Source organism: Paenibacillus sp. J22P218, assembly GCF_056269195.1.
Genome location: NZ_JBWDNL010000007.1, coordinates 230687 through 346029 on the forward strand (window position 1 = coordinate 230687; position 115343 = coordinate 346029).

The 115343-nt window shown below is 47.2% G+C and carries 89 protein-coding genes (2 of these 89 running past the window's edge); 23 read left to right on the forward strand and 66 right to left on the reverse strand.

Annotation, left to right across the window (positions count from 1 at the left end; all coding sequences use genetic code 11):
• The 15 genes from AC0YN0_RS26820 to AC0YN0_RS26890 form a co-directional block, all read right to left on the reverse strand.
• Window positions 1–1001: the start of a glycoside hydrolase gene (locus AC0YN0_RS26820; protein WP_475824026.1), read on the reverse strand. 1696 nt of this gene lie to the left of the window's left edge; the window shows 1001 of its 2697 coding nt (coding positions 1–1001); its start codon is at window positions 999–1001; its stop codon lies beyond the left edge, outside the window.
• Window positions 1002–1010: 9 nt separating this feature from the next.
• Window positions 1011–2027, reverse strand: a complete 1017-nt coding sequence (locus AC0YN0_RS26825; protein ID WP_442050675.1) for a carbohydrate ABC transporter permease — start codon at window positions 2025–2027, stop codon at window positions 1011–1013.
• A gap of 59 nt (window positions 2028–2086) precedes the next feature.
• Entirely contained in the window at window positions 2087–2986 is a 900-nt protein-coding gene (locus AC0YN0_RS26830; RefSeq protein ID WP_337104411.1) for a carbohydrate ABC transporter permease, read from the reverse strand.
• The gene (locus AC0YN0_RS26835) at window positions 2983–5574 is read right to left on the reverse strand and encodes a DUF5696 domain-containing protein (protein ID WP_475824027.1); all 2592 of its coding nucleotides are present in this window, start codon (window positions 5572–5574) and stop codon (window positions 2983–2985) included. Before AC0YN0_RS26835 ends, AC0YN0_RS26830 begins: the two co-directional genes overlap by 4 nt.
• Before the next feature lie 19 nt (window positions 5575–5593).
• Window positions 5594–6217 carry a YIP1 family protein gene (locus AC0YN0_RS26840; protein WP_475824028.1) on the reverse strand — a complete coding sequence of 208 codons (624 nt, stop codon included), beginning with the start codon at window positions 6215–6217 and terminating at the stop codon, window positions 5594–5596.
• Window positions 6195–7643 (reverse strand): gluconolactonase, encoded by a 1449-nt coding sequence (locus AC0YN0_RS26845; protein WP_475824029.1) that lies wholly within the window; start codon window positions 7641–7643, stop codon window positions 6195–6197. Before AC0YN0_RS26845 ends, AC0YN0_RS26840 begins: the two co-directional genes overlap by 23 nt.
• 20 nt (window positions 7644–7663) lie before the next feature.
• Complete coding sequence (locus tag AC0YN0_RS26850; RefSeq protein WP_475824030.1) at window positions 7664–8527, reverse strand: carbohydrate ABC transporter permease; 864 nt, start codon at window positions 8525–8527, stop codon at window positions 7664–7666.
• Between the two features lie 5 nt (window positions 8528–8532).
• The gene (locus AC0YN0_RS26855) at window positions 8533–9465 is read right to left on the reverse strand and encodes a carbohydrate ABC transporter permease (RefSeq protein ID WP_475824137.1); all 933 of its coding nucleotides are present in this window, start codon (window positions 9463–9465) and stop codon (window positions 8533–8535) included.
• A gap of 45 nt (window positions 9466–9510) precedes the next feature.
• On the reverse strand, window positions 9511–12417 hold the full coding sequence (locus AC0YN0_RS26860) for an extracellular solute-binding protein (protein WP_475824138.1): 2907 nt from the start codon (window positions 12415–12417) through the stop codon (window positions 9511–9513).
• Window positions 12418–12552: 135 nt separating this feature from the next.
• A complete protein-coding gene (locus AC0YN0_RS26865) occupies window positions 12553–13953 on the reverse strand; it encodes an ABC transporter substrate-binding protein (protein ID WP_475824031.1) in 1401 nt (466 codons plus the stop codon).
• Window positions 13954–14874: 921 nt separating this feature from the next.
• Window positions 14875–15903 (reverse strand): LacI family DNA-binding transcriptional regulator, encoded by a 1029-nt coding sequence (locus AC0YN0_RS26870; protein ID WP_475824032.1) that lies wholly within the window; start codon window positions 15901–15903, stop codon window positions 14875–14877.
• 153 nt (window positions 15904–16056) lie between these two features.
• Window positions 16057–18816 (reverse strand): beta-galactosidase, encoded by a 2760-nt coding sequence (locus tag AC0YN0_RS26875; RefSeq protein ID WP_475824033.1) that lies wholly within the window; start codon window positions 18814–18816, stop codon window positions 16057–16059.
• Between the two features lie 239 nt (window positions 18817–19055).
• Window positions 19056–19661 (reverse strand): LOG family protein, encoded by a 606-nt coding sequence (locus AC0YN0_RS26880; RefSeq protein ID WP_475824034.1) that lies wholly within the window; start codon window positions 19659–19661, stop codon window positions 19056–19058.
• A 29-nt stretch (window positions 19662–19690) separates the two neighbouring features.
• A complete protein-coding gene (locus AC0YN0_RS26885; protein WP_475824139.1) occupies window positions 19691–20887 on the reverse strand; it encodes a multidrug effflux MFS transporter in 1197 nt (398 codons plus the stop codon).
• A 181-nt stretch (window positions 20888–21068) separates the two neighbouring features.
• Window positions 21069–22808 (reverse strand): ABC-F family ATP-binding cassette domain-containing protein, encoded by a 1740-nt coding sequence (locus tag AC0YN0_RS26890; protein ID WP_475824035.1) that lies wholly within the window; start codon window positions 22806–22808, stop codon window positions 21069–21071.
• Window positions 22809–23134: 326 nt separating this feature from the next.
• Here AC0YN0_RS26890 and AC0YN0_RS26895 point away from each other — a divergent pair, with 326 nt between their 5' ends.
• Both AC0YN0_RS26895 and AC0YN0_RS26900 read left to right on the forward strand, forming a co-directional pair.
• Window positions 23135–23614 carry an RNA polymerase sigma factor gene (locus tag AC0YN0_RS26895; protein ID WP_475824036.1) on the forward strand — a complete coding sequence of 160 codons (480 nt, stop codon included), beginning with the start codon at window positions 23135–23137 and terminating at the stop codon, window positions 23612–23614.
• Between the two features lie 2 nt (window positions 23615–23616).
• A complete protein-coding gene (locus tag AC0YN0_RS26900; RefSeq protein ID WP_475824037.1) occupies window positions 23617–24198 on the forward strand; it encodes a hypothetical protein in 582 nt (193 codons plus the stop codon).
• An 87-nt stretch (window positions 24199–24285) separates the two neighbouring features.
• Here the strand turns inward: AC0YN0_RS26900 and AC0YN0_RS26905 are convergent, their stop codons facing one another.
• The 3 genes from AC0YN0_RS26905 to AC0YN0_RS26915 all read right to left on the reverse strand — a co-directional run bounded on the left by AC0YN0_RS26905 (window position 24286) and on the right by AC0YN0_RS26915 (window position 27358).
• Window positions 24286–25668 carry a hypothetical protein gene (locus tag AC0YN0_RS26905; protein WP_475824038.1) on the reverse strand — a complete coding sequence of 461 codons (1383 nt, stop codon included), beginning with the start codon at window positions 25666–25668 and terminating at the stop codon, window positions 24286–24288.
• A gap of 153 nt (window positions 25669–25821) precedes the next feature.
• Window positions 25822–26256 carry an SRPBCC family protein gene (locus tag AC0YN0_RS26910; protein WP_475824039.1) on the reverse strand — a complete coding sequence of 145 codons (435 nt, stop codon included), beginning with the start codon at window positions 26254–26256 and terminating at the stop codon, window positions 25822–25824.
• A 325-nt stretch (window positions 26257–26581) separates the two neighbouring features.
• The gene (locus tag AC0YN0_RS26915; protein ID WP_475824040.1) at window positions 26582–27358 is read right to left on the reverse strand and encodes an SDR family NAD(P)-dependent oxidoreductase; all 777 of its coding nucleotides are present in this window, start codon (window positions 27356–27358) and stop codon (window positions 26582–26584) included.
• A gap of 126 nt (window positions 27359–27484) precedes the next feature.
• Here AC0YN0_RS26915 and AC0YN0_RS26920 point away from each other — a divergent pair, with 126 nt between their 5' ends.
• Window positions 27485–28393, forward strand: a complete 909-nt coding sequence (locus tag AC0YN0_RS26920; protein WP_475824041.1) for a LysR family transcriptional regulator — start codon at window positions 27485–27487, stop codon at window positions 28391–28393.
• Between the two features lie 161 nt (window positions 28394–28554).
• On the forward strand, window positions 28555–29463 hold the full coding sequence (gene trhO, locus AC0YN0_RS26925) for an oxygen-dependent tRNA uridine(34) hydroxylase TrhO (RefSeq protein WP_475824140.1): 909 nt from the start codon (window positions 28555–28557) through the stop codon (window positions 29461–29463).
• A 110-nt stretch (window positions 29464–29573) separates the two neighbouring features.
• Here trhO and AC0YN0_RS26930 read toward each other — a convergent pair whose 3' ends face one another.
• Entirely contained in the window at window positions 29574–30026 is a 453-nt protein-coding gene (locus tag AC0YN0_RS26930) for a hypothetical protein (RefSeq protein WP_475824042.1), read from the reverse strand.
• A gap of 265 nt (window positions 30027–30291) precedes the next feature.
• Here AC0YN0_RS26930 and AC0YN0_RS26935 point away from each other — a divergent pair, with 265 nt between their 5' ends.
• The 5 genes from AC0YN0_RS26935 (at window position 30292) to AC0YN0_RS26955 (ending at window position 37103) form a co-directional block, all read left to right on the forward strand.
• Entirely contained in the window at window positions 30292–31248 is a 957-nt protein-coding gene (locus AC0YN0_RS26935) for an ABC transporter permease (RefSeq protein WP_475824043.1), read from the forward strand.
• Window positions 31249–31293: 45 nt separating this feature from the next.
• Window positions 31294–32229: a carbohydrate ABC transporter permease gene (locus AC0YN0_RS26940; RefSeq protein ID WP_475824044.1), complete on the forward strand. Its 936-nt coding sequence runs from the start codon at window positions 31294–31296 to the stop codon at window positions 32227–32229.
• A gap of 91 nt (window positions 32230–32320) precedes the next feature.
• The gene (locus AC0YN0_RS26945) at window positions 32321–33835 is read left to right on the forward strand and encodes an ABC transporter substrate-binding protein (protein WP_475824045.1); all 1515 of its coding nucleotides are present in this window, start codon (window positions 32321–32323) and stop codon (window positions 33833–33835) included.
• Between the two features lie 273 nt (window positions 33836–34108).
• Window positions 34109–34465 carry a helix-turn-helix domain-containing protein gene (locus AC0YN0_RS26950; RefSeq protein WP_475824046.1) on the forward strand — a complete coding sequence of 119 codons (357 nt, stop codon included), beginning with the start codon at window positions 34109–34111 and terminating at the stop codon, window positions 34463–34465.
• 298 nt (window positions 34466–34763) lie between these two features.
• Window positions 34764–37103: a golvesin C-terminal-like domain-containing protein gene (locus AC0YN0_RS26955; RefSeq protein WP_475824047.1), complete on the forward strand. Its 2340-nt coding sequence runs from the start codon at window positions 34764–34766 to the stop codon at window positions 37101–37103.
• Between the two features lie 90 nt (window positions 37104–37193).
• On the opposite strand, the gene AC0YN0_RS26960 is transcribed toward AC0YN0_RS26955, so the two are convergent.
• The 8 genes from AC0YN0_RS26960 to AC0YN0_RS26995 all read right to left on the reverse strand — a co-directional run bounded on the left by AC0YN0_RS26960 (window position 37194) and on the right by AC0YN0_RS26995 (window position 48473).
• Window positions 37194–39272 carry a hypothetical protein gene (locus AC0YN0_RS26960; protein WP_475824048.1) on the reverse strand — a complete coding sequence of 693 codons (2079 nt, stop codon included), beginning with the start codon at window positions 39270–39272 and terminating at the stop codon, window positions 37194–37196.
• A 13-nt stretch (window positions 39273–39285) separates the two neighbouring features.
• Entirely contained in the window at window positions 39286–40161 is an 876-nt protein-coding gene (locus AC0YN0_RS26965; RefSeq protein WP_475824049.1) for a carbohydrate ABC transporter permease, read from the reverse strand.
• A 15-nt stretch (window positions 40162–40176) separates the two neighbouring features.
• On the reverse strand, window positions 40177–41094 hold the full coding sequence (locus AC0YN0_RS26970; RefSeq protein WP_475824050.1) for an ABC transporter permease: 918 nt from the start codon (window positions 41092–41094) through the stop codon (window positions 40177–40179).
• A 217-nt stretch (window positions 41095–41311) separates the two neighbouring features.
• Window positions 41312–42832, reverse strand: coding sequence for an ABC transporter substrate-binding protein (locus AC0YN0_RS26975; protein WP_475824051.1), 1521 nt, complete (start codon window positions 42830–42832; stop codon window positions 41312–41314).
• 184 nt (window positions 42833–43016) lie between these two features.
• A complete protein-coding gene (locus AC0YN0_RS26980) occupies window positions 43017–45293 on the reverse strand; it encodes an AraC family transcriptional regulator (protein ID WP_475824052.1) in 2277 nt (758 codons plus the stop codon).
• A 402-nt stretch (window positions 45294–45695) separates the two neighbouring features.
• Complete coding sequence (locus AC0YN0_RS26985) at window positions 45696–46316, reverse strand: NAD(P)-dependent oxidoreductase (RefSeq protein WP_475824053.1); 621 nt, start codon at window positions 46314–46316, stop codon at window positions 45696–45698.
• 197 nt (window positions 46317–46513) lie between these two features.
• Window positions 46514–47434, reverse strand: coding sequence for an NmrA/HSCARG family protein (locus tag AC0YN0_RS26990; protein WP_475824054.1), 921 nt, complete (start codon window positions 47432–47434; stop codon window positions 46514–46516).
• Between the two features lie 28 nt (window positions 47435–47462).
• Window positions 47463–48473, reverse strand: coding sequence for an LLM class flavin-dependent oxidoreductase (locus AC0YN0_RS26995; protein WP_475824055.1), 1011 nt, complete (start codon window positions 48471–48473; stop codon window positions 47463–47465).
• A gap of 204 nt (window positions 48474–48677) precedes the next feature.
• Here AC0YN0_RS26995 and AC0YN0_RS27000 point away from each other — a divergent pair, with 204 nt between their 5' ends.
• On the forward strand, window positions 48678–49025 hold the full coding sequence (locus tag AC0YN0_RS27000) for a winged helix-turn-helix transcriptional regulator (RefSeq protein ID WP_475824056.1): 348 nt from the start codon (window positions 48678–48680) through the stop codon (window positions 49023–49025).
• A 212-nt stretch (window positions 49026–49237) separates the two neighbouring features.
• On the opposite strand, the gene AC0YN0_RS27005 is transcribed toward AC0YN0_RS27000, so the two are convergent.
• Window positions 49238–49792 carry a hypothetical protein gene (locus AC0YN0_RS27005; protein ID WP_475824057.1) on the reverse strand — a complete coding sequence of 185 codons (555 nt, stop codon included), beginning with the start codon at window positions 49790–49792 and terminating at the stop codon, window positions 49238–49240.
• A gap of 518 nt (window positions 49793–50310) precedes the next feature.
• On the opposite strand from AC0YN0_RS27005, the gene AC0YN0_RS27010 reads away from it, so the two are divergent.
• The 6 genes from AC0YN0_RS27010 to AC0YN0_RS27035 all read left to right on the forward strand — a co-directional run bounded on the left by AC0YN0_RS27010 (window position 50311) and on the right by AC0YN0_RS27035 (window position 53755).
• Window positions 50311–50778: a hypothetical protein gene (locus tag AC0YN0_RS27010; RefSeq protein WP_475824058.1), complete on the forward strand. Its 468-nt coding sequence runs from the start codon at window positions 50311–50313 to the stop codon at window positions 50776–50778.
• Between the two features lie 139 nt (window positions 50779–50917).
• Window positions 50918–51193 (forward strand): hypothetical protein, encoded by a 276-nt coding sequence (locus AC0YN0_RS27015; RefSeq protein WP_475824059.1) that lies wholly within the window; start codon window positions 50918–50920, stop codon window positions 51191–51193.
• Window positions 51193–51477: a hypothetical protein gene (locus AC0YN0_RS27020; RefSeq protein WP_475824060.1), complete on the forward strand. Its 285-nt coding sequence runs from the start codon at window positions 51193–51195 to the stop codon at window positions 51475–51477. Before AC0YN0_RS27015 ends, AC0YN0_RS27020 begins: the two co-directional genes overlap by 1 nt.
• Before the next feature lie 137 nt (window positions 51478–51614).
• Entirely contained in the window at window positions 51615–52301 is a 687-nt protein-coding gene (locus tag AC0YN0_RS27025; protein WP_475824061.1) for a hypothetical protein, read from the forward strand.
• 370 nt (window positions 52302–52671) lie between these two features.
• Window positions 52672–53070, forward strand: coding sequence for a hypothetical protein (locus AC0YN0_RS27030; protein ID WP_475824062.1), 399 nt, complete (start codon window positions 52672–52674; stop codon window positions 53068–53070).
• Window positions 53071–53314: 244 nt separating this feature from the next.
• On the forward strand, window positions 53315–53755 hold the full coding sequence (locus tag AC0YN0_RS27035) for an oxidoreductase (RefSeq protein ID WP_475824063.1): 441 nt from the start codon (window positions 53315–53317) through the stop codon (window positions 53753–53755).
• A 227-nt stretch (window positions 53756–53982) separates the two neighbouring features.
• Here the strand turns inward: AC0YN0_RS27035 and AC0YN0_RS27040 are convergent, their stop codons facing one another.
• The 25 genes from AC0YN0_RS27040 to AC0YN0_RS27160 form a co-directional block, all read right to left on the reverse strand.
• The gene (locus AC0YN0_RS27040) at window positions 53983–54120 is read right to left on the reverse strand and encodes a paeninodin family lasso peptide (protein WP_442052558.1); all 138 of its coding nucleotides are present in this window, start codon (window positions 54118–54120) and stop codon (window positions 53983–53985) included.
• Between the two features lie 119 nt (window positions 54121–54239).
• A complete protein-coding gene (locus tag AC0YN0_RS27045) occupies window positions 54240–54377 on the reverse strand; it encodes a paeninodin family lasso peptide (RefSeq protein ID WP_475824064.1) in 138 nt (45 codons plus the stop codon).
• Between the two features lie 34 nt (window positions 54378–54411).
• On the reverse strand, window positions 54412–56334 hold the full coding sequence (locus AC0YN0_RS27050; RefSeq protein WP_475824065.1) for an asparagine synthase-related protein: 1923 nt from the start codon (window positions 56332–56334) through the stop codon (window positions 54412–54414).
• Between the two features lie 157 nt (window positions 56335–56491).
• Window positions 56492–56638 (reverse strand): paeninodin family lasso peptide, encoded by a 147-nt coding sequence (locus AC0YN0_RS27055; protein ID WP_475824066.1) that lies wholly within the window; start codon window positions 56636–56638, stop codon window positions 56492–56494.
• A 134-nt stretch (window positions 56639–56772) separates the two neighbouring features.
• On the reverse strand, window positions 56773–58698 hold the full coding sequence (locus tag AC0YN0_RS27060; RefSeq protein ID WP_475824141.1) for an asparagine synthase-related protein: 1926 nt from the start codon (window positions 58696–58698) through the stop codon (window positions 56773–56775).
• A gap of 51 nt (window positions 58699–58749) precedes the next feature.
• Entirely contained in the window at window positions 58750–60555 is a 1806-nt protein-coding gene (locus AC0YN0_RS27065; RefSeq protein WP_475824067.1) for an ABC transporter ATP-binding protein, read from the reverse strand.
• A gap of 21 nt (window positions 60556–60576) precedes the next feature.
• A complete protein-coding gene (locus AC0YN0_RS27070; RefSeq protein ID WP_475824068.1) occupies window positions 60577–61068 on the reverse strand; it encodes a lasso peptide biosynthesis B2 protein in 492 nt (163 codons plus the stop codon).
• The gene (locus AC0YN0_RS27075) at window positions 61065–61361 is read right to left on the reverse strand and encodes a lasso peptide biosynthesis PqqD family chaperone (protein WP_475824069.1); all 297 of its coding nucleotides are present in this window, start codon (window positions 61359–61361) and stop codon (window positions 61065–61067) included. The genes AC0YN0_RS27070 and AC0YN0_RS27075 overlap by 4 nt, the downstream gene beginning before the upstream one ends.
• Entirely contained in the window at window positions 61358–62299 is a 942-nt protein-coding gene (locus AC0YN0_RS27080; RefSeq protein WP_475824070.1) for an aldolase, read from the reverse strand. The genes AC0YN0_RS27075 and AC0YN0_RS27080 overlap by 4 nt, the downstream gene beginning before the upstream one ends.
• A gap of 75 nt (window positions 62300–62374) precedes the next feature.
• Complete coding sequence (locus AC0YN0_RS27085; protein ID WP_475824071.1) at window positions 62375–63541, reverse strand: nucleotidyltransferase domain-containing protein; 1167 nt, start codon at window positions 63539–63541, stop codon at window positions 62375–62377.
• A gap of 24 nt (window positions 63542–63565) precedes the next feature.
• Entirely contained in the window at window positions 63566–64906 is a 1341-nt protein-coding gene (locus AC0YN0_RS27090) for a UDP-glucose dehydrogenase family protein (RefSeq protein ID WP_475824072.1), read from the reverse strand.
• A 31-nt stretch (window positions 64907–64937) separates the two neighbouring features.
• A complete protein-coding gene (locus tag AC0YN0_RS27095) occupies window positions 64938–66308 on the reverse strand; it encodes a sugar phosphate nucleotidyltransferase (protein ID WP_475824073.1) in 1371 nt (456 codons plus the stop codon).
• A 24-nt stretch (window positions 66309–66332) separates the two neighbouring features.
• Window positions 66333–67316, reverse strand: coding sequence for a polysaccharide pyruvyl transferase family protein (locus tag AC0YN0_RS27100; RefSeq protein WP_475824074.1), 984 nt, complete (start codon window positions 67314–67316; stop codon window positions 66333–66335).
• A 30-nt stretch (window positions 67317–67346) separates the two neighbouring features.
• On the reverse strand, window positions 67347–70058 hold the full coding sequence (locus AC0YN0_RS27105) for a chitobiase/beta-hexosaminidase C-terminal domain-containing protein (protein ID WP_475824075.1): 2712 nt from the start codon (window positions 70056–70058) through the stop codon (window positions 67347–67349).
• A 263-nt stretch (window positions 70059–70321) separates the two neighbouring features.
• Window positions 70322–71209: a glycosyltransferase gene (locus AC0YN0_RS27110; protein WP_475824076.1), complete on the reverse strand. Its 888-nt coding sequence runs from the start codon at window positions 71207–71209 to the stop codon at window positions 70322–70324.
• Window positions 71206–72252, reverse strand: a complete 1047-nt coding sequence (locus AC0YN0_RS27115; RefSeq protein WP_475824077.1) for a glycosyltransferase family 4 protein — start codon at window positions 72250–72252, stop codon at window positions 71206–71208. Before AC0YN0_RS27115 ends, AC0YN0_RS27110 begins: the two co-directional genes overlap by 4 nt.
• Window positions 72245–73618, reverse strand: coding sequence for an oligosaccharide flippase family protein (locus AC0YN0_RS27120; protein WP_475824078.1), 1374 nt, complete (start codon window positions 73616–73618; stop codon window positions 72245–72247). The genes AC0YN0_RS27115 and AC0YN0_RS27120 overlap by 8 nt, the downstream gene beginning before the upstream one ends.
• Window positions 73596–74816 carry a glycosyltransferase family 4 protein gene (locus AC0YN0_RS27125; RefSeq protein WP_475824079.1) on the reverse strand — a complete coding sequence of 407 codons (1221 nt, stop codon included), beginning with the start codon at window positions 74814–74816 and terminating at the stop codon, window positions 73596–73598. Before AC0YN0_RS27125 ends, AC0YN0_RS27120 begins: the two co-directional genes overlap by 23 nt.
• Window positions 74813–76162, reverse strand: a complete 1350-nt coding sequence (locus tag AC0YN0_RS27130; protein ID WP_475824080.1) for an O-antigen ligase family protein — start codon at window positions 76160–76162, stop codon at window positions 74813–74815. Before AC0YN0_RS27130 ends, AC0YN0_RS27125 begins: the two co-directional genes overlap by 4 nt.
• 23 nt (window positions 76163–76185) lie before the next feature.
• The gene (locus AC0YN0_RS27135) at window positions 76186–77442 is read right to left on the reverse strand and encodes a glycosyltransferase family 4 protein (RefSeq protein ID WP_475824081.1); all 1257 of its coding nucleotides are present in this window, start codon (window positions 77440–77442) and stop codon (window positions 76186–76188) included.
• 12 nt (window positions 77443–77454) lie between these two features.
• A complete protein-coding gene (locus AC0YN0_RS27140; protein ID WP_475824082.1) occupies window positions 77455–78120 on the reverse strand; it encodes a sugar transferase in 666 nt (221 codons plus the stop codon).
• Window positions 78120–79022 (reverse strand): UTP--glucose-1-phosphate uridylyltransferase GalU, encoded by a 903-nt coding sequence (gene galU / locus AC0YN0_RS27145; protein ID WP_337103078.1) that lies wholly within the window; start codon window positions 79020–79022, stop codon window positions 78120–78122. The genes AC0YN0_RS27140 and galU overlap by 1 nt, the downstream gene beginning before the upstream one ends.
• Before the next feature lie 266 nt (window positions 79023–79288).
• Window positions 79289–79969 carry a CpsD/CapB family tyrosine-protein kinase gene (locus AC0YN0_RS27150; RefSeq protein ID WP_475824083.1) on the reverse strand — a complete coding sequence of 227 codons (681 nt, stop codon included), beginning with the start codon at window positions 79967–79969 and terminating at the stop codon, window positions 79289–79291.
• Window positions 79950–80705, reverse strand: a complete 756-nt coding sequence (locus AC0YN0_RS27155; protein ID WP_475824084.1) for a YveK family protein — start codon at window positions 80703–80705, stop codon at window positions 79950–79952. Before AC0YN0_RS27155 ends, AC0YN0_RS27150 begins: the two co-directional genes overlap by 20 nt.
• A 153-nt stretch (window positions 80706–80858) precedes the next feature.
• Window positions 80859–81143: a hypothetical protein gene (locus AC0YN0_RS27160; protein WP_442051308.1), complete on the reverse strand. Its 285-nt coding sequence runs from the start codon at window positions 81141–81143 to the stop codon at window positions 80859–80861.
• 886 nt (window positions 81144–82029) lie between these two features.
• Here AC0YN0_RS27160 and AC0YN0_RS27165 point away from each other — a divergent pair.
• Genes AC0YN0_RS27165 through AC0YN0_RS27175 form a run of 3 tightly spaced genes read left to right on the forward strand, consistent with a single transcriptional unit; the run spans window position 82030 to window position 86118 of the window.
• A complete protein-coding gene (locus AC0YN0_RS27165) occupies window positions 82030–83799 on the forward strand; it encodes a sensor histidine kinase (protein WP_475824085.1) in 1770 nt (589 codons plus the stop codon).
• Window positions 83774–84535: a response regulator transcription factor gene (locus AC0YN0_RS27170; protein ID WP_475824086.1), complete on the forward strand. Its 762-nt coding sequence runs from the start codon at window positions 83774–83776 to the stop codon at window positions 84533–84535. Before AC0YN0_RS27165 ends, AC0YN0_RS27170 begins: the two co-directional genes overlap by 26 nt.
• Window positions 84536–84564: 29 nt before the next feature.
• Window positions 84565–86118 carry an ABC transporter substrate-binding protein gene (locus AC0YN0_RS27175; protein WP_475824087.1) on the forward strand — a complete coding sequence of 518 codons (1554 nt, stop codon included), beginning with the start codon at window positions 84565–84567 and terminating at the stop codon, window positions 86116–86118.
• Here AC0YN0_RS27175 and AC0YN0_RS27180 read toward each other — a convergent pair.
• From AC0YN0_RS27180 to AC0YN0_RS27210, 7 genes are all read right to left on the reverse strand, one after another.
• Window positions 86091–87212 (reverse strand): NAD(P)/FAD-dependent oxidoreductase, encoded by a 1122-nt coding sequence (locus AC0YN0_RS27180; RefSeq protein ID WP_475824088.1) that lies wholly within the window; start codon window positions 87210–87212, stop codon window positions 86091–86093. The genes AC0YN0_RS27175 and AC0YN0_RS27180 overlap by 28 nt on opposite strands.
• Window positions 87213–87294: 82 nt before the next feature.
• Window positions 87295–88929 (reverse strand): response regulator transcription factor, encoded by a 1635-nt coding sequence (locus AC0YN0_RS27185; RefSeq protein ID WP_475824089.1) that lies wholly within the window; start codon window positions 88927–88929, stop codon window positions 87295–87297.
• A 7-nt stretch (window positions 88930–88936) separates the two neighbouring features.
• Window positions 88937–90682 carry a histidine kinase gene (locus AC0YN0_RS27190; RefSeq protein WP_475824090.1) on the reverse strand — a complete coding sequence of 582 codons (1746 nt, stop codon included), beginning with the start codon at window positions 90680–90682 and terminating at the stop codon, window positions 88937–88939.
• Window positions 90683–90788: 106 nt separating this feature from the next.
• Window positions 90789–90944 (reverse strand): DUF6903 family protein, encoded by a 156-nt coding sequence (locus AC0YN0_RS27195; protein ID WP_442051314.1) that lies wholly within the window; start codon window positions 90942–90944, stop codon window positions 90789–90791.
• A 9-nt stretch (window positions 90945–90953) separates the two neighbouring features.
• Complete coding sequence (locus tag AC0YN0_RS27200) at window positions 90954–91823, reverse strand: carbohydrate ABC transporter permease (protein ID WP_475824091.1); 870 nt, start codon at window positions 91821–91823, stop codon at window positions 90954–90956.
• Window positions 91824–91837: 14 nt separating this feature from the next.
• The gene (locus tag AC0YN0_RS27205; protein ID WP_475824092.1) at window positions 91838–92728 is read right to left on the reverse strand and encodes a carbohydrate ABC transporter permease; all 891 of its coding nucleotides are present in this window, start codon (window positions 92726–92728) and stop codon (window positions 91838–91840) included.
• Between the two features lie 82 nt (window positions 92729–92810).
• On the reverse strand, window positions 92811–94160 hold the full coding sequence (locus AC0YN0_RS27210; RefSeq protein ID WP_475824093.1) for a carbohydrate ABC transporter substrate-binding protein: 1350 nt from the start codon (window positions 94158–94160) through the stop codon (window positions 92811–92813).
• A gap of 341 nt (window positions 94161–94501) precedes the next feature.
• Between AC0YN0_RS27210 and AC0YN0_RS27215 the strand changes: the two genes are divergently transcribed.
• On the forward strand, window positions 94502–95908 hold the full coding sequence (locus AC0YN0_RS27215; protein ID WP_475824094.1) for a carbohydrate ABC transporter substrate-binding protein: 1407 nt from the start codon (window positions 94502–94504) through the stop codon (window positions 95906–95908).
• Here the strand turns inward: AC0YN0_RS27215 and AC0YN0_RS27220 are convergent.
• Complete coding sequence (locus tag AC0YN0_RS27220; protein WP_475824095.1) at window positions 95905–96798, reverse strand: helix-turn-helix domain-containing protein; 894 nt, start codon at window positions 96796–96798, stop codon at window positions 95905–95907. The two genes, AC0YN0_RS27215 and AC0YN0_RS27220, sit on opposite strands and share 4 nt — an antisense overlap.
• 174 nt (window positions 96799–96972) lie before the next feature.
• On the opposite strand from AC0YN0_RS27220, the gene AC0YN0_RS27225 reads away from it, so the two are divergent.
• Window positions 96973–98730, forward strand: a complete 1758-nt coding sequence (locus AC0YN0_RS27225; RefSeq protein WP_475824096.1) for a glycoside hydrolase family 35 protein — start codon at window positions 96973–96975, stop codon at window positions 98728–98730.
• A 101-nt stretch (window positions 98731–98831) separates the two neighbouring features.
• On the opposite strand, the gene AC0YN0_RS27230 is transcribed toward AC0YN0_RS27225, so the two are convergent.
• Both AC0YN0_RS27230 and AC0YN0_RS27235 read right to left on the reverse strand, forming a co-directional pair.
• Window positions 98832–102161, reverse strand: a complete 3330-nt coding sequence (locus tag AC0YN0_RS27230; RefSeq protein WP_475824097.1) for an immunoglobulin-like domain-containing protein — start codon at window positions 102159–102161, stop codon at window positions 98832–98834.
• Window positions 102162–102741: 580 nt separating this feature from the next.
• On the reverse strand, window positions 102742–103374 hold the full coding sequence (locus AC0YN0_RS27235) for a TetR/AcrR family transcriptional regulator (RefSeq protein WP_475824098.1): 633 nt from the start codon (window positions 103372–103374) through the stop codon (window positions 102742–102744).
• A 114-nt stretch (window positions 103375–103488) separates the two neighbouring features.
• Here AC0YN0_RS27235 and AC0YN0_RS27240 point away from each other — a divergent pair, with 114 nt between their 5' ends.
• On the forward strand, window positions 103489–104427 hold the full coding sequence (locus tag AC0YN0_RS27240) for a COX15/CtaA family protein (protein WP_475824099.1): 939 nt from the start codon (window positions 103489–103491) through the stop codon (window positions 104425–104427).
• Between the two features lie 33 nt (window positions 104428–104460).
• On the forward strand, window positions 104461–105231 hold the full coding sequence (locus AC0YN0_RS27245) for an alpha/beta hydrolase (RefSeq protein WP_475824100.1): 771 nt from the start codon (window positions 104461–104463) through the stop codon (window positions 105229–105231).
• A gap of 393 nt (window positions 105232–105624) precedes the next feature.
• Here AC0YN0_RS27245 and AC0YN0_RS27250 read toward each other — a convergent pair whose 3' ends face one another.
• The 3 genes from AC0YN0_RS27250 to AC0YN0_RS27260 all read right to left on the reverse strand — a co-directional run.
• Window positions 105625–108174: a winged helix-turn-helix domain-containing protein gene (locus AC0YN0_RS27250; protein ID WP_475824101.1), complete on the reverse strand. Its 2550-nt coding sequence runs from the start codon at window positions 108172–108174 to the stop codon at window positions 105625–105627.
• A gap of 141 nt (window positions 108175–108315) precedes the next feature.
• The gene (locus tag AC0YN0_RS27255) at window positions 108316–111762 is read right to left on the reverse strand and encodes an InlB B-repeat-containing protein (protein WP_475824102.1); all 3447 of its coding nucleotides are present in this window, start codon (window positions 111760–111762) and stop codon (window positions 108316–108318) included.
• Between the two features lie 611 nt (window positions 111763–112373).
• Window positions 112374–115343, reverse strand: partial view of an S-layer homology domain-containing protein gene (locus AC0YN0_RS27260; RefSeq protein ID WP_475824103.1) — the 3' portion only. The gene runs 1380 nt beyond the window's last position; the window shows 2970 of its 4350 coding nt (coding positions 1381–4350); the start codon falls outside the window, past its right edge — the gene reads right to left on this strand; it ends in the stop codon at window positions 112374–112376.

Below are 115343 nucleotides of genomic sequence, written 5' to 3' on the forward strand. Positions count from 1 at the left end.
GAATGCGAGGCGATCTTGTTGCCTACCGCTTCCTTCAATTCCGGATCGCCGAGCAATTCCTTGATATACTCCTTGTATTCGCCGGTTCCGAGGTTATTGGCCCCGCTCGAATATTGCCCGCCGCCGGCGAACATTTGGTAATACTCGTCGTCCAATAGCGATGTCACTTCCACGCCATCCGGAGCGCTAATCTGCGAATCAAGGCCGCTTTCCTTCAGTTGCTTGTGCAATTCAAGAATGACGCGCTTCAGATCCTCGTTGTTATAACGGTTCCCTTCCTGCTGTGCGCGGTTCCAATCCCAGGTCGGCTCGTTAATCGGACTAATATATTGGAACTCTAGCCCTTCTTGCTTGAAATGCTCCAATACATCAACGAGGTACGTCGCGAATTTATCCTCGTAGCCTTCTCTCAGATTGGTCGAGCCGACATCCGGATCCGGCTGCGCGTGACCGTTCTTCGTCATCCAAACCGGCGGACTGTTCGCGAATGCGATCAACGTATTGACGCCGCGATCCTTGGCCGCCTGCAGAAACCATTGCTGGCCCGCTTGCTTGGTCCAATCGTAATCGCCGGTCTCCGATGACTTGAACGCTTCCGAACGCCGCCATGGATCGGGAATAATCGATTGATCCGTTTCACTCGAGCCTGCCCCGATGTTGAACCGCCATGCCGACAGCCCGATCCCTTTCTCGCGCGAAAACAACAGGTCTGCCACTTGGTTTTTATTCTCTTCGGTCCAGTGCTTGCCTAGAGGCTCCATCGACCACGCATCGGATGCGCCGAAGTTATCGATCGTTTGGTAACGGACCGAGCCGTCGATGACTGCGCTAACGTCTGGAGTAGGCGCCGGCTGCACGACGACAGGCGCCTCTGTCTCTTTTACATCGCTAGAGTTATTGGTGCTGTCAGAATTGCCCGCCCCTCCTGATGTTAGTCCGAAATATAAGCCGAGAACCGAGGTAAAGGCAACCAGTGTGATGACTATCAATTTTCTCTTCATCCGCCTCTCCTAACCTACTAAACCTGAGCGTTCGACGCTCTCTACAAAGTGCCTCTGCACGAACACATATAAGATAATAAGCGGTAGAATGGCCATCAAGACGCTCGTGTTCATCATCATCGACATGAAGAACGGATCCTGTACGTAAGATGCCGTTGCCGCCTGCTCGCCTCCGCTTAGGAAAGTGGCAATGGCATAACCGGAGGACGACATCATCGAAGACATGACCTTCGGTTCATTCAAATACATGTTCGTGAAGAAGGAGTCATTCCATTGCCATACGAAGGAGAACAGCATAACCGTTATCATCGAAGGGATGGCATTAGGCAGAATAACTCTGCTGAAGGTCGAGAAGTAGCCAGCGCCGTCCACATAAGCGGCTTCTTCAATTTCTCGCGGAATGCCTCTGAAAAACTGGCGGAAAATATAAACGTACAAGCCTGTCTTCACGCCCATGCCGAGTACGGCAGAAATAATAAACGGCCAGTAAGTATTAATGAGATTGGCTGGCTTGCCCTTTATCAGCTCGATCAATCCGAATAGATCAAAGTTTTTGAAGTTCAAGTAGAGCGGAATCATAATCGTATGCGATGGCACTAGTATCGTAAAAATAACGGCCCCAAACAATAAACCGCTCCCTCTGAACTTGATTCGCGCGAAGCCATATCCGGCCAGTACGCAGGTTATCGTCTGCAGAATCATAACTCCGGCAGAGAGCATGAACGTATTGGTCAAAACCTTCGGATAGTTCATCGCCGTGAACACCAGCTTGAAGTTATCGAGCGTAAACGCTTTGGGCACCCAAATGACGGTAGAATCGTATAGATCGTCCATGCTCTTGAATGCAATCGACAGCTTGAGCAGAATCGGATAAACGATGACGAACGCTATGCCGAAAATGAGCACGAAACGAATGATAACCCATAACCATTTCTTGGCGAATTCCACCCAATAGGCAGCGGTCGCCATCCGTTGCAGCCGCTCTTCTCTCGCCTGCCGCCCATGTACTGCGGTTTCCGTCTTCATGGAATGCCTCCTTAAGTGTTTGCGAAGCAAACACAGCTTCGTAAGCAGTAGCTAAACAACTAATCTTGGTAAAAGACCTTGCGCGATACAATCGACGTCGTAATCCACAGCACAAGCGCAATAACGGCAAAATACATCCAAGCCATCGCGGCGCTGAGGCCGAAATCGAAGCTTTTGAATGCCGTATCTACGACTAAACGGCTCGTTTCATCGCTAATGAAGCTGTCGATGATCGTATAGACCAGATTGGTTAATATTAGCGGGCTGATCATTGGAAAAGTAATTTTCCAGAACGCCTCGTAGCCGGTCGAGCCTTCGATCTTGGCAGCCTCATACAAGGAGGGAGATATCGACTGGAGCCCGGCCAGGAATATTAATATTTGCACGCCGGATTGACTAACAATCTCATAGATTCGGCTTACAGCGCCGGTCAGGTATTCGACAAACCTGATATCGATCCCGGATTGGACGAGCATGACCGTGAGCTGCAGATTATCCATTACAGATAAATCGCCGCCTGTCGTATCATTCGCGCTTTTAACGACGGACTGCATCAAATCCCCGTTCTCGATGCTGGCGATTATACCCGATGCCAGAATAACCGGTAGGAAGAAGATCGCCCGCGCTAACACACGCCCTCTAAACTTCTGATTAAGAAGTACCGCAAAAAACAAACTAAAAATAATAATAAGCGGCGTATTAACGCCAATATTGATGACGGATTCCGTCAATATCCGGACATACGATTCATGCGACAGCAATGCTTCGCGGTAGTTATCGAAGCCGATAAAATCCAGGCTGAAGCCCTCATCCGTAACCTGCAGATTGCTTAAGCTGTATCGGAGCGAGGACAGCAGCGGAATCATGAACAGGAACAAGAAGCCTACAAACCAAGGAAGGATGAAGTACAATCCGTAATATCTGTTTTTCTGTTCCAGCGACAGCTTCTTAAGCTTCATTGTCCCGTTTCACCTCCAACTAGGTAATCCTTTGCCCCCACTGTAATTCCGTCCACATTCGATTCCGTATCGTTATAGTTGACGATAACCGTTTTGCCTTTCTCGAACGTCGTTTGATAGACGCCTTTCGCCAGCATCCGATGATCAATAATCGTTTGGGACTGCACATCTTGGAGAACCTCGTTCAGTTCGCGGTATTTTTGTGCCGCATCTTCGATCCATAGCCGGTAATCCGCGGAGTACAAATCAGCGAATTCCGTCATCTTAATCGCCGATGAATCGGCATTAAACCACGTATAGTTTAAAGAGGAGCCCGTTTCGAGCGCCTTCAGGAAGTTGTGCGTCGAATCCTGCTCGTCTGCCATGTTCCAGGCTTCTCCGGCGTAATTAACGTAACCGTGGAATACCAGCTGGAAGAAAGGAACCGTTTCATCGGTAATAATAAATTGGCTGCTTGTCATCGGCGCACCCACGATATGCCGCGCATAGATAGCCGCATAGGCATTACCGCCTTCCACCAATAGTTCCTCGACGGAGCCGCTTATTTGCTTCAACTGTTCATTCACAATTCCTTTCGCTTCTTCGCGATCGATGACATTGGAACGATTGTAATCGGAATTCAACTTGTTCCCCATATCGCGCAGCGACAATCCGGTGAGCTTAAGCTTCTCGTAATCGTCCATGAATCCGTCTACCATATTCGGCAGCGCCTTCGGACTGATTACATAGCCAGGGTCCAGATAGTCGTTCTCGCCGAAGTTGGCCGGATAATACGGATAAACCTTCGCCAGCTTACCCGTAATAAAGCGGGAAGCTTGTTTCGACTTCTTGAAATCGTCCGCGTTCCGAGTCGCTTCAAGGAAGGTTACGTCCGGGAACAGCGAGATGTGATTCTCATCGGTATAAGCCTTCAGTTCCTTCAAGCCTTTGCCGCCGCCAAGCTTCTTGTCGACGCTAATGGATTTCGGGAGGTCATGGTTGATACCGCCGTTGAACCAGCCAGTATAACGCAGCTTAATATTGCCGATTCCCTTATCCAGCATCTCAGCCAATACGGATTCAGCCTGATTGAAGGTCGTCAACGGTTCATAGGCGCTATAAGGAATGCCCAGGAAAAACTTCTTTTTCGGTATGCCGCCGATAAACTCGGCATAGAACGGAACGCCTTCTTCATCGCTCAGCTTGGTTATACCCGCCTGCTTGATTAAGTAATCGCGGTAATGCTTAGCCATGCCGGAGTAGCTGGCGTCTTCGGCGCCGAGAAATCCGTAGCGAACGGTAATGTCGCCCTCGAAAGGCTCCGCTTGGAACTTCTTCACCGTACTGGAGCGCCACCCGTTCGTCAGCGTAACCTCCGCAATATTGCGGAGCGTAAAGCTCGGGGATACCGTGTTGTAGACGTTCAGCCTGCCGCTTACGTCGGCCTCGACGGCGCCGACCGCATCGCCCTCTTCAATGATGCCGACAAAAGCCCGGTCCTCGTATTTCATCCCGAATACAGGCAATCGCGCAGCTTCATCATTTTGGATTTTGATCGGCTGATAAATCGTCGCATCTGTCCCGTATAGATCTACACGGTATGGAGCTGCATACGTTTTTTCATTATTGAAGTAGATGAGCGAACCCGAACCGTCCGGAACGAGCGTATAACCTACATCATTGACCCCGCTCGCGCCAAAGAACGGCAGCAGCGACAGTCTTTCAATCTTCATCGATTCCGGATACTCGACACCCTCCGCATCGACCGTCACCTTCAGTTGATCTCCGTCAAGCCGATATTGGAGAGGGAGCTTCACATTAAGGTCGCCTGCAGCCGCTTCGCCGGAAGCAGCGTTATCGATCGCGATCTGCTCCGCGTCATATCCGATTTTGGCGAATACATCCGTTACTTTCTTAAGTCCGACTCCCTTAAGGGAGGAGTCCCTTCTTTCGTAACGTTTCTCGTCTTCGTTATGCTTGAACCGCTTCTCAACTTCCCGTTTGTCTCCGTCATCCTCGATCTTATCCAGGATAAGCGTTTGAAATCTTTCTTCGCTAATATACTTAGGAATCGCGTCGATATCGCTTTTCACTTCCCCTAGCGTGTAAGAGATGTTCAAGCCGCCCTCTACCTTCTCGATGACATATTGGCCATTCTGTACGCTATGCGTGTAATTGTCATACTTCAACGAATTTCCCGCATTGTCCAAATAAGAGATCTCGACCTGTACGTTCAGCTTCTCTTTGTTATAGCCGGTAGCTATGGAATCTTCTGCGCGATCTTGCGGATTGGAATACCAGATCGTCCCGCTGCGCTTATCCTGTACCGCTATTTCCGTCGTTGCGTTATTGACGTATAAGATCAAAAATTCGTTTTCAGCAACCTGCTCCATACCTTCGGCTATACTCGCCGCCTTGCTCGGATCGACGCTCGCAGCCGTAACCTCGGTCTCAGGCTTGTTGCCAGACGCGGACTCGGATACGGCAGATGCCCCCGCCTCTGAATCCGACAACTCTTCGGATGCAGGTTCTGCGAAGTTGGTGCCTTGGGATATAAGCAAGCAGCCGATTATGACTGCCGACATGATGCTCGCAAGCCTCCGTTTCACCGCCAGACCCCCTTTCTCCTTATGCTCGCAATGAAAGTTCCTGATAGATCGTGTACACAAAACCAACAATTTGTTGGATGAGACTGAAGAACAGCAGTCCCAAGAAGATGATGACGCCCATGACAACGATCGTTAACAGCATGGTCATAATCGTCTTCATAACCGTATACTGATGAACCGTCATCGTTCCGATAAACATCAGCCAAACAAACCATAGCGTAGCCACGGATTCCAATAAATAATAGAAGGAAGCCTCGCGCAGCGTAATGACATTGCTGAGCAATAGATTGGGCAGATAGAGCAGAATCAAAGGGAGCATCGCATAACCTGTGGCAATGACGATTTCTTTGAACTTCCCTTCCCCGTCCATTAGCGTCGTTAACGACCAGTTCGCGATGCACCAAAGCAGAAACGGGAACACAATGTATTTCAACTCGTTAATACTGTTCAGATCGAGCGGATAATTAAAGTTGACGACGTAGCCGGAATACTGGCGTTTCAATATCATCATCACCGTCACGCCGAGCAAGATGGCAAGCGCGACTCTAAGCTTCCCTCTGTTCTCGTACTTCAGATCCCAGAAACCGTCAAAGGGATGAAAAGCAACATGCAGCGAATATTTAATGTCCTTGAGAAACTGCATTCTGTTTCATGCCCCCTCTTCTTGACCTCAGTCCTCGGCGAATGGCCACTACGACTACTATGAACGCGATTAGAATCGTCATGTAAGTTCCGAAGTTCTCGCGCATATATTCTCTGCGGTACTTCGTTAACGCTTTGGAATAATATTCTCTGTCGTTGCCTAACTTCAGATAAGTCATCGCTTGCTTGTATTCGCCCCGGCGCAGCATCGACTTGCCGATTCCGACATAAGCCATTTCGTAATTCGCATCCAGCCTAAGCACTTGTTCCCATATCTTAGCGGCATCGTCGTGCTTGCCTGCACTGTATAATCCGTTCGCTTCATTGACCAGGCTTCCGAATTTGGTCGCCGTAAATTCGGTAATCATGCCTAGATCGCGATCTAAAGCAAAGATCCGATTGCCAAAGCTTTCAATCGCGATCGGGGTTTTGAAAGTGCCGCGCTGATTGCCGACCTGACCGACTACATACAAGAGACTTCCGTCTTCGTTATACGTGAAGATTCGTCCACGAGTCGAATCAAGCGTCCGATACACCCCATTGCCGCTGACATCGATATCGATGAAAGCCGATGGATTTCTCGTCAAGTCGCCGACCGGTCCCCAATCTCCGTTAATACGCAGCACATCGATGCCGGACGGATTCAGCCTTTTGACAGGAACCGCGGTTTGCTTGTCAGCCGTCGTTGTAAATATAAATCCGTCCCCATCCACGTCCACATTGTTGAATTCAATCGGAACGAACCGGATCATTTTTTCCCGCTGCTCTTTGGTCGATACCGTCTTCCAGAATAAATCGACCGGATCGAATTGCACGGGGTTCGTGCCTATAAATCCGGTAAAGTCGCCTTCGCTGTCGAATTCGATAATGCCGTCGAAGACGCCTCTAGCGACAACGTAGATACGGCCGGCTTTATCGACGATGACCTTGCGCGGAATGTATTCGAACTTGTCGCTAAGCACCTCGGACTTCGGAGCCCCGATTTCTCTGATGAGCGCTCCGCTTTCGTCGAGCACAACAACGCGCCTGTTCTCGGTATCTGCTACGTAAATCTGACCTGCCTCGGTAACGAAGATGCCCTCCGGTTTATTGAAGGTGTCCTGCTTGCCCTTATTGTCGAAGCCTTGATATTGGCGGATCGCCTTCCACTCGCTGTTAAGCACCACAACTCGCCCGTTGCCGGAATCCAATATATACAGATTGCCGTCAGCAGCCGCGAACATATCGGTCGGTGTCGCGAGCGGTCCAATGCCCATTTCCTGTCCCGTTATCGTCCTGGAAGGAAGATAAGCGATTGGCGATTTAACGGCGTCTCCCCAGTACGAATATACATATCCCTCATACGGCGATGCGTGAGCCGACTTCGGACTTAGCAAGGCAACGATCATCACAGCCGCCAGGATCAGAATCGATCGCTTTATTATCAAACCTATACGCCTCCATCGCTTTAGTCCTTCATGCCGGACGTTGCCATCGTTTGAATTACATTGCTCTGAGACAATACAAACGTTACGATTGGCACCGTCATCATAATAACTGCTACTGCGGCACCTACCCCTGCGCGGGCAATACCGCCCTGAACGATCTGCCCCATGGCGTAATGCATCGTCTTAAGCTGCTCGCTGTAAATAAAGCTGCCTCCATCCGTTCCCCACAGCATCTGCATCATGAGGATAAGCAGCGTCAGCCAGGCTGGCTTGACGAGCGGCATGACGACTTGCCAGAAAATACGGTATTCGCTGGCGCCGTCGATCTTCGCGGCTTCCAGCAGCGCGTCCGGTATTTGCTCCATGAATTGCTTCATTAAATACAGGCCGAGCGGATAAGCGAATGCCGGAATGATGATGGCCTGATACGAATCGATCCATCCGAGGACGGACATGATCATATAGTTCGGAATGGCCGTTACATGCGGTGAGAACATGAGCGAAAGAACAATGACGGTGAACAATATTTTGTGGCCGCGAAATTTGTGCTTGGCCAGCGGGTATGCCGCCGCCGAAGCGAGCAAAATATGGCCCGCGGTGCCTGCCGCCGTAATAAAGAACGTATTAAAGATATATCTAGAGAACGGAACCCAAGAGCTCTTCATAACTTGGAACAAATCCGTAAAGTTATCGAACGTCGCATTCCTCACGAACAGCGTTGGCGGGAATACGAACAGCTCATCGAGCGGCTTGAGCGCATTGTTAATGACGTAAATCAACGGAACCGCCATAAAGGCGCCGAACGCGGCAAGCAGCAGGAACAGCAGGACATCCACCTGCCAGGAGCGGTTCACTTTTTTCTTGAGACCTATAGCTAGCTTCATCTTGCCTATTCCCCCACCCTCTTCAGCAACTTTTGAACGGCCAGATTGGAGCCCAGCATGAGAACGAACAGAACGGTCGCAATGGCTGATGCATAACCCATCTCGAACCGAATCGTGCCGTAATCCACCAAGTGAGTAACGACCGTATGAGCGCCGTACTGCACGCTCGGGAAGCCCGCCAGTGCCATTGCGACATCCGCAACTGCAAGGGAGGATGTAATTTGGATGACGGCACCGAACATGAGCTGAGGCCGCATCGAAGGAAGGGTAATAAACCAAAGCTCCTGCCAACGGTTTCTCACGCCGTCCACCGCTCCCGCCTCATACAGCGTACGGTCAACCGTCTGCAAGCCGGCGATGAACGCCAGGAAGCTGGTGCCCAGACTGAGCCATAATTGGACGACGATAATGATCGCGAGCATGTATTTCGGATTTTGCAGCCAAAGGATCGGCTCGTAGATGATGCCGATCTTCATCAGCAATCCGTTCATTATGCCGTATGAATCGCCGGAAAAAATAATTTGCCAGATAAAGAAAACGTTGCCCGATATCGATGGCGCAAAGAACACGAGCGTCATGATGGCTCTCACCTTTGAATTAAGCTCATTAATGAGCCAAGCAAAGACGAAGCAGGCAATATAGCTGACCGGGCCGGTAATGACGGCGAAGATCATTGTATTTTTGAGACCGATCAGGAACACATCATCGTTCCATAGCAGCTTGGAATAGTTCTCCCAGCCGACCCATTGCGGAGCCTCCAGCATATTGAAATTCGTAAAGCTGAAGAAAATCGAAATAGCGACCGGGAGCACGGTAAACATCAGGAACAGCACCACATATGGAGCCAGCAGGACGTACAAGTGCTTATCCCGCTTCACGTCCTTCGTGAACAGCTCCCATTTTCCTTGCAAGCCGGCAGAGCTTCCCTTCGGCTGCATGATCGTCTCGGTTGCGATTTTTGTTTTTTGCAAAAAGAGTCCCTCCTAGTCCTTCCCGTCCAACTTGAACTCGGCTCGTTTCTCCGCGATCTCATAGTCGATTTCCTGCACATAGTCGTATAACGCATCGGCCGTATTCGTACCGTTATTGATAACTTCACGAAGCGCGTTGTCGAGATGTCTTCCCGTGAAATATCCGCCCGGCACCTCCGGCACGCCTTGCACCCATTGCCATTGCTCTTCGAGATTGCGATAATCCCGCGCCGGCCATGGCAGCTCCTTGAGCGCTTCCATATTGGCTGTCGGATAACGCGCCGCAGCGCCCATCAGCCCTTCCATCTCTCTTCCGAACCGTACTTGCGAGTCCTTGCTTACCCACCACTTCATGAACTCCCATGCCGCATCCTTATCCTTGGCCTGCTTCAGCATGATGGCGGCTGTTCCGCCGCTGGCGACGTCCCGGCGAATCGTGCCGTCCGTCTGCTTCATGCCCGGAACCGGAATGAATTCCCATAAGCCTTTGATTTCCGGTGCGGATACGGTCAAGTAGTTGTAGAACGTATAGTCTTGAATGCCGACCGGCATCTCGCCTGTTCGGAACCGCATTGGAAAATCGAAGATGAGCGGAAGCTTGTAGCTCGTATAGAAGTCGGTCCACTTCTTGAATGCGCTAAGCCCTACGTCTGTGGCCAGACCGCTCTTCGATCCGTCGTTCAAGTAGAACGATCCGTCCATTTGGTACAACAGCATCGCGAACGCACGGTTCGCTTCCAAGACGGGAACGCCCGTCGATTGGGCAATCGGAAGCGCGAAATCCATATGGTTCTTCTGCAGAACTGGGATCATCGCATATACCTCTTCCCACGTCTGCGGCGGCTCTATATTCAACTCCTCCAATATATCCTTCCGGTAGAAGAGCATATTGAAAATTTGCTGTTCAGGCAGAGCGAATACTTGGCTTCCGGACTTGTACGGAACGAGCGCGCTGTCTCTGAACTGCTTCACGACCGTCTCATAGTCAGGATATTTCGACAAATCCTCGGCCGCATTCCGCATACCGAAGTTCATCGGCACGTCATTACCGACCTGCATCGCCACATCGGGACCTTCCCCGGCGAGCGAAGCGCGGAGCAACACATCCTGATTGACCAGCTTCAGATTAACGCCGATGCCGGTCTGCGGAGTGAACGTATCGTCGATCATCGCTTTCAGCACTTGCGCCTGATCGCGCCCTGTCCCGATCCATACGGTGATGGACTCCCCGTCTTCCGTCGTGTTGCCGATCGTATCGTAATTTTCGAAGAACGAATGGAAGAAGGACGATACCTCGTGAACCATCTTCCTGCCGAAGGAAGCACCTGCTTTAGGCAGCTTCTTATCAGGCGAAGCAAGAAGCAGGTAATCAATCTCAAGCGGCTGCTCTCTAACCTGCAGGATCCAGGCGCCGACGCTGCCGACATTGATCTTGAATTGACCTAACCGCTTCTGAACCGATTCCGGTTTCTTGGCCAAGTCGGCCAGCTGATAAGCGGTTTTGTTCAAGACAGCGGTTTTGTCGCTTTTCTCGCCCGTCAAGCGAACCAGTTCTTCCGAAACGGAATACAAGATGTCGCTTTGCTTTTTGAACACGTCTACCATGTCGGGAATTTGTTTATCTAATTGATAATCCCGATAAGGATCTGGAACGTTACCGGTAATCATCAAGATTTTTCGATACATAGCATTAATATCGAGCACGCTTGCTTCTACTTGGCGAATCAGCGGCGCGATTGACCCGAGGCTGACCTCAAGCTTCAGCTCGTGTTTGCCTTTCGTCATATAGAAGAGATAGGGCTCTTCCTCGTTGCCAAGTACATTCATCTGCCAATCCGAGTCGTAATAAAACGGAATTTGCGCCATTTCCTTAAACGGAATTTCCCCGTCAATCCAGAGCGAGCGTGTAGAATAAATGCCCCGCAGCAATTCTTGTCTGTTCTTGATCGCAATCCGGTATAATCCGTCCTCCGGCGCCTCGACTTCCCAAGCGATCCATTGGCCCGGTATCCGCCAGTTGTTGCCGCCGACCGTATTCATTCTGACCTTCGATACGTCATACGGCTCCGTTGATGGACTGGAGCGGTCGGTAATCGGATACAATGTCGGCGATGATTTGTAAGATGCGTTTTCGCCCTGAACCTTGATTAACTGTCCGCTTGCCTCTTTATAACCCATTGACTCATAACCGGCCTTCACCTCTTCGTATGCGGAAGGCGCATCGTAGTGAAACAGCTTTATATAGTCGATGGCCATAGGCTCTCGCGAAGATACTAGCGTCAACGTATGCTTACCAGCTGTAAAATAAAAAACGTACGGGTCTTCGAAATACCCATCTGTATCTCTGAACAGCGACTGCTGCCACATTGGCGATTCGACCTGGCGCGGCCTCAGCTCGTTGCCCCTGTTATCTTGCGTGATTTCTTCGCTCTCGTTTTTCCATACACGATGGAAAGTCAAGTTTCTAGCGCTTGCGAACGGCAGCTTGCCGTCAATCAGCAGCTCTCTTTCAATGGTGGAGCTTTTGCCTTCGATCGGAAAATAGTTCATAGCGATATGATATAAGCCGGATGTCGGCACCTCGAGCTCCCACTCGATCGAGCCGCTCTCTCCTGTCTTCACGAAGTCGCCTGTTTCTCCGCCCAGCTCGCCTACGATTTCGGGGGTCATATCTTGAGCGGCTGTATAATCCGCCCCACGAATCACGATCTCCTCATCGGGCTGCTCTTCATCCTTGTATTGCTGCAAATAAACGTCGTAGCTGTTCTCAGATGCGTTCGTCAAGGAGTTCTGATCGCTCTTTGCATCGGCTTCTGTATTTGTCGCAGCCCCCGCACCGGCCGCATCGGACTGAGATATAGGGGGGATAACCAATATCGAGAGCAGCATAGCGATGATAATCAGCCAAGCGACGGTCATTCTGGAAAAGGCGAATTTCACCTCATTCCCTCCTTTTCGCAAACTAGCGGAATCTTGTTTTTGTGAGCACCGCCCGGCCTTCCAAGAGTCGGAAGACCGGGCAGTCTGCTTGTTGACCTATAAGTGTTGCTTTATTTACTCTTTCTTCTCTTCCACTTCGCCGCTCAATACTTTGTCTGCAGCCGCTTGCGCTGCCGCGATGACTTGAGCAACACCTGTAGACGGCGTAACCTCGCCTTTGACGAACTTGCCTGTCACGGAGTCGAGCTGTTCTTTCACGCCGAGACCGCCGAAGCGTCCGCCGAATACACGTTGTACCTTGCCAGCTTCGTTCATAGCGTTAGCGATGGACGTATCATCCGGAAGCACGTTCTCAAGCCACAGCTTGCGGTTGCCTTCCCAGTTGTCGAAGTCTTGCAATTCTTCCCAAATCTTCACAATAGCTTCTGCGTCCTTAACGCCTTTTGGAATCACATAAGCAGCCGTTTGTCCAAGCGGATCGGAATAGCTTGTCGCGTTAGGTGCTTTAGGGAAGTATACGTAGCCCCACTCATCCTTCATCTTGTCTGTCAGACGTCCTTCGATTTCCCACAATCCGCCTGGATACATGGCAATGTTGCCTTCTGCAAAGTATTTAGCTGGATCTTCCCAGTCGTTGCCTTCGTTCTCTTTCACGACTTTGTGCGTGTTGTACAGCTCGTATTCAAAGTTAAGCGCTTCCATTGCCGCCGGAGAATCGAACGCTACTTTCTTAGTAGCTTCCTCATAGATCAAACCGCCGTTGCTTGCGATCAGTTGCTCCGAGAAAATATAGTGTGCGCCGGCAAGACCGTATTGGTCCACTTTGCCGTCACCGTTATTGTCAACAGTCAGCTTCTTAGCGGCATCAAGCATCGTGTTCCAGTTCCAGTTGTCCGCGTCCATCAATTGCTGCGGATCCTGCAAGCCCGCTTCTTTGAAAATCCGTTTATTGTAATACATACCGGAGTCGTTCGCGTTGTACCAGCCTTCAAGACCGAATACTTGCTCGCCGCCGAATTTCATCGCTTCGATAACGTCCGGCGCGATGCGGGAGTTGTTGAGGTAATCATTCAATGGCGTTAGGAACCCGCCATTCGTAAGTCCCCAGATGAATCCGTCCGGCAAGCGGACGATTTCTGCGAAAGGATCGCCTGCCAATACAGAGGAGGATAGCTTCTCTGAAGTGGACCAGTATTCCGTATTCAGGTACTTGATTTTGACGTTGTATTTCTCTTCAACCTTTTTGATTCTTTCGCGAGCCAATTCGTCCGCTTCGGAGTCCCCTACAGGCGTAGCGTCCCACCAATGGGAAATGCGAATCTCTCTGCCTCCGAGGTCCGGAGCCGGCTCTTCAGGTACTTCAGTCGGAGCGACCGTTGCAACCGGTGCTTCCGTTGCAGGCGCATCGGTAGCCGCCGGTGTATTCCCTCCGTTATTGCCGCTGCATCCGGACATAATCATCATTGCTGCGGTTACAGTCATCAACATTGGTTTCATCTTTTTGATTTGTTTCATTGTTTAACACATCCCCTTCATGAATGATTAATCAAATAAAAGCAAGATAGACAGATTAATTAATCAGAGAAATGATTCTACCCTCCTCAAATCAAAAATTATATATAGTGGCGGCTGCCATTATATAAGCGTTTCGAGCATTTTATTGCAGAAAACAAAACAATCTTGATGACTCGATTTTTTATGTAAGGGTTTTCATGAAACCCATTTCATTATAGCTCGCTTCCTTTTCTTGGTCAATACGAAAGTTTATATTTTCCATAGTTCCTGTTAAGGCGCCTTATTTGGCAAGAATGAACATTACGCTGATACATTGCCAAATAAGGTGAAATGGCTAACCCCCTCCTTTGGCTGAAACTGCTGACGTTTCACCGCGATTAACTGGAAATACTCCCGTTATTGCAGCGCTCCCCTTCATCGTCGTTTTCACCCACCGAAAGCCGCGTTTCCCATCCTATTCGGTCTACAACCCAACCCGCTACCCTCATCATCGTCACTCTGAACACCCATAAGCCGCGTTTCCCATCCTATTGCCCTTAAGTAACCCAAGTTTGTGCGAATAGGATGAGCTTCCCATCCTATTCGGTCTACAACCCAACCCGCTTCCCTCATCATCGTCGCTTTCACCAACCATAAGCCGCGTTTCCCATCCTATTGCCCTTAAGTAACCCAAGTTTGTGCGAACAGGATGAGCTTCCCATCCTATTCTGTCTTCAACCCATCCCGCTACCCTCATCATCGTCACTCTGAACACCCATAAGCCGCGTTTCCCATCCTATTGCTCTCAAGTAACCCAGGTTTGTGCGAATAGGATGAGCTTCCCATCCTATTCTGTCTTCAATCTAGCCCGCTACCCAGACCATTGCAAAAAAAAGAGCGCAGCCCGATTGCTCGGGCTGCGCTCTTGAAGGAATAATTGCGTTAGGGCATTAGGGCTCGCGTGCTTTGCCGCACGATAAGCTTTGGCTCTAGCGACGTATGCTTCTTCACTTTCTCTTTGTTCATCATCGCTTTCAGCACTTTGACAGACGTCATCCCAAGCTCGTGCGCCTGCTGGGAAACGGTGGTCAGCTCGGGAATGAAGTGATGCGCCAGCGGAATATCGTCGAATCCGACGATGGACATATCGTCCGGAATCGTCAGTCCAGCCTCTGCTGCCGCCTTGATCGCCCCGATCGCCGTATAGTCGTTCACGCAGAACACGGCAGTCGGACGCTCCTTCATGGCCAGCAGATTATGCATCTGGCGTTTGCCGGAATCGATAGAAAAGCTGTCCGGCAGAAGCCATTCTTCCCGAATGTCCAGATTCGCTTCTTTCATCGTCTTGCGGAATGCCCGCAGCTTATTAGAGGTCGTCGTCATATGACTTTCCCCGCCGATGAAGCCGATCTGCGTATGTCCTAGCTCGATAAGGTGTTGAACGGCAAGAACAGTTCCCGCAGCCTCATCCGTAGCAACCCGAGTCAAGTCGGTCCCCCGCAGACCGCCATTGACGAGTACGGTCGGAATAATGCTAGCGCATTGCACCAGCTCTTGAACTAGATGCTCTTCACAGTGCTTCAAGTTAATTCTTCCGCCCATAAATATAATGCCGTCCACGCGTTTCTCCCGCATAATGCTCAGATATTCCGATTCTTTCACATAATCGCCGATCGTATTACTAAGCAGGAAGGTAAGGCCTGACTGCATCGCCTCCTCCTCCGCTCCGGCGAATACTTCCGGAAAGAAGGGATTAGTCAGATCGGGCACAATGACGCCGATAATGCCGGTTTCATTTTTGAGAAGCCCTCTAGCCATAGCGTTAGGCTGGAAGTTATATTTTTGAATAAGCTCTTCAATTTTGGCGCGTGTTGATCCTCTTACCGGAGCGGTATCGTTCAACACACGGGATACGGTCGAAATCGATACTTTTGCCTCCTTGGCAATATCATAGATGGTGACCTGTCTCAAGCTTAACGCTTCCTTCCTACCTTCATGTCTAGGAATATTATAGCAAAATCAAACATGTAATGATATGCGTTACACCTATTGCAACGAAAATAGAGCAGGCTCGTCTCGTCAACGAACATTCCTGCTCTAGCTATATGGTCCTAATTGCGATGCCTACAGATTGCCCCAGCGTCTATACGATTGCTCGTCATAGAAGAGCCTTACCGCAACCGGAGTTCTGCCCTCTTCGTCGAACAAGATCAGCTCATTGTCCTTCTCCTTAAGCCACGCCATCGGAATCTTGTAATCCTCCTGCGGCCCAATCTGCCAGTAGCGTCCTAGATTACGGCCGTTCAACTGCAAATACCCTTTGCTTAAGCCCGTCAATCTCAGCTTCAGCTTAGGATTAACGTCTTCCGGAATGGCTGGAAGGTCGAAATTGCTGCTATGCCATGAAGGCCCGCTATGAATAGAGGTGGCTGAGCCCTCCGCAAGCTTCGCTGCGTCTTCTAACGATACTGCCGACCAGCCTCTCAGCTCCCGTGAACGGTCATAGGTCAGCAGCTCCAGCCGATTCAACGGCGCACGGCCTACCGGCATTTCAATGGTGTTGCTGCCTTTGACGATATAGGAGGAAATGTCGACTGCATAATAAGCGAACCAATCCTTATAGTCGTCCATAGGCACTTCTCGGCCGTTAATCCGGAGTCCGCCGCTTAACGCTCCGACTAGAATGGCCCCGTCATGATCATTAACTTCGAAAATTCGAGTAAGCCCAGAGGCGAACGGTTGCCCTTGCACCTCGTCTAGGTGGACAGACTCCATACCGCTATGCCAATCTCTTCGCAGGTCGATGACCGAACCGTCCATATAGACAGGGCCGAATATGCCTTTCTCCTCGCCCAAATTCGGCGAGAAATTAAGACTGCCCATATGCTGCACAAGCAGCTGCAGCTTATTGCGTCCTTGGCTCAGGCGTACGACTGCCGACGCCGCGCCTACTTGGCGGATCATCGCTTGCTCTTGTCCATTGACGAACAGACGCGCAGAATCCTGGATGGCCGACAACACCATTGTGCTTTCTTGATCCCGATCGCACTCCGCTTCACTCGTGTAAATAAGATACCCAAAGTCCTTACCTAGCTCTGCGAATCCGCGCGGAGTATCGGCAAGCTCGCCCGCTCCGAGCGCAAGCAGGTTCAAGTCTTTGCGAGTCCAATCCGATAAGCTCGGCAGAAGCCACGGCTCACTATCATGGGCGGTGTTGCTTAATTGCACCCAGTCTCCAATAAGGAAGGGCTCGCTCTCAGGGCCGCCCCTTACTCCGCTCACGTTGCCATCCGCGTCTATGTCCATGTCCTCCCAGCCGAATGCCCAGCATACTTCTCCACCTTGTTGCCGAAGCTTCCATGCTCGGTCCGACATATAACCGTTTAATGCAATCACTTCGATACGCTGCCCGTCAACCGTCAATGCAATACGCTGCGGCGTATGGAAATGGAAGACGTCTAAGTGCAACGTCCGGTCGTCCGGGCTCATTTCATGTCGGATATGGGCTTCATTATCATACTGAATCGCGTGATCGGCTTCGAATACGATATGCGTACGCTGGCCGTCTTCTCCCGCCACAATGATCGTTTGGACCTCGCCAATCCGGTCGTTCCCTATGACGAACCCTCCGCAAGTAAGCTTCAAACCAGGACTCACTTCATACCGGTCAAGAATCGGGACGATCTGACCCGGTTTAATCGAAACCTGAAGCGTCCGGCCGCTTTCGAGCGTAATCGGGTACATTTCCTTCTCCTGCTTGGCGCTTTCGGCGAACCAAAGCTTTTGCCCGTTCCACTGTCTGCCTTGGAGTTTTATTCCGTCTGGGCAAGTGGCCTCGCATGATTCCATCGGCTCCGCTTCCAGCAAAAACGCGCTGAGCGCTTCCGTGAACAGGGAAACCTTTTTGGCCATTCTATATTTGGCTGTCACTCTCCCATATTCGGACAGTGGAGCATCGTAATCGTAAGAGGTAACCATGTAAATATCGCTGCTTCCTACCGTACGCCCGCCGTAACCTCCAAAGTTAGTACCGCCAAAAAACATATAGTGGCTAATGCCGTCAAACCCGGCGCGAATCGCCTCCATCATCCTCTTCTCGTACAATTCTGGCGTCTTCTGCGTGGCAGAGGGCGCTCCCCAATGCTCGAACCACCCTGTCCAAAACTCGGTTACGAGCTTCGGAACGTCGGGCTGCTTGCGCATCAGCTTCTCATAATGTCCGTCTGCGCCCGACCAGAAGTTCGCCCCTTCGATCGTTCCTTCTAAGCCGCCCTCGCAAGTTATTAACGGCATATCAATGCCACGCTCGAGCAAGCCGTCGCGCAGCTCCCTCATGTAAGCCGCACCTGCCGTGTCATCGGCCAAATAACCGTATTCGTTCTCGACCTGGACCATAATAACGGTACCGCCTTGCGACATTTGGCGAGAGCGGATAACCGGAACAATCTGGTCAAAATAAAGATTAACGTAATGAAGGTAAACCTCATTATTCGTTCGGAACTGTATATTAGATTTATGTTTCAACCAATACGGAAAACCGCCAAAATCCCATTCGGCGCATATGAACGGACCCGGCCGCGCGATGACCCATAGTCCCAGCTCCGCGCATAGGTCAAGGAACGCCCCGCAATCGTTGTCGCCGCTGAAGTCCCAGTTGCCCTCCTCCGGCTCGTGCACGTTCCATGCAAAGTAAGTATCGATACAATTCATGCCTGCTAGCTTCGCCTTGACAAGCACTTCCCGCCATTCCTGCCTAGGCATTCGAAAATAATGAATCGATGCGATGTTCAGAAACACTCTCTTCTCCCCGATGATAAAGCTCTTCGCATCATAGCGAAGCTGCGTTCCCTTTAATCCAGTGTTGTCTAAGCTCTCCGTGATCATAAATTCACTTTCCTTCCTTTTTGAACGCCATGTCGCACTCTTAAAATCTTAATGAAAAGCGGTAAAAATCGTCTTTCATAGCGGCTGCTATCATTTATGAAATGGGTTTCATTAAAGGCATATAAATTATAAAACTACTCTGTAAGCGTTGTCAACAATTGGATTGTAACTATTTTCCTCAACTCATAAACAAAAAACAGTCCAAGGCTGATGCCCCGGACTGTTACTTTGATATAACCCTATACGGACTCTACGACCGACTGCGCAGGGCTGATTTCGCTCCATTTGAACGATTGCTCCGATGGTTTGTAATTGGCGATACGCTCGAGCAGAACATCGGGGTCGCTCTCGACAATGAACAGATCAAGGTTCGACTCTCTCATGAATCCTTCCTTAACCGCATGCTTCAGAAGGTCAATCAACGGATTGTAGAATCCTCTTACATTCAGGAGGCCGATCGGTTTCTTGTGGATGCCAATCTGCGCCCAACACGCCATCTCGAACAGCTCTTCGAATGTTCCAAGTCCGCCCGGCATGCTGATGTACGCATCTCCCAGCTCGGACATCTTCGCCTTGCGTTCATGCATATTGGCAACCTCGTAAAACTCCGTAAGCTCGGTATGCATCACTTCACCGCTAAATAGCCCCCGCGGCATAACGCCGATCACCTTGCCTCCGGCTTCCAATACCGAGCCCGCAATACGCCCCATCAAGCCTAGCTTGCCGCCGCCGTAGACTAGCTCAATATTTTGGGCCGCCAACGCTTTGCCTAAAGCGACAGCGGAATTTTCATAATCGACATGGTTTCCCGGATTAGAACCGGAATAGACACTAATACGTTTCATTGATATTCTGCTCCTTCTGCATATGCACGTTAGATTTTGTGGCCTCTTCTTATCAGAAAGAAGTAAGCCAGCATCGCCACGACACTCGTCAATAAAATGATGACGCCGAGCGGTACGGCCGTGTCTTCACCTGCTATGCCGACTAGCGGAGTAACGACCGCTCCGAGCAGGAATGGAATGACGCCAAGCAGAGCCGCAGCGCTGCCGGCCTTCTCGCCTTGGCTTTCCATTGCAAGCGGGAACGCCGCCGTTGATGTAATGCCGATTGCAGCTACGAATACAAACAACGGAACTACCAAGGCAAAAAGCGGTCCGTGCACGAAGGCTACCACTAAGACAACGACGCTAGCCAAACCGGCCAGCATGAGTCCGAACAACAGGAAGGTGTGTTCAGATACGCGATGCGACATTCGTCCGACCAGCTGGGAACCGAGGATCAGACTAATACCGTTCGTTCCGAATAATAAAGCAAAGACAGTCGGCGAAACCCCGTAAATATTTTGATAAATAAAAGGCGTTCCCGACACATACGCGAAAACCCCCGCGATCATAATCCCCTGTGCCAGCATGTAGCCGACAAATTGGCGATCCCGCAAGAGCGATCCGTAGTTTTGCAATTGCTGCATGAAATTGCTCGGCGTCCGGCGATCAGACGGCAAAGTCTCCCGCAGTCTCCATTTGGTCATCGTTAACAGGTAGATTCCGAGCAGCGTCAGCGCTATAAATACGCCTTTCCAATCCGCGAAAGAAAGAATCCCGCTTCCGGCAACCGGTGCCACAAGCGGTCCCAAGTTTCCGACAAGCAAGAGCAACGAGAAAAACTTCGTAAGCTCGTGACCATTGAACAGGTCGCGTGCGATCGCGCGGGAAATGACAATACCGGCCGATGCGGCAAAACCTTGTACGAAGCGGAATGCGATCAACAGTCCGATATTGGGCGAGAATGCGCAAGCTAACGAGGCGATTAAATAAACAGCCATGGAGATAAGCAGCGGATTGCGTCTACCGTGGACGTCGCTCAGCGAGCCCATGACGAGCTGCCCGATCCCAAGCCCGAGCAAACAAGCCGTCAAGCTGAGCTGCACCAGGGAAGCCGTCGTTTCGAATTGCTCCACAATTTCCGGGAAAGCAGGTAAATACATATCGATCGTAAAAGGGCCGAGTGTCGAAAATAATCCTAGCAGCAAAGCTAGTCTGAACACGTTCTGTTTGTTGTTGCTGGTCATCATGATGTGAGTCTCCTATTTTGTAAGCGGCAAAACCTAGTCCTTGTGAGCTTTGCTTAACTTTACCTGATTAATCATTAATATAAATGTAATTAAGCATTTCTGTCTACCCGCGGTAGCCGTCCAAGTTGAGGGATTGGTTCTTCTTGGGTGCGGGAGTTCGAGACGGACTAATTCATTTTCAAAGCAGCTTAATTAGCTCTTCTAGCTCATCAACTAATCCTTTTGCAAGTTCAAAATCAGTATCTTTTAAAGCCAATTCTATTTTCATTTCAACTGCTTTTTTATTTTGTTCCGCTTCTAAATAATCTTTATCAAAATGACTAGCATAAATCATCTGCCTAAATTTTCGCATACTCATTTTTCTGATCGTCTTATCTTCAATGATTAATACATAATCCATGCCGTTTACAACAGAATAGAAATCATGAGATATCATGAGAATCGCACCTTTATAGTCTCCAATGGCTTTTTCCAGCGCGATTTGTGTATAGGTGTCCAAATGGCTTGTCGGTTCATCAAGAAGCAATACGTTTGCTTTACTGCCGGAAACTTTAGCCAACTGAAGGATATTTCTTTCTCCACCAGATAGAGATGCTATCTTTTGATTAAGGATTTCTCCTTCAAAGCCATAGTTTGCAATATACGATCTGATCTCATCATAAGTGTTAAATCCAGCATCAATGAATTCTTCAAGAATGGTATTAGAATCCTTTAGCACTTCACCTTGAAGCTGAGATAAATAAGCCACTTTAGCATCCGCATTTATTTCAATGGAATCATGATTATTGTTAAAAATTTCTCGGAGCAGCGTCGTTTTCCCCGTACCGTTCGCACCGATAAGCGCTACTTTATCCGTAGATTTTATTTCAAAGTTAACATTCTCTAACAGCAACTCATCAAAGGCTACACTATAATTATTTACATTTACAACAATACTGTCTTCAATCTCATGATCCATACCGAAACTGATTATCGGTTGCTTAATATCAACAAATGGGGCTTTAAGTCTGCGCGCTTCCAATCTCTCTTGAAACCTAACTCTGGCTTTTAACGCTCTTCCTCTAGATGCTTCAGAATTATAGGTTGCAATCGCTCTAAGATTATCGATAATGTTCTCGTTTCTTTCAATTTCTTCTTTTTCAGCTACTGTGAGTTCCTGTAACTCGATCTTAGTCTGAAGTAATGAGAAGTTATACTCAATATATCGCCCATCAAACTCTTGGATCTCCATGTTTTCAAGATGTATGATTTTGTTGAAACAATGATTCAATAGATAACGGTTGTGGGTCACAACTAGCAGTATTCCTTTGTGGGCATTAATAAGATTTTTAAGCGCATTTAGGTTTTCAAAATCTAAAAACACATCGGGTTCATCCATAATCATGAGGTCGGGACTATTAAGCATTTCCTTCATCACATGAATAAGTTTGAATTCCCCACCACTCAGGTCCGATACTCTAACATCTTTAAGCTTCATGAGGTTGGCTACATTTAGTTTCTTATTAATGTTGCTTTCAAAGTTATCTCCGCCGATTGAATCAAATGCGTCTAAAGCAAATTGATACTTTTCGAGCAACGGCTCAATATCCGATGACGTTTCCATTTCGGTACAAATAGATTGTATTTCATTTTGCAACTTAATCAATGGTTCTCCGATATATTCAAAAACGGTTGTTTCTTTCGTTTGGTCGAGATGTGAGAATTGACTTACATACCCGATTGTACAAGATGGTTCTAACTCTAACTTGCCCTCGAACAAATATTTTTCTGGATCCATCAGTATATCGATCAATGTACTTTTCCCACTGCCGCTTGTTCCTATAAAAGCGCAATGCTGTGCCTCTTCTAACGTAAATGTAATGTTTTTATATAGTTCTTTTTGTGGAAATGAGAAGGATAAGTTTTCGACTTTTATCATAGTATGACCTTTCTTATAACTAAAATGGTGACTACTGTTGGATGTGTTGAAGAGCATGGATTATAAGTTTACCGTTGTTAGAGTAACACTGTTTACAACCAATCTCAATTCATTTATATCCCATCCCTTGGGGGGCATCCAATATCCGGTTCGTACGCGAATTTGAATGCCGCATATCTTCCGACTGCAACAGTTTTTTTGACAAAGGGATATACTGAAAGGAAGCGCCATACTGCCTTTTTATAACCATTGTCCCAAACTTTTTTTGGGCAGCGTGAAAAATAACGGCCTCCTCAATTGTATTACTAGTGAAAGGGGGACATCAGGTGCACGATTCATATGAGCTCAATGAATCCGTTCGCAAAGCCGTGGTCAACTATTCAGACAATCTGGTTAAGATAGCGTTCGCCTATCTCAAAAACGTTGCCGATGCGGAGGAAGTCGCGCAGGAAGTATTCCTCGCCTATCTCCAAAAAACCCCCGTTTTTGACAGTGACGAGCATGAGAAAGCATGGTTAATTCGAACGACGATAAATAAATGCAAAAACCTGCTCAAGACGGGCTGGTTTAGAAGTCGAAACCCGATACCGGACAACTTATCTTACCTTCCTAGGGATGAATACATGGTTTTGCAGGCTGTTTTGTCATTGGATAAGAAATACCGCGTTCCGATCCATCTGCATTATTACGAGGGATACACATTGGAAGAAATAGCTGACCTTCTAAACGCCAAACCTGCAACGGTAGGAACTTGGCTTGCCCGCGGGCGCAATCAGCTTAAAGAAGTAATAGGCGGTGATTTGTAAAAATGAAGAAATTGGATTATAAATCGGCCATGTCCAAATTGAAAACAAGCGAAGACTTTGAGCATCGCACGCTTGAACGGTTAAGCAATGAAAGCCGCAACATAATCGATATTGATAAGCCAAAAGGAGATAATCACATGAAAACAGCTAATCCGGCAGTAAAGAAAAACAAGGTATTCATCTGGGCAACGAGCGTTGCTGCATGCGCAGTCTTAACGTTGAGCATCTATGCGGTTAACCAAAATGGAGGCAGTACTGCCCCTGATCCTGTTACGAACAACCCAAACAATGGCGCCGTCGTTGAAAATAACGGTCCAGGGGCAGGCTCGTCGGCAAAACAAAGGGTCAACATTGACGGCGTCATTGAAGAGGTAAGCGCCGACGGTCAAAGCTTCCGAATCGGTGAGCTTTGGGTGACAGTAACCGAAGACACGACTTACGGCATATCGGACACGACGGCACCGGATGCTTCCGAGCAGCTGGTGAGCAAGGAATTTAAAGTCGGCAACACGGTATCCGGCTTCACTTCGGAAGACGTCGCGAGCGGCAAAGTAACGGCTAATGTGATTTACAACAATTTTTAAGCTTTAACTTCATATCGAAAAAGGCTCTCCTGCTCAGCTTGAATCAGCTGAGCGGGAGAGCCTTTTTCATTTATCCGTATGCGCGACTTATGACGCTTCTCCGTGCAGGTAACGGAAGAACGGCTTATCTACCCAGAATTCGAACGGCGTGATGACCGCGGTAGGATCAATCGCTTTAAGTCCTGCCACAACCTTCGCGGAATCCTCATTCAGCGAGAACGGGTTAACCGTGTACGTGCTGTCCGGATCGGAAATCAGATTGTTCGTAATGACTTCGTAATTGGCAAGCTTCGTGTTCGAGTAGTACAATGGCTGCCACCACGAACCGTAGATCAATCCTTGCTGATCGGCAACGTTTTTCTTCGCGAACTTCTCGATAATGCCGTCGAATGCCGCTTTGTCGGCCGCCGTCGCGAATTCGAACGCAAGATCATATTCCTTCGCGAATGCGATATAGTTGCCGTTAGCGATTTGCACGACGTTCGGACCCGGGTCGCCCCAGTCGGCCAAGAACAGAAACGCGGATGTTTTCGGCTCGAATTGCACCTTCGCGTCGATGCCTTCGCTGCGCAGCAAGCCGATCAGCTGCTGGGCATGCTTGAAGTCGGAATGACCGTAAATAAGCGACAAGGAGTCGATGAAGTTGGCGTCGTAACGGGTGTCCTTGATGTTGTAGCCCGTGAACAGCTCCTTCTCAAGCCCCGCGTTCACCAGCTTCTGCAGCTTCGGAGCGTCGATCAAATCCGATGTCTCGTAAGCCGTGGAAAGCTTCGCGTAAATATCGGAATCGCTCGTGTAGCCGATGTACTTCTTGTATAGACCTTTCGTGATCAGAACCTGGCCGAGCAGCGTTTGGATCAGCTCGTCGCTCGCAGGGGCGTTCGGTTTAAAGCCTTGGCCAAGCGAAGCCGGCAGCAAGCCCGTGTCGATTGCGGCAGCAACCTCCTGGGAAGCCTTAACGCCAAGCGTGCCCTTCTTGACTTGAATCTTGGCGAGCACGTTATCCGCCTTCGCAGCCGGGTAAGTCGAGGCAAGCTCCTTCAAGTCCGCCGCGCGCAGTGCGATCGCGACCGCCACGTAGTTCGTAAGCTGCTGATCGGCCTGAATGGACGGACCAGCCAAAATGCCTTGCTCATAAAGAGCGGCAGCGGCTTTGAACACCGGCGCGTCCGCAGTCAAATCGGTAAAGGTTACTTCCTTGCCGGAAGGTTTATAATCGAAAATGTCGGCGACAGCTTCGACGAGCTGTCCCTTCGTTACTTTACCGGAAAGCTGTACGTCGTATTTCTCCTGCAAAAACTGCTTGTATTGTGCTGCTCCGTCCTTTGCAGAGACTGAAGAAGGAGCTGTCGATACGGCTTGCACCGCTACCGGCGTTGCGGCAAATGCAGTAGCTTGCGTAAATAATAGAGATGATGAGAGCAAAAAGGCAGCAAGCATCTTGGTGCTGAATAGTGCTGTTCGTTTCATGGGCTTGACCTCCATTATTATAATAATTCCGATAAAAATAATCGGGTATGTAATTTCACCTAGTATAGCAACGCTTGGTTAATGATGTCAACGAAAAATATAGCAAAGCGCATGCCAATGCAGGCATGCGCTCTTTAGGCTGCGAATATTCTGCTATTCTTCTTTCGCCGATTCGGCGTATTTCTTGAAATTATCCAAAATCGCTTGCCAGCCGGCTTGCTGCATCTCGACGGCGTTAGTCTCTTCGGCCTCGAACGATTCGACGATTTTGGTGTCGTCGCCTTGGGCAATAAAAGCGATGATTACCTTCCTGCCGTCGCCCAATGTATAAGCGATGCTCTCGTTAAGGCTCACCTCGTCGTATACGCCGCCGAAATCAAATCCGAAGCTTCCGTCCTTGGCTTCCATTCTCGAGACGAATGCACCGCCGACCCTAAGATCGTTCTCCGCAACTGGCGTGTGCCAGTCATCGGAAGCATTGTTCCATTGCTTGATATGCTTCGGTTCCGTCCAAAACTTCCATACGCTTGCTATGGGAGAATGAACGATCGCTTCCACCGTTATCGTTACCGGACTGCTTGTTCCCATTACTTAACCTCCTCATAGGCTATGAATCTATTTTTCTCAAATAATACCATAATCATTCATCGCTAGTCGATATGTCTGAAGCGCTATGTACCCGCCATAATGTAATTTGTCCAAACATATACGATTTATCATACAAAAGTGTGTAAACCAGCCACGCCCCCGATGATTTTGTACGATTTTTCGATCATTTTCCCTGATTTGTCCGATTCGTAAGATTGGTTTGTACGATTTATCGCACAGATTTGCACACTACATAAAAGGACCTCGAATCCGAGGTCCTTCTTCTTGAATGTATTCGCTTCTAAGCTGGGCTGGGCTCAACCCATTAGAACCAACGGCTTAGATCCGGATATCCGCTGGTAGCCCAAGCCCCGTCAACGAGCAGGTTGGCGCCTGATACGTATCCCGCGTCTTCGCTGGCCAAAAATAGCGCCGGACCTGCGATTTCTTCCGGCTTAGCCGCGCGTTTCATCGGAATCCGCTCCATGTAAGCGGCATGGATATCGCTGTTCGCAAGCAAGCTTGCCGTAAGCGGCGTATCGATAAGCCCCGGCAGGATCGCATTGACGCGTATTCCGTCGCGCGCCATTTCGAGCGCCCCGTTCTTGGTCAGCATTTCGACTCCGGCCTTCGCCGAAGCATAAGCTGCGCCCGCATACATCGGAACCTGAGCGTTTAACGATGCGATATTGATAATGGCGCCGCCGCCTTGCTTCGCCATCTGCAGTGCTTCATGCTTCATGCTGAGAAAAACGCCTTTCATGCAAAGGTCGACCGTGAAATTCCAATCGGCTTCGGACAGCTGCGTAATCGTTCCCGGCTTCGAAGCGCCGGCTACATTGAATGCCATATTTAGTCCGCCGAATCGTTGAACCGTCGCGTTCACTAACTCGGCGATTTGATCTTCTTGCGTCACGTTCGCATGAAAGCCGTAAAAGCGCTCTCCTAAATCCGCCTGCATCCCGTCCAGACGTTCCTGGTTCAAATCCGCCCCGACAACCGAAGCGCCCTCCAGAATCAACCGTTTCGTGATCTCGTAACCGATACCGGATGCCGCTCCGGTAACAAGCGCAACCTTATCTTTAAATCGATCATTCATCATAAGTCTCAGTCTCCTTATCGTTTGGATAGGGCTTACGACTACTAGTTTACTACTGAACTATTTTAAAGTATATTAACGATAATTAAGTTTGTTTTTAATAAAATTAAACAAAGTGGTGACGACGATATGAATTTCGAACAGCTCGAATATGCCGTTGAAGTGGCCAAAACAAGGTCGATCACGCTCGCGTCCGCGAAGCTGATGGTTACGCCGTCGACGATCAGCCAAGCATTGACCCGTTTGGAAGAAGAATTGAACGTCAAGCTCTTCCATCGTACGCGCAAAGGGGTTCATCCGCTCGAGGACGCCGCCCATTTATTCGATAAATTCAGAACCGTGCTCGAGACGCTCCAGTCCATCAAGGAAAGCACCGAAACGTTCGGCAAAGGTGCGCTGATCCTTTCCGTCATTCCGGGCGGCGTCCCTTCCATCATTCAAACCATATCCAAAATGAAACAAAACCATTCCGAAATTAAATTCGAGCTCTCGGAAAAAACGACGGCCAAAATCATAAAAGAAGTGCAAGAACAGAGCGCCGATCTCGGACTTATCGCCATTTACGAGGAGGATGTCCGCACGCAGCTTAAAGGGCTGATCTTTCACCCGATCAGCTCCGGAAAATTGTATGCCGCCGTCAGCAAAAGCAACCCTTTGGCAAAGAAGAAATCCGTAACGCTCGGGGATTTCAAAAACGAAATGTTCGTCCTGTTCAACGATGAATTCGTCGATCCGTTTATCAAAGAAGTCGAGAAAACCTGCGGACCTGTCAATGTTCTGTTCCGAACGAACAACTCGGAAGTAATCGGATCGGCGCTGCTGCAATTAAACGCGGTAACCGTCGGGCATGAATACTCCTTTGACAATTCTCCCGATCATCGGCATAACGACTATTTTAAAATCGGAATCGATATGCCCCAGCGCGATATTTTGATCGGGTGGATCGTAGACAAAAGAAACGCAGGGAACCCCATCGTTAACCGGTTCATGGAACGGCATCGGTTCGATTCCAACTTGAACAGGCAGTCTAGAAGGTAACGTTTAACCTGAATGAATAAAACGAAAGAGGAACATCCCATGATATTCCTCTTTGGTTTGCCGCCTTCCTTGCTTTATGTTGCGGACGATTGGTGCTACAATATTTTTGTGAGTGGCTATCACGGATTGCCGTCACGACTCATAATGGATAAGGAGTTATTATTGTGGAAAACCAATATCGAATATTATTATATTATAAATACGTAGCCGTGCCTGACTATGAGCTGGTCGCGCAAGAACACCTTGACTATTGCAAGGAGCTAGGCGTGAAAGGCCGGATTCTAATCGCTTCCCAAGGGATTAACGGCACGCTGTCCGGCACAATTGAGCAAACCGATGCTTATATGGCCTATATGAACGCTCACCCGCTTTTCAACAATATGGTTTTCAAAATAGATGAAACGGATCGACATGCTTTCAAAAAGCTGTTCGTTCGCCCTAAGAAAGAGCTTGTTACGCTGCGGTACGAAACGCCGCTTGATCCTAATGTGAGCAGCGGGAAGCGTTTGTCTCCGCAACAATTTCACGAGCAGCTTCAGCGCGAGGACGTCGTCATTATTGATGGAAGAAATGATTACGAATACGATCTCGGTCATTTCCGGAATGCGATTCGTCCCGATGTGAAGTCTTTCCGCGATTTTCCCGAGTGGATTCGGGAGAACTTGCAGGATGCCAAGGACAAAACCATTCTAACTTATTGTACGGGCGGCATTCGCTGCGAGACGCTAACCGGCGTTCTTCTGAACGAAGGGTTCACAGACGTGGCGCAATTAGATGGCGGTATCGTTACTTACGGGAAGGACCCTGAGGTTAAAGGACGTTTGTTCGATGGCAAAATGTACGTTTTCGACGAGCGCCTCTCTGTTCGCGTTAATCAGACGGACGAGCATATCACGGTCGGCAAATGCCATCATTGCGGCAATTTGACGGACACGATGATCAACTGCAAGGATGACACCTGCCACGACCAGCATCTTGTTTGCGACGACTGCCTGGAGAGCCATGAACAATATTGCTCCGAGGAATGCAAAGTTAATGATAGGGCCGACCATTCGGCGCATGTTCAATAGCTTACCCATTATCAAGCATTTACAGTTATATAGCATGCTTATGAAACACGGAAGAGGGTGTCCCGACGGGACACCCTCTTCCGTGTTTCCATCTTCAAACAAGCAGAGCGTCAGTGCCCCCGCAGATCAAGATCGCTTAACGGATAGTCGCTGCTGCCCCAGGTATAAACGATGTAGTAGTCGGTTAGTATTGGATCCGCCTTTAATGCCTTGAAGGTCAAGTCGCCATGGTCAATAACATCAATTTGCTTGCTCGTTTGCTTTTCGACGATGTAAAACCCATCCCTTTCGCGATACTTTGAAAAATAATGATCCAACTCTTCCAAAGCAAGTTCCGACTTAATTAAAATAGCTCCAAAAAACTGCATGCCATTTCCGTTACCCACTAATTTTCCGGCTGACGATATAGAATCCACGAGTTCGGTTTTGTCGGGCAAGGATACTCTTGTTAGCTCTTTCTTTACGGAATACGCAACATAATTATTCATAAATGGATTGGAGACAACCCCTAAAAAAAGAGCAACCGCTATGATCGTAAACATAATTTTGGTCAACTTCTTCAAGTTTGCACCTCTTTCAAAATCTGTGCCTAACCATACAGATAAGCTGTCATTATAAACGTTAGATCTTTATAAATGTTTCAATTTATTGGTGTTTCATCCATTATCCGCGCCGCGGGTACAAACGATTTTTGTAAGCGATTTCTTAAATCTAACGTTTGTTGACTATAGTATCAAGTTTGTTGTCTAGAAGCTTCGAATCCTCCCAGTATACAATGAACGCAACAAGTGAAAAACAAGCAACAATTCACCGGAAGGAGCGACAGACATGTACCGGACAGCCGAACAACAAAATAAAAGAAAGCGCTTACGAATTCGTTGGCGCAAGCAGGATACAGAACTCACCCTGTTGGCTTTGCCCACGACCATTTGGTACATCTTGTTTTGTTTCCTGCCTATGTTCGGGATCATTATCGCCTTCAAAAACTTCAGAATTAGCGGCGGTTTCTTGAGCAACGTGTTCAACAGTCCTTGGGTAGGCTTCAAAAACTTTGAGTTCTTATTCAAGTCGAATGACGCCTGGATCATTATTCGAAACACCATTGGATACAACATTATTTTTATCGTTCTAGGCATTGTGCTGCCCGTTCTATTCGCGATTATGATCGGACTGCTTCACAGCCGCAAAGCAAGTAAAGTTTATCAAACGATGATGTTCCTCCCCTACTTCCTATCTTGGGTTGTCGTGACTGCTGTAGGCTGGGCGTTCCTAAGCTTCGATAAAGGAATTCTTAATCAGATGCTCGTCAATGCCGGAGGCGATCCCGTTAACTGGTATATGGAACCGTCCTACTGGCCTTACTTCCTAATTCTTCTGAATATCTGGAAGGGCTTGGGCTACGGCATGGTCATCTATCTGGCAACCATCACCAGCCTGGACAGCACCTATTATGAAGCAGCGGTTATCGATGGGGCATCCATTTGGCAGCAGACGAAATATATTACATTGCCCATGCTCAAGCTCGTTATCGTCATGCTGTTCATTTTGGCGGTTGGACGTATTTTCTACACCGATTTCGGCCTGTTCTATCAGGTCACGCGGGATTCCAATTCTTTGTTCAACGTATCTACCACAATCGATGTCATGGTATATAAACAACTGAAATCCGCTACACTCGGGATGGCAGCCGCAGCCGCGTTCGTGCAGTCCGTTCTCGGTTGTGCAACGATTCTGGCCGCTAACTGGATTGTCCGCAAAATCGATCCTGATAGCGCGATGATGTAAGCCTATGCTTACGAAGTGTGTTTGCTGCGCAAACATGAAGGAGGTATGACCTTGTCAACGAGAACCACTTACGAAACAGGACTTGAGAAATTCAACCGTACGAGCAAACCCGTCGACATCCTATTCAACCTGATCTTTATCATCTTGGCGCTGCTTTGCGTCATACCCGTCATTGTTGTTCTTTCCATTTCCTTCTCCAGCGAGAACTCCATACGCGAGACAGGATATCACTTGCTGCCGGTTGCATTGTCCGGAGAGGCTTACGCCTATGTCATCAAGCAAGGAACGATGATTTTGCGGGCGCTTGGCGTATCCGCTCTAGTAACTGTTGCAGGTACTGCGATCGGCGTATTGCTTACGACCTCCATGGGCTATGTGCTTTCCCGCCCAACCTACAAGTTGAATGGCTTTCTGACCTGGGTCGTATTTATCCCGATGATATTCAATGGCGGTCTCGTATCCAGCTACTTCATTAATACGAATCTATTAGGGCTTAAAGACAGCGTCTGGGCGCTTATTCTGCCGCTGGCCGTCTCATCGTTTAATGTGATCATTTGCAAAACCTTCTTCAAAAGCACGATTCCCGATGGGCTGATCGAATCTGCCGAAATCGACGGCGCGAGCCAGCAGCGAATCTTTTTCTCCATCATCCTGCCGATTTCCTTGCCGGTCATTGCAACCATTGGACTGTTCCTCTGCTTCGCCTATTGGAATGATTGGTTCCAATCGATGCTTTATATCAACAACCAAAACCTCTATTCTTTGCAGGCTCTGCTAAATAGCTTGATGAGCAATGTGGATGCACTCGCCAAAAACGCCGCAAGCATGGGTGTCAGCTATGCCGTGCTTGTCGCAACGATGCCGAAGGAATCCGCCCGCATGGCCGTAGCTATTATCATTGTTCTGCCCGTAGCCTTCGCCTACCCGTTCTTCCAGAAATATTTCATTTCCGGATTAACGATCGGCGCTGTCAAAGGCTGACCGACGAATCGAAATAAGCCAAGCTAGCTTGGTTTATATAGATCACTGTACAAAGCTTACGGTGATCCAACTTCTATAAGGGGGAAATGAAATGAAGAAATCTTGGAAGCTCCTCTCTACGCTTTGTATTCTTACCTTGCTGGTCGCCGGCTTGGCAGCCTGCTCCGGATCGAACTCGCCGAATGCAACCAACAAGCCGAGTACGGCTACGGATGCACCGAAGAGTACCGATGCACCAAAGGATAGCGAAGAGCCAAGCAAGGATATTCCGACGTTGGTCTGGTGGCTGATCGGCGGCCAAGTACCTAATAACTTCAGCAAAGCTATTGATGCCATGAACGCGTACACGGCCGAGAAAATCGGCGTAAAAATCGACATCAAGGTAGCCAGCTGGGGCGAATGGGACACCAAAATCAACACGATTGTGAATACGGGCGAACCGTTCGACATCATGTTCACCAACAGCGGCAAATACAGCAAACAGGTGGCTATGGGAGCTTTTGCCGATATCACCGATCTGGTTCAAAGCGAAACGCCTGACCTATACAAGCTGATTCCCGAGAAGGTCTGGGACGGCACGAAAATCGGCGGTAAATATTACTCCGTTCCAACTTATAAGGATTCATCGCTAACGCAATATTGGGTGTACGATGATAAATACGTTCAAAAGTACAATATCGATATCAACAATATCAAAACGCTGCAGGACCTGGACCAACCTCTGCGCGCGATAAAATCTGGCGAAGGCAAAAGCTTCTACCCATTGCCGATGACGCAAGGCGAAGGCTTGAACGGCTTCTTCAACAATTATGACGACTTAACGCTGGGCTTCTCCCCGATCGGCGTAAGAACCGACGATGCTTCGCGCACGGTTGTCTCCGTTCTCGAGCAGCCCGACATTATGGCCGATCTGAAGCTCCTGCATGAGTGGTATCAGGACGGCATTATCAACCCTGATGCTCCAACGAAAACAGAGAACGACAAAGGCCGACCATTCTTTGCCGCTCAGGCATTCCCGGGCGCTGAAATAAGCTGGCAAATCAATGATGCTATTGAAAAGTATGATATGGTTCAGCACTTCGGACCTATTTATACAACGAGCACGATCCAAGGCTCTCTGAACGCGATTTCCGCGAATTCGAAATATAAGAAAGAAGCGCTCAAGTACCTCGAATTGGTCAACACGGATCCAAAGCTGCGTAATATGCTGGCATTCGGGGAGCTTGACGTAGACTACAAAAATGTCGATGGCGAAAAGGTAATCGAGCGCACTTCCGATACTTGGCCGCTGGCTGCTTACTCCCAAGGCACATTCTTTAATCTTGCGGTTACCAAAGGCGCTCCCGTTGATCAATGGGACCAAGTTAAAAAGCTGAACGATGCAGCGACATCTTCCAACGTGCTAGGGTTCGCGCTGGACATCGGCAATCTTCAGACCGAAGTGGCGAATGTCCAAGCGGTATGGGATAAATACAAATATGAACTCATTACAGGCGCATCCGATCCGGAGAAAATGATTCCGAAGATTACCGCGGAACTAAAGTCCGCCGGTATGGACACGATTATGAAAACCGCTCAAGAACAAATTAACAGCTACTTCAAGTAAGCAAATAACAAGAAAGCCGAGCTCTTTCTGTCGAATTCATGTGCAATTGAATGACAGAGAGAGCTTGGAGTCTTTCAGCGAAAATCTGTACATGCAGCGAGACCTACGACTCTTCTCACCAGCTCCTCGCTTGGATAAGCACATCCAGTCCGAGTACACCTTCATAGCTGACCCCCAGCCGAAATACTTCGCCTTTACAGAATCTATGGAAAGACGGGGAAAAGATTGATATACTGTTTTTGCATGCGTAAGTAGATAGATGGGGGCATGAATATGTTTGCGAAGCGACTGAAGCAGATGCGGAAGAAGAGGAAATTGACCATGCAGGAAGTGGCCGATTTTGTTGGCGTTGCCAAAAGCACCTATGCCGGCTATGAGTCGGGTTACCGCCAGCCGACGATAGAGTCCATACAAACCATATCCCGAAAATTGCGTACGTCGGCTGATTATTTATTAGGTCTTACCGATTACTCCGAACTGCCGGCGGAGGTTAACCATAATGCAAAAGAATATTTAAACGTTGAGCAGCTTCATTGGGACGGCGTCCCTCTGGAGAAAGACGATCTCGATCTTATTCGCAATCTGCTCGACCGCGTGCTTCGTGACCGGGCTTTAACCAAAGAAGAATAACCCCTCCGCGTGATGCTAACGCAGCAAGATATAATAACAGGTCAGTTAATGGTCAATCACACCATTAACTGACCTGTTTTTGTATGCTGGACAGCTAATCCCGCCGCTATGCCCCAATATCCGCGATTCATTGTGGTAACAAATTGCCGCGATGTGCATATAATTGTCGCGATGCATCGAATTAGCAACTTTTGTATCCGCTTTCATATCTTCTGCATGGGGATTCACCTTTGCTTCAGCTAGTTCCGGAGATGTCATTCTATTGGATGGTCATGTGCAAATAAGGAGGAATAATGGCATGAACAAATGGTTGAAACTCGTCACCTTGGCCGTTATGCTGCTTACGTACGATTCTTTTTACAACTTTTGGCCGGCTCGTGCCGAGGCGGGATTCTCAGACTATATTACGCGCAGCGGAGATACGTTGATGGAGGGGACATTCGCGTTTCGTTTTATCGGAACCAACCAGCCTTTGCTGAATAGAGCATGGACGGATCCGTCTGAAATCGAGGATACGATTCGCGCGGCAAGCAGTTCAGGGATTAATGTTATCCGCTTATATCCGTTTGAAGTGTCAATGGGCAGCGATCCCGCAGGAACTTACCGTCATGTGATGGGGCCTAACGAATTTAATGAAAGCGCATTCAAGTTATTAGATAAAATGGTACAACTGGCAAACCATTACAACGTTCGGCTAATCGTACCTTTCGTCGATAAGTATAACTACATCGGAGGGATTGCCGATTGGTCGGCTTTCCGCGGGAAAACGGCGAATGATTTTTGGAGCGATCCGACCATAAAGCAGGACTTCAAAAACTTCATTACATTTGTGGTTCAGCGGATCAATACGTATACGGGTGTTCCGTACAAAAACGATAAAGCCATTCTGGCCTGGCAGCTTGGGAACGAACTTCCTTCCACGGATAGCTGGGTAAGCGAGATGGCCGCGTATGTAAAGAGCCTCGATTCCAACCATCTTGTAGCCGATGGAGGGTATATACGTGCACAGGGAATAAGGACCAATGCATTGAATGACAGCCATATCGATATTATTGTTCCGCACATTTACAGCTATCACAATGTCGACATGGTTACAAAGCTCAATGAGTGGAGAAATAGCACCAAAGGGAAAAAGGCGCTGGTCATTGGCGAATTCGGTGACTATTCCCCGGCGGATACGGAACAGCTGCTCGACATCGTTCAGAACAATGGAACATCAGGCGCCATGGTCTGGGGCAGCATGCATCATCACAAGATGGGCGGATGGCATTGGCCTCCGGTCGGAGAATGGTCCTATTTGCGTTATCCCGGTTTCGCAACCGGCGGTTGGGCGAACGAAACGGCCATCATCGACCTGCTGCGCAAGTATGCCTACTCGATGAAAGGCTTGGCCGTTCCTCATTGGCCGGCACCCGATGCGCCCGTGATGTTCCCTGTCGATTCCGTGCATACCCTCTCCTGGATGGGTGTTTCCGGGGCAAGCGCCTATGACGTTGAACGTTCGACAAGTCCCTCCGGCCCATGGATAGCTGTAGGCAGCGATGTGACGGATGATATTACCACACCGCGTCATCATACGTTTACCGTACCGATCTTCGGCGATGCATCTGCCCAAGAAGGCACAAGCTATTACTATAGGGTGAAAGCGAAAAATGTGCACGGTACCTACTCCCCGTACTCCAACATCATCGGTCCAATTAAGGCGAAAAGCGGGGTCATCGTCGACGCAGAAAGCAGCGGCTATACCGAGACGGGAACCTGGGGGACTAGCACGCTAGGCGGCAGTTACGGCGGCAGCTCGCGTTACAGCAGTACCATTGGAAGTACGGCTACGTGGAGACCGAACCTCACGACGCCGGGATACTACAATGTGTATGTCCGATATCCTTACCATCAGGGTTCAACGAAGTATGCTCAATATTCAATCTATCACAATGGCGTGACGAATACCGTAACCATCAATCAGACGACTATAGCGGGCGGTCAGTGGCGCCTGATTGATACGGTATATTTCGCTGGCGGACCGGAAGAATATGTGAAGCTCGCGACCGTTCAAGGCGGATCCAACAGAGCCGATGCGGTCATGTTTGAACCGCAGAGCTTTGGCGACAGCTTTCAAAACAATAGTTCCGGCAGTTGGACCCCTCTGAGCGGCAGCTGGTCTTTAACCAATGATGTGAGTCATGATAGCAATCCTCTAGACAATAAAGTGTTGAAACAATCGGGCACGGGCATTGCCGAAACCGTTATCGATTCGACTTACTCCAACGCCACCATAACCGTAGCCCTAAAAGCGTATGACAATCATATGGCCAACGCTTCTGCCGGCTTAGTTGCCCGGGCAAATTCAGATTTCTCCTACATGTACACCCTGCGCATCAACTATGATCAGAATAAAGTCCAACTGTACAAGAAACTGGGCAATAGCTGGACCAACATCGGGGAAGCGAATATGATAGCCACTCCAGGCACTTGGTATCTGCTTAAGCTGGAGATGAAAGGAAGCTCATTGAAAGCCTATGTGGACGGCGTGAAAAAAATCAGCGTTAGCGATTACAGCTTGACCAGCGGGAGCATCGGTTTGCGGACGTACGATCAGACGGCTGTCTTCGACAGCATCGTTGTTTCGACGAACTGACCCGAATTTTATACTTTCTTATATGGCCAGCAAAATAAGCTGCCGTCGCCGGCAGCTTTATTTTCATAACCTTATTTCTATAAAAGTTCTTTAATTCGCATGGATCGTTTCCAGCCCTGCATTAACGGTCTTCATGATATTGACCATATCTGTGTAGGGCTGGTCCTGCTGATTGACCAAGCCTATATTGAAATTCTCGCTGTCTTTACGTCCGGTAACCGCTTGATCATAGTACGCAAACCAGCCCGATCCGACAAATAGCGGATGTGCCGTTTGGCTTTCGATGAACGTTTTGAAGGCCGTGCCTCTGTCCGCTATACTGGCTGTTCTTGTAGCCGCATTGATGGGCGATAACCCGCGCTCGCTAGTGCTAAATGTATATTCCAGATTCAACAGCGGTTTTCCGAAAGCTTCATACCTGGAAAGCCAGCCCGCATCATTCGTATAATTATCTACGGAAAAAGCATCCACAAACTCCATGGCTGCCGAATCCCAATCCAGACTGGTCCGCCAGGTGGGGACGATAGATGAACCTAAGAACAAATGGTTCGGATCATATTTTTCGATAATATTCCGGATCGTCCGGAAGTACGTTTTGGATGCCAGCTTGATATAATCAGATACATCCGCAGCCGGAACGCTCGCGATCGCGATCGACGTATGCTTTAATGCGTCAAATGATTCGGCGCTCGTACCAAGAATCTGGTTGACGGCGGCAATGTCATTGTTATATCTTGGCGCAAGAAAATCCACAAAGGCGCCCTTCGCCGCAGACGTTGAACCATACGTCAAAATCTCTTTTACAATATCGGCCGACCATCCGGCCTCGTTATCGTAAGTGTAGCCGATCAGCCACCGGTCATTCCTCGCCTCTTGAAGCTGTGCGCTCAAGGCGCTGTCAATAATGGATTCCGCCTGCGGATCGAACACATCGTACGTCCATTGAATCCTTTTCAAATTTGACGGATCTTGCAGAACCTCTATATGGGGAAAAGTGACATTATCAGGTCTGGTCCACTTGCTAAAGGCATTAAAGCCCCAATTGATCAACCGCTTCTTGGTGATTTCCTCCCACTTCGATTCATAGTTTCTGCCGTATTTTTTCATGACGTTGGCGACGACGAAGCTGACTCTTTCGCCATTGGAGTCATTGGCGTAAGCGGGAGCATAGACGCTCGGATCGGGAAGCTCCTCGAACACCTTTCGGGGAGTACCGTCCGTCTTCCTATTCGGCGTTCCGTATCCCCACTCCCATATGCTTGTCGCATCCACACCCTTTAAAATGAATTTATAGCCGTCCGGCGTAATAAACCACCATTTATTATCGATTTGTTCCAGTCGGAAAAATCCGGTGCTTTTGTACATTCCCCCGCTTTTAATCCCGCCGTACTGATCATATTTCCTTCGGTCCAGCGAAACTTTCACCAGCGCTTTCGCCTCATTCGCATATTCCTGCCGTAATTGTGCGTCAGTTGCAACCTTTCCCGTCCACGTTTCATAAATCCACTGTCCGTATTTATCCACCATCATAGCGTCTTTCTTGAGTTCAGCCTGCATCTGCTCTACGGTAAAAGCAGCAGCCGGATTCTGCCCTTCATCGCCTGTGCCTTTATAAATTTGCACTTCCGTAAGCGGGATATGCTGATAGGCGTGCGACCGCTTGATATCGATGACAATAAATCTGGCCATCTTGTTTTCCATTGGGATGTTGACCGAATAGTTCAAGGCGGTTCCTGATTTTACATGCTTGCCGGCAATATAGTAAAAATCCGGTGTAGCCTCGGAGCGGTATTTAACCGTAAATTCCTTAAACCCCCAATAGATGTTAGGCGAATTCAGTACGATGTTTATTCTATCCAGCGGGTAGTCCTTCTGCAGGTCGAACACCGTCTGCACCGTCCCTTTGGCTGTGGCGCTTCCCATCCATCCGGCATAGGTCGTCATTAACGCGTCAAGAAGTACGCCGCCCTCTGATGATACCAAGCCGGTTGCGCCATTGTCAGGAGAATTGCCAGCATTCGGGGCAGGGCTGTAATAATAGTTTCCGGTCTTGAGCAGCGTACCTTCCGCGAGCGCTCCTCCGGAAGGGATGAACGACGACACCAGCAGGATGACTAGAAATAGTCTAAACGCATCGCCTCGATACCAGCTATACCATTTGCTCATCATGAACCTCCACCCCTTATCCCTTAATGGCTCCGATCGTCATCCCCTTGACAAAATAACGCTGCAGAAACGGATACAAGAAAATGATCGGCCCAATCGTAATAACAACCGTCGATAGCTGAACGCCTGTTGCCGAGACGGGAATATTGATATTCGCGTTCAAATAATCCAGATTCTCCGAATTGGAAACGATTCTTCGCAGCATCATCTGCAGCGGATGATTTTGCGGATCGTCGATAAACATTAACGCGTTAAACCAATCGTTCCAATAAGAAAGCGCATAGAACAGGGCAATCGTCGCGATAACCGGCATGGAAATCGGCCAGATGATCCGGAAGAAGATATACAGCTCATGCGCACCGTCCACGGTTGCCGCCTCATTCAATTCAAAGGGAAGCGTGCGGAAATACGATGTCATCAAGAAGGCGTTGAAGGCGGAGAACAAGAGCGGCAGCAGCAGCGCGAGCAGTGAATCGCGCAGGTTCAGCCAGTTGGAAATGAGCAAATAATAGCCGACCAGACCGGGTGGAAACAGCATCGTGAAATAAATGTAGAAGGAAAGGACATACCGGTATTTTACCTTCGGATGGGCCGCAACATAGGAGAACATGGAGGTCATAAGCACGGCTGAGACAGTGCCGGCAACCGTAATAAAAATGGAAACGAAACTGCTGTAGTACACTTGGCTTCCCTGGAATAAGAAGCGGTAGGAATCAAACGTAAATTCCGTCGGGAACATTCGAAACCCCTTGACAATCTGACTCTCCGCCGTGAATGACCCGATGTACATAAGCCAGAAGGGAATAAAACAAATCAGGGCGAAAGTGCCAATGCACAGATAAGCCGCTGCGGACACGGCGAGCTGCGAAGTATCCCGCTGTGCCATTCTCATACAATCACGCCCTTTCTAGAACAGCTTCGAATCGTTATCGACCCGGCGGACAACCCAATTGAAGAACAGAATGGTGATCAGCCCCATAACCGACTGGAATAAGGCGACTGCCGCGGCATTGCTGTAGCTGTTCATATTCGTGGACCTCAAGGACCGGTACGTATACGTATCGATCACATCCGTAGAATCGAAGAGCAGCGAATTGTCTCCGATGATGCCATAAATTAAGCCGAAATCGCCGTAAAAGATGCGTCCCAGCGAGAGAAGCGTCAGCACGATAATGGTCGGCCTCAGGAGCGGCAGCGTAATATACCAAATCTGCTGCCACCGCTTAGCGCCGTCGATTTTAGCGCTTTCATAATATTCCTCGGAGAAACCCGTCAAGGTTGCAAGATAAATAATCGATCCCCACCCTGCTCCCTTCCATACGAATATGATCGTGAGCAGCCAAGGCCAAACTTCCGGCGTTTGAAACCAGGAGATCATCTGCCAACCGAATTCCTTCAGCATGCGATTAATCATGCCGTCCTGCCCGTTAAAGAAATTCATGACCATCAGATTTACGACGATAATGGAAATGAAATGCGGCAGAATGACGAGCGATTGCGTCACCTTTTTGATAAAGGAATGATGAATTTCATTCAGCAGCAGCGCAATGCATAAGGAGCATACCGTACCCGAAACAATGAACAGAAGATTCAAGTAAATCGTATTCAACGTTACGCCCAGCCAATCCGGACCGGTGAAAAAAAACGTCAGATTGTCGAGACCCACCCATTCGCTCCCCCAGAGCCCCTTTGCCGGCATAAACTGCTTGAAGGCCAATAGATGAGCGGACATCGGCAAATAAGAAAAAATAAAAACATACACAACAACGGGAATCGACATCGCATATAGCCATTTGTTCTTCCTCAGCTCCTGCAGAATCCCCATCCCATGCTCTCCTCTCCTTTCCTTTCTTCTGTACTTGCATATTACGCATTCGTGATTCCGTACGTATAGTCTTGAATTTATCAATAGGTATGAACGGCAACACCCTGTGAAGGTTCGATTTCTATCACACGCGAAAAGTACGGAATTTACTGCTGGGCACCCAATTGAAAAAAACCGGCCGGCCTTGTTTTTCAAGGCCGCCGGCTTCTTGGATTGCTTACTTGTTCTTGCTAGCCAGATATTCATCCAACTGCTTCTGATACTCCGCTTGGACTTTCTTTATATTGTCGTAAGCCTTTTCCTTAAACTTGGCCAAACCCTCGTTCGGTTCCACCAGCCCCATCACAATCGGATTATAAAACTCCACGCCCGCATTGCTGAGTTGTGCCACTTCATTGGCTACCGGGCTAGGATTGAAGGTGAAGCCCGTCAGAATATCCGTTGCGAAGTTACTGGGTTCCCTCTGCCACTTATTCAGCGCAATGACATCTTCAGGCAGGCTGGCATCGATTCGATCCAGCTTCGGATTCCAGCCCCATGCGAAAGGAACGCCCGCATAAGGGTTATCTTTGATCGGTTTATAAAGACCTTCGCCCGCATCTTCCCAGTTCTTTCCCTTTATACCGTAGGCAAGCAGATCATAATTATCCTTCTGGTTCAGCCAATTAAGGAATTGAATCGCGCGTTCTTTGTTCTTACTGACCACCGGAACGGCAATAAAGTTGCCCGCTTTGTAGGTCGAGCTCAGCTTCATGCCGGAGTCGTATAAGGAGAAGGTTTCGGCAGAAGCTCCCGGAACCGATTGTTCAAGCGCCGTGCGGGTATTCAGATTGACGCCGAAATCGAAAAACGTGGAAACAGCCGCCTTTCCTTTGGCAAATTCCGCATTTTTGAGCGTAAGGGCATCTTTGGCCAAAATTCCGTCCTGATACAGCTTGCGATATTGCTCGAAATTTTTCATAATCATCGGGTCCATGTTATCAATAATATTATAGACCTTCCCGTCGTTCCCTTTGGTGTACAGTCCGGGATAGTTCAATACGGCTGCAAGGTTGGCTGCCGGATCAAGCATGTTTGCAAGCCTCAAGCCGATATGTTCCGTGCCGTTAGGTATGAACGGAGTGATTTCCGGAACCTTCTCTTTCACCAAATACATAAATTCGATCAGCTCGTCATAGCTTTTGATCGGTTCGACGCCCAACTGCTCCCGAATGTCCTTGCGAATGACGAACGTCCATGGGCGTATGAAATTCACTTCAAGCGGAACCGCATACAATTGGCCGTTTACCTTATTGGCTTCCATCAGCTCCGCAGAGCGATTGGCCTTAATATCGGGCCCGTATTTCTCGATCAATTCGTCCACCGGTTCATAGAGGCCGGCGGCCATATTTTGCACCGGATTATTGTCCCAGATCAGATCGTAGTCTTCCGCGGAGGATAATGCAACTTGACGTTTCTGAAGAACGTCCGTCCATGGGATATACACTACGTTCAGCTTCACATTAAGCGTACCCGCAAGCCGGTTCTCCATCTCCGCCTTGACTTCATCCCAGTCCGCCGGCGGATCGCCGGGGAACATGATCTTCAAGGTAACCGGATTTAATTTGCCGTCCTCGGAAACCTGCGGCGATTCGCCTGTTTCCGAAGGGGCCGGCCCATTCGAACGGCAGCCGGCCAATATTCCTGTCAGGATTAGCGATACGACCATTAACAAGAACCCGCTTCTTCTTAACTTCATGGCTTAACCCCTCCTGCTTGATGATCATCCGGGCGGCGGCTGCGACGATTTCCGTCTACCCGCGCATCCCGCTTCTGTCTGATCATACTCGGGTCGTTCTGTTTAGGTACAGTCCGTTATCTGACAATTGGTACGAAAGTCGATAAATGGGAAGTATCTATTTTCCAACTATGAGTACGGATTTCTACGCCTTGCCTTGCGTATTTTCAGTACGGTATTGGTTCGGCGTCATTCCGGTTGCCCGTTTGAACAGGGAATAGAAGGTGCTCTTGGTCTGAAAACCGGACTGTTCCGTTATGTCGGCTACCGTCCAATCGGTCGTTGTAAGCAGCTTGATCGCGTACTCGATCCGCTCATTTGTAATATAGTCGGATAAGGAGCACTCCAAACGCTCTTTGAAGATTTGCCGGGCATAGTTTACGGATATGGAAACATGAGTGGCAATGTCGTCCACGGAAAGCATCGGATTGTGAAGATGGTTGCGCACATATTCGATAATTTCGGCGGCGACCTCGTCCTTTCGGCTCGAAGCATTCTTCTTGCGATGCTGATCCATAATCTGCAGCAGCTCCCCGTACAGCCACGAGTTCACCTCTCCAATGGTTGCGAATTGCTCCAGGAACGTATGGATGCTCTTCATTCCTTGAAACGTCTTATAGTTTTTGAAGCTTTTCATAATCGAATAAATAATATGAGTCAGCTGCAGCTTGCATTCCTCATAGCTTAACGCCTGCATATGCAAGGTTAGTTCGTCCAAGTAACTCTTTAGAGCCTTATCGTTCTTAAGGTGAACGGAATAAATCACCTGCTTCAGCAAGTCTTCATCCAGATTGCTGTCTTCGCCCAGCTGATACCGTTCCCGATCTTCGGAAGTGAATACCCGATCCTCGTTATAAATGAATCCGATCAAAGTCAGTTCGTACATCCGGGTATACACGGTGTGAACACTGTCTTCCATATGAAGCACGGAGCTGACAGCCGCATGTAATTCCAGCTTCAGCCATCGTCTGATCTGAGCTCTTACCTCCTCTATCGCTGCGATGACCAGCGCCGTATCTTCTCCTGAAGCGGACGAAGAAATAAGCGCCACGAGGTGATCCGAGCTGAAATCGGCCGTTTCCGCGGCAAACCCGTGATTCGCAAGGACTTCGACCATAATATTGCCCAGTGCATAGCGGAGCAATTTTCGCGAAGCGAAATCGTAACATTCCTTGAACCGCCCATATGACTCCAGCCGTACGACCGCCATGCGGAAAGAGCCCGTCTGGAGGATTTTTGTTTCACTTCTAATAAACGCTTCGACAGGTCCGGAAGCTTTCGAATTGAGAATCCATTGACGCAAGAAATCCTCCTTCACCAATGCTTTGCTGCTCTTGATCGACAAGTCCAAGTGCTCAATCTGCTCGACCAGCAGATGGAAGCCGGAATGAATCCACTCAATCTCATTATTGGCATTCGCTGTCTGCGCCATCGGATGTTTCTTGCCGAGCTTGCTTTGCAATTGAAAGGCCAAATCGCTAATGGGCTTCAAGCTGCGGTAGGATTGCCAGAACAAGAACAACAGCAAAGCGATCAGCAGAAAGATCGAGGATCCGATAATTTCCGTCCGGATCTTGGTTATTTTCGCTTGCCACAGAGAGATCGGTGACAAATGATAAACCTTCCATCCTTCTATAGGAAGCTGGGCCGTCTGAATGGACCAGGTTTCATTGCCGGACTCCCATTTCCAGCCCTGTTCTGCCACCTCCGGCGTATCCGTCCCCATGAGATCTTCCGTCAACGCAGCATCCGTATTACCCAGAATGAACTCCTTATTTTTGCCTTCAATCAAAACTTTGTTCTGATCTTCCTCCGATATTTGCAGCATGTGCTCATTCAGCAGCGGCTTGCTGAACAGAATCGCCACGAATCCATAATAGTTCTGATGAGGCCCGGCTGCCGGCACGACAAGCGCTAGATGCGATTCGCCCTTCACCTCATGGTTGACAAACTGCAGATACGGCGTCTTCTGACTCTTAATGTAATTCAGCATAGCCTGATCATAAAAATCCTGTATCGTATAAATACTTGAGTCTGAAGTATAGATCTGCCCGAGATTGAGGTTGATTAAATAAATATCGTCTATGAAAGGCTCGCTGCTCCTAAACTCCCTTACGCTTTCGGCCGCTTTATTTAACGCCAGGGGGGAATAATCATTTTCACCCATGTTGATCCACAGTGCGATATTTTCATCCGAATAAATTCGGAGTGTAAACTGACGCAATTTCTGCAAAGTAAATTCCGAGGTTTTCACGACCTGGTTCATTTTCTCTTGGTTGGACTTATTGATTTCATCCATTGCGCTTTGAGCGAACTGCCGGCTCAGGAACATAGTGAACCCCAGGGTGAGCAAGCTTACGGCTATGCAAGAATATAGAAAAATGCTGAAATAAGTTTTCTTCGGCTTTATCCGGTTCCACATCGGCATCCCCCCTGCTATTCGCGCAAGCGTAGAACTAGTCCAGTATGAATATTATAGAAGTCCGGATTTTATTACATGTAACCTAATGGGTGACCAATCAACGAACAAACTCTAGCGGACCCAGAAGACCTTTATTGGATAAAAATAGCCTCTTTTCATTTCTAACGGACGGAGATGACGCTAAGATTGCTAATTTATGCATATAAAGCCTCTCCTTTTAGAATAAGGGTCACTTTTGTCCGTAAAATGACCTAACAAGCAATTTGGGGACAGTTAGTGACTTTTAGGTCCGTTACACTTGCATGCGTCATCGCTGTTTGTTAATTGGTCAGCCGTAGAAACTCAGAAAGCGCCATAGAGGATCACAACGTACGCTGTGATCCTCTATGGCGCTTTTTAGTATTAGTAGGCGATACCCACACGTGATTTTATAAAATCGCTGCTTTTTATCAGGCTATATGCAAATTCTGCTGTATCCGACACGGATATTTCAACACCGCCTTCCGGCAAAAAATGACGGTCTACACGATATTTACCTACACTTTCTCCATCCGGCAAATACGTAGGACAGACAATAGTCCATTCGAGCGTTGATCGTTTTAGCATATCGTAAACTTTATGATGTTCTTCTGCTGCACGGACTGACTTACGCTTTGATTCACTTGACTGATAACGCAGTGCATCTGGGTTGGTTCTACTTTGCAGGATACCAGCAGTTCCTATCGTTATAATTCGTTGTATACCTTCGTTTTGCATGGCTTCGATAATTAGAGGCATACTTTCTGATAGAGTAGTTGTCCCATCCGTACTTAGGGCGCTAATAACTACATCAATCCCATGTGTTGCACGCATGACATCATCTATATTTAAAACATTACCTTGAATAGTCTTTAAATTTCCATTATTTATTTGAATCTTCTCTGGAGTACGAACTAATACCGTAACATGATGTCTGTCATGAAGGGCATAAGTAACGATTTGGCCTCCAACTCGTCCAGTTGCACCTAAAATTAAAATATTCATAAGAACCAACCTCCTCTTGTCAATACAAATATTACTCTATACTTTAAAAGTTATTATCTTCTTTTTCAACTAACTGATAGGTTAGTTGAAAAGTAATAATAAAAAAATGCTTGTAAAAAGAAAAAAACTTTAACTCGTTACAATTATTAAAGCAGCCGCACACAATGTGAGCGGCTGCTTTTTCATCTAGCTGGCGGTTAATCTATTTTAAACTTGTCTTTATATTTTTCTGCAAATTCTCTAAACGAAGTTAATTTGATATTGTAATTCTTTAATAAATCAATATCTACATTATAACCCACTACGTTATTCCATTGGTCACCTCGTACAGATAATGGATGAATTCCTTGCTCCAATGCTTCTTCAATACTAAGTGTTGTGATTTTAAGCTCTTTTCCTGTGACCTCCGAGATGATCTCGGCAATTTTTTTATATGAAATCGATTCGGCAGCTAACTCAATATTATGTTTATTGAATTTTTCAGGATTTGCAAAGGCTGCACAAACAAAAGAAGCAAGATCATCAACTGCAATGTGATCTATAGGTGTATCCGCAAACGTAACCGTTTTTATTTCCCCTTGTTGTAAATCAGGATACATGAACCCAGATTTTTCAGCAGTGAAATTTTCCATAATAGCTGCTGGTTTCACGATAGTCCATGTAGGAAAGCCTGCTGAACGAACAGCCTCCTCTATATCCCACTTATCTGTCCAATACTTCTCAAACCAATAACCTGTTCCCCATTCTGGGAATTCCGTATATCTGCTTGTGGCTGCAACGGAAGTGTGCACAAATTGTTCTACGCCAACTTTTTTTGCACTTTGAATTAATGCAAAAGCCTGTTTTCTCTCTCTATCCGTTTCATTGGTATCCACTCCAGAAATCGGTACAGAGAAAACAGCATCGACATTTTTCATAGCATTCTCCAAAGAGGATGGGTCATCGAAGTTACCTACTACAGCTTCTGCCCCTTTTTGAATAAGTGCCTGGGCTTTAGTAGAATTTTTATCTCTAACTAAAATACGAACTTTAAATCCCTGTTTCAATGCTTCATTTGCAACTGCACCGCCTTGTAATCCAGTAGCGCCCGTAACTAAAATCAATTTTTGATTATTCATTTTGATATCACCTTTCTTGGGTATATTTTTAGTTTGGGTTTAGATTATAGAGCTCAGCAAGTTTCTCATACAGTTTTAATCGCGTATCAAAGCCTTCTTGGGCAGTTGACACGATGAGTTCTTGGACACCTAGGGTATCCGCCAAGAAGTCTAATTTCGGCTTTAATTCGCTCCACGTACCTATTACTAGCGTAGATAAAAACGATTGTGAAGCTTGATGATGAGCTTCAGAAAACCGTAACTCATGTGCCTTCAGTGGATCAAAACCGTTGAAGTGCCCTAAGCTTTGTAAAAATTTTAAACTTAGGATTTTTTGTTGATATTCTACTTCTTTATCCGTATCGCCGCCGATTACTGAAACGCCTAAAATAACATCTGGTGCTGACACTCCATGATTTGCTTGATAAAGCTTGCGATACAATGAGATGGCTTCTTTTGCCCCTGCAGGATTAAAATGATATGCAAAAGAGTAGTTGGCTGCATCAATTGCCGCAAGTTGGGCACTATAAGGGCTGGACCCTAGAATCCAGATTGGCGGAAGTGGTGCGTCTTGTGGCATCGCAATGATCTGGGCAAATGAATCATCAGACAACGACTCTGAAGGATGGTCAAATCCTCTTAATTCACGAAGCAATCCATGTAAATCATCTGCATTTATTGAATTCATAGAGCGACGTAAGGCAAGCGCAGTTTTACCGTCAGTTCCAGGTGCACGGCCCACACCCAAGTCAATGCGACCTGGGTAAAACGTCTCGAGTAGTTTGAAGTTCTCGGCTACTTTTAACGGAGAATGATTGGGAAGCATGACGCCACCTGAACCAACCCGTATGCGCTGCGTACTCGCAGCTATTTGACCGATTAAAAGTTCGGGCGAAGCGCTGGCTAATAAGGGAATATTATGATGCTCCGTAACCCAAAAGCGTTCGTAACCTAGTTCATCCGCTTTGCTCGCAAGTTTAATCGAATTTATCAAAGCTTGTTTGGCGGATGTTTCATGATCGACTGGAGCCATATCCAATATAGATAAACGTTGAACCATGTTCTGCCTACCTCCTTTCTATTGATTGTTTCCACGTCCATATTGACAAGGTCCCCCAATGCTCAATTTCCATTCCAACAGCAAACGTGGTACTATTACCTTATCTCTTATAGGCGATAACAACAAGTACTGTCATTTTTAATAGGTACTATGTTTTTTGATAGTAATGAGATTTCAATTGGCTTTTTTGGGAGGAGGAGAAATGTGACTAAAAATACTAAGTTCCGTACACCTGACTGTGGTTTATCAAAAGTTCAACAAATGTTAGGAGGGAAATGGAAACTCTTACTACTATGGTATCTTTCAGAGGAGCCTAGACGTTTTGGAGAGATCCGTCGATGTTTTCCGGAGATTACCGAGGCCATGTTGACAAAACAGTTGAGGGAATTGGAGCAGGATAAATTAATCTATCGTGAAGTATTCAAGGTAGTTCCGCCAAGAGTAGAGTATTCATTAACAGATTTAGGATCAAAATTTTCTCCAATAATAGAGGCAATGCATGAATGGGGGGAAGAAAATTTGAAGGATTACACCCATTCGATAATTACTTGATATACTTGTTTTTTGATAGTCGCTAAACACGATTAGCGTTACTATTAGGGGATTCGTTTCTCATATTATGTTATTCATTATTTATTAATCTAACGGAGGACGATAGCCCACGACATGACGGCAGCCGGCCACGCGATCGGTTGCCTTTGTTCGTTGAAGTAACGGGCAGTTTAGCGTGACGGATTGAGAATGCTTCCATTTTGTTTTCAAGCTTAACTCTCAGTGTTCACAGAGATCGGAATTTTGATAGAACCTACTCCTATTGACCTCACACCATTTTTCGGATTCGTATCGGAACCTACGGTAACTAAAATGTTGAAGGTTTCCGATGGTAATATTGCTTTTCGATCAGAAACTAAATCGATCATTATCGTTCCAGTTCCTCCTCCGGCAGGTTCTTGCAAATAAGTTACACCAACTTCAACTCTATTTCTCCATTCATCACCTAGGTTCATATCAGTTTCAGAAGCATATGGTTCTAGCGATGTTTTTTGATTATAAGGATAACTACTTAAAATATTAGAGATATACCATTTCTTCGGGATGTAAACCGTCATTCCGCCGAAATCTTCGGGATCAATCTCAAACGACGCAACTATTCGTATACGCTCAGCCATTCCTTTGTTGCCCCATACTATGATCGTTCCTTTTACCGATGAGTTTTGATTTGCAGTGTCGGACTTAACGCTAAATTCCTTGGTGATCACAACACCATCATTGACTGCAATGTTATCAGAATGCTTCTCTTGGATAGGATAACGTTGCACAGACAACACAACTAAAACAGTAGTGAGAGCAACCAAGAAGTATTTAGCAAACGACTTCAGATCAATCCCTCCATTACAATTTCTGACAAATTTATTATATCATGAATTATACTTATATTTGGAGGTATTTGAATAATCCATTCAACTATGCGCTAACGGAGAACGAAAGTTGAACCAAACCAGTGATCAGATTCCCGCGGCAACTGCTCACTGTATTCATTAAGGTCAGTTTAGCTTAATGCTGACAAGGTTCATGGGACTGTATGTTATGCTAATGAAAAACGTCCGACAAAGGAGGGTTATCATTGTTCTTAAGCTATAAGAAGAAAATTAGAGGATGGAAAAGACATGTTAGGAACATTGAAAAGTGGAAACGACGAGTTATTGATTTAGATATTCAACATTTTCATCAATTCCAAAGGGATTATGCTAAACTTTGGATTCATCCATTTTACGCTATCCCACGAAGAAATCCTCCTGTCTGGTACAATCGCCGTCTCCTCTAAGCGATGTTAGATGTGTATCTAAGTTGGAACGAAAAGCTAATAAAATTAGATGAAGAATTTTATATTAAGTTATGGTTATACGACCCACATTTCATCAACTCACAGGTGGTAGCTGCTTATAAAGATTGTCTTCACTTTTACGACAAAACGTTTGATGTTGAGAATTTAGAAAAACAGTTCCCTTTTCATAAGTACACTTACCTGAGAGATAGGTTAGAAATGTTCGATTGGCATCCACATATTGATTGCGAAGTATACACTGAGAGTGATCTAATTGACAATATTCAAAGAGGTTGGATGAGTGAAAACGAATTTAAGGCTATTAAAGGGAAGGCTTATAAAGTCGATACAATTCACCTTTCAGATGGAGATAAGGATAAAACGTATAGCGTTCGAGTTGGAGATGTTTGGGTCGGCTCAATAAAGAAAAGCGAAGATGGTAATTTTAGCGATCCAAAATACGTTAAAAGTTTAAGCTAACTGGAGACGATAGTACCACGATTATGACGGCAACCGGCACACGACCGGATTGCCGTTGCTCGTTATATAACAGGCAGGATTGTAAAGCAGATTAGAGAATAATTTTGCTATATAGTTTGCAAATACGGTGTGATAAGGCGTGGAAATACGTAAAGAGCTTTTAACTGAAGTGATTAACAACTGGGATCCTGTCGGTCTGTTAGCTGGGGGTGCTCCACAGAACGAGTATGATATTGAGATCAATGTGATTACACAAAAGTGTATAGCATGTACAAATGAAATAGAATTAGCAAAGCTAATTTACGAAGTATTCAATGATATGATTGGTGTGAAGTTAGACCATCTAAGTTGTTTAAAACACGCATTTAAAATTACTGATCACATTAACAAAAATTCAACTAACGGGGAACTATAGTGTCTCAGATAAGATTTAAAATAGGGGTGAGTGAAATAAGCATTCATCATTTTGAAGTACTAGTTGATCGTTTTATGAACAAGGAGTTTGGAATAGAAGAACTACAGAGCAGACTATATACCGCTTTGATACCAGACAAGTTTTATAAAGAATTTTTAAATGAAATTAGTGAATTAATTAATGAATTAGAACTTATCTTATATACTCAGATAGAGCCTGATCATTTTCATTTAGCAAGCGAGTTACTTGAAACTTTTAATGACTTTTTAAAGAAATATGATTGAACTAGCGGAGAACGATAGCTGAATAGTGACACTAAGAAAACCGAACACGGCGATCGGTTGCCTCTATTTATGGTAAAGGAGTTTAGTAATATCTTGTTATATTTATGGGGTTGTAAAATAATGCTGGGGGTTTGATTATGCATATACTAAAGAAAAAAATAATAGTTATAGCTGGACTTATTGCTTTACCTATAGCTGTAGCCGGGTGCGGTGGTTCAGTCAACGAGGACAAAGGGTATGGGAATAATGAGGATGCCGAATCAAGTGAGTTGGTTGAGACTGCTGTAGCGAAAGAAACTAATCCAAATACAGATAATGTATATACCCCAGAGCCAACGAAAGAACAAGCCTCGGCAATTGAACCTTTAATCACCAAAGCAGGAGGTCTTGGTGATACCAAGGAGGCTATCGAGCAGGTTCGTGGAACAAATGAGAACGAAAAAGATGATTTGTTCAGTTCATATCAGAATAATACAGTTCTCATAATGTATGCTGAAGATGATGAGTCGAAGAAAAACACAGCTAACAACGTAACCTTGTCGTTTGAAAATACAGCTTCCCCTCGGCGCACTGCAGAGGAAGCATTACATGAGGTTTCCTCAATTATTCCGAGTGATGCGGTCATAGTCAAGGAATATACTGCTGATGAGAGCCGTGATGTTGTTCAGTATGAGAGTAAAGATCTCGCTTTACAGATGAAGGGATACTACGATTTTGCTACGACTCTCGATCCGGAAGCAAAACCTGGTACTTTTATCGTTATATTAAAGCACGATGATGAAGGAATCTTCTCGGTTGTGGTTGGGATAGGTAGTAATCCATAAGATTGAGTTAATTGAAAACAACTCAACGATACCTGCATTCCGATAACATTGGTCACCTGTTTAAATTAACGGGAGACGATAGTGTTATAAAGCAAAGAAAGCAGCTAATCAACTCGATCGGCTGCTTTTTTTTTCCTCCAAATTATTCGTTTTACAGGAATTCTAACGGAAAACGATAGCACCACGACATAAAGGCAGCCGGCCCGAACGAACGGCTGCCTTTTCCACGCTAACGGGCAGGAGAACGTAGTACCATAACTCAGTCAGGTACTAGAAAAAGATGGTACTATTCCGAAATAATTGCTGTGCTACCCTTAGTATAGAGTTGGCAAACTGCAGGTTATGATTCAAAAGACAAAGGGTGGTGGATATGATAAAAAAAACGATATTAGTATTTGTTCTAATTTTAATTGCTATTGTAATTATTGAAGGTATGAGAATAGTGTTCAACCCTTTAATGCGATCCGATGAAGAGATAAGAAAACAGATGTTATCTCAATTTCCATTGGGAACCCATATGGATGAAGTCGTTCATTTTTCAAGAAATAAAAAAGGTTGGTCAGATCTAAAAATAGATGATTTAAATGGTTTTTACAAAGACGTAGTTCTAGGGGAGATAGTAGGCGAAAAGCATATATCGGTTTATATTGGAGAATACCGCAAGATTACGGAATATTACTTTATCACAGACGTCCAAGTCTTTTTTGGTTTTAACGAGAACTCTGAATTAATTGATATAAGAGTTAGGAAAATGACGGATTCGCTTTAGTTCAAACTCAATTATTCTGTAATCACGTAAACGTGGGTTGTCGACATTAATCGAATAGGAACCCCTCTTTTTCATACCCATACTCCCCTTTTATCACCTATAAAATCAATGTGCGCAAATTCCTTGGTACATTTATGATATCTGTCATTTTTCTTTGGTGTCATTAAACTAACGGGCAGAATACTTCCAATATGTGCTAATATGGATAGGCGGCATTAAGAGCTGATACTGGGGGATTTAAGCCATGACTAACATAAACTTTCTAGAGACAAGATTAGCCAGCAGGTATGAAGAAGAGGTTTCAAATGAAAGTAACAACACTGTTTTTGTTGACTTAATAATTGATTCGATATCCTTGTATCAAAGGCTGAAAGAGTACGACTTCGTGCCTGCCTTTGGTTGGGGAAATGATGAGCAACAACAGCTTACAATTGACTACTTTTTATTTAAGTTTCCTTTTGAATTCAAGTATCATAGGTATCCAATATTGATTTGTCCGCAGTGCGGTGATTTAGAATGCGGATATATCTCTGTAGCCATAGATAAAGAATCAGATATTGTAGAGTGGAGTAATTTTTACTTAGAACATAATAATCAACCGCTCGATATTGGACCTTTCTACTTTAAGTGGGATAACTACAAAGCAGCAATTGAGAAAGCTTACGAAATCGGTCGATTGAGCTAACGGGTGACGATAGTTAAACATAAAGGGTTCTACATATTATGCATGGTCTAATATGTAGAACCCTTTATGTTATTTGATTTTCTTTAGTTTAGGTCTTGATAATCATCAGTCTGACACTTTATTTTCACCGAACATTGGTTGCTCAACACAAAAAGCGCCGTAAAGGCACAGCTAAAGCTGCGGTCCTCTACGGCGTTTTCTAGTACTGCAATGGAATACGATGAATCCTAGGAATCATAAACGTCAATATCAACAAGCTTGCCGTCAACATAAGTAAAATCCATTTTCGATACACCGAAACCTGCCATCGTTTCCGATACTTGCATCACTTCCAGGGATAGTGCCGTCCATTGTTTTTTCTCCATTACACTCCACCTCCTTTCATGTCCGATTTCTGCCGTTTGAGAAACCGATAAGCTATCTAGCTGCACAAGTATATTTGAGTGAGGCTTCAGTCTGCTCCGGCCTTTAATGCCGAAGAATACTAAGAATCATAAACATCGAGGTCTACGAGCTTGCCGTCAACATAAGTATAGTCGATTTTCGATACGCCAAATCCTGCCATTGTTTCGGATACTCCCATCACTTCCAGCGAAAGAGCTGTCCATTGTTTTTTCTCCATACCATCACCTCCTTTCAAGGTACTATTCAAATTCCTATATTAATCTTTTGAGAAAACGATAGGCAATCAAACTGCGCATAAGTAACTTTAAGTGAGGATCATCAGCCTGCTCGGGCTTAATTCCCGAACTTACCTTGCTCATCGATTCCTTCACCTGCATCACATCCAAGTAGCGGGAAGCCTGCTCATCCTTGCACAGTGTACGAAGCTCTTCTTCTATCGACGGCCACCGGGGAATAATCCGATGCACCCAATCCATGCCTTGAACGCCGCGAGTCCGCTGATTCAATCGCACCTTGTCCGGCAGAATATGATTCGTTGCTCTTCGGATAAGAGAACGTCCAAAGCCATCCTTCACATATTGCTCCACGGGGATCGACAGGCAAAATTTGATCAGACGTAAATCGCTGGTTGCATCCCGTTCCCATATTCCCAGCCGATAGGATGATTTGGCCGAAATGGTGCCCTGCATGCTTAAAACGGCCTGATTGCTGAAATAATTCTCGCGTTCTCTCAGCATTTGATACGTTGACTCCCGCAAACCGACATCATACTGCGACAGCTTTTCATATACCCCGGAGCTCTTTGCAAAATCTGCCTGAATGATGGAAGGCACTCCCGGTTGAAACGGAGACCCTTTCTCCGGAAAAACCTGCTGTCTAATCGCGCGAACGATCCGTTTCCGGCCGATGCCCAATTGCTCGCCGTACATCGTAATCTCTCGGTATAATTGGAGCCATTGGAGCTTCTTCACCAGCAAGCTGTAATAACCGACAGCTGAACCCCAGGATATCGAGTAATTCCCTCTGGCGCCCGTGAGCAAGACACCTATTCCTTGACTCGCCGCTTCTTCATGGATACCTTTGACCCAGAATGCATTTTCGAAATTTTTGTATGGTCCTTCCAAACCGTCCATCCATTCATCAATCTCCGTATAAGGACTTATCCCCGGCAAATCCAATAAATTCGCCTTGATATTTCCCACATAATCGACGATGGACTGAATATAAGGACTTTCATCCGCAAACATGCTTCTGGGCGTCCAATCTTTGAAATCCCGCTCCGGAATATAGCTGAAGGCATGCAAGCTCTTGCCTTCCTTGGCAAGCATCCTCGCAGCGAACCCTGACACCGAGCCGGAATCAAGCCCCCCGCTAAGGGTGACTCCCACCTGCTTGAAGGTACGAAGTCTGGAGCGAACCGATTCTAGAAAAATGTCCTGAAAGGCCTCCACGTATTCGTCATCAGAGCCCAAGGTAAGGCTCTTATCCGGCATTAATGAGCCATACTTTGCAACCGTTAGCTTCCCCTCATACAAAGTAAACGTGTGTGCCGGAGGCAGCTGCAAAACATCTGCATAATAGGTCGTATGGACATCGACCGCATCCAAGAGCGTCGGTATCGCCAAAAATTCGGCAAACCTCTCTTCGCATAGTCTCTTATCTATTTCCGCTAGGGAGAATAGCGGATGGATTACACTGCAGAACGAGAATTGATTCGAACTGCGGTGATAATACAGGGTCCTGCTGGCAAGCTGATCTCTCGCCCCAAACAGCAGCTTTCTGCTTGCGTCCCATATAACGAAAGCGAAGTCTCCAATTAGATAACGCGGCGTCTCCGGACCCCATTTGCGATAAGCCAGCAGAATGAGTTCGCTGTCCGTTAGCCCGCTTCTACTGTCTCGCCCAATCTCAAGCTGCTCGAACAATTGCCCGCGATTGTCAATGATTGCATCAGCGGTTATTACCAGTCCGGATTGCGCATCCCGATAAGGAAGCCGTTCATTAACCGATTCAGGTGTTATCCATTGGGACCGGCAGCCGAGAAGAGCCGACGTTTCCTCCCAAACTTCAAATCCATCTCCTGGAAAACGTTGCACGGCTGCCATGAAATCTGCGGTTCCATCTTCTGGTTGCAGCGGCCTATCGAATTGTATAACACCGGCAATAACGCTCATGCAATCACCCCCTAGCGACTTCTGATTCATTACACCTATTTCTTCCTTACCCTCTTAACGATAAAGAAAGCCTCCTCTTCTTTATCTTTAAGAAGGGCCCTTATACGTTATAAAAGTGTAAGGGCCACGAAAATATCTGGACTAGCAGCAAGTCATCCTATGAATCCTCTGCATGGGGGTGACCGTTATTGTTACCCTTACCATTTCTGTCAGGATACACTCCGTTTTTTCCACCCATGGTTGCACTGACATCAAGGAGTTCCAACGTCAGCGGCTGCCATTCTTTCTTCGTTTCCTTTGTCATTTGTATCACCTCCTTTCATGTGGGGCGTTATGAAAATTGCCCAAGCGTAAACGGCTGTCGCCGTCCTTGGCGGCGTAAGCTTTCGTTTCGCGGTGAAATATAGGCGTTAGGATATGAGTGAAACTTATACTATCCTATATTTTTAAAAAACGGTAAACAATTAAGCTCTGCATTAATAATCTTACATTCGGATCAAAGGCTAATTCAGGTTTGGGCGAGTTTCCGATACTCGAAAGCGATTCTTTAATTTGTTTCACATTTAAAAAATACGAAGCCCTAGTATCACCACAAAGCTGATGAAGTTCTTCCGTAAAAGCACTCCACGATGGAATCATGCGATGGATCCAGTCCGCCCCCTGCACACCCCGAACGCGAAGATTAAACCGGACTTTATCGGGCAAATAATTTTCGGTCGATCTTCGAATCAAAGACCGGTCCATACCATTTTGGACATACTGTTCTACAGGCACGGATAAACAAAATCGAACCACTCTGGGATCACTGGTCGGATCCCTCTCCCTGACGGCATAGCGTAACGATAATTTCGTTGATGACGTCCCCTGATGGTTTAAGAACGCCAAATTTTCGAACTGATAGATTCTTGCCGCAAATTCGTCCATTGAAGAGTCGGTTAATCCGACATTATGGTTTTTAAGTTTATCCATGATTTTGGTTCGTTCCGCTAAATCCGGATTAATTACAAGCGGGATATCCGGCGAGGGCTTCGAGAAGAAAGCCGGAACCGGAAATGCCAGTTTGCCGATTATGGGCAGCAACCTTGATCTCCCGATTCTCATATTTCTGCCATAGAGCTTCAGCTCATGGTAAAAACGCAGCAAACGCAGCTTTCTTAAAAGCTGAGCGTAGTAATCCAGCGCCGGGCCCCACGAGATGGAGTAATTCCCGCTCCCTCCATTCAACAATACTCCGACTCCGTCCTTCTCCGCTTGCTCGAGAATCCCTTTGATCCAGAATGAATTTTCAAAAAACTTGTAAGGCGCCTCCATCAGCTCGAGCAGGTCATTCATTTCCTCAAAGGAGTTGCGACCCGAGAAGTCCAAATCGTTGTGCGCGATATTGCCTACATGCTGAACCGTGGCCCCGATATAAGGTCTCTCGTCGGCAAGCAAGCTTTTCGGTGTCCAATCCACAAAATCGGAGGGAGGGACATAACTGTAGGTTTGTAAAGTTTTCCCTTCCTGCCGCAACGGGTTTGCGGCAAAGCTTACGACAGCCCCCGAATCCAATCCTCCGCTTAAGCTTGCGCCAACACTCCGGTATGTCCGGAGCTTCGATGTAACGGCTTCCTGAAAGACTTCACGAAATGCCTCTTCGTATTCGCCGTTTGTTTTTAGTTTAAGATTCCCGACAGGCGTTAGGAATGTCCCGTATTGCTCCAACGCAAGGTTTCCGTCCGACACCGTAATCGAATGGCCGGGAGGAATTTGATCGATATGATGATAAACCGTGGAGTGAACATCGATCGTATCCAAAATGATAGGGATCATGAGAAACTCGGTTAACCATGACTCATTCAGTTCCTTCTTGACACCGGAAATAGTAAACAGCGGATCCATCACCGTGCAAAAGGCAAACTGCCCGGAATGATGATAATAATACAGCGTTCGATTTCCCGACAGATCACGCGCGCCGAAAAGATGGCGTTTTTGCTCATCCCATATGATGAACGCAAAGTCTCCTATCAGGTATCGCGGGGCTTCCCTCCCCCATTTCAGGTACGCCGCCAAAATAAGCTCGCTGTCCGTCATCTGTTTCCGCCGGACATGCTCCACCTGCAACCGGTTAAATAATTCCTCCCGGTTGTCAATGATCGCGTCTGCGGTAATGGCGAGCTTATGTTGCTCGTCGTAATAGGGCAGCCGTTCTTTAGTCGATTCGGGTGTGATCCATTGCGCGTGACAACCTAAAAATACGAAACGGTCATGCCAAACCCGCACTTCATGGGCAGGGTATTTTTGCAAGGCTTGCATCATATTTTCGATCGTTTCGACAGTTACAGGTTCTTCATTACAATTAAACACACCGGCTATCGCACTCATCATTACTCCAATCTTTTCTAGTTATATTTAATAGCACCTGGGGCGACTGAACTAACTGTTAACGCCGGTTTGATAGTTGAGCAGTTGTCTGAACTTTCCTTTGGCCTCTTGAGACAGCTGTTTATAGCCGCCTTGCTGAATAACCTCGCCCTGCTCTATGACAATGACCTGATCCGCATTGCGGATGGTCGACAATCGGTGGGCAATGACGATAATGGTCATGCTTCCCTTAAGGCGGTCAAGCGCCTCCTGAATTAGCCGTTCGTTCTCGCTATCCAGCGCGCTGGTCGCTTCATCCAGCACAAGGATGGAAGGACGCTTCAAGATGGCTCTAGCGAGTACAATTCGCTGCCGTTCTCCCCCGGACAACCGGATACCCCGGTCGCCGATGACCGTATCCAAACCTTGCGGCAGCATGCGCACAAATTCATCGGATATTGAGAATTTCAAAGCGTTCCACAGCTCGGCATCCTCGGCATGAGGGTCAACCAGCTTCAAGTTATCCCGAATGCTTGCATTGAAGAGAAAGGGATCCTGTGCCACATAGCCGATTGCGCTCCGCAGCGAGAGAAGCTGCTTCTCGTCTCTCAGCGTAACGCCGTCAATCAGCACTTGCCCTCTCTCCGGTTGAATAAGCCCCATGAGCATATCGATCAGCGTGCTTTTCCCCGCACCGGACATACCAACGATAGCCGTCATGCGATTCGCAGGAATATGGACGTTAATATCACGCAGAGCAAACACCGGCTCTTTAGGGTCGTACCGGTAATTGACTTGTCTGCATTCGATTCCTTCCTGCAATTGAAATGGCTTTCCCCCGTCCGAAGAGCCTGACAAGATGAGCTCCTTCTCCTGCTCATATTCCTGCTGCAGCTTACGCATGGCCTTGAAAGCAGGCAGATTGGTCGCCAACTGTTCGATATTCGACTGGATCCCGATAAACCTCGGCCACAGCCGCGAGAAGATGAGAACAACCAGAATCAATTGCTCAGCCGGCGTGTGGAACACCTCTAAAGCTAAATAGACGAAGCCGGCAATAAGCGTTATGGAAGAGATCCGGTAGATGAACTGGGACAAAGAATTGACTCGTACTAATTGGATAACGTTGCTCTCCAGCTCCTTGCTCATGTTGTTGAACCAATGGATATGGGAGCGTTCCAGCCTGTTGCTCTTAATATCCTTGATGCCGTTGAAATGATCGCTTATTCCTGCAAAATAGCTCTGAGACAGCTCCGATGTCTTATCGCCGATATGTCCCGCCTTCTTAATAAACTTGCGCGAGAATAGAGCGAGTATTCCGCCGCTTACAAGCACGACGGCCGTTAACAACGGAGACAGCCAGAAGGCCAGCCCGATTTGAATAACCGTAAAAATAATGCCCGTGACCATCTGCAGGAAGAGGGAAGTGCCGTAGCTGACCCGTCCGAGCTCGTTCACCATGACATGATGAAAGTCCGACTTCCGCTTGCGGAGGAAAAACTCCCATTTCGCCCCAAGCAGCCCCTGATACGTTTCCGTCCGGAGCGAACGGACGAAGCCTTGCAGAATCCGTGAGTTCAACACCATCTGGCTTCGCTGAAGCAATGCTTGTCCCCCTACGATCATCACGTATATCGCTAGTACGACCGGCAAGTTTAACTCAATCGACGATGACTCGATGAATGAGAATAAGGAAGAGACAAGCGGCACTTCATCCATATTCATTTGAAATACGCCTATAATGCTAAGCATAGGAACGATCATATAGATTCCGATGCCGTCCAGACAGCTGATAACGAATGTAGTGAACATGTTGAGGTACAGACGGAATCCTGAGACTTGGCGCATTTTTCGTATAAAATAGAATAAATCCTTCATTAGAAAAACCCCTAATGCGGATTATCGCTTAATTGGCGACAGAACCGCGGCTTCTGTGTGATTCCCGAACACGGCAACGACAGCATACCGTTCCAGTCTTTCATTGCCGGTTACATAATACGAACCGCTGCGCAGCCAAGCGTGAGCAATCATTTTCCCCGTCTCATCCCTACCGCTGCCCAGATAGAGCGTACTCGCGATTCCTCTACGCCGCAGCATCTTCATCGCCGCGACAGCCTTGACCATGCATTGACTTTCCCACCATGTGACGCGGCTCATCGCATGAACGGCCTTGGATACCTTGCGCTGGATGAGATCCTGCTCCATCGTGCTCGTATACGGTGTCTCCCTCATATGCTCGCCAAGAGAAGGAGCTACTTTTGCGAATGGCAGCAGCTTAAGCACCCTCGCCAAAGCTAAGTAAAAATAAGCCTCCGCGTACATCCGCTTCAAGTCTGCGGGATAAGCTATAAATCTCTTAACTTTTCTTAGCGCTTTCCTATACAAGTTCATTTTTCCTTTCTAACTTGTATGAGTCCTTCGGATTTAAGCTGCTGCAAGAAAGTACGAACTTGCTGTTCGCAATCTCCGGGCTCTATCTCATATTCGGTTACTAGTTGCTTAACCATGTCTTTTATGGATACAGGGGATGCCATCAGCTCCCACACTCGGCCCCCGAGCTGGCCTAAGTTGTAGTACTTGCCGTTCTCGATGCTCAGCATGATCTTCTCCCCGTTCATTTCGCTTACCAGGTAACCGTCCGACTGTACAGCAAGTTCGTTAGCGGTAATGATATCGACGCTCATGAAATAACTACCTCCCTTTTATTGGTCATATTTATAATTTGATCAACTAAGCCAAAGGCGGAGAAACCGTCTGCCGGGCGGCGGAGCTGGTACACCGGGAGCCCGGAAGCAAGCCGGGCAATCGATTGAAATTGCCATTGCTGCAGGTTCAACAGATGGAGAAGAGAATTTCGATAGGTATGCACATTTAGGGCATGAAGCCCTTCTAATGTGTTATAGGCTTTAAGAGATGGTTCTGGATCGGAAGCTTTGATAAGCTCGACTACCCCGGCGAGAGGGAGCGGCTCTCTGCAAAAATGGGACCGTATAGGCACCGCGTATTTGTTAACCCTTTGGTAAATCGATGAATAGTTGTGAGAAAGCATTCCTAATTGTTCTATGCTTTCCTCCCACAGCTTCTGCTGCGGATAGGACGGGTAGACAGTAGGTGCTTCCGAATCATTGGACAAGGAGACCGCGATAACGTCATCCGTCATTAATGGATATCCTGCGCTTACAAACGCTGCGGCAAGAGTCGATTTACCGGCACCCGATTCCCCGACAATGGCGTAAACCTTTCCGTCAATGACGACTGCACTCCCGTGCAGGGGTAGAATCCCTCTTTGCATGAGCAGTACGCCCATACAGGTTCCGAGCAGGAAAAGCCGAATCTTCGCCTCGTCCGCTCCCGGATACGGGGTTACCGCGATATGGGTACCGGATGTAATGCTGTAAATGGCTGTTTCGGGTACATGAAAGAGAAATCGACCGTTATCGAAGCGGTAGTTGGCCGTTGTCAATGGATCCTGGCAATCTTCCAGTGGTGGATTCAATTTAATTTCTACATCAAATTCCGAAATAATTCCATGTATTTCATATGCTTCAGGCAGAACAATTTCACTACTAATGTTCAAACCAAATATTCGATAATCATTCAGAGTAAACACCCCGTTTAGCAAGTCGTATAAATCTTGTATTTATTTATACTATTCGCACTTAATATTCATTTTGTGTCGCTTTTTTCTAAATAAAAATTAATTATTTATGATATTTCTCCAAAACCATAGAAACGGCCGGAGCGGAACATATAGAAAATGAAATGGTTTATATAGCGGCAATAGAGACTTATCTTCTACGTTAGGTTCCAGGTGATTCAGAAGATACTTCGCTTTCTGCCTGCCTGTCAGTAGGGATAGAGTGTACCTGAAATAATGCCAAACGACGCTTTTCTCCGGAACCGGATTTAATTTAACGATCTTTTTGATAAAAAACAAAGATGTTTTCGCTAGCCGAAGAGCCTTCTTATTATTCGTCACTTGATACATAGATTGTGGAATCTTTGAATCAAGCAGATTAGAGGCTAATAGGAAAGCCTGCCCTATGAAGGTTTGCCCACCGTACTGTCTAAAGTAATCATGCATTTTCCCGCTATCTATGTTAGGCATTAGACGATCGATATCCATTAACCAGCGCAATCGAAACCAGGCATGTCTGGCGCCGTGATCAGCAAGATAATAGAGCAGGTCTTCATTTCCTAAGCAATGAAATTCCTGTTTTAATAAAAGAACTTTACTTCTGCGTCCCCACAGTCGATTGAATGAATGAGAATCACTGGAGTTAGGATTTAATCGCCAATGCATTTCAACTTGTACAGAATGTTCTTTATGACGGAAGGAAAGATGATGCATCTTCTCTTTCCAATTGTGATTTAATGAACGCTTATCCTCTAATTCGTATCCAAGCCGCGTCAAAACTTCCTCTGCTCTTTCCACATCTTCGGCATCGAGCAGAATATCCAGATCCTTGGAAGTCCTATGCGACATATCACCGTAAAGCTGAATGGCCAAAGTAGGGCCTTTCAACAAAATGGTGCGAATGCCGTTCTCTGATAGTTCTCCGCAAATCTTATTCATCTCTTTAGTCAACTGCATCATCTTAAGGATATTGGAATTGTAATGATAGCGGAGCGTCTCCATAATATCGGCAGGAATAAGAGATGAACGGATTTGATTTAGCTTTAAGTAAACGATAGGATAAACACGATGATGCAAGGTTAATTGTATGAATGAATCCCACTTCATAGTTGAAGCGTATTCTCGAATCCTCTTCTCATCCAACTCTTGAACATCGCGCAGAATGAATAACAGAAATGACAATTCATTCGAAATATCGCTTAAATCAATACTCGCTGCTTTTTTCATGAAAGAACCCCACTATCATTAGAATTACAATTGCATGACAGGAATTTGCTGTTTAACGCCTTTATTCAGGCTCGGGCGTCCGACGGAATAATAAACGAATGCAGTTCCAAGCAAATCTTCCTCATTAAACACATTGCGTCCGTCGATCAGAATGGCCTGATTCATGACGGATTGCAGCAGATTCAAATCCACTTCCGCGAATTCATCCCATTCCGTTAGCAAACAAAGAGCATCGGCGTCCTGAGCGGTATCAAGTGCCTGATCGCACCATTTGACGCCTTCCTTGCCGTATAAGGACTTAAAGTTATCCATAGCAATAGGATCGTAAGCTTTCACCTTCACGCCATTCTCTACCAGATATTGAATGATTTCAAGGGCCGGTGAATCGCGGACATCATCGGTATTCGGTTTAAAGGCCAATCCCCATATCGCGACCGTCTTACCTCGCAGCTGGCCATTAAAAATCGTCTCCAGCTTGCGGATCACATTGAAACGTTGATCTTGGTTCACTTCCACAACCGACCGCAGCAGCTTGAACTCGTAATCGACGTTACCGGCAATTTGGATGAGAGCTCTGGTATCCTTCGGAAAACAGGAGCCTCCATAGCCGATTCCGGCTTTTAGGAACGACTGGCCGATCCGCTTATCGTAGCCCATCCCTTCCGCAACCTTCGTTACGTCTGCGCCTACCTTCTCGCAAATGTTCGCAATCTCGTTGATGAACGAAATTTTCGTGGCAAGAAAAGCATTGGACGCATATTTAATCATTTCAGCGCTGCGGATATCCGTCACGATGATTTGTTCCGTCAGCGGCCGATGCAACTGGACCATTGTATCGGCGGCACTTTGGTTATCTGCACCGATGACGATGCGGTCCGGATTCAGCGTATCCATGACGGCAGAACCTTCGCGCAGAAATTCCGGCAGTGAAATGCTGTCGAACGGCTCGGAGGTTTGGGTGCCGATCAGCTCCCGGATCCGCTCGTTCGTTCCAACCGGCACCGTGCTTTTTACGGCGATAATTTTGTAGCCGTTCATCGCTTCGGCGATATCAAGGGCGGCTTGATTGATATAGGCCATATTCGCCTCGCCGCTTGGCATCGGAGGCGTTCCGACAGCCAGAATGATAATGTCCGATTGACGCACGGCTTCGTTCAGATCGGTTGTGAAAGCGAGCTTTCCGGCAGAGCTGTTCTTGCCCGCCAATTCCTTCAGCCCCGGCTCATAGATGGGAATCTCGCCAGCCTGCAGCATTTCGATCTTCCCAAGATCCTTGTCGACACAGATGACCTTATTCCCCAGTTCCGCATAACAGACACCCGATACGAGCCCGACATAGCCGGTGCCAATGACCGTAATGTTCATTCTCATCACTCCCTTTTTTTCAATATGTCACCTACACCGTGCATAATTGCATAATTTCATTCCAATCGAAGGCGAGCCGTACGATATCTTCTTCAATAAGCTCCGAACCGGATTGCACCTCAATGATGTCCATTTCCGTCTCCGCCCGTAAACTATGCTTGCTCTGTTTCGATATAACGAGCACATCTCCGGCCTTTACCGGGAACCGCTTATCGTTCAGTATCATCTCCCCGTTGCCGGAAACGACGGTCCATACCTCGTTTCTTAGCAGATGGTACTGGTAGCTTAAATTTTGGCCTGGGCTTATGCATATCCGCTTGGTCAGCACTTCATTCCCGTCGGGATATTTCAAGTAATCCAGCACTCTGTAACGGCCCCAACGCCTCTCTTCGTACATTGGACGCTGTTCCGAGTGTTTCATGACCTCTTTGATCATCGGGCTTGATGCCTTGTCCGAGACGAGAATGCCGTCCGGACTCGCAGCAACGACGACGTTGGGTAAATTAAGCAACGTAATCGGAATATCCAGTTCGTTGATAATATGCGTATTGAATGAACCTTCGGTAATGATTCCTTTGCCGATCAGCGGGGTCGCAATTTCCTCCGTCAGCGTGTTCCATGTCCCAAGATCCTTCCAATCCCCATCGTAGGGCAGCGCGACGATAAGATTGGCTCTCTCCACAACCTCATAGTCGAAGCTGTTCTTCGGAAGCTTGTCGTACTGCTTCACCATCTCGTCGTATTGGATCGGAAGCCCGTGCGCAAGCAGGATATTAATGATAAAATCCAGCTTGAATGCGAACACGCCGCAGTTCCAGAGTGCTGCTTGCTCAATCATGGCCGCCGCTTCTTCTTCGCGGGGTTTCTCCCGGAAGCTCTGTACATTCATATATGGCGCGTCATGCGCAGTCCCGCTTTGCGGGACGATATACCCGTACTTCTCGGAAGGATAGGTTGGTTTTACCCCCATAAGGGCCAGATCCGCGCCCGACTCGTTCAACACCTGTTGCAGTTCTTTGGCCTTGTGGAAGAATGACTCCTCGACGTAAGGATCGACCGGCATAACCACGACCGTTTCATTCAGGCTGACGCCTTCAACCGAATACAAATAGGTAGCCGCCAGCGCGATCGCAGGATACGTATCCCTTCTTTCCGGTTCGACGATCACGTCAATCTCGCTTCCCAGCTGGTTGTAGATCATTTCCACCTGTGGCTTGCTCGTTGCGATCAAAGCATGTTCGCGAAGTCCGGCACTGGCAATCTGCCCCCAAACCCGCTGTACCATCGACTCAAACTGCCCTTCCGAATTTCTGAGCACCTTCAAAAACTGCTTGGACCTGGAATCGTTCGACAGCGGCCACAGGCGTTTGCCAGAGCCCCCCGAGAGTAGAACAATTTTCATGGTAACTCCTCCTATTTATAGTAGTTAACTGATTAGCGAAGCGTTCGAATTTGTTGTTTGCCCCTCATTCTTCACAATCAATTGGGCGGAACCTATGCCGCTTGTCCATGTATGATAATAGTTGGAGTTCTTGCCGTAAGAATTGTCCAGCAGCGTATTCGGCTTGTCCATCAGACAAGACAAGATGTGGCCGTGGAGCCTTGACGTCTGCACCGTCCGATAACCGCTGAAGCGCTTGACTGCTTTATCCACCAGATAATCGGTATACCTGCCCCAAATCGCCTGCATCGGAAGCGGAGTGCTGCCTTTCTTTATCATTCTGACAATGAGATTAATCGATTTCTGCTCCACCCTGTTGTACAGGGAGGCCCAATCCAATAGATCGCCGCGGCCCGCGGATTCGAGTTGCTCCTGCTCCGTCGTTTTCTCGATATCCGTGCGGAAGAAGCAGAGCAAATCTTTGTCAGGGCTGTCTTTATGCCGGATCGGCCATAATTGATGGGCCATGTCAGGCGATAAATAAACGTTGCATCTATGGAATTTCTCGGTTGCAGCGCTGTAGGACAACGTGTCGCGGACATAGAGATGAATATCTTTATGTCCATTGAATATTTGCGCCGTCCGGTCGAATTCAGACTCTTTCTTATAAAATATCGTCTGCGGAAGCATCACGATCCGGTGGTGCGGATAGCTGGTAATAATTTTCTCGCGCAGCTTCTGATGCGCCGGATACAGGTCGCCGAAGTTCCCTCCCCCATGCAGCACGATAATGTGATCTTTCGGAATCTTGAGCGAATCGGGAAAATCAAGCACGCTGTAGCGTGCATGGACGCGAATATTATAGTCCTTGAAAAATGCCTCCGTGCCTTTCATAATGAGCAAGTCTCCGCCGTTGCTGTGAACAGGGATATCGATATAGTAAATGTTGGAGCCCGGCGGAATAACATCCGAAATTTGGCCCAGCTTTTTTTTCAGTACATCCATAGGGTGATTATTCTTGCTCTGCATGATAGCCCTCTCCTTTACCTTTTTTTCAACTCATTTACTGCTGAGATCGTAATAAAATTGGGACCGTTCCCCTAACATCACCTTGTAGATGTCGTAGTTGGTCGCCATGACCTCTTTCAAATATTCCTTATAAGGACGGTCGGCGACATTCACGAGGCCCGAGTTATAGCGTTCTCCCCAAACGCCTTCCCAGTACCTGCCCAAAGCAGCTTGGTCCACATAATTGAACACATGAGCACCCACAACGTTGTCTAGACCGGCCGCCGCCTCTACATAATTCCGGTAACGCGTTCCCCTCTGGGACTGATTCACGGCCGAATTTTTCAGGAGCGGATCCAATCCTTGTTCCGTCGTACCGAAACCGAATTCGCTGATCAGAATCGGCTTGCCGCCTGATTTCGTGTACACTTCTTTCAAAAGACCGGGATCGAGGTTATAGCTGTAATAGTTGATACTGATGACATCCACGTATTTCCCTTCCACCTCTGCCATAACGCTCCGAAGCTTCTCGTTCTGGAAAGGTGTCGTTAACCAGCGGTCTCCGAGAAGAAGATGATTCGGATCATATTTGCGGTAGAGCCGCGATACCGTTCCGTAGAACGTGTCCAGGTAATACCTGAAAAATTCGTCCGTATCGCGCCAGGCCGCCGATGTCCCCAGCGGTAGCTCCGCTTCCTTCAAATCTTCAAAGGATTTAAAGCTTGTCTGCCACTCGCTGTTGAATTTGCTTATGTCTTGATATTTATCCTTCAGCCTTTTAACCCAGTGTCCTTTGATCGCCGCTTTGCTTGCCTTCAGCTTCGGCACCCCAGAATAAAACTTGTGGAAATCGTATTCGTTGTCGATGAAATACCCGATTAGCATCGGATCGTCCTTGGTCGGCTTGACTGCGCTGGCAAACGCCTTATCGATCTTGGATTCCGCATCCGGCGCAAAGATATCGAATATCGAAATCCCGTCTACCTTAGCCCAGCTCATGCTGCCGAGCGGAAGCATCCGCACGTAAGGCAAGTTGTTCTCACTGCCGTATTTGTCGGGTGAAAAGCCTCCTACGCTGTTAAATCCCCATTTTTTGATGCGCAAGACCGCCTCCGAATAGATCGCATGCTCGGTTGGAACTACCCCTGTTTTCCGGTATTTGTTCGCCAAGTAGAACGAAAAATTGTCGGTCCCGTTATAAGCCGTTTTATATTCCTCTTGAATAGATGGAATCGATTCGAACAGCTCCTCCCGCCCCTTAACCATCGTAAAGGTCTCATTGGCTGTAAGTGCGTTCACGCCTAAACTGAAGAAGAGATTGCCTTCCGGCGTTGTCATCACTTTGCGGCTTCCCATCTGCTGAATGGAAAAAAAGCCCTTGTTCTGCAAGCCGTATTTTGCCGCACTGCCTGCCAGACCACCGAAACGGTCCCTGCCCGAAGGAGGCGTTAAACCGGCGTAATAGGAGGCGTCGGCCTCGGCATCCGCTTCCAGTTGCTGATCGGTTATCACCTTCTCGGGAAAGGTAGCCGATATCATTTGACCGAATCGGTCGACTTGAATATGATTGCTAGCGTTGAACGTATACTTACGGATTGGACTTGGATCCATGCCATCCTTGACCGCATAGGTTTCCAGCACGTTATAACCGGTAAGCTCGAGCGGTTTGGAATAGAGCTGGAAAGTGAGCCCTTTATTCAAACGATAATAAATCTTTGCCCCGCTCGAAGCCGTGGTCAGTACGGTATGCAGCGATTCGGTGCTTCTGGTTGACTGGACCTTCACGGAAGCGGTGCTTCGATTGAAAGTAACATTCGAAACTTGGGGCGACCAAGCCTTCGATCCGTACAGCTCGATCTTCAAATACCTCGTGCCCGCCGGCAGCGACGAAGCCTCGTAAGCGTACTTCTGCCAATTGGATACGGGATAGCCTACCACATAGGCCTCAGCAGAAATTTCCGTATAATCCTTTCCATTCGCCGAGCTAAAGATCCGAAGTTTCTCCATGGCATGTCCAGTGAAAAAGTAGCTGTCAACCATAAAGGAAGAAATATCGAAATCCGTATGATAAGTGATGCTCCCTGGCTTCACCGTGGTACGTGCTATCCGATGCAAATCATTGCCGAAGTAATAAGGCGTATCTTTCGCAATATAAATACTCGATTTGCTGTATACCTGCTTGAAATTGTCGAGCGGATCAAGCAATCCGACTGCCGTATCCAACGAACTTTCAGGAATATAGTGGTAATCAGATACCCTGCTTGCCGCTTTTTTGCCCGAAGCCGATTTTTTCACGGCGGTAATCTTTAATTGGAGTTCGTTCACTACTATGATCGGTGAAGCATAAAGCTTGCGCGTAAGAGACGTTCTAGGGTCGCTGCCGTCCGTAGTGTAATAGACGGTGTCGCCGGCAGCTGCCCTTTCCAACATGACCATAGTGCCGTAAGGAACGGACCCCGAAGGCAGGTTGGCCGTTACGCCTAATGGACCATTCAGCACCGCTTTCCCGATTACCGGCGATTTCGCGATATCGCTGCCAGTGAATTCGATTTTCAAATATTTGGCGTCCTTGCGAAGGTTTCGCAATTCATACACGACCAAATTCACGTTATCCCCGTCATTGTAAATTTGCGGAGTCACTTCTTCATAATCAATACCATCGTGGGAGACATAAAAATTCGGCCGATTGTACGGCCCGTTGTCATCGCGATAGTACGTATATAAAGAAAAAGAATCTAGAGGACCGTTTGACCGGTAGGTCATGTATTCCTTAGACCTGAAACTTCGGATCACCCGGGTAGGATCATCGGCCCCGTCATATTGTTGCAGAGAAAGAGTCTCCGAGCGTTTGTAAACGTGACTCCAATCCGCAAGATCATCAACTACGATTTCAGGAGAAGTAGCAAAACCATGCATGGGTATAAGGGTTATAAGTAAAGTGAAAACCAATAACAATTTAAGCAGAGTACGGTTACTTTTCTTGATGTTTGCTCCCCACTTCACCACTTCTCTCCTTTCTCGCTTTGTTAGTTATAAGTTCGCAATACACCGCTGATTAAGCCGTTATTGTAAATAATTTTGCTAATATTGCGAAAAATCCGATGCTTATCGAAGAAAAAAATAACCGTCAACAGCATAAATACCGGTACCTTCAGGACGGATTTGACGAAAATGCCCGTTTTCCGCTCCGAGCTGACCGCACGGCTTACTCCTTGCCAATAAATCCTCCGCAGCAGCCATTTCCGGCTAACTCTGCTGCGCGGAATTTTGTGGCGCACCCACGCATGAGGCGTATAATAGACGGTATATTTGCTCCGGATTCGATCAATGAGCTCGGCCTCCTCGCTTGAAAGCAGGTTGCTTCCCACTCTGCCCAGATCCTCGCGAAAGGGTTTAAGCGAATGGAACACGGATTTGCGGAAAGCTACATTGGCTCCGAATGGGATGGCCGGCTTTTGCATTTCTACAATTTCATGGGAATAATCCAAAATCGTATAGAGCGTCCGGTTCTCCGGCAAAAGCCAAGTCGGCTCCGCCACTTCCCATGCCGGTTCGATCCTGCCTCCAACGCAGCCGATCCGGGGATCGGTCTCAAATAAGGAGACGATGCCGCTGATCCATTCCTTGGAAGCCATAGCATCATCGTCTAAGAACAGGACATACTCGCCCTTCGATTCGCGAATCGCGCGATTCCGGGCAACGGAGAGCCCCAGCCGTTCTTCATAAACATAAATAATCGGAATGTTTGTCATCTGATTGACTTCTTGAACAACCTGTTTGGTGTTGTCGGTGGATCGGTTGTCGACCACAATCACCTCAAACGCATCCGTAAAATTTTGCCGCAAGAGACTTAGAAGCGCTTCTCTCACATCCTCAGCCCTGTTATGGGTGCATATCGCTACTGTCGCTTTCATGCTTTCACCTCGACCCGTTTCGTTCCGGTATAAACTTTTATCATTTTTCCGGCGATCCCCTGCCAGTCCAGTTCTGCCAGTTTTTTCGAGATGTGCTTCCGGGTCTCGTTCATATTCATGTGGACGGCCATCGCCAGCGCCTTGCGCAGCCCATCCGGGTCAGCAGGATCGTATAAAATTCCGCATCCTTCGGAAACATATTCGCTGAGCGAACCGAGCTTAGGCGCAACGACCGGCTTATAATGAGAGAGAGCGAGAATCGCGCTGCCGGAAGTCGTAATCTGGTTATAAGGCAGCACCATCACATCGCCCGCCCGTAAGTAGTCGACAAGCTCATGGTCATCCACGAAATGAGGATAAACCTTGATTCTGCCGTTATTAATCGGATCGATGTAATCCAATTTGTAACCGGCATCCACTTTTCCCGCTATGAGCAGTCCGGCCGACTCCAGATTCAGCGATACAAAAGCTTCGACCAGCTTTTCAACTCCTTTATAAGAGTTGATTCTGCCGATAAATAAGAACAGGAACTGTTCCGGCGGAATGCCGAATCGCTCTCGGATATCCGTCCCATTGCCGACATAGGCATCCACGTAATGGCCATGCGGCGTGACGATCAATTTCTCCGCTCTTACCCCGAAAGTTTCAATAACTTCTTGTTTTACCGTCTCACTCATGACGAATCCTTTGTTGCAGACGGATAAAATAAACTTCCGCATCATATAATCCCATTTACTTTTCCCCGTCGAATGCGGCCAAATATTGTGAACGGTCCAAAATAACCGTACACCCCGTACTTTCAGAAACAAAAGAAGTCCGGCAAACAACATCGACTTCACGACCGTAAGCGGGAAAGTGGACGACTGATACGAGTAACTGGGCCAATGCATATGGACAATGTCTCCCTTTGCAGGTTTAAGGGTGTTCTTCGTATCGTAATGCTCCACCCGCAGTCCCTTATCCACGATGGACTTCGTCAGCAATTCGGAGTATTTGTTATATTCACTAACTTTGGGCCACATATAAACGGTTGGGTTACTCATCCATTCCACCTGCTCTTCCAGCTCTTTTGATTATCTTTTTCTCTCTCAGACGATCGATCAGAAAGCGGAAATCGTCCTTGTCAAAAAGCATACCGGCAAACCGCACCTTGAACGCGACCCGCATCGCGGCTATCGTGACCAGCATTCTTACCATCGCTCCGATTAATAAAGCTAAAGCTATTCCGTTCAGACCGTATAAAGGGGTAAATACGAAGAATAGTCCGACCGTAATCGCAAGCGCTATAACTTGCCGGATTAGCACAAGACCGGGACGACCCAATGCGTTGAACGAAGCAGCCAGAATCCATGAGCCGCCGCCGAGAATGCATTCGAACGATAAAATATAGAAAGCGGTGCTGGCCTCCAGAAATTCCTTGCCGAATAAAATACCCATCAGGAATCTGCCGATGAATATACTCGGTACGACAACAATCGTCATCAGGATAAGCGACAACCGGAAAGCCCGGCCGACCGTTGAAATAATCTTGTCCTTATCCAGCCCTGTCAACTTCGGAAAGATGACATTCGAGATGGCCGTCTGAACCGTATTGAAGACTCGGGATAGCGCATAAACGACGCCATATAGACCGAAATCCCGCGGCGTGAGCAGCGATAATATAATGATTTTGTCAAACTGCGAATACAAGGTTCCCAGCAGCTCGACGCCAAACACTCTGCTTCCGTAACCGAACAACGACTTGGCCGCAACCCGGTCAACCATACGTTTGAACCAATCGATCTTCAGCTCGCCCCTCAATTGGAGCAAGGACCAAATGACGACGAGCAACGTGGTGACCAGGTAGACGAACGAGGCAGCGTGGATATTCAGCACTCCGACCATAAAGAGGACGATGATACCCGCCAAATTAAATAGCGGAACAAACAGCCGCACTCCGTTATAGACTTTGAAGTTGTCCGTGCTCTGCGCAAGTGCCGCAATCAGATTGACCGCAAGGAGCAGCGGCAGCGTCAGCACGGTGTACCATCTGGCGGTCTGAATGACGTCAGCCGAATAGTTGCCCAGCCATACCGGCAGATAGATCCATGCGACCACGCCCACAATGATGCTGACAGGGATCTGGAAAAGAAATCCTGCCCTGATGTATTCCGCCCCTTTGCCGGTATGCCGCTTCATGTTGTAAATAAGGGACGTGGGAAGTCCGAATCCGACAACGCCTACCAGGAAGGTCGACCAGAACAGAATCGCCGACAACTCCCCTTTGCCTGCGACGCCGAACATTCTCGCTGTCACGATGGAGGTCAGCGTGGTGATGACCATCACCATAAAATTAGTTGCGCTGGTACGCAAAATCGTTTGAACCAAACCATTTCCATTTAATAGTTTACGGATTGCCAATTGTGCCATAGACTACCTTCCCGGGTACTTGATGCATGACAGATTGATATAATTCCGTATGCCGTTCAAGCAGTGATTGTTTGGTAAACCTGCGGCTATGATCCAGACATTGTCTTTGAATCGTTCTTTTTTGTTCAGCCGAGAGTGAATAATATTCCAATAACTTGTCTTGAATCGCTCCTGAACTGCCTGGCGCAAACAGATATTGCTTACGATTCAGGACAACGTCAGGAATTCCGCCTACAGCTGAGGCGTATACGGGTGTGCCGACTTGATAGGATTCGATGATGACCCGCCCGAACGGCTCTTCCCAAATCGAAGGAACAACGGTAGCATCTACTTGGGCCATAAGTTCCCGCGCCTCATTCGGCTTCACTTTACCGGTGAACACGATGCGTCCGTCATTCCTGCACGCTTCCGAAAGCTCATCCTTCAGCTTTCCTTCTCCGCATACATAGAGCCGTTCAATCACCTCTTCCGGTAAAGAGCGAACGGCATCGATGACTTCACGGACGCCCTTCTCCGGTTCGATTCTGCCGAAATAGCCGATGCACAGCGGTTTTCGCTCAAAATCCTTCTCTCCCGCAATGATGTCGCCATCCACAACGTTCGGAATGACCAGGTGTTCAGCATTCGGAAACAAACCCGCTTCCGTATGACGGTTCAAAATATGTGATGATATGCCGACGACCGCGGAAACCCGTTTACTGAATCCAAGCGAAGTCAGCTTGTATAACCGTGACAACAGAGGATTGGATATCGGCGAGCTGACCGGTGAGATGAGCGAGTAATCTCTTAACGTATGAACGATCGGCACACCCGCTTTGAAGAAAGCGGTCCATATCCCGGCCCCGAAACCGGATAAATTCTGCGTATGGACCAAATCAGGATTTATTTCCTTCAATAGGTTCGCCACAGTCCCGATCTGCATGGGATTGTAAATATCGATAAGTCTGCGAGCCACCTTATTCAGCTTGCCGTGGTGCCCCGTATCGCCAATCCAATACAGATTGTTGTAAGGCAGACGATGAACCGTAACCCCATTGATCAGCTCTGACGTTATACCGGCGTTTCTCTTTTGCCCGCCAGTCGTAATCACATGCACGTCAGCAACGGATTCAAGCGTTTCGGCTAAGATTTGCGTCGATATTTCCGCACCGCCAATAATATGCGGACTGTACAAACTATTTACAATAACGATTTTCATGCCTTTCGTCTCCATTCGCTATAGATAGGTCTAACGGGCAGTATGTTACCTTTAACCCGAACGGGCACTTGTACTGGCATACCGGTACGTATCGTTTCCGTTTCGAACCCTCCCCCGCGGATGAACCCGAACAACAACCAGAAATCCAGAAAAGCATAAGAATCAAAATTCATGACGAGTGAGATACATAACGCAAAAGCGAATTTCGAATACGAATTTGCCCCGCAGCTGCGAAAAATCGAAACCAGAAATCCTCCAAAAAGGATAACCCCGATGAGGCCTTCCTCAGCGAACACCTTCGACACCATATTTCTCGACGTAGCGTCATAGGGATTAATAAATACCAGATCGTGTACCTCGCTGAATTTCAATCCGCTACTGAAATACTGCTGTAGGAGGGAGGCAAATTCCGTATAATAAAAGCCGCCGCCTACTCCAAAAATCGGATATCTGGCAAATTCTAAAAAGCCGATGGCCGGAAACACCAGCCTGACAAAAAATGAATTATCATTATTTATCAATTGATTGAAATTGAACTGAAACCGATCCGTAAAATAGCCGCTTATCTTGAACGTTTCGATCAGAAAAGGCACGCCTACAACAACAATTAAGGCGCAGACCGCCAGAACGACCAGCATCCGGCCTCTGTTCTTGTTCGTGACCAGTACATAAATGACCAGCGCGGTAAGCAGCACGGTGTAAGCGTAAGCCGAGAAAGAAAGCACCATAAGCAGCATAGTTGCGAAAAGCAGAAGCAGTTGCTTACGAAACCCCTGCTTATACAGGTAGAACATGATTAACCCGCCGCTCAGCATATGAATGGCCGCCCAAGAAGGCTCGCCCGACAGCATTTGAATTCTCCGAAGATACACTTTCTCCGCGAACAGTCCCGTAAAGGCTCCGGAAAATCCGCTGCGGACGAAAAAGGAGTCGAATAGCTGAACAAAACCGGCAAACAGCGGAGGAATAAAGGCGATCGCAATACTTTTTGCGATGCTCTTAATAATCTCCGGATCTTCTTTGGCTTGCTCCGTGACATAGACCGATACCCGAAACATGGATAAACCGAACAGAAGTGTAATAATATGCGACGCGCTGCTGCCGATATCTTCGTTGATTAGCGCAACGATTAAGGAATGCCCGATGCTGTACATCACGAAGAGGAGAAAGAAAACATCTCCCTTCTTGAACCTGAAGTCGGTAAACAGGAGCAAGACGGATGCAAGAAACATCGGAAACATAGATATCGGCCGATAGACCGAGAATGGGATATACGGCAAGCTGTCGTACGTCAATAGCATCAGGGATAACATAAATAGCGCAATTACAAGATTTCGAATAACCAACACCTGCTCTTTGCGCAATTGCCCTACGATAGAATCAACTCCAGATTTTTACGGGTCACGGAGCTGCTGAAATGATGGGTCACGTAACGGATCGAATTGCGCGATACTTTTTCGTTTATCTCATTGTTGTCCAATAACAGGAGTACATTTTGTACCATCGCCTCCTCCGTTTCGCAGACGAACAGGTCCTCATGATTGATTGCATTGATCCCTTCACTGCCGATCAGATTGGTTACGACTGGTACTCCCCAAGACATAGCCTCGACGATCTTCGTTTTAATTCCAGTGCCAAAAAGCAGCGGAGCGATCATTAAAGCGGCATCGCTTACGACCCGCTTAACGTTATCCACTTCGCCGGTTACGATAATATCAGGATAGGTCTCCTGCAGCTTAAGCACCTCAGCAGTCGGGCTTTTACCGATGATATAGAACTTTGCATTCGGTGCCTTCCGCTTGATGCCGGGCCATATCTTCTCGCAGAAATAAACGACCGCGGAGCTATTGTGAGGAATGTCCATCTTCCCTACAAAGACGATTTTGTTCCGGTCATACGATCTTGGATTTCCCGTCGTTTTCTTATCCGGGTCGAATCTCATCGGGATGCCGAAACAAGAGTCATGGCTCACCATTTGCCGGAAGCTCTCCGCTTCTTTGGGTGAAGTAAAGATAAGGTGTTCGAAATTTTTGGCTGCGCTTTTCTCGTACTTGTGCAGCAGCTTGCTTTCGAAAGCGACAAGCCATTTTTGAATGAACTTCAAATTTGCAAACTTCTTGATGCCGGATGGGAGCTTGTCCGAAAAACCGCCGAATACGGACGGAATGTACTGAAACCATTGCAACTGCCGTTCATAGCGCAATGACAGTAGGTCATCGTAGCTAAGCACCTTTTGCGAGGTTCCGTCCGAACGGTATTCCGCTACGCGCACCATATCGTAAAAGATGAATTCCGGCTGCTCTTCCTCGATCTTTTCTTTAATCTGCCTATGCGTTCTCCGGGAGTAATAAACGGATACTTGCAGCGGCCACCTTTGCATGAGCAAGGAATAGACCAGCACATTGAACAGCTTCTCGGCCATACCAGGCAATTCTAGACTCACCAGGCGAGAAATCGCATCTGGCCGATCCTTCAGGTACTTCTTGTCATCAATAAACGACAAGTTCACGATCTGACATTCAGGATAAATATCTTTGATTTGCTCAATGTATTGCTGAAGCAGGTTTTTTCTGCCGTCCGTATTTGGAAAAGGCAGCCTGTTCGTAATAAACATCATCTTTTTCATTCATTTTCCGCCTTAAAAAGCATCTTTTGCCCCAAGAAGCACTTTGAATGTCTTGAATATGATTTTCAAGTCAAACCCAACGCTTCGTTCTTGGATGTACTTCAAGTCCAGCTCAACCATTTCTTTAAAACTTAATTCATTACGGCCGCTTACCTGCCAAAGTCCTGTACAACCAGGCTTAACGGTTAAACGCCGCTTGTCGTAATCCGTATACTCCTTGACTTCCCTTACAAGAGGAGGTCTTGGACCGACCAATGACATTTCTCCCCGGAGCACATTGATCAGCTGCGGGAGCTCATCAATGCTGGTTTTCCGTATGAACTTCCCGATCTTCGTAATTCGCGGATCGTTCTTCATCTTGAACATAGCGCCTTCAATTTCATTTTGAGCGAGCAGCTCTTTCAGCTTCTCTTCTGCATTGCTGACCATGGAGCGGAATTTATACATCCGGAACGGCTTCTCGTTCTTCCCGATCCTTGTTTGATAGAACAATACGGAACCTTTCGAATCTTCTAATTTAATCAGAATGCCAACGACAACAAACAGCGGACTTAAGAAAATTAATCCCGCCAGCGAGCCGACAATGTCAATGGCGCGTTTGAGCACCGAGTTCATGGTATTCCTAAATTCATTAGGAGTGTTTAATACCAATTCATCGCGATACTGCGGGGGCATCATTATTCACCCCCTATTCCTATTAATTGTTTTCCAACTTCACGCTCCAACAATTCCCCAAGCTCGCTTAAGAGCTGCTGCCGAAGCTCGTTATTCCGGAGCGCAAAATCGACCGATGTCATAATAAAACCGAGTCTTTCACCCACATCATAGCGCTTGCCTTGGAAGTCGTATGCGTAAACGCCTTTATCCATATTCAGCTTTTGAATGGCATCGGTGAGCTGAATTTCTCCGCCTGCGCCAATCTCCTGCAGTCCTAAATAATCGAATATATCCGGAGTCAGAACATAACGGCCCATAATAGCCAAGTTCGATGGGGCTTGTCCTTTCGGCGGCTTCTCTACAAAACGGTTCACTTGATAAAGTCGGCCCATCGTCTCGCCTGGATCGACAATCCCGTATCGGTCTGTCTGATCCGCATGAACCGTTTGAACGCCGATGACCGAACGTCCGGTTTGCTCATACTGCTCGATCAGTTGCCTGGTGCAAGGAACGTCGGCCTCTACGATATCATCGCCAAGTAGAACGGCGAACGGTTCGTCTCCGATAAAATTGCGGGCGCACCAAACGGCGTGGCCAAGCCCTCTCGCTTCTTTTTGCCTTATATAGTGAAGATTCACATTGGAGGATTTTCTGACTTTTTCTAAAATGTCAAGTTTCCCTTTGCTCTCCAACGTATATTCCAGCTCAAACGCGATATCAAAATGGTCTTCGATCGCACGTTTACCTTTACCGGTCACGACGATAATGTCTTCTACTCCTGATTCAATGGCCTCTTCTACGATGTACTGAATGGTGGGTTTATCAACGATTGGAAGCATTTCTTTCGGCATTGCTTTCGTCGCAGGCAAAAACCGGGTACCAAGCCCCGCAGCAGGAATAATGGCTTTTCTCACTTTTTTCAATTGACTTCACCCTATCCTATTTATATTTTTTGTTCGCATTGCAGCGAGATGCTAAAAATGCGAGCTATGCTTTCGTTATCGCTGAGAGCATAGCTCGAATTTTTAGATAGGGCATTTAACCCTTCCTCACGTCACGCCCTTGACGATAAACGTCTAAGGTCATTTGACCCACAGCATGACCGAGTGCCTCCGGTAATAGAGGTGCAGGAGACATTACCTTCCCATTTGGACCCATCAACTTGGTGTAATAACGCTAAGCGTCGCTGCTAGCTTCGTATGTAGTAGGAATAGGATTCCGATTGTTTTCGGTTAATGTTATTGAGAACAACGCCGATAAGATTGGCTTGCACATGCTCGAGAGAGGCCTTCGCTTTGAGCGCGACTTCTTTTTTCACTTTTCCCGAATCGATGACAAGAACAACGCCATCGCTTTGGGTCGCAACGATTTGAGTGTCCGTTACGGACATGATCGACGGTGTATCGATGATGATTACGTCATACGTTTGCCTCAATTTCCCAAGCAGTACCCTCATAGACTCCGACGACAGTACCTCTGATGGATTAGGAGGAGCCGGGCCTGCGGCAATGACCGACAGATTGTCCGTACTCGTATGCTGGATAACATCCTTCGGCTCTAACCGTTGCAATAAGGCGGACGTCAAGCCTTTATGGTTGGATATTGCAAAAATGTGATGCTGCGTCGGCTTCCGCAAATCCGTATCGATCACCAGCACCCGTTTGTTTGCTTGAGCGAAAGAAACCGCCATATTGGCGCATGTTATGCTTTTCCCTTCGCCCGGCCTTGATGAGGTGACCATAATAATCTGAAGTTTATGGTCGATCGTCGAAAACTCGATGTTTGTCCGCAGCATCCGATAACTTTCGGAGATCGGCGAATTTGGATTTCTATCCGCGATAAGGTTCCATTTACGTATCAATCGAGACATTGCTTCCCCTCCCTGCTCTTGGTGTTAGATTGGCTTTGCTGCCCCGATCAATCGCATCGCTCTCTTTAAACTTTGGAATCGATGTCAGTACCGGAACCCCAAGCAGCATCTCAACGTCTTCTTCGTTCTTGATCGTTTCGTCCAAGTAATCCAGAAGGAATGAAATGCCTACGCCCGCCATCAAAGCCAGAATGAACGCGACGGCAATATTCATAATCGGATTCGGGGCCACGGGGCCGCGCATCTCATTCGGATCCGCCTGATCCAAGACGAATACGTTATCAACCTTCATCAGCTCAGGAACCGATTTTTGAAAAACGGTCGCAACGGCATTCGCCGTATTCGCCGCCTTCTCATAGGAGTCATCCCGGACGGTTATGGTCATGATCTGCGTTTCAATAGCGGAGCTGACACTTACCTTGCTTCTAAGCTCAGAGTATGTTCGAGCAAGATCCGGGTGCTCTTCGATGACTTTTTTCATCATGCGAGGCGAAGTAACGATTTGTTTATAAGTTTTGATGAGTCCGATCGTGGAGCTAATGGAGCCTACGTCTATGCTTGGAAGCAGCGTACTGCTGTCCTTGTAGTCGTTGACGATTAGTGTAGCGGAAGCTTCATACTGCGGTTCGATGAAGTTGAAGGAGTAAAAGCCGATGGTTATACAACTTACTGAAATAATTAGAGCAATCAATAGCAGTCTTCTTTTGATGATGTTCCAATATCGTTTTAATTCCAAATCTTTTCCTCCGTTACTTGTTCAGTCTATGGGCCTGCAATTAATGATTCATAACGAGAATATAATAGATACATTATTCAAAACGAGAACTTTTCGCCATGAGGAATTGTTGATGCATCCCGCGTCATCAATTCTCGGTTCTTATATGGCCTTTTATCTTCCCATCTTCATAAAATCATCCACTGTACCGCCGTTTATGACATGCTGCATCATATCCTCTGAGCCTGCTTCAATTTCGTTTTTCTTTAACAGAAGCGATACGAGCTCCGCCATGTCGATCAGCTCGTCCTTCGGATTATAGCCGGTTAATACAAGCAGTTCGGCCAATGATCCCCCATATCTCGTCATATTCTGATTGGCTATCGAAGGATCATCGGATAATCTTTTCAAAAACTGCTTTAGCCGTAACCGTTTTTGCTCCTGATTCAAATCGTCCATTTCAATGAAATCCTCCATTTCCAAGCTTACTCGTTCTTATTCGTAAGTTCAGATTGCTACAGATCGACATATTACACAACAATAATTAGGAGGTTCTAATATTAGTAATATCTAATTTTTGGTTTGTTTCGTAAAGTCTTTGAAACTAGTATGGCACAGATTATACAAATTCTTGAGGGAATAAAGACATGTTGTGCTTTAGACATTCCTTCTCATTTTGATATTAATTCTCATAAGGACTTACTCCTATTTTATCCAGTTTTCCGATCTTATACCTTTGCATTTCATTGAAAAAAAATAGAAAAATATCGAATGAAAGCGCTTTATGGTTTTCATGGTCATTCCGATTAAAGACTCATTTCAGTATAGTTTTAAACTGACCGAATCCCTTGTGGAATAAAGATTGTAATCTACTTCCATTTGTATTCAAGCGCCCTTTTTCCATAAAAAAAGGCCATGGTTTCAACGCTGACCCAGGACTAATGTCCAGTGTCCTATAAAAACCTGACATGGAAATGCATTCGACAATATTTGCAAACGATTTATTTAGCACGTTATAAAAAATGAAAGCGGTTTTTTTGTCTAAAAAAAAGAATAATACGAGCTGTTTCACTCCTAATGAGTATGCTCGATCTCTTAAAACATCGATATATGATAAAAGATGACATTTATTAAATCACATTTTCGATTGACTCTAGTATTTCTTTACCAGCCCGGAAATATGAAAGCAGTCGTCGTAATGCCCCTTGTGATGAGGAAAGCGTCGAACCGTCTCATCCTTTTTAAGGGATGCTTATTTCTTGCTACCTATGAAGCTTTGCCTAATCATGATAAAGTAGTGTGGTAAATACCTACTTATGATGAGCTGCTGCAATCGAGGTGTCCGATGAGCTCTTTTCTGCAAATTAAAATTTATCGTTATAAGTTTATTGCCTACGTCGTCTTCGTCGTGACCATCGGTCTCGCGCTTGGCACGCTGACCTGTGCCATGCTCCTGAACCAATGGATTGGCGATGCCCGTCTAGAGGCTGCTAATGCTTTCGCGGGCGTAGAGAACGAGCTTCAGTATGATGCCGACCGGATTGAGGCCTATATGCAGCGCATCTACTCCAATCATAGTTTGATGGACGATGCTCGCAGCTTTCTAAGCAGCAGTGCCGAAGGATACTTAACCGATAGTTTGCAAAACAGCCAATTCTCTAAGCCGCTCGTATCTTTTCCGGAGGATATTAAAACCTACCTGTACAGCTGGGCGCAAGGCGGAATAACGCAGGTTAGTCTGCATACCGGCCAATACGGCAATGTCGTACGCTTTAACGATAACGGAATTGCAAGCTTCCTATTCGGTCTTCCTAATACCGACGAAGCATTCCACGATACGATTCTCAAGGGATTCGTATATCGCAAGAAACTATCGGATCTGGCACTGGGCTCGGGCTCTAAGGAATTAGGGGAGCTCCGCTTCTTGGTCAGCAGTGATCAAATCTTTGAATCTATCCAAAATTATCGCTTGGGCAAGGCCGCTGCAATCAGCGCTTCCGGGGAGATCTATCTGATCGGTAACGAACAGGATCAAGTCTTGAAGGAATTAGCCCTTCAAGCGGCGGCGAACGGACGCAGTCACGGTTATATTTCGAATGGATTTTTTGAGCATAGCTTCTATATTACGTTCCCGTCCACGAAGTTCAATTTCAAATTCGTAAGCATCGTTGATTTATCCATGCTCATTCGACAGCATGCCAACATGCTGATCACCATCTTTCTGATCGTTATAACGACTATGATTAGCGTTCTGCTGCTCATCGTGTACAACCTGCGGGATGATTCCCGGTTCCTGCACCGTATCATTCAATCAATTGGACGCGTGAAAACAGCCAACTTCACCCCTAATCGCCCTGCCCGTTATCGCCGTAATGAATACGGCATGATCGCTAGGGAATTAGACGATATGATTCAACAGCTGGATAAGCATATCCGCAATGAATATTTGCTAAAACTCAAACAACAAGAGACTGAAATGAAAGCGCTTCAAAATCAAATCAACCCTCATTTTCTCTATAATACGTTAGAGGTTATCCGCTCCACTGCCCTTGTTAATCAGGACCGGGACACCGCTGATGCCATTGCTACGCTGGGGGCGCTCTATCGCGAAATCGTCAAAAAAGAAAATATTATTACGATCGCAAGCGAGCTGGAATTGCTGCAGAAGTACTTGGAGATTATGGAGTTCAAGTATCCGGAACGTTTCTTTTACCAACTTAATGTAGACCCGGCCATACTCTCGATCCCCACCGTGAAATTTTGGATGCAGCCTTTGGCGGAGAACTTTTTCATCCATGGCTTTAACCCCAGCAGCGAGTTTAACTTGTATGTCGTGAATGGCTGGGAAGCCGAACAGCATTATGTAATGGAATTCGTGGATAATGGGCGCGGTATCCATGCCGACCGTTTGCAAGCGGTAAGAAGCACGCTGTCGAGCCATGACGATCCTTCATCCGGAAGTATCGGTTTGCGCAACGTATACACAAGGCTTCACTTCTTTTACGGAAAAAGCTTTTCTATAGAAATTGAGAATAACGAGGAAGCTGGCGTTAAGATTTCTGTACGAATTTCAAAAGAGGTGATTGAACATGTACAAACTGTTGATTATCGATGACGAGCCTCAAATTTTGGAGGGAATGAAGCGAATTCTGGACTGGAAGCAATACGGTTTCAGTCGGATCGAGACGTGCGAATCTACGGACGCGGCCATGTCCCTGGTTGTAGATCTGCAGCCGGATGTAGCCATATTTGACGTGTGTATTGGCAAAAATCTCGGCTATGAAGCGATCTATAGACTCAATGAGCTCCACATCCCTACCAAATACGTGATCATGAGCGGTTACAGTGAATTCAAATATGCCCAAGAAGCCATTCGTTGCGGCGTCAAAGACTATTTGCTCAAGCCTGTTGACCGTACAAAGCTGCAGCAAGTGATCGAGAAAATTATCGTTGAAGATCTGGGTGGTACGATCGGCAATACAAGCTGCGAGAGTATGAACAAGGATCCTGTACTTGGCGTAAGCTACGACCGGTTATCCAAGCTGGTCAACCGCATTCTGCTCATGATTAAGACGGAGTATGCACAGAATATTACCTTGAAATCAGTCGCGGAGCGCTTCCAGATGAACAGCACTTATCTTGGACAACTATTTCTCAAGGAATCCGGAATGAAATTTTCGGAATACCTCATGGCTTACCGCATGTTCCTGGCGCAAGAACGAATTCAAACGTCGGACGAAAAGATTTCTTCGATCGCGCTTTCCGTCGGCTATAACAATCTTAATTATTTCTATACCCACTTCCATACCTATTTCGGAAAATCCCCCTCCGATCTGAGGGGAAAAGGGTAGCAACGAGCTTCGCGGAAAGGAGGATATCGATGCTAAAGTACCCTAGACTCAGATATATCTTCATGGCAATCAGTATGATACTGCTGCTCACAGCGTATACGACCGGTTGCTCCCGGCAGCCTAGCAGAAATAACGACGATGTGTACGAAGGCGATACTGTCAATTTGATTTATTATACGATCGGAGAACCAGACAAGGATCTGAAGCTCGTCAACGATAAAATCAATGAAATACTGGCTCGCAAAATCGGCGTGACGATCACCTATATCAAGATTGGCTGGCAGGAGTACGAGGACCGGCTGAACACGCTTATATCCGCCGGCACTCCCTTCGACATTGCTTTCGTCCCCAACTATGCTGCCACCACTACGCGCGGCGCTTGGCTGAGACTTGATGACTATCTGACTAGTCTCGGCAAGGATATGTACGACGCCATTGATCCAACCTTCTGGCAGGGGGTGCAAATGAATGACGGAGCCATCTATGGCGTGCCGACCAATAAAGAACTGGCCGTGCGCGATCATTGGATGTACCCTGCTTCCATTGTGAGCAAGTACAATATCGACATTTCCAATTATAATACGCTGGAATCGCTAGAACCTTTGCTTCGGATGATACAGCAAAATGAGCCTGCCTATATCCCCATGGAGCTAGATCGAGATTCGCACAATTTCTTCGCACTCTATGGCTACGAATATATCGTGAACCATAAGGTTCCCTTAATGGTGAAATCGCTGGACCCTGAAGCCAAGGTCGTGAATATTTTCGAAACCAAGGAAGCACGGCAAGTATTAGACACTCTGCGGCGTTATTATAAGGAAGGCTTCATTAACAAAGACGCGGCGCTTCGTGAGCCAGGCGGACTTAAGCGCGGAGATAAAGTGTTCTGGAAGTCCTCCGGCGGCGGACCGCTCTCGGAGACGACTTGGAGCAAGGATCGCGGCTACAAGGTTGTATCGAATCCGGTAACCCCAAGTGTCGTGACTACGGAATCAGTCCGCGGAGGAATCATGGCTGTCAATGCCAACACCAAGCATCCCATTGAAAGCATGAAGTTTCTGAATCTGCTCAATACCGACCCGGAAATTCGAAACCTATTCAATTACGGTATCGAAGGGGTGCATTATACGCTGAATGACCAAGGACAAACGACCCCCATTCCAGGCAAAGACAGCCACGGCAACCCGATTCCGGACGGGCCGGCGAGCTATGCAGGCGTCCAATACACTCAGGGCAATTGGTTTATCCTGAGAACCATGGGCGGCGATACCCCCGAACCCCTCGATAAATGGGAGCTGTTCCGCCAATATAATGCGGAGTCGATCAAGTCCGCCGTTCTCGGCTTTACTCCCGATTTATCCAAGCTGACCGCTCAAATCGATAACATTGAGATGGTTTGGAGGAAATATTATGCAAGCCTCATGACCGGTACCGTCGATGTTGACTCGATCCTCCCCAAGTTTAACGAGGAGCTGGGGCAAGCAGGCATTGCGGAGGTCGTTAAGGAAGTTCAGAAGCAGCTGGACGCGTGGCGGGATGAGGCGGGTGGTAAGCATCAATCCATTGCGTTGCCGATTCCGTAGTCCTCTAATTCAATATCCGTCTCATGTCCCAAAGCCAACTTGGCAAGCTGGCTGCCTAAGAACGGACCAACCGTGAGACCGGATGCACCGAGTCCATTGGCCGCGAGCAGTCCGGTCCATCCAGGTATCTCCCCAATGACCGGAAGGAAACCGGGAGTAAACGGCCGAAAACCGACGCGCACTTCCACAAAGGCGCTGTCAGCCAAGCCCGGAGCCAGCTCCAAGCCCTTGTTCACAACCTCCTGCATGCCTGCCGCAGTAACTCGTGTATCATAGCCTTCAACATTGTTCTCGTGCGTCGCCCCAATGACAATTCTCCCCTGCTCGAATGCGAGCAGATATTGGTCATTAGGCGGTATAACGACCGGCCACAAGCCGGTATCTTGCTCGTTTTCTAGCTGAAGGTGCATAATTTGCGCTTTCTGATAGCTAACGTTGAAGAGAACACCGAGCGGCAGCAGCAGCTCTCTTGCCCAAGCACCCGCGCACACGATTACAGCATCCGCAGCGTAGCGGCTACCGCCGACGACGGCTCCCGTCACTCGGCCTCTATCAAATGTAAGCTCAGCGTCTCCATGAACGAGAGCTGCACCATGCCGGACGGCCGAGCGAATAAGCGCATCACGAAGCGCGCGTCCATCAACGCGGGCTGCACCGCTAATCTTGACCGCGTGATAGCCTTCCGCCAGCAAGGGAAACAACGCGCGAGTCTCCTGCTCATTAAGCCTCGTTATATCACTAATCTCCGGAGCGTCAACCTTGCGCAGCGTGGCCCGCTCCTCCATCTTGCCGATTGCGGCCGTATTGGTATGAACGGCTAACGCGCCTATCCGGGCATAGCCGGTATCCGTCTCACCCTCGAGCCGCAATTGTTCGATCAACCCCTGATAATAGGCCGCACCCGCCTTGGCCAGCCTGTACCAAGCACGGTTGCGCCGTTGCGACACCCAAGGGCATATAATTCCAGCGGCTGCATCTGTCGCCTGCCCCCGGTCGTTGCGATCGATCAGGGTCACCGCTGCACCCATCCGTGCCAGGTGATACGCAGTCGATGCTCCGAGTATTCCCGCTCCAATAACGATATAGTTGTTCATACCGGCTTCCTTTCATCAACCCATGCATAAATTGTATGTGAACTTTGCTGGCGAGATTTTTTTATTTGTACACCTCGGCGGTTTACAACAGATACTGAGTTTTTTTTACTTTTTGGCTTGCTTGCGTGACATGACTTTTATAATCGGTAGGCGATACTCCGAACTGTTTTTTGAACATTCTACTAAAATAAAATTGGTCGCTAATTCCTACTAACGCAGATATCTCCTTGATGTAAGTGTGGCCTTTCATAATCAATTCTGCTGCTTTGTTCATCCGTACATGGTTTATATATTGAATGAGGCTCAATCCCATTTGATCCCTAAATACGCGGCATAAATAGTTTTCGCTGAAATTAACGTGATCAGCAATCATTTCCAACGTGATCTTGTCCCGATAATGTAATCCAATATAGCTTATGACATCGGCTATTTCTTTCCTGGTCACAGCCGAATCAAGAGAACTTGGAACATCCGTCCAGAAACTCAAATCTTCTAAAGCTTCCATAGCAATAGCTAATAAAGCATCCGAACTTTTACAATCCCAAACCTTGTTTTTATTCCCCTCATATTGCTCGGCATTCGTCACTGTTATTTTATTGTCGCATAACGGTATATAATCCAAGCATTTATTGATAAAGGTTTGGAGTGCCAAAGGGTGAATCCTATTCTGATGGGCTTGTTCTGTAAAGGTTTGTAGCATCAACAAAATTGAAGCGCTATCATCCTTATATAAATAGTGCAAAATGGATTTGGAGAAATCCACATAGTTAACAAAATCCATGTCATGTTTGAGGTTTATATCATGATAAAAAATAACGGAATGTGCCTCGTAGAAATTAATATGGATAGCATCTTTGCAAGCTTGATACATTTGTCTAGCCTCTAGGTAACCTGCTATTTCCGACGAATATACAATAACAGGCTCCAGCGTCATGTACATTTGTATGAGTGATTGTATGCGGTGCACAAAGGTCAACGGCTCAAATTGACATTGAAACAGCCGTTCCTTAGCAATCAGAACAATAATTGCATTAGCCTCTACTTGAAAGACCTCTACATCCTGTTCGGATTCCATTAAATCAAGAATCATGTTCTCGATGAATGACATCGAAATATTCAATTTCTGCCCTTCTTTGGCTGTAAACGTATCTAAATGAATATAAAATTGGTAGCAAGTTTTGCTTGATAAATGCAATTGAACCGTGTTGTTTTGTAAAAGGGGATCCATGTCATGATAACTATTTGTAAAATACTCTTTTAACATCGTGTTTTTTACGCTCTTCAAATTGCTGCGCAACTCTTGCTCTCTCGTTACTTGCTCTTGCAAAGTAAGCTGTTGTTCTTGAAGGAGCTTTGCCGTCTTCTGAAGCTGCTCAATCAGCGCTTCCGTCTTGATGCTGATTTTCAACATATAATCGACGGCGCCAAGAAGCAAGGCTTCGCGCACAAGCTCATATTCGCCGAAATTACTGGCTACAATGATTTTCCCCTTATAGCCGAGCTCATTCAGTTCTCTTATAAGCTGAAGCCCATTCAAATTCGGCATTTTCAAATCCGTAATAATGATATCCGGATTTAGTTCTTTCACTAAAACCAATGCTTCATTTCCGTCTGAGGCTGTACCGCAGATGGGAAAACCAAGGCCATCCCAATCAATCATCGTACGCAGAGCAATTTTTACAATAGGCTCATCATCTACAAGCAATACATTGAACATATAAAAATTAACCCCCTTCAGACATTTGAATAGGAATAATCATTCTGCAACAAGTACCCTCGCCTACCACGCTTGAAATGTATAAACCGTATTGATCTCCGTAATGGAGTTTAATTCGTTCATTCACATTGTTTACTCCAATGCCTGACAGCTTATCCGTATGATCCGAAGCACGGTTTAGATTCGTATCAAACCCTTTACCGTTATCCGTAATATCTATGTGAAGCTGATTATCGACCTGCTGAACTTTAATGCTAATATCGATGGATTTGCCATTTTCGGAAATTCCGTGAATAATGGCATTTTCAGCGACGGGCTGCAAGATTAATTTCGGAATGAGCAATGGGAGCAGCTCGTCATCGATCTCATAGTTAACCTGGAACCTATCCGCATAACGAATTTTTTGAATTTCAAAATAATGCGCTAAGTTTTGAAGCTCCTGTTCAATGGTGACCTCTTCGTTATTATCTAAAATCGTACTGCGCAATAACTCGGATAGCGAGCTTATTCCATTATTGAGTACGGGCACCTGATTAATAACCGCAAGCCAGCGAAGCGTATTTAAGGTGTTAAACAAAAAATGCGGATTAATTTGCGACTGAAGCATTTGGAGCTCCAGCTCCCGCTTTCGTTTGTCATCCAGCTTTTGATTATCCATCAATCGCTCAATCTCGCTGACCATACTATTTATTTTACGGGAAAGCGCGCTCATCTCATCGTCATTCTCGTCGTGAATACGATTGGATAAATCACCGTTCGAGATTTGATTACTGAATGCAATAATGCCTTTTATAGGTTTAACAATACTATTGTACATAAAATAAATAATGATAATGCAGGTGATTACAATCATGAATACAATAACAAACATACTAAGCGTAATCTGACTTATTTCTGAGTTTATATAGGAATAGGGCATCAAAGATATTAGGTACCAGCCGATTTGCTCATTATATATATACGATATTTGCTGATCTGAATTATTTACGAGTCCAGAAAAGGAAGAACGATTGTTACTTTGTTGCTCCTTAATCCTATGAAACAGCGTAGAGTCGGAGTATTGCTCCCCTAGCTTCGTCTCTTTATCGCTTGATGAGAATACCGTCCCGTCACGCCCCATAATAATGAGCTTCGATCCTGTCCCTAAGTCAACGCTTGACAGTATATTTTTCGAGAATAAGTCTGTGCTGACGTACACGAAAGCATACCCGATCTGCTCTGAGCTATCATGCTCTGCATGGATCTTTCTCCCTACTGCGATCGTGTCGTATGATCGGGTCGTTCTTACATAAGTAAGGCCGTCATACGGCGCATTTTTATTGACATCGGATATTGCCTTTTCCAAATATTCATTGCTGATTGTTTCGTATCCAAGCTCGTAGAAGGGCTCGTGGTTCGTATCATAGATGCTAACGGTTACAACATGTGACGGGAATATCGTCCGAAATATAGCATCCATAGCCGATTCTTTAGATGTTTCCGTAACCGCTTGTTGTGAACGATCGTTAGATAAGTGGGCTTGCACGAATTCATTCGTAGAAATCGATCCGTTAAGAAATTGATAATTTTGAAGCTCTGTAAGCATATTTTTATTAACCAAAGTTATCGCTTGAAAGGTAGATGCACTAAGCTTATCGCTGATCGAATCCGAATATAGCTTATAGGCATAGTATCCGAGAAAAAGGATAGGAATAACCGATACGATTAAAAAGGTTCCGATTAATCGATGCTGAATCTTAAATTTCCGCAGCATAGCATTACCCCTTGATGATGATCTGTTTATAGTAACATAATGTGCACCTTAAAACATTTAAAAGAAGATGATCCTCATCTATCGGAGACATCATCTTCTTTGGATTTCATTTGAATTTTCTGTTGTACAGCCATAAGAAACTGATAAGCATAGCAAGTCCAAGCAGCATCGTTAAAAGTCCTGATGGACCAATCGATTGATGACCGAATACGGTAAGCAACATGCCTATAATGAACAGGATTAAGTAGAGTAGTTTGTCCATACTAGTATATCATCCTTTCAAACCGCCCATAGTCATACCCTGGGTTAATTTCTTCTGTACCAAAATATATATAAGCAATGTTGGCAGCATAACTATAACGAGACCCGCATATAGTTGTCCATACTCAACAGCGGATTTTTGCGCAGCCAGCAAATTCATCAACCCAACCGGAAGCGTCTTATATTCCGGCTTCGTTAGCAAGGTCATCGAAATAATGTATTCGTTCCAGAACGATAGGAAGTTGAACAAAATAATCGTAATGATCGCAGGTCTAGCCATTGGCATAATAACTTGAACCATTGTTCTAAAGTATCCTGCTCCATCGACCGAAGCAGCCTCTTCATATTCTTTCGATAGCGATTTGAAATAACCTGACAGCAAATATACGGTAAATGGCAGCGCCATAGCCGTATACACTAGCGCCAATACAAAAATGTTATTCAATAAGAATGGTTGACCAAATAGGCTTCGCGCAACTTTGTCACCATTGTTCAACATGAGAAAAATAGGAACGATGATATAGTTTACATTAATGAATAACCCAGCCATAAACATCGTGTTCCATAACACGCTTCCTCTGAAACGATAACGGGCAAGCACGTAAGCTGCCGGAAGCGCAATAACAAGCAATAATGCGATGGACAATGCCGTTACAAGCACGGAGTTGAACATATAATCGCCCATATTTGCCTTCAGCCAAGCATCTGCAAAGTTCTGAAGATAAACGCCTTGAGGTAACGCCCACGGACTGCCGTAAAATTCAGCATCTTCTTTTATAGAAGCGGTAAACGCCCACAATACTGGAATAATGATAATGACTGTTAATAAAATCAACAGAAAATAGGACAGGGTCTTGAATACGATTGCTTTGCTTGTCATCCTTTCTTCCCTCCTTAATACTCTAGATGATCACGCTTGGTAACAGCATTAAGAATGCCAGCTAAAGCAAACGAGAACAAGAACACAACGACACCAATCGCCATGCCGTAACCATAAGAAGAATTCGTATAGGCTTCTTTGTACATGTAGCTTAAGAACACTTCGGTCGCCCCATCAGGACCGCCGCTTGTCATAGCTGTAACGAAGAGGAAGCTCATATTGATCGTGCTAATAATAAAGAAGGTAAGCGTCGTACGAATATTCGTCCAGATAAGCGGTATCGTGATCGTAAAAAACTGATGGATAGGCGAAGCGCCTTCCAGATTGGCAGATTCGTATAAGCTTTCCGGAATGTTAGCCATGCTTGCCATATACATAACCATGTAATAACCAACGGCTTGCCAAATCATTGCACCAGCAAGACTGTAAATAACGATTTTCTGATCTCCAAGCCATAGGATCGGTTCGTCTGCGACACGGAACAAATGAAGCACCGAGTTTAGAAGTCCATTGTTCGGATCATAAATGGCAGAAAATATCGCGCTAATGACGACTACGGACAAAATATTAGGAATGTAAAAAACAGTACGATATAAATTACGCCCTTTCAGGTTACCCCGTGTAAGGACTCCCGCGAATATTAGCGCTATTGCGAATGTAACGATCGTTACGACAATAATTAACAAAATACTGTTTTGAAAGACTTGATAGAATTTATCGCTTTGGAATAGCTTGCCGAAATTATCGAATCCGACAAACGTCTTCGTATCGGTATATCCTCCCCATTTGTATAGGGACATACGAAACACGTCAATGCTCGGAATTAACAAGAAGACAATAAATAGGATGACGGCCGGAGCCAGACAAAAGAATATGAAACGGGATTTCCCCCTGTTAGACGGCATTACTCGAGCTCCTTCCTATTTTTAAAAGTAACTGTGGCCAGTTTTCACTGGCCACAGCACCTTTTACTATGTTGAAACCTATCTATTTCTGAGCCGCACGAAGAGCATCGCTTGCTTTCGTAATCGCATCTACCCACTCTTGTTGCGATTTCGCACCGGTAACCAAGGAATCGACCGTTCCGAATACGGTATCCGAAATATTTACTCCTTCAACCGGAGCCGTTGAAGTGAATGCGCCCATCGCTGCTTTTGCGCCAGTATCATAAATACTGTAGAACAACTTGTTATCGCCATCCAGTTTATCCGACATGCCTTTAATCGGTTGCACGGCGCCTGCCTTAGCAAAAATCGCTGCAGCTTCATCCGAATATAGATAAGCGATGAACTGCTTCGCTAGATCCGGGTTTTCGGCTTTAGCTGGAACCCAAATTTGCTCGAAGAATGTATAGGAATAACGGTCCCCGCCATCGGCTACAGCTGGAAGAGCGGTAAAGCCCCATCCGAATCCTTCTGCACGAGGCGCACTCGCCATTTCATTGACAACCCATGTACCATTAGGCATAAATAATGCTTTGTTGTCCAAAATGAGCTGTTGGTTTTTTGTGAAGTTATCTTTATTGCCGTTAGCCGGAACCGTTTTCTCTGTGTAAGAAGCTAACTTCGTCATAATATCAAATGCTTGTTTTGCCTCCGCCGATTGCCAGATTCCTTCCGAATAGCTAATCGCTTTCGTGAAGAATTCAGGTCCGCCAACTTCATTGAGCAAAGCGTAGAAGAATGAATCGAAGTAACCGGTTGTCGGATAAGCAAATAGCGCAATGCCCTCTGCTTTCGCTTTCTCTCCCAATGCCCACATTTCATCCCAAGTTGTTGGTACTTCCCACCCTTTTTGCTCGAACAAACCCGCATTATAGAACAAGCCGGTAGGGCTGTAGAACATTGGCATCAAATACGATTTACCATCGTTATATGGATTGGTAATCGTCGTATCTGTAAAACCAGGTATCATTTTCTCGCTAACAGCTACATCTTCGCCAGGTACCTTCATCGAAAGAACATCCGTAAGGTCGGTCATGTTGTTATCTTTGACGAATGTTTCTGTAAGCCCTTTCGGTTGACCGACAGCTAAATGGATAACGTCCGGGAATTCACCGGATTTCATGGTCGGTCCAATAACATCCTCGATGTTTTTCTCAATCGTCATTTCGACTTTCACGCCAGGTACCGTCTGCTCGAATGCAGCTGCAACGGTTTGCCACACCGTTTTTCCATAAGCGGTTTCCAGTGCAGCGAATTTCAGCGTGCGAACTTCGCCAGATGAAGCATTAGAGTTCGTTGAACCGTTTTCCTCCGTCTTGTTGTTGGAAGAACCACAAGCGGCTAGCGTAAATACTAATATAACCGCGAGTGCCAAGGTTGCCATTTTTCTCATCTTCTTACCCCTCCTCGATTTCTTTGAATAACGAACATCATTCGTTATTCTAAATAATAAGAATGTTTCCACTCATTCAGATTAACCACTAAAAATCAAAGTGTTCAATAGCATTTGCCGAAGTAGATAAGATCGCTCATCGGTTTGCAAAATTATCTATCCGCTGAAGTTTCAATTGATTTTCCGCTTATAATCAAAAGCTCTTAATGATCATTTCACAACTCGTTTTAGTTAAAATTGTTCATACATTGCGCAGGAATATTCATGTACTTCTGCGTGGATAATGTTCATAATCAATCTGTTAAGGGTCTATTTATGATAAAAATGTTGGAGTGATTAGCATGAAAAGATATTCAAGCATCATCTTAGTAGCGGTAGCATTACTAGGAATCATAGCTATTTCAACAATAACGGTTATGAAAGATCAAACGTCTCCCTCTGACAAACCTGCAGTTAATAACAAAGAGTTGCATATCGCCGTATTTCAAGGCGGATACGGTCTGGAATACTGGAAAGAAATAACGGAGAAATTCGAAGCTGCTTATCCGGGAGTGCAAGTGCATCTGACAATCAGTCCTCGGATCGGTGATGTAATCAGACCTCAAATCGTCGCAGGAAATCCACCCGATTTTCTAGCGATTTCGGATACCGACCAAAGCGGGATTATGACCTCATTAGTGAAGGAAAAAGGATTAATGGATATAACCGACGTGTTTGAAGACGTAGCATTAGATAATGTGCAGCAATTAAAGGACATGATTCTCCCTGGCATCCTTGAAAGCAAAAGATTTACTCCTTATGAAGACGGGAAAATTTATATGGCACCGTCTAATGCTGCACCAATGGGGTTAATCTACAACAAAAAATTGTTTAAGGACAAAGGTTGGAAGCAGCCTGAAACATGGGGTGAATTTTTCGCGTTAGACGAGGAATTAAAGAAAAAAGAAAATTATGTAGCCGATGAGAATGGAAATAAAATAAAGCGCGCGTTATTTACTTATCAGGGAATCTATCCGGAATATTTGGAAGAAATTTTGTACCCTTCACTTGCGAATGCTGCTGGAATTGCACAATTGAAAAAAATATTTTCATATGAACCAGGTTCTTTTAAGACGGAGCCTGTAAAACAGGTATTAGATACATTAGCTAAGCTTGGAAGCGGCGGGTATTTGATGGAGGGGACAGTCGGACTTAATCACACCCAGTCACAAACCGATATGATGCTTGGCAAAGCGATATTTATCGTGAATGGTTCGTGGATGGAGAATGAAATGAAAGATTCTCCTAGAGAGGACGGTTTCGAATTCGGCATGATTCCCGTTCCCGTGTTTAATAAAGGCGATGAACGTTATATTCTTTCTAGCTATGAACAATTTTCTATTCCGCTCAAGGCCAAAAACCCTGAACTTGCAAAAGAGTTTTTGAAGTTTCTGTATACCGAGGAATCCGTCCTCTTATTCGCAAAGAAAGCGAACGGTACTTTTGCACTCAAAGGAGCCCAAGAGCTTTCGAGAAACTATTTAACCCCGGGTGTATATGAAATGTTCAGCGCTTATGAAGGAGCAACGGCCATTACGCAAGAATGGAATATTATCCCGAAGCAATCCAAAGAAGATATAAGAAATCAATTGTTCAAAAAAGCCATCACTCCGATTATGACAGGAAAAATGACCACCGAGGAATGGATGAATCAAGTAGAAAACGCGTTTGCAGATATTCAAGCCAATATGAACGCACAACCATACTAGCCTTCTTCATTTCTTTGAGAGCGAACAAATTTCGGTCGAAATGCACTCGGCGCCATGCCTGTCCACCTACGGAATTGTCTAGAGAAATGGCTTGCGGACTGAAATCCAAGCTGTTCGGCTAATTCCTCCATCGAATAGGTCGAATGCACAAGCAAATGCTTCGCCTGGTTAAGAACCATTTTACTCCTATATTGTCGCGGCGATTGCCCGTAAACCTTCGTAAATATATGCGTGCAACGACCGCGGCTGATCCCTAATGAGGCTGCGATTCCAGCTATTGCTCCATGATTTTCATTGCGTAGTTTTTCTTCAATCGCATGGGCCAGCTCCGTTTCAAATACGGAGGCGTTCTGCATACTCTCGTCGCTCATCGGAATCGGACTGCGTGCTCTTTCGCTGTACTTTATAAACTCACTAATGATTCCCAGGGTGTGAGATTGGATAATAAGGCGATCTAATGCTTTGTCGTCATCAACGGTATCGACGCAAATATTGTGCAAAAACGCCTCTTCAATAGCGCTAAAATGTGTCGGTAACGATAGCCCCGCAGCCTCTTCTGCCTTAATGATCACGTAATCGGCCCTGCATAACCTCTCACGTATGATGGGATCATCGAGATCGAAATGCAAATTAAAGAAACGATAAACGGAAGTTGGGCCATTCTCAGTAGCATGTGAAATGCCGGACTTTATTAACAGCCAATCCCCGCTGCTGATCGTAAATACATGATCGCCTATCGTTTGCCTTATTTCCCCTTGTTTACAATGCAATAGTTCAAAAAGGTAATGATGATGCCGAGGAAAAGACCAATTAGGATGAAAATCCCCCAAATGACAGCCGATAATCTGCAGCGTACTCGTTAGGTTAGGGAGTGAATAATGAATATCCATGTTACATGGACCTCCTATTGTTCAATAGTCTAGACATCTATTCTAGCGTAACGCGATTCCATACAAAAGGTCAAATTTACTCTTCTTTTGTCCATTTGTTTGCCTATTCATTCCGCTTAATATAATAAGTATCATGATTAACGCATAACCACATTGCATTGGAGGTCACTTTGGATGACTGGATTATCTGTACAAAACGATCATTTTTATTTCGATAACTTGCCTATTCGCTTGCTTTCCGGAGCGATCCATTACTTTAGAGTCGTGCCTGAATATTGGCAGGATCGTTTATTAAAGCTGAAAGCATGCGGATTTAATACGGTAGAAACTTACATTCCATGGAATTTCCATGAGCCTGCTCCCGGTAAATTTAACTTTGAGGGTATGGCAGACATTGAACGGTTTGTTCAATTAGCAGGCGAACTAGGCTTGCATGTCATCGTGCGCCCGAGTCCGTACATTTGTGCAGAATGGGAATTCGGAGGTTTGCCTGCATGGCTGCTTGCAGATCGAGAGATACAGCTTCGCTGCATGAACCGCCCCTATCTGGATAAAGTAGATGCCTATTACGATGAGCTATTGCCTCGACTGAAGCCTCTGCTTTCCACAAACGGCGGCCCTATTATTGCCATGCAAATCGAGAATGAATATGGAAGCTATGGCAACGATACAGCCTATCTTCAATATTTGGAGCAAGCCATGATAAGTCGTGGCATTGACGTGCTATTATTCACCTCTGATGGACCAGAGAATCATATGCTTCAAGGAGGCATGGTTCCAAACGTATTAGAAACAGCAAACTTCGGTTCAAGAGCGGAGGAAGCTTTCGAGGTGCTTCGTCGTTATCAACCGCAAGGTCCGCTGATGTGCATGGAATATTGGAATGGCTGGTTCGATCACTGGGGGGAAGAACATCACGTTCGTAACGGTGATGAAGTTGCTCAAGTGTTTGAGGATATGCTTTCTCTAGGCGCCTCTGTCAACTTCTATATGTTCCATGGCGGCACCAATTTCGGTTTCACCAGCGGCGCGAATGGCTTAGAACGAGATCACTACGAGCCTACCGTTACAAGCTATGACTATAACGCACCATTGAATGAAGCAGGCGATCCTACTGAAAAATATTTTGCGATACGCGATATTATAGCTAAATATACAGATCTTCCCGAGATGGAGGTTCCTAGAGCTTTGCCCAAACAGGCATATGGAACGGTGCTTGCAACTAGCCATGCCGTGTTGTTAGATCAATTGCACCAATTGTCCGAGCCCATACATGCTGTCACTCCAGAGCCGATGGAGCGTTACGGGCAGAACAACGGATTTATCGTGTATGAAACCTTTATTTCCGGACCGCGTGAGGAAAAGGAATTCATTATTCAAGATTGCCATGACCGAGCACTGGTTTACTTAAACGGTGAGTTTAAAGGGATCATCGAAAGATGGGATTCCAGCAAAAAGGTTCATTTTGAAGTGCCAGATGGCGGAGCTCGTCTAACCATTCTCGTTGAAAATATGGGACGCATCAACTACGGACCATACCTAGCCGATCGTAAAGGGATTACCGAAGGCGTTCGCCACGGCAATCAATTCCTATACGGATGGACCATTTGGACATTGCCTCTTGATAACTTGCACCCTTTGACCTTTGCAGCGATAGAGAAAGAAACAACAAATGGTCCAGCATTCTATCGTGCGGAATTGAACATTGATACTGCACCGGCAGACACGTTCTTGAAGCTGGAAGGATGGTCTAAAGGAGTCGTTTACGTCAACGGATTCAATTTGGGGAGATATTGGAGAGTTGGTCCACAGCAGACCCTTTACATTCCTGCACCGCTTCTACGTCAAGGCAGCAATGAAATCATCGTCTTCGATATTGACGGAACAGAAAGCTTAGAATTACAGTTTGTAGACCAACCTCAATTAGGATAATAGCTTTAAGATTCGCTTCAGCTTTGGGGCTTTTATCTTTGTTTTCACTGCCCCCGTTACACGGAAGTGCTGGCGTCTGTTTTATACAGACGCCAGCATTTTTACATAAAACCAAGCTCGCCAAGCAGTCGGCTCAGCATAATCGCCATTTCGGCACGGGTTGCGGTTTGATGCGGCTTGAAATTGCCAGCTTGATCGCCTTTAATGATGCCGTAAGCGATCATTTCCTGCACAGCTTGGATAGCCCACTTCGATACCTCGCTGGAATCATTCAGCTGCTCCGATCCGTAATCCGTAGCATTGGAAACGGGCCCTCTGACGTATTGGATCGCTCTAGAAAGGATGACCGCCAGCTCTTCCCTTGTAACAAAATCATTCGGGTGGAAGCTTCCATCTTGGTATCCGGTCACCAATCCAGCTGCTGCCGCGGATGAAATCGCCGTTTCGTACCATCGACCTGCAATATCGGTTAAAGTCCCTGGCTGATCCGCCGCCGGGATGCCTAGCGCTCTGACCAGCAGCGCCGCTGTCTCCGCTCGCGTTAAGCCGGCCTTCGGATCGAAGCTGTTTTCTCCTTTCCCTTCAAAGATGAGCATCGATGCAAGCTTCTCCGCTTCACTTCTAGCCCAATGATCTTGCATATCGGCAAAAGCTTTCCGATTAACAATATTCACGTACAAGCCATCGCTGCTAACTGGCAGCAGTGCATACGTATGTCCTCCGATATTCTCATATCGTACCGGAACATATTGCAGCTGTTGAAGCCGTTCGTTCCATACCGCTATAATCGTATCTTCGTTCCTATTGGAAACCGCAATACGTCTTTCTACTCTGCTGCCTAGATGATCTAAAGTCACATCAGACCCATCACCAATGCTCATTACAATCTTGAACTGAATAGGACCGGATAATAATGCTCCACCACGGGCTTGCAGTTCCGCCAATAAAGGAGCAGCAGCCTCGCTCTTGGCGGCATAAATCGCAAAACTCAGTTTATCTCCATCTTTGCCTGCATACTGCGTATCCGCTGCAGCAATCAGTTCAGAGAAAGGCAAACTCATACTGCCGCCGGACATTGTTACTTGAATCGTAAACAAAGGATTTAACTTGAGCAACTGGCGTACCGTTACTCCGCTTAGTTCGAAATGTCCATTTGCCGTACCCCTATCAACCTTAATTAGTCCGGATTGCACTTCGGATGGCGATAATTTAATGGTTTCCTTCTGATTATTGCCAGCGATGAAATCGATATAATAGTCGGATTGAGGCTGTTCGGGTTCGTTCGTTTCTCCAACCGTTTGATTATTCCTTAACACGATCACTTGAATCGTTCTGCTGTCCGATTTCAGTCCTTTGGTTACCGTAGCCGTAAGCGTAACCGGTTGGTCTCCTTTCTCATATGACGGCCGTGAAACTGAACCGTTGACAGGATTAATCAGCTCCGTTCGGCTAGAGGTCCAAGAAATGACGGAGCCGTTAGCTCCTGTAACCGGAAGCGTCAATCCATTACGCACATGCTTTTCGTCATCTCCGGCCGCGTAACCGATCGTGAGCAGCATCAAGTCTTGGGCTACCGTCTCTTCATCCGTCATGTCGGCTTTGGTAATTGTTATACGATAAAGGACGGTATAAGTTGTCTGATTCGCATCAACCGCTGCTTCCAATGTGACGGCTGAGTCCCCCTCCGAGTAAGACGGAAGATGCACAGCACCAGTTGTTTCATCAAGCAGGCTGTTGTCCGAAGACGTCCAGCGAATCGTACGGCCAGCAGCATCCTTGCTTGGCAGCCCAACATTCGATTTCACTGCAGCAGCGGTCTCTCCAGTGGCAAACACCGGCTCAGGAGCAGCATAGACGGTTAACTGGCCAATGTTCGGTATCACCTCATAATTCGACAGACGGTTCAACGGATCGAGAAGCTGTGCAGTAATATCATAAGCGCCTTCTTCGCTATCTTCCGTCGCTTCCGTTGTATACGCTGCCGTAATGGAGTCGCCGGAGACAACGCCTGTAAGATTGCCGCTTAACTGCGGATTCGTTTTACTTATCCATCGCGATAGCGGATCCGTTATAACGAGAAGTTCGGCTTTCGTAACCGTCAACTCGCCTTCCTCAAGGAGCACATGATAGTTACTCAGCGTATCTTCCGGATCAGTGATGGCGGGTACGATTGGATACGATCCTACTCGGCTTGATAAAGTTGCTGCTGTCGAATAAGATGCCTGGATCGTATCACCATTCATAAGACCGGTGATCGAACCCGTCAGAGACGGATTGCTTTGCCCATAGGCTCGGGAGTGATTCGAAGCAGCAACCGTTAAGGGGGCTTGTGTCACAGTTAAAGTCCCCGGCACATAAACAATTGCATACTTCGTGGATGTCAATCCACTGGCTGTAATGGAATACTCTCCAATTGGGCTGGATGCGTCAGCGGATGTCGAGAATAACGGCTGCCCAAGCGAGTTAGCCGCGTCCCATGTCATCAGTCCGTCCAAGCTCATTGTCATACTGCCATTAGACGTTCCATATGGTCTGCTCGCATCATTAGGCGTAACCGTAAGCGGGGCTTTGTTAACCGTAAGCGTCGTCGTTTGCTCCGCCGCGGGATAAGGGAACGAAGCTGCAGTCGATAATTTCAGTTCATAACTCCCCGCAGCTAGTCTAAGTGAATAGCCGCCACTAGCATGACCGACTGAATTCGTCGTTACGTACCCTATAGAGCTTCCATTAACGAAGACATTAATTGTCCGATTGGCTAGCGGCCCATCCGGAGTTGTCAGTGTTCCCGAAATGATTACTGTTTGTCCGTATGTACCCGTTACCGGAGATGTGCTGAGCGTAGTCGTAAAATCCCTAGGAGCCTCTCCAACGTAAGTGGCAAATCCAAAATCATATTCGTCAGACCAATAGGGATAGGTAGGGGTAAAAGCTTTTCCTCCTGCATAAACGTTGGTAGTATGAATCATCCACGCCGTTTGCGGCGTCTCGCCGATCGAAGCGGTTAAGCTCATCGTATACTGTTGTCCAGCCTGTATCTGTGCCGGTTGTTCAAACAATACGGATACCGGGCCAGGCGTACTAGTTGGAACGTTCCTGCTCCCAAAAGTCGATGAAGCAAGCACCGTTCCTGACACGCTTTGTCCTGCATAAATACGGAGTGTAAACACAATTCCCGAACTCCCGTAATCGATCATATGCAAATCAATTTGATTCAGGTAGCCGGACTCCCCCGCCGTAAAGCTTTGAGCACGTCCGCCCGCTCGGAACGTGCCATCCGGTACATCTCCGGTTGATTGGTCAATCGAATCGGCTGCGACTGCCACCGACCCGTGAATCGCCGCCAATATCGGTATAATTGTAAGGATCAAGGCCATCAAAAGGCGGACCATCCAAGATGTCGTCCATGCGTTAATAGATCTGTTCTTATCCAAACTAATAGACCATCCTTTCATCCCAATCTAAGTTATTTAACAATGCAGGACTTGCCTAAATATACCTAACTGTATCATCCTATTTAATTTATTGCTATTAACGAAAGTTAACTTCTCGCCGAGAAACAGCATAGTTCGACAGCTAATGACGACTTTCTCAGAAGTTGAGAAGCCTTTGTCAATGGTCCGAAAATATCCCAAACTTGAGTTGAAAAATCGTCAGTTCCGGTTGACGACGACATTGGCCGAGAAGGACGGTCGTACGCGCGTGACGTTCGCGTAAACAGCATCGGCCTAAGAACGTTGTTTCAAAGGAGATTGAAGTGATGTACGGAGTAGAGTCCAGCGAGGTTGAAAAGTTCATTGCTTCAGAGCTTAGCGAAGGTTCATATGAGATCAAGCACTTATTGGGCGAATTATACGTTGCAGCATCACATTTTGAAGTACCAAGTTATTCGTAAACTTCAACAACCTAAAAAAAGCCGAGAAAAAATCAGGAGCGGATCCCTGATTTTCTCTCGGCTTTTTGTAATTGAAAAGAACCTTGCTAGATACAAGGTCCTCTAGTCAGCATATTTTTCTAAAGCAGAGTGCCGCTTAAAAACAGTTCTATTATTTTTTTTGCTGGTTCGTTGCGGGTAGTATATTTTTGCATTAAATCGGCTCTGTTACTAATCAGAAGCAGCGATGAAAAGGCGTGTGCAAGAAACAGCGGATCCTCTTTTCTCAGCTTCCCCTTGTCCATCCATACTTTAAAGTAATCCGACAACGCTTGATAGATTCGTTGTTCCGTTATTCTTATTTCATGAATTTGCTCATCGCTTAATGAGCTCTCCGCCTCTTTTAGAATCGTCTCCACTTCTGAATGAGGATTTGCGATTCTTGCCTCTGCAACGCGCAGCAACCCTGCTTCAAGATTGTCAGATTCCTTAAGTAAACGCGACACGTTGTTGTGCACATTATTCAACATCGTAGTGATGGCGACCTTGAATAGTTCAGACTTGCTGGTGAAATGGTAGTAAATAGATGGTTTTGAGACGTTACATTCATTAGCGATTTGCTGAAGCGTCACAGGCTCGTAGCCGTTTTCCATAAATAATTTGGACGCGGTATGAATGATCGTTTCTTGTATGGATAAATCATCTTGTACGTGCTTAGGTCTACCAGGCAACCGTTGATTTTGGTTATTAATAATTATCACCTTCTTGAACATTGTATGACAACTACCTTCATTTATCAATGTGGCCTTGTAATTATATTTACCGGTAAATATAATTAAATAATTGTAAGGCTATCACAAAAGACAAAAAGAGAAGGTGATTAGAATTTGGAGCGAATTGCGTTATTAAAGCGTGTTAGTTATTTAACAACCATTTTTATGTTCTTGGCCACTTTTGGCGGAGGAATCGTTACTCGCACCGAGTCTGGGCTGGGATGCGGGAGTGAATGGCCGTTATGTCATGGGAAATTCGTTCCCGCTCATACCATAGCCTCTGTTATTGAATACACGCACCGCCTGGTTAGCACGACAGCAGGAATTTTGGCGGTCGTTACGCTCATCCTTTTTTATTTGTATTGCAAAAAACGCAAAGACTTACAATTCTTTTCTGCTTTAACGTTCGTATTTGTAAGTATTCAAGGGGTGATGGGAGCATTAGCAGTCGTATTTTCCCAGTCTCCTCCTGTTATGGCGCTTCACTTAGGATTCGCTTTTATATCCCTTGCTAGCTCTCTAATGACGAGCTTCGGGGCTAGGCAGGAGCAAAATTTAGGCGGGCTCTCTGTTTTTAATCGAATGCCGAGAACGAGCGCTTCATTTCGTAATTTCGTATGGTTTTTAACGATTTATTCTTACGCGGTTGTCTACACCGGAGCCTTTGTTAGCCATACTGGCTCAGCGGGGGCATGCTCCGGGTTTCCTCTTTGCAATGGGGCGATCGTGCCAGACTTATCAGGCGGTGTTGGTATCGCGTTTATACATCGCATAGCTGGTTTTCTTCTTGTTGCTTTGATTATTGTACTCTTTGTGTGGATAAACCTAAGTTATAAGAACGCTCGCGAGCTTAGCATTTCAGGCGTGATTTCTGTGATTCTGATTCTGTTCCAAGTCTTTAGCGGTGCTGGTCTCATGCTGACGATGGATCATCCAGAAGTGTATATGTTTGTAGTGCTTGCTCATATGACCAGTATTGCCGTTCTTTTCGGTCTGCTTTCATACATGAGTTATATCGTCTGGAGATTGGCGAAGCCAGCTTCATCATCTTAGAAACAATAAAAAAACAGAAGGTGGTTTTTACTTTTGGACAAATCAGTGAAAAAAAAGAAATGGACCAAAATAGCAGTTATCGGGTGCATACTGGCAGCGATCCTAGCCGTTTCATTATTTTTCTATATACAATCCATAACCTATACTCCCTCAGATCGTGCCCAGTCGGCTGTTAAAAGCGATAGCCAAGTTAAAGTAACCGAGATCAAAGAAGGCTATAAATTTGAACCAACTGGCGGCAACGTCATTCAGCCAAATATCATTTTTTATCCAGGCGGCTTGGTAGAACCCAAAAGCTACTCGCCGTTAGCTAGGGAGCTAGCTGAGTTGGGGCATCGGGTTTATATTGCGGATATGCCGCTAAACTTAGCCATTTTCGGCCAAAATAAAGCCGATTCTTTTGTCAGTGAACACCCAGATGAATCATTTATTATTGGGGGGCACTCCCTGGGAGGTTCATTTGCCGCAAGATACGCATCTCAACATAGCAATGCGCTTAAGGGGATATTCTTCTTAGCCTCTTATGCGGATGAGAAAGGCGCTATAAAAGATACGGAGCTATCCGTTTTGCAAATTACGGGAACGGATGACGGAGTGATGAACGAAGAAGATTGGGAGAACAGTAAAACGAATCTACCGGATGATACCATTTATGTGGGGATAGAAGGCGGTAATCACGGCCAATTCGGCTCCTACGGGAAGCAAAAGGGAGACAATGACGCCGCCATTGAAGAAGAGAAGCAGTTGGAGATTGTCGTTAATTCATTGCAGGATTGGTTCGCGGAGATGAATCTGACTCCATAACGTCGAGGAACACCTCCCCTCTGCTGCCGGTCAAAAAGTAGAGTTTGCCGGAGGAGGCAACTTCTGACTAAAAAGTCCCGAAATTTATTATTCGGGACTTTTTCTAGTTGCATAAAACGTTATGTGATTTTAAATCGTTATTATTTCTTGATCAACCATCCGTTTTTTATTATTTGTCGGATGATATCCTTATTAGTTAGTAGGAGGGCAACATGAACAAGCAACCCCAAATAACGGAGAAAACAAAAGTTTCAAAGGGAGTTACGCCCTATTTAACGAATGAGTCTGCTTGCGTTTCGACAAGAAGAAAAAATACCCTTAAATAAAAACAGGCTGCCCGAAGGTAGCCCATTTGGAGTCATGATATTATACTGGATTTCTCACAGCAATCGCTCAAACTCGTTTCCTATATTCCTTGGCTCGCATGATTGCCTCAGCCCGGTTATTTACCCTTAACTTGCGATAAATGTTCTTCAAATGGAACTTCACCGTATCTTGAGTGACATTCAATTGATCGGCAATCTCCTTATAGATGAATCCCTCCGCAAGCAATTGAAACACCTTCTCTTCCTTCTCGGTCAGAGCCTCGTTAGACAAAGATTTAGGAGACGGATTGCTGCTCACAGCGTCGAGAAGTAGACGGATATAGTTCGAGGGCAACAATGTTAATGCTGTCTTTTGCTGCTGATTCAGAAGCTCGGCCAGCATCTCGACCATCTGAGGGCCTTCATCAAGGTAGCTGCGGATGTAGCCCAACGGTTCCGAGAGCCTCAAGGCAATAACCAACGGCGCAAGGGCTGCTTGGGGGGCCTCGGATTGCCGAAGCACCATGCTATGCAAGATCTTCAGCCTGATCCGTTCTCTCAGACGATTTTCCTCGTCCGCAAGGCGCTCCAGCTTCTCGAACAATTGCAGCGCATCCTCGATCCGTCCATTCCCCGCAATCACCCTGACCATTACTAGATACTCTTCGAAATACCGGGCCGAAACCTCGTCCGAATGGGACAATCCACTCTGTTCGAGCCAATCGCATGCCTTCTGGCGTTGCCCTTGAAGCAGATACAGCCTGGCTTGTTCCGCCTTGATTCTTTTCCAAATAATAGGCTGATCCGGCGATTCGACGCTCGAACCGAGATGGGTAAGCCATTCGATTGCTTCCTCCTCTCTTCCGAGAGCATGCTTGAGCCTTGATGACACCAGGCCCAGATGAATCCAAGTCCATACGTTGGCACGAAGATCCTTCCGGCTGAGCGCTTGTCCAATGTACGACTCCGCCTCGTCCAACCGATTCCACTCGTGCATAAGCGAACTATAGGATAGATACGCATAGCCGACAAAGGGATAGTTCGGCTTCTTCCCCCACATCGTGATCAGCTTAAGCTGGAATTGTTCCATCTCGTGCAGATCGACGGTCAGCGAGAGCGGATCCCCGAATCCCTCGTGACCTAGATACCGTTTGGTCGAGGCTTTCTGGAGGCTGCTCCCTTCTGGCAAATAATGCTCCAACAGCTCAAAATAATGGAGGGCTCGCGGCATATTCTGCTGCATTCGGAAGAAGAGTGCATTTAAGTAATAGAGATTGCCCATCACTTGCTTCCATTCCGGCTCAGAGATGGACGCCTTCATGGCTTCGAACCGTCTCTCCGCTTGCTCGGCCTTACGCAGTCCTTGCTCCCAATCCCGATCCAGCAGGAACTGCGAGATGCGGTACAGCTGGAACATCGGCTTGTGTTCAAAGCTGCTCTCCGGCAAGGCATTAATCCATCTTCGAACCACGTGGCTCCTCGATTGCAAGAGCTCCGGCATGATACGGTCGATAATCTGAACGGCATCCTCTGCCTGTTCCGTCCTAATATAATGCTCCACCGCTTCTTCATAGAGCCCCTCGTTCTCATGCCAGGCTGCAGCCCGATGGTGGGAAAGTCTCCACAGTTCCGGGTAGTCCCTAGCGCACAGCTGCTGCAAGAACTCGGACAACAGATGATGATAGCGGAACCATTCGCGCTGCTCATCCAGCGGAATGATGAACAAATTTAGCTGCTCCAACCGCTCCAGCTGGACCTGGCTGTCGGCTTGTCCTGTCACCGCCGCGCACAGCTCCCCGTTCATGCGGCTCAGAACGGAGGTAGCCAGCAGGAATTCCTGCAAGGAATCCGACAGCTGCCCGAACACTTCTTCCAATAGATAATCGGAGATTTGGCGCTGCCGGCCGCTGAACTGGCGAATCGTATCGGCGATATTGCCGCTTCGTTTGAGCGTGATAGCCGCAAGCTGAAGCCCGCTTACCCAACCTTCCGTCTGCTCAAACAACGTAGAGATTTGCTTTATCGATAGCGATAAGTTCGTCATCTCCCGGAAGAAGACTACTCCCTCCTCCAACTCGAATCGCATGTCTTCTATTCGAATAACGTTGATCTCGCCCTTGGCAAGAAGTCTGGTCGTGGGAAAAGACAGCTCGGTGCGGCTTGCGATATAGAGATGGAAGTGCGGAGGCAGATGCTCAAACATATATCGGATCGACTCGTTAACGAACGCATTCTCGATGACGTGGTAGTCGTCCAGAATGAGTACAAAATCGCCGCTAATCGAGCTTAGCTCGTTCAGAAACGCCGATACGGCGAAATCGATAGAAGCCGCAGACTCTTGCTCAAGCAGGAATTCGATCGATTCCCCGAACATCGGCAGTCTTTCTCGTATGGAAGCTAAGACGCAGCTCCAGAATGCGCCCCAATCGTTATCGTATTTATCCAGGGAGACCCAGGCAACCGAAGCCCGGCATTGCCTCGCCCATTCGCTTAAAGCTGTCGTTTTACCGTAGCCCGCTTGGGCCGATAGCAAAGTCAGCTTGGTCTCCATGCCTTCCTCAAGCTTGCGCGTCAGTTGCGGCCTAGTCACCAAAGATCTGCGCGCTGGGGGAATGAGATATTTGGTACTGCGAATCATATTCTAAGCCTCCGAACGCTTAAATTAAAAATTCCATATAATCGATTATATTCGATTTAATTGGACAATTCCCTTTGTCAATTTTGTGACAATTGCAAAACCCCTGTGCTATAGGGCACAGGGGTCTCTCGTCAATCGGCTTTATTCTTTTGTTTTCTGCTTCTCTAGCATTCGCAGGAGAACCGTCACCGCTTCCGCTCGGCTTGTTTTGGCTTCGGAATCGAACCGATTGTCTCCCCTTCCTTGCATCAGACCGGTCTCCTTGAGAGCGGCAACCGCCCCCTTCGCCCACGCCGGAATCTCGCTGTTATCCGCGAAGCCGGTCGCGGCATTCGCTTCGACTGTCAGATCTAGCACCTTAACGATCATCGCCGCCATCTCGGCTCGCGTAATCTCAGCGTTCGGACGGAAGGTACCATCGTCATAACCGGTGATGATGCCAGCTTGTTTAGCCTCCGCCACGGCATTCTTAGCCCATGCAGGAATTTGCGATGCATCCTCGAAGGCCAATTCCTCCGTTGCTCCTGCAGGCTTAATCACAGTCATTAGCATCACGGCGAATTGAGCTCGCGTAACCGTGTGATTCGGCTTGAACGTTCCGTCCGGATAACCAGTCGTGATCCCTTGGCTAGCTCCTTGGCGAATCGCTTTCTCCGCCCAGTGACCGGCGATGTCGACGAATTCGATTACCGGCTTCGCCGTATCTCCCACAGCTAACACGGCGAATTTCGTGAAGTGATTGACCTCTGCGGTAATGAAGCCGCCGCTTACGACGCCGCCAACCTCCACCCATTCTTTCTTCTCTTCATCAAAATAGAAGATGGAAGCACGCTCGCCGTCGCCTAGCTTCGTGGGATCGAAGGCCAGCTTCAACGTAATGTTTTTCTTGAAGGTACCAGGGACATTCTTCAACACTTCGAAGACTTCGCTTACCAGCACTTCGTTATTCTTCAACAATTCATCCGTGTCCAACAAGGTCTCGACTGTCACTCGCAAACTCGCGTCCGTCGCGTCGGCTGGGATCTCGATGGTGATCTCGTCATCGCTCAAGCTAACCGTTCCCGGTCGACCAACAGGAAGCGTTAACTCTCCATTGTCGGAGATGACTGGGCTGTTATCCGGAACGCTTACGCCCCCACCACTGACGCCGCCGCTTGAAACTTTCGTCCACTTCGCATACAAAGTCGTATTCGCGCTTACCGTATCCGTCATGAAGTTCCAGACCGAAGAGTAGCCCTCATTCTTATACCAGCCCGAGAACGTGTAACCCGCTCTCGTCGGATCGGCTGGCTTCGCGATCGTCGCGCCGGAGAGGATACCGGTCACGCTCGCTACCCCGCTGCCTTCCTTCGAATCGAACGTTACCGTGTACGTCGACACCGGAATCGCCGTCCACTTCGCATACAAAGTCGTGTTCACGCTTACCGTATCCGTCGTGAAGTTCCACTCTGTTGCGTAGTTATCTTCGCGATACCAGCCCGAGAACGTGTAACCTGCTCTCGTCGGGTCGGTTGGCTTCGTCACAGTCGCTCCGGAGAGGATACCTGTCTCGTTCGCTACCGCGCTGCCTTCCTTCGAGTCGAACGTCACCGTGTACGTCTCGACCGGAATCGCCGCCCACTTCGCATACAATGTCGTATTCGCGTTTATCGTATCCGTCGTGAAGTTCCAGGCCGAGGCGTAACCCTCATCCTTATACCAGCCCGAGAACGTGTAGCCCGCTCTCGTCGGGTCGGTTGGCTTCGTGACCGTCGCTCCAGCACTTAAGCCTATCGCACTCGCTACCGCGCTGCCTTCCTTCGAGTCAAACGTCACCGTGTACGTCGCGATCGGAATCGCCGTCCACATCGCATACAAAGTCGTATTCGCACTTACCGTATCCGTGGAGAAGTTCCAGGCCAAAGCGTAGCCCTCATCCTTATACCAGCCCGAGAATGTGTAGCCCGCTCTCGTCGGGTCGGTTGGCTTCGTGACCGTCGCTCCAGCACTTAAGCCTATCGCACTCGCTACCGCGCTGCCTTCCTTCGAATCGAACGTCACCGTGTACGTCGACACCGGAACTGCCGTCCACTTCGCATACAACGTCGTATTCGCGCTTACCGTATCCGTCGTGAAGTTCCAGGCCGAGGCGTAACCCTCATCCTTATACCAGCCCGAGAACGTGTAGCCTGCTCTCGTCGGGTCCGTCGGCTTCGTGACGGTCGCGCCGGAGAGGATACCGGCAGCACTCGCTACCGCGCTGCCTTCCTTCGAATCGAACGTCACCGTGTACGTCGCCACCGGAACTGCCGTCCACTTCGCATACAGAGTCCTATACACGCTCCACATATCCAAGATTACCGTATCCGTCGCGAAGTTCCATGCCGACGAGAAATTTTCATCCGCATACCAACCCGAGAATGCGTAGCCGGCTTTCGTCGGATCGGATGGCTTCGGGACGGTCGCTCCGGAGAGAAGGCCGGGCGCGCTCTCAACCGAACTTCCCCCTTGCGAGTCGAACAACATCGTATACGTCGGCGTCCACTTCCCGTACAGCGTCGTATTCGCATTTACCGTATCCGTATCAAAATCCCATAAGGTAATAAAATTCCATTCCTTATACCAACCCTCGAAGAGATAACCATCCGCGGTTGGCTCCGGCCTGGCAATCTTCGATCCCGGAGTAACTTCATTCAGGTCCTCGACCGGACCGCCATAATTCTCGACGAAGTTTACCTTGTAGCCCGCCGGCGCGGCTGCCCGCGTTACCGTCAGGGTGTAGTTGGCCGTAGCCATTCCATCCTCCGACGTCACCACGACCGCAATCGTATTGCTCCCGACCTCCAAGGGAATCGCCTCGGATAACCCGCCGTTCACCACGCTTTTTCCGTTTACGGTAATCGTTGCATAATCCATTTTAGCCACAGCATATACTCTAGTGCTCTGCGCGCCGTAGGCAAAGTCGATGGAGTATTTCTTGTTATCGCCCGGATCGACAACGGGTATGCCGTTGTTCAGCGCCAGTTCGATAAGCGAAGTGTCCGCGCCCGGGAGGCGATTAATATGCAACGTATAGGTCCGGGTTGTCGTCCCGTCTCTAGCCGTCACGACGACCGTTATCGTGTTATCTCCCATTAATAAGCCAACGGGTACTTTGACGCCTCTTGTCGCTTCGATTCCGTTTACCGTGACGGTCGCCCCGCTATCCTCGGGTTGGGGATCGATCAGAACCTTGTTCTGGCCGATGAAATCTATAAAATCATAGAATGGCAAGCTCTTATTGAACCCGAAGCCGACGGGTAAATCCCCCGGTATTTCGCTTTCCAGAAATAGGCCTAGAAAATTCAATATGGTGTTGCTACCCGGCCCACCCGCTCGAGTTACCGTTAAAGTGGTAATTTTCTTATACGATTGTAGAGGGGGGGCCGGTGTCACCAGAATCTCTATCGTGTTAACTCCAACATTCAGGGCAATAGCTCCCGACGGACTGCCGCTAGCTACTTCTACGCCGTTTACCTCAATCTTGGAATCAGCGTCTGCCGCCGTCGGCGTAACCGTTATCTCGCTCACGTCGTTCGCAACGTCCGCATAAAATTTCCAAGTGTCCATGAGGTCCTCCACAGCCTTGCCGCTAGACAAAGTTAAAGTGGTGAGACTCGTGACCCCGCTTCCTGCAGAAGAGTAAGAGGGAAATAACCCCATTACTATTATCAAAACCGTAAACAATGAAATACCACGCCTAATCATTAGTTTCTACTCTCCTCTTATCGTTGTGTAGATAGAGTCCATTTTTCACTCTCGAGCTGTACAAGCCATACTCTTTACTATAAAAGATAGCAGGGCTGAATTGACCTACCCGAGAGGGTAGTTCTAAGGGCTAAATCGGGTAGTTAAATTCATGTTTACAGATTCGGCAGCCCCTTGGTTTTAAAAAAGAAATGAGACCCCTGAGTCTAGAGGTCTCCTCGTTCAAGTCAATAAAAAACGCCAAGCCGGATGAGATCCAGGGCTTAGCGTCCTCTTGGTGTTTCGGTCATCCTTTATGAGCGCCGAAGGCCACGCCTTCATTTAACAGGCGAGCTGTTGATGATAAGAGGCCATTGCAATTCGTTCCAGTTCCATAGAAGTTGGACGAGCTCCGCAGCACTGCACTTGGTTGAAAGAAACTAAGTATTGTTCAGCTATTACCGATCTCTAAAAAAAATTAATCACACATTACATTAGATAAGTTTGGCTTGCTGTAAAAGCTTCCATACAATCATAGCTACTTCCGCCCGGGTGATATACGCTTTCGGCGATAGCGTGTTTCCTCCGCGGCCCGGTACCAGACCAGCCTCCACTACCATCGCCGCACCGCTTCTCGCCCATTCCGATAGGCTATCCGAATCTACAAAACGGTGTAGCGGAGCAGAGGGATTAACCGTCTGCTGGCTTTTATCCGTATGAATCAGCATCATGGCTTTGGCAAGCATGATAAACGCCTGTTCGCGCGTTATGTTATCGTTCGGTCGGAACGTGTCGTCGCCGAATCCTGAAATTAAGCCATACGCATAGGCCGTTTGCACGGCGCCGCTATACCACTCCTCCTCCTTCACGTCCACAAAACGCATAGGCCCCTTCACCCTGCTCAGTCCAAGGCTCCGCACGAGGATTCCCGCAAACTCGGCTCGGGTTATGTCGCGATTGGGATGGAAGAATCCGTTTACCGGAGCACTCAGAATCAGACGCGACCCCAGGTCGTTTACGGCTGGTTTGGACCAATGCTTCTCCACGTCGGTGAAGCGTTGCGAATGATGAATAACGGCATAGGTGCCATTCGACAGGTCGCTGATTTTCACATAGCGTTTGCCGTCGACCTTCACGATTCTGCTCGGAACATGACGAATCGTTCCATTCGGTTCAAGAGCGACTGCTGTCGTGATCCGATTCACATCCACCTCCGGTGCAATCGCAAGCAGCCTATCTGGATACTTCGAATACCGGACCTCGTCCTCCGTCTTATCGCCATACTCCACCTTGATGGCAAACGTGATAGCTGGCGAGACGATCTCAGCATCTAACCGCTCTGCTGCATCCTGCAAGCGCTTGGATGTTTCACTCGTAGCATGGCCGACGGAGAGCCATACCTTTACGTCTTGCAGCAGGATTTGGCTACCCAAACGATCCGCGACGATCGCGTCGCTATAGATTGATTGGGCAGGCAGCGTGAAAACCATCTTCTCCGTCTGAATGACCAAGGTCGTCGCTTTCTGCTCCAGGTTGTGAAGCAGTTGGCCGTTTAGCTTGATGTTTACCGTGTCGGAGCCATTAGCCGCGACAATGGACAGGACAGCACCCGGCTTTTCTTGCCCTAACCTGGCCGTTAGCTTAGCGGAATCCAGCTCGGCCGTGATGACCTTTCGCCCCGCTAGGGTCGTTACGATGACAGGACCAAGCTGTTCTACCTGCTGCCCGTTCACCAAAAACTTCACCCATTCCATCGTTGGGGGCGAAGTCTGCGGCGGTGACGTTGTGACGCTCGCCCTCGGTCTAACGGAATGAGATGCATCAGATACAGCACCAGGTCCGACGCTGTTGATTGCCCGAACCGTAAACGTGTAGTCCGTCCCGTTGGTCAGCCCTGTGACTTTCATTTGCGTTGTCGTTCCGACTACCGTAATTCCTCCCGGGCTAGCCACCACCTCATACCGAAGAATGGCGCTCCCCCCATGGTCAGCCGGAGCATCGCAACGAACGGTGGCTATCGTGTCGCCCGCGCTCGCTCGCACGTTCGTCGGAGCTAATGGCACCGTTGCAGGCATCGCACTGGTTTCTTCCGAGAAGGGGCTTGAGCCTCCCGAATTGCTAGCCTTGACCGCAAAATAATAGGAAACTCCATTGGTTAACCCTGTCACTTCGTAGTTCGTATCCCTCACCGTAGCGACGGAATCGCTGAAATCGCCCGAAGCCGTCGCTACATAGATCTCATATGCATCGGCATGCTCTACCGCCTCCCATTGCAAGGCAACGCTTCGATCTCCGGCTATAGCTTGTAGCGAAGTCGGGCTTGCAGGCACGCCAGGCAGGGTAATGTTCTGCGTAACGGTAAAGGTACGATCGCTCATAAGGGCAGCGGATACGGTAACCGTTGTGGTATAACTCCCGGCTGTGAGACCATCCTTGACTTTGACTGTAAAGCTGGTAGACGGCGCACCGCTATTTAAGGTGGAGGCCGGCTGCGAGATTTCAAAAGCTTCGGCGTCTGCTCCCCCCTTCGCTACGGATAAGCCTGTTAAATGTCCCGTACCGGTATTCGTAACGGAGATCACCAACGTTTGCTGAGTACCGGGTCCATACCCTTGCGTCAAAGCAGATGCAGTCTGATGATCTATCGCTTCTATTTCGTAGGTAAGAACCTCGGTTGCGGTGACGGAAACGACATTGCTTGTTACGCTCGCCGTATTCGTTCCGTTCACGCTCGCATTCGTGTTCGTCACTACGACGTAATAATACCTCGTGCCAGCTGTTGCCGCCGGTGCGTTGTAGCTAGCGCTTGTCGCACCGTTCACCAACGTGCCTCCGCTCGTGCTGTTGCTACCGTTGCTGTACCACTGATAGCTCAGCACACCTCCATCGCTCACGCTCGCCGCTACGCTAAGCGTTGCTGTTCCTCCAACGTTCACCGTCGCATCCGTCGGCTGCGTCCCAATGCTTGGCGCCTCTGCGTTAACGAGCGTATTCACCGTCACTTGAGCTACTCCGCTTATCACGCTAGCCGTCTTCGTTCCGCTCACGCTCGCATTCGTGTTCGTCACTACGACGAAATAATACTTCGTGCCGGCCGTTGCCGTCGGTACATTATAGCTAGCGCTTCTCGCTCCATTCACGAACGTGCCTCCGCTCGTGCTGTTGCTATCGTTGCTATACCACTGGTAGCTCAATACGCCTCCATCGCTCACGCTCGCCGATACGCTAAGCGTAGCCGTTCCTCCAACTTCCACCGTCGCATCCGCTGGCTGCGTCTCAATGCTTGGCGCAGCCGCGTTCACGAGCGCGTTCGCTGTCACCGAAACAACATTGCTCGTAACGCTCGCCGATTTTGTTCCCACAGCTCGCGAATTTGTATTCGTCACCTCAACGTAATAGTACAAAATCCCTTCAGTGGCAGTCGGCGCGTTATAGCTTGCGCTGATCGCTCCAGTCACAGGCGT

Coding starts and splice junctions, on each gene's coding strand:
- AC0YN0_RS26825 (WP_442050675.1), bottom strand. CDS start 2,027: ATGAAGACGGAAACCGCAGTACATGGGCGGCAGGCGAGAGAAGAGCGG.
- AC0YN0_RS26830 (WP_337104411.1), bottom strand. CDS start 2,986: ATGAAGCTTAAGAAGCTGTCGCTGGAACAGAAAAACAGATATTACGGA.
- AC0YN0_RS26840 (WP_475824028.1), bottom strand. CDS start 6,217: ATGCAGTTTCTCAAGGACATTAAATATTCGCTGCATGTTGCTTTTCAT.
- AC0YN0_RS26850 (WP_475824030.1), bottom strand. CDS start 8,527: ATGAAGCTAGCTATAGGTCTCAAGAAAAAAGTGAACCGCTCCTGGCAG.
- AC0YN0_RS26855 (WP_475824137.1), bottom strand. CDS start 9,465: ATGCAGCCGAAGGGAAGCTCTGCCGGCTTGCAAGGAAAATGGGAGCTG.
- AC0YN0_RS26860 (WP_475824138.1), bottom strand. CDS start 12,417: ATGACCGTCGCTTGGCTGATTATCATCGCTATGCTGCTCTCGATATTG.
- AC0YN0_RS26865 (WP_475824031.1), bottom strand. CDS start 13,953: ATGAAACAAATCAAAAAGATGAAACCAATGTTGATGACTGTAACCGCA.
- AC0YN0_RS26875 (WP_475824033.1), bottom strand. CDS start 18,816: ATGATCACGGAGAGCTTAGACAACACTGGATTAAAGGGAACGCAGCTT.
- AC0YN0_RS26880 (WP_475824034.1), bottom strand. CDS start 19,661: ATGAAACGTATTAGTGTCTATTCCGGTTCTAATCCGGGAAACCATGTC.
- AC0YN0_RS26885 (WP_475824139.1), bottom strand. CDS start 20,887: ATGACCAGCAACAACAAACAGAACGTGTTCAGACTAGCTTTGCTGCTA.
- AC0YN0_RS26890 (WP_475824035.1), bottom strand. CDS start 22,808: ATGATAAAAGTCGAAAACTTATCCTTCTCATTTCCACAAAAAGAACTA.
- AC0YN0_RS26900 (WP_475824037.1), top strand. CDS start 23,617: ATGAAGAAATTGGATTATAAATCGGCCATGTCCAAATTGAAAACAAGC.
- AC0YN0_RS26905 (WP_475824038.1), bottom strand. CDS start 25,668: ATGAAACGAACAGCACTATTCAGCACCAAGATGCTTGCTGCCTTTTTG.
- AC0YN0_RS26910 (WP_475824039.1), bottom strand. CDS start 26,256: ATGGGAACAAGCAGTCCGGTAACGATAACGGTGGAAGCGATCGTTCAT.
- AC0YN0_RS26915 (WP_475824040.1), bottom strand. CDS start 27,358: ATGATGAATGATCGATTTAAAGATAAGGTTGCGCTTGTTACCGGAGCG.
- AC0YN0_RS26920 (WP_475824041.1), top strand. CDS start 27,485: ATGAATTTCGAACAGCTCGAATATGCCGTTGAAGTGGCCAAAACAAGG.
- AC0YN0_RS26935 (WP_475824043.1), top strand. CDS start 30,292: ATGTACCGGACAGCCGAACAACAAAATAAAAGAAAGCGCTTACGAATT.
- AC0YN0_RS26940 (WP_475824044.1), top strand. CDS start 31,294: ATGACCTTGTCAACGAGAACCACTTACGAAACAGGACTTGAGAAATTC.
- AC0YN0_RS26945 (WP_475824045.1), top strand. CDS start 32,321: ATGAAGAAATCTTGGAAGCTCCTCTCTACGCTTTGTATTCTTACCTTG.
- AC0YN0_RS26950 (WP_475824046.1), top strand. CDS start 34,109: ATGTTTGCGAAGCGACTGAAGCAGATGCGGAAGAAGAGGAAATTGACC.
- AC0YN0_RS26955 (WP_475824047.1), top strand. CDS start 34,764: ATGAACAAATGGTTGAAACTCGTCACCTTGGCCGTTATGCTGCTTACG.
- AC0YN0_RS26960 (WP_475824048.1), bottom strand. CDS start 39,272: ATGATGAGCAAATGGTATAGCTGGTATCGAGGCGATGCGTTTAGACTA.
- AC0YN0_RS26965 (WP_475824049.1), bottom strand. CDS start 40,161: ATGAGAATGGCACAGCGGGATACTTCGCAGCTCGCCGTGTCCGCAGCG.
- AC0YN0_RS26970 (WP_475824050.1), bottom strand. CDS start 41,094: ATGGGGATTCTGCAGGAGCTGAGGAAGAACAAATGGCTATATGCGATG.
- AC0YN0_RS26975 (WP_475824051.1), bottom strand. CDS start 42,832: ATGAAGTTAAGAAGAAGCGGGTTCTTGTTAATGGTCGTATCGCTAATC.
- AC0YN0_RS26980 (WP_475824052.1), bottom strand. CDS start 45,293: ATGTGGAACCGGATAAAGCCGAAGAAAACTTATTTCAGCATTTTTCTA.
- AC0YN0_RS26985 (WP_475824053.1), bottom strand. CDS start 46,316: ATGAATATTTTAATTTTAGGTGCAACTGGACGAGTTGGAGGCCAAATC.
- AC0YN0_RS26990 (WP_475824054.1), bottom strand. CDS start 47,434: ATGAATAATCAAAAATTGATTTTAGTTACGGGCGCTACTGGATTACAA.
- AC0YN0_RS26995 (WP_475824055.1), bottom strand. CDS start 48,473: ATGGTTCAACGTTTATCTATATTGGATATGGCTCCAGTCGATCATGAA.
- AC0YN0_RS27025 (WP_475824061.1), top strand. CDS start 51,615: ATGCATATACTAAAGAAAAAAATAATAGTTATAGCTGGACTTATTGCT.
- AC0YN0_RS27030 (WP_475824062.1), top strand. CDS start 52,672: ATGATAAAAAAAACGATATTAGTATTTGTTCTAATTTTAATTGCTATT.
- AC0YN0_RS27035 (WP_475824063.1), top strand. CDS start 53,315: ATGACTAACATAAACTTTCTAGAGACAAGATTAGCCAGCAGGTATGAA.
- AC0YN0_RS27040 (WP_442052558.1), bottom strand. CDS start 54,120: ATGGAGAAAAAACAATGGACGGCACTATCCCTGGAAGTGATGCAAGTA.
- AC0YN0_RS27045 (WP_475824064.1), bottom strand. CDS start 54,377: ATGGAGAAAAAACAATGGACAGCTCTTTCGCTGGAAGTGATGGGAGTA.
- AC0YN0_RS27050 (WP_475824065.1), bottom strand. CDS start 56,334: ATGAGCGTTATTGCCGGTGTTATACAATTCGATAGGCCGCTGCAACCA.
- AC0YN0_RS27055 (WP_475824066.1), bottom strand. CDS start 56,638: ATGACAAAGGAAACGAAGAAAGAATGGCAGCCGCTGACGTTGGAACTC.
- AC0YN0_RS27060 (WP_475824141.1), bottom strand. CDS start 58,698: ATGAGTGCGATAGCCGGTGTGTTTAATTGTAATGAAGAACCTGTAACT.
- AC0YN0_RS27065 (WP_475824067.1), bottom strand. CDS start 60,555: ATGAAGGATTTATTCTATTTTATACGAAAAATGCGCCAAGTCTCAGGA.
- AC0YN0_RS27070 (WP_475824068.1), bottom strand. CDS start 61,068: ATGAACTTGTATAGGAAAGCGCTAAGAAAAGTTAAGAGATTTATAGCT.
- AC0YN0_RS27075 (WP_475824069.1), bottom strand. CDS start 61,361: ATGAGCGTCGATATCATTACCGCTAACGAACTTGCTGTACAGTCGGAC.
- AC0YN0_RS27085 (WP_475824071.1), bottom strand. CDS start 63,541: ATGAAAAAAGCAGCGAGTATTGATTTAAGCGATATTTCGAATGAATTG.
- AC0YN0_RS27090 (WP_475824072.1), bottom strand. CDS start 64,906: ATGAACATTACGGTCATTGGCACCGGCTATGTCGGGCTCGTATCGGGT.
- AC0YN0_RS27095 (WP_475824073.1), bottom strand. CDS start 66,308: ATGAAAATTGTTCTACTCTCGGGGGGCTCTGGCAAACGCCTGTGGCCG.
- AC0YN0_RS27100 (WP_475824074.1), bottom strand. CDS start 67,316: ATGCAGAGCAAGAATAATCACCCTATGGATGTACTGAAAAAAAAGCTG.
- AC0YN0_RS27105 (WP_475824075.1), bottom strand. CDS start 70,058: ATGACCTACCGGTCAAACGGTCCTCTAGATTCTTTTTCTTTATATACG.
- AC0YN0_RS27110 (WP_475824076.1), bottom strand. CDS start 71,209: ATGAAAGCGACAGTAGCGATATGCACCCATAACAGGGCTGAGGATGTG.
- AC0YN0_RS27115 (WP_475824077.1), bottom strand. CDS start 72,252: ATGAGTAACCCAACCGTTTATATGTGGCCCAAAGTTAGTGAATATAAC.
- AC0YN0_RS27120 (WP_475824078.1), bottom strand. CDS start 73,618: ATGGCACAATTGGCAATCCGTAAACTATTAAATGGAAATGGTTTGGTT.
- AC0YN0_RS27125 (WP_475824079.1), bottom strand. CDS start 74,816: ATGAAAATCGTTATTGTAAATAGTTTGTACAGTCCGCATATTATTGGC.
- AC0YN0_RS27135 (WP_475824081.1), bottom strand. CDS start 77,442: ATGAAAAAGATGATGTTTATTACGAACAGGCTGCCTTTTCCAAATACG.
- AC0YN0_RS27140 (WP_475824082.1), bottom strand. CDS start 78,120: ATGATGCCCCCGCAGTATCGCGATGAATTGGTATTAAACACTCCTAAT.
- AC0YN0_RS27150 (WP_475824083.1), bottom strand. CDS start 79,969: ATGTCTCGATTGATACGTAAATGGAACCTTATCGCGGATAGAAATCCA.
- AC0YN0_RS27160 (WP_442051308.1), bottom strand. CDS start 81,143: ATGGACGATTTGAATCAGGAGCAAAAACGGTTACGGCTAAAGCAGTTT.
- AC0YN0_RS27165 (WP_475824085.1), top strand. CDS start 82,030: ATGAGCTCTTTTCTGCAAATTAAAATTTATCGTTATAAGTTTATTGCC.
- AC0YN0_RS27170 (WP_475824086.1), top strand. CDS start 83,774: ATGTACAAACTGTTGATTATCGATGACGAGCCTCAAATTTTGGAGGGA.
- AC0YN0_RS27175 (WP_475824087.1), top strand. CDS start 84,565: ATGCTAAAGTACCCTAGACTCAGATATATCTTCATGGCAATCAGTATG.
- AC0YN0_RS27180 (WP_475824088.1), bottom strand. CDS start 87,212: ATGAACAACTATATCGTTATTGGAGCGGGAATACTCGGAGCATCGACT.
- AC0YN0_RS27185 (WP_475824089.1), bottom strand. CDS start 88,929: ATGTTCAATGTATTGCTTGTAGATGATGAGCCTATTGTAAAAATTGCT.
- AC0YN0_RS27190 (WP_475824090.1), bottom strand. CDS start 90,682: ATGCTGCGGAAATTTAAGATTCAGCATCGATTAATCGGAACCTTTTTA.
- AC0YN0_RS27195 (WP_442051314.1), bottom strand. CDS start 90,944: ATGGACAAACTACTCTACTTAATCCTGTTCATTATAGGCATGTTGCTT.
- AC0YN0_RS27200 (WP_475824091.1), bottom strand. CDS start 91,823: ATGACAAGCAAAGCAATCGTATTCAAGACCCTGTCCTATTTTCTGTTG.
- AC0YN0_RS27205 (WP_475824092.1), bottom strand. CDS start 92,728: ATGCCGTCTAACAGGGGGAAATCCCGTTTCATATTCTTTTGTCTGGCT.
- AC0YN0_RS27210 (WP_475824093.1), bottom strand. CDS start 94,160: ATGAGAAAAATGGCAACCTTGGCACTCGCGGTTATATTAGTATTTACG.
- AC0YN0_RS27215 (WP_475824094.1), top strand. CDS start 94,502: ATGAAAAGATATTCAAGCATCATCTTAGTAGCGGTAGCATTACTAGGA.
- AC0YN0_RS27220 (WP_475824095.1), bottom strand. CDS start 96,798: ATGGATATTCATTATTCACTCCCTAACCTAACGAGTACGCTGCAGATT.
- AC0YN0_RS27225 (WP_475824096.1), top strand. CDS start 96,973: ATGACTGGATTATCTGTACAAAACGATCATTTTTATTTCGATAACTTG.
- AC0YN0_RS27235 (WP_475824098.1), bottom strand. CDS start 103,374: ATGTTCAAGAAGGTGATAATTATTAATAACCAAAATCAACGGTTGCCT.
- AC0YN0_RS27250 (WP_475824101.1), bottom strand. CDS start 108,174: ATGATTCGCAGTACCAAATATCTCATTCCCCCAGCGCGCAGATCTTTG.
- AC0YN0_RS27255 (WP_475824102.1), bottom strand. CDS start 111,762: ATGGACACTTGGAAATTTTATGCGGACGTTGCGAACGACGTGAGCGAG.